The following is a 97,442-nucleotide window of genomic DNA, read 5'->3' on the forward strand; positions in this document are numbered from 1 at the left end:
GGCCACGCGCGCCGGCACGGGCACGCCGTAGCGGAGCCGGAGCGCGGCCGTCACCGTCACGGACCGTCCTCCAGGCGGGCGGCGCGGGAGTGCAGGTAGCGCTGTTGCGGAAGGCCGGCCGTCCGCCGGGCCGCCGCCTCGTAGGCCTCGCGAGCCGCCACACGATCACCGGCCATCTCGAGCAGGTGGGCCCGGACCGCGTGGAGCCGGTGGTCCTCGGCGATCCGCTCGTCGGCCACGAGCTCTCCGAGGAGGTCGAGCCCCGCCTGGGGACCGCGGGCCATCGCCACCGCGACGGCGTGGTTCAACCGAACCATGGGATTGTCGGAGATCCGCATCAGCAGTTCGTAGAGCGCCGTGATCTGCGGCCAGTCGGTCGTCTCGGCGCTCGGCGCCTCGTCGTGGACCGCGGCGATCGCCGCCTGGAGCTGGTACGGGCCCGGCACCCCTCGCGGCAGCGCCGCGGTGACGAGCGCGACGCCCTCGGCGATGTGGCCGGCGTCCCAGAGGCCGCGGTCCTGCTCCGCCATCGGGATCAGCTCGCCGTCCGGGCCCGTGCGCGCGGGGCGGCGTGCGTCGGTGAGCAACATGAGCGCGAGCAGTCCCGCCACCTCGCCGTCGTCCGGCAGCACATGGTGGACCATGCGAGCGAGCCGGATCGCCTCCGCCGACAACTCGCCGCGGTACAGGCTCGGCCCCGATGTGCTGGCATAACCTTCGTTGAAGATCAGATAGAGCACGTGGAGCACGGCGCCGAGCCGTCCGGCGCGCTCCGCTCCCCGGGGCATGCGGAAGGGGATGCCGCTGTCCTTGATCCGCTCCTTTGCGCGGCTGATGCGCCGGGTCATGGTGGCCTCGGGCACCAGGAAGGCCCGGGCGATCTCCCTGGTCGTCAGGCCGCCGACCGCACGCAGCGTGAGCGCGATCTGGGACGCCGGCGACAACGCGGGATGACAGCACATGAACAGCAGGATCAGCGTGTCGTCGGTTTCCGGCGGCGGCTCGTCGGCGGCGGGCGCCGGCCGTTCGCCGGGCGGAGCCCACCGGGCGACGGTGTCCTCGCGGCGCCGGCGAGCCTGCTCCGCCCGCAGCAGGTCGGTCAGCCTGCGTGAGGCGACCGTGATCAGCCAGCCCAGGGGGTTGTCCGGGACGCCCTCCTCCGGCCACTGCGTGGCGGCCGCGAGGAGCGCCTCCTGCGCCGCTTCCTCAGCCGCGTCGAAATGCCCGTACCGCCGGACGACCGCGCCGAGGACCTGCGGCGCCAGCCGGCGCAGCAGGTCCTCGATCTCGGTGCCGCGCACGGAGGCGATCAGTACTCCAGTTCCACCCGGGATTCCGCGATCGGCCGGATGTCCGCGTAGGCCCTCGCGGCGACCTGCTCCGGGGCGGGGCACTCGCCCAGCCGGGCGGCGATCTCGGTGGCCCGGTCGAAGCTCTCGCACTCCACGATCCAGTAACCGGCGAGGACCTCCTGGGTCTCCGCGTACGGACCGTCCGTCACGACCGGAGCGCCGTTCGCCGACCCGAGTCTCCTCGTGTGGACCGGAGCCGCCAGCGCCCGCGTCTCCACGAGTTCCCCGGACTCCTCGAGGTCCTTGTTGAAGGCCTCCATGAAGGCGCCCATGGCCGCGAAGTCCTCCGCGGACCAGGCCGGCGTGCCCGCCGCCTTGCCCGCCATGTTGTCGTAGTCCTGCTGGGAGGCATAGCTCAAGATCATGTACTTCACGGTCTCTCCCTTCTTCCGGCACCTCTGCTGTGCCGTACGTCAGAGACGTCGGAGCCACCTGACCATCCCGGACACCGGATCACGGGAGATTTCCGAGTTTCCGCGGAACGTGCTCCCCGAAAGCCGGTCCCGGTCCCCCAAGCACGATCCTGCCCTCGTTTTCCGGAAGGCGGGACCGGAAGCGACGGCTCATGGAAGGCGCCGCGGACCGGCCTGCCTCGACGGAGGCTTCACTCCCCGCTCAGCTCGCGCTTGCGGCGCAGCAGCGTGGCACGACGGGCATGAGCGCGTACGGCGAGTACCACGGTCGCCGCGACCAGGACGCCCCCGGTCGCCAGCGGAAGGATCGGTCCGGTGCCCCGCTGGACGGCGATCGTCGTCACGACCGCGGTCGTCACGGACGAAGCGGTCAGGGCGAGCCACGCGGCGATCACCCGATCGGTGGCGAACAACGGCGCCCGGTGCGTCATCACCCACCCCCCGTAGCAGGCCCAGGCCAGGCAGAACACCGTGAGCAGGGCGAAGGCGAGGCGGGTTCCGCCGGGGAGCGGTCCCGGCTCGGTGATCCACAGCGCCCCCACGAAGACCGCCCCGGCCAGGCCCGCCGTCAGCGCCACCGCGGCGCGGATCCGCGCCCATGGCGACAACGGCAGCCGCCCGATCATCTGCTCCGCCGACACGCGCGGCTCGTCGTTCATGGCTGGAATCCCCTCTCCGTCAGGTGGTCACGTAACAGGCGGCGGGCCCTGCTGAGCCGGGACTTGACCGTTCCGGGCGGAATCCGGCAGATCTGCGCGCAGTCCTCCAGGGACAGGTCCTCCAGGTAGAACAGCACGAGGATCTCTCGCTCGAGCACCGGCAGGCCGGACAGCGCGGTGACGAGCGCGGCGCGGTCCGTCGCCGCCTCGACCGGGTCGTCCATGACCGGCTCGCCGTCCGGGATCCGCTCGGCCTCGCCGTACTCCTCCCGCAGGCGGTCGATCACCGCACGGCGGGCGATGGTGAAAAGCCAGGGCGCGAACCGGCCGGGCTCGCGCAGCCGGGGCAGTCCCCTGACCACGGCCAGCCAGACCTCCTGGGTCACGTCGTCGGCCCGCGCGGCGTCCAGCATCCGCCGCACGTACGTCCACACCGGCACGTGCCAGACGCGCACCAACTCGGCGAGCGCGGCACGCTCCCCGAGTTGGGCACGCACCACCAGTAACTCTTCGGTCATATCGTCCTCCCGTCACCCAGCACAGTCGGACGAGACGGCCTCCAGGTTCACGCGTCCTCGTGGGCTCCTCATCCCGGACAGGTTGGACACCTGGTGCGCCCGGGTCAAGAATGCTCGGCGTCACGGCGTTCGAGGTTTCTGAAGTTCGAGTCCGGAACAAAGGGATGTGCGGCGTATGGCCACCGAGATCCATCCGTACGCGGGGGCGGCCGTCGCGGCCCCGTACGCGCTGGACTACTACCTGGTGCTCCCGGACAGGCCGTCCGATGAGACGCCCGCGGACGGAATCGTCGTCGAGGAGTTCGTCCTCGCCGACGACCACACGGCGATCGGCCTGGACAGTGCCGGGTGGATCGCGGCCGACGGCGACTGGTGGAGCTCGGCGGCCTTCGCCCGCGGGATGCGCCGGGACCCGGAACTGCGGCGCCGCGTCGTCGCGGTCCCCCGGCGTGACGCCGAGGTCGTCTACCGGCGGCTCGGCGGAGGCGAACTGCCCGGCGAGGCGGCGTTGCGATCCCGCTTCCACGACCGTGAGCCGCTGGGCGAACCTCCCCTGATTCTCAACTCCCCCGAGGTTCCCGACGGGTTCCACGACAAGCGGGTCTACCGCGTCCTTTTCGCCGGCCGGCTGGGCCGGGACCAGCTGGCGCACCTGCGGGCGATCTGGCGGATGACGCTCTCGGACGACTTCGAGGATCCGCGGACGCGTGTGGCCGGCACGGCTTCGCTGAACGTGGCCGACGACTTGTTCAGCTGGGATCTCCGCCGGATCGGCCCCGGTGCGGCCTGGTCGCTCGACCTGACGGCCTGCCTGGCCGGGCGATCCGGCGACGCCGTACGGCCGCTGCTGCGGGAGCTGACGACGGTGATGCGCCACGAAGGGCTGATCCCGGTGACGATCGAGCGTTTCTCCTGATCCGGGGCGGGTCCCCGCGCCCTCAGTAGGGGAGCGCGGGGATCGAGAAACCACCCGCGTGCTGCGCGGCCCGGTGAATGGGCCGCGGCACGAGGAGGAGGACGTTGTCACCCTCGACGTGATGCCATGTCAGCGGATCGGCGGGGTTGGTGCGGAACGCCACGGCCCTGGCCACGTCCGGATCCCCGTTGGCCAGCAGCCAGCCGCGCGATCGCGCCAGAGCCCTGTCGGCGAGCCGTTCATGCAGATTGCGGTCGGGGATCGCGTACTGGTCGCGCGGGATGAGGGCCCGTTCCTCAGCGAATTGCGAAAAATCTGGATATCCGTTCCGGTACGGGATCGGGCGGTACCGGGCACGGATCAGAGCCACCGGGTCGTTCGGCGTGAAATCGGATTTGCCGGGCACCCCGCTCCACTCCCCCTGACGTGCCTTGCGGGGAGCGGAGAACGAGTCGATGTGCCCGTCCCCGGTCTCGCCGAAGATGAAGCACAGCGGGTCGCTGGAGAAGCGGCACCAGCGCCCGTTCTCCCGCTGCTTGCGCCAGACGTGGCCGTTCTCCAGGATCACCTCTTCGGAGTACACCTCACCCTGGATCGCCCGGCGAGCCGGGGACGACTGCGCGAGCTGGAACTCGTGCCGGAGCAGGTCGGGTTGCTGGGCCAGCCGGTCGCTGGAGAGCCCGGCCGTCGCCTTGAGCGTCCCCGGGTCGGCGACCTGGGGCGCCATCGCGTCGATCTCGGCCTTCACCCGGTTGGTGATCGACTCGCCGGCCGCCGGGGTCAGCTCCCGGATCTTGACGACCTCCTCGGCCAGGCCGACCGTGTTGCGGGCCGCCCTGGCCGCCTGGATCGAGCCCTTCAGCGTGACGAAGGCCGCCTTCAGCGCGGAGACTTCGGCGATCGCGCCGACCAGGGTCACCGCCAGCCAGAGGAACGACGGATCGTCACCCGCGATCGAATCGGCGCGGTCGAGCGAGGTCTCCTGAGTCGCCTTCTTGAATCGGTAGTCCATCAACTCCTGGTATGCCGTCGCGATCGTCAACGCCGTGGTCCCGGCCTGAGCCGCGGTGGCCAGGCCGGCCAGGAGGGCCGTGCCCGCCAATCCCGCCGGAGCGGCCGCCGCGCCGGCCGTCAGGATGCCCGCCGCCACCGCGAAGCCGACCGTGATCGCCGCGAGCAGCCGTTGCCGTTCCGCGGCCTCCTCGTGCACCTGGCTCACCCGGTGCCTGACCCATTTCTCCTCGAACGGCTTGGCCTGCTTGCCCTTCAGCGTCAGATCGACGACCTTCGGGAGCTCCCACGCCTTCTCCTTGTCGTTCAAGGAGCGGGAGGCGGTGAGGTTGTCGCCGATCCGGCTGTCGATCTCGGTGACGACGTTCTTCTTGAGCCGGCGGTCGGCCAGGATCCCCCAGGTCGGCAGGTCCTCCAGCCGGCTCGCCGCCTTCCCGTCCTCGTTGTCGGTGTACATCGCCAGGGCCGGGAACGTCGCCTCATGTGTCGTGCGCAGCTTCGCGTAGGACTGCTCCTCCTGGTACCACGCCTCGTTCGTCGTCCCCGCTGCCTCCCGCAGGGCGGGGTCGGGGAAGTAGGGGACGATCGGGGCCGGTGCGAAGGAGCCGGGGTGGGCCGGCGTCTGGAGTTGTCTCCGCATCACGCCGAAGGCGTCCTTGGCCTTCGTGGCGGCCGCGTCCGCTGAGCGGCGCCTGACGGCGAGCGCCTTCGCGGCGGCGCGCAGCCCGTCCACGTCGGGCTCCTCGACGGGCCAGCCCTCCCCGGTGTACTTGTCCCTCTCCTTGTTGAGCGCGTCCCGGCTCCTGGTGAGGACGATCTGCGCTCCGGCGGCCGCCTCGTCGCGGAAGCTCTCGACGTAGGTGTTCCGCTCCTTCTGGAACTTCTGCAGCACGGGCTCGAAGGCGGCCTGCACCTGGTCGATCAGCGCGGGATCCGTCCCCTTCAACTGCAGGCGGAGGCGGTCCTCCATCCCCATCCGGAGGAAGGCGTACGCGAACGACTCCGCGGCCTCGGCGCCCTTCTCGACCACCAGGATCTCCAGGGCGGTGCGCAATTGAGCGGGATCGCTGGCGAAGAAGCGTCCCTGGAAGGAGACCCCCGCCTGGACCGCCGCCGGCGGCGCCCGCTGGACGGTCGGCTGCCCCGGCTGATGCCGGTCGTCCATCACGCGCTGGACGGGAGGCTCCTCGGTGAGGCCGGGATCGTGAGTCGGCATGCCCTGCGCGGCCTGCTTGTCCTCCGCGGGGCAGTCGCACCCGGGGTCCTTCGGCGCGCACCGCTGTACGGCCGCCGCCATCACCCCGGGACGCCCCGGTGCGGCCGCGGCACCGCTCCGCTGCTGTACGGCGGAGGTGACCGCGCTGTTGCCCGCGGAGCGCTGGACTCGCAGCAGCGTGTCCACACCGCGCGGCATCCCCTGACGCGAGGCGGTCCTGTCCGGTGAAGCGCGCCGAACCTGCTGCTCACGTTCAAACACATCTGCTCCAGACGCTCGCTCCCCTCACCCTCGCCCATCCGTCCGCTCCGCCGTACGGAAGGAAGGGCGGCCTCAGGGGCACGATCGGCTGCCCGAAGGGGCGGCCGGCGCGGCGACCGCGGACCCCGGCAGGGGTCTCACGGTCGCCGTGGTCGAGAGGTCCGCTACCGCACCAGGCCGACGCCGGTGAACGAGCGGTCGTACTCGGTGAACGACTGGTTGTTGTACGGCCCGTAGATCCACGTGCGCACGGAGTCGGCCTTGGTGTCGATCTCCACGAGGCGTACCGGGTTGGTGGTGTTGGAGTGGAACGTCTGGAGGAACGAGTAGATCTTGTTCCCGTGGACGCCGGTGTCCACCCGGTTGCCCGCGACGCCCACGTGACCGGAGAAGACGAACTTGATGTTCGCGTACTGCTTGATCAGGTTGTCGTACAGGTACTGCGGGCTGTTGGCTCCGTAGGAACCGCTCTGCTCGATGTTGGCGTCGGCGTCGATGTAGTCGTGCGTGACGACCACGACGTTGTGGTGCGGGTTGGCGGCGACGACGCTCTTGGCCCAGTTGACCACCTCGGTCCGCGGCCACAACTCGAGGGTCATCACCAGCCACTGCACGCCGCCGGCGTCGTAGGTCGAGTAGGAGTTGTCGACCTTGCCCGCCTCGAACTGTCCCTTCACGGCGCCGTACTGCGCGGCGGTGAAGTACTGGTTGAAGACGCTCGTGTCCCGGACGAGTTCCCGCGTGTGCGCGGGATCACGGGCCGACCCTCCGACTCCGGTCGCCTGCGTGTCGTGATTGCCGATCGCCAGCGAGTAGGGGATCTTCGCCGTTTCGAGCGACCGCATCGCGTTCCGGGCGATCACGTACTGCGAGTGATCGGGGGTGTCCCAGTTGACGACGTCGCCGGAATGCGACACGAACCGCAGGTCCAGCGCCGACTTGTTGGCGACCAGCCAGTCGGTGCGGTTCTTGAAGCGGGTGTCGCTCGCGTTCAGCACCTCCTGCTGGGTGTCGGGCATGACGGCGAAGGTGAACTTGGTGTCCGTGGTCGCGGTCTCCATCCGGGCGTAGGCCAGGTGGACGTTTCGGTCGCATGTCGTCGTCTGCACGTCGTTGACGAGCTGGATCTTGATGGTGTGCGTGCCCGCGCCGAGCGCCGGCCCCACCCCGTAGGTGCCGTAACTCGTGGCGCTGACGATCGTGGTGTCGCCGAGGAGCGTGCCGTCCGCCGTCACCCGGACGGTCGGCCAGCCCTGGCAGTTGTCGCCGATCGCACCGATCTGCACCCGGCCGGAGCCGTCGATCGTCGTGGTGGCGTAGCTGGAGTTGCTCCACAACGAGGCCTGGGTGCCCGACGCGGGCACCGGGGTGCCCTTCGCCGGAGTGATCGTCCCGTCCACCACACTGAACTGCGAGGCCGGCGCGGCGCTCGCGGTGCCGGAGAGGCCTACGGCCGCCACCACCGCTCCCGCGATCGCCGCGATGACCGCGGATCTCGTTCTCCTGAAGCGCATCGTCGAATTCCTCCATGCACGTCATCCGCTGCTTGGGCACCTGGATGCTAAGCAAGATCAGGTACGGCACATGAAAGACCCGAAACACATTGGAGATACGCCGGCTGTACTTCACATTTCGCCCCTCAAATGGTTCGGCCCACATGTCAGAACCGTTCCCTGGGAGCCGATCGGCGGTGGAGCACCACGATCGGTCACATACCGATCACTTTCTTGATGCCTTCGAAGAGGAAGTTGCCGCCCACGCCGACCGCCAGGTCCACACCCACCTGGTAGACGACGCCGAGCGTCTTCCGCACGCGGGAGACGGGCATCTCCGGCTCCGCCAGCGCCCCGCGGAGATCCTCCAGCGCCGCCTCGAGCCCACCCGGATCGGACGTTTCCGGGAAACGGTCGTGTTGCGCTTCGAGGAACTGGACGACGGCCTTCACCAGCGCGGTTATCTCCGGATCCCGCTCGTTGTGCACAATGTCGCCGACGCCGCCGATGTTCGAATACGCGAAGGTCGGGTTGTAAAGGTGGAACTGGTGACTGATCGTGGGCGCGGCAGGCCCGCCGACCGCAGGCGGTGAGACGGAACGCGTCCACGCCGCGCCGAGATCGCTCAGCTTGATCCTGTGGTCACGGACCTCGACGCCCAGCCTCGCCCGCAGCCGGGGCAGCCCCTCGACGAGGGTGCGCCGCCGTGCGGGGTCGGGCACGGCGAGCCCGACCGCCACGCAGGCCCGCACGGCGTGCCGCGCCGACCGGGGTGGATGCCCCGCCCCGACCATGGACTCCAGCAGGGCGCTCTCCTGGGCCCAGGAGGACGACAGGGCCGCCATCAGGGCGGACACCGCCTCCGCGAGGGTGGCGTCCTCATTCGCGACGCGCGCCGGGACTCCCCTCCCGCCGCGCAGGAAGTGGTCGGCCGCACCCGCCCGGATGAGGGACCGGCCGGCGAGCCAGACACCCGACGTCCGTTCGTCCCCGGAGAGGTCGAGCACCAGGACGGGCGCGAACTCCGGCGGGGGCAGCGGATGCAGGTACGGCTTCGGGATCCCCGGAATGCGGGGCCGGGTGGGCCGCGGCCCCTGCGGATTCGCCGTCCATTCGGCGAGGTCCATCCGGAACTTGAGGTTCGCCTCGCGCTCGCGCTCGTCCCGCTGCGCCGTCCGCCGCTGGTGGTCCGCCTCGTTGTCGGCGTTCCGCTCGACGATCGACCGGGTCCTCTCGTGATAGTCGGCCTCGGAGCACACCCAGTCTCCGGGCCGGAGATCCTTCGCGCGTACACCGCTCGCCTTGCTCGGCGCGCGGTTGTACAGGGACCCGGCGGCACGACCGCTCCGCGCGGAGCGCTCCGCCTCCCGGTGCAGGAGCACGATCCCGTCGGCGTACGCCGCGACGGCCAGGGCGACGGGCGGGACGGGCAGGAACCACCAGGACGACCCGGTCGTCTCAATGAGGATCATCGCGATGACCGCGACGGGGGCGGCGGCGAGCAGTCCTGCTCTCGCACACGCCCACAGAAGCCGTCCGTCGTTCTCCCTGGGAACGGCGGCCGCGATGACTTCTGGGGCAATGCGGACATGGTCGGAATTGCGGCTTCCCACCCGTCGATTATGTGCCCCGAAGATCGTTCCTGGGGAGGGAAACCGGAAAGCGAGGGCCGATCCAGGTCTCCCCCCGTACTCCCCCGCCGCGGCCGGATGACGGACGCTCGAAACATCACCGCAACCATCATGGAATGTCGAGATTTATGGGGTTTTGGTAGAAATTGCCCCGGAACATGATCGTCGATCGCATGCAACAGATCTTGCTCACACTTGCCACCAGAGATCTTGGAGGTGTCTGTGAGCTACAGCAGGCGTGGGTTCCTGACAGCAGTGGGCGCGACCGGAGGGGCGGGAGCGCTCCTCGCCACGATGGGCGCGCTCGGACTCGCACCGACCGCCGAGGCGGCGGCCCGCACGGCCTTCGTCCCCCCGCAACCATCCGACTTCACCCTCACCGGGAGGGGTGCGAAGAAGGTCGTCATCCTCGGGGCGGGAGTCGCCGGCCTGGCCACCGCGTACGAACTGGGCAAGGCGGGCTACGACTGCACCGTGCTCGAGGCCCTGGACCGGGTCGGCGGCCGCAACTGGACCATCAGGGGCGGCGACCGGATCACCGAGCTTGACGGCTCGACCCAGATCGCCCGCTTCTCCGACGGCATCTACATGAACGCCGGCCCCGCCCGGCTCGCGCAGTGGATGGTCACCATGGACTACGCCCGCGAACTGGGCGTGCCCTTGGAGGTCTTCACCAACTCCAACTCCCAGGCGTACATCTACAACGAGGCCGCGGGCATGACGGCGCCGGTCGCCTGGCGCACCGCCAAGGCGGACGTCTACGGGTACATCTCCGAACTGCTCTCCACGGCCACCGACAGCGGCGCGCTCGACGCCAAGCTGACCGCCCAGGACAAGGAGCGACTGCTCTCCTTCCTGCGCGGCTTCGGCTCCATCGGCAACAAGGCGGCGGGCTTCGCCTACACCGGCAACGAGCACCGGGGCTACAGCGTCAACCCCGGCGCGGGCGAGCAGCCGGGCACCATTCTCGGCCCGGTGCCCTCCCTGTCGGACGTGCTCGCCAGCGGCGTCGGCCAGCGGTTCTCCTTCGAGTTCGGCTACGACCAGGCGATGCTGATGTTCCAGCCCGTCGGCGGCATGGACGCCATCCCCAAGGCGTTCGCCGACGCGATCGGCAGGCACAAGATCTCGCTGAGATCGAAGGTCACGAAGATCACCGACCTGGCCCATGGGGTCGAGGTCGAATACCTGGACAAGAACGGGAAGACCAAGACGATCAAGGCGGACTTCTGCGTGGCCGCCATGCCCCCGCACATCCTGGCCAAGACCCCGCACAACCTCGGCCCCGACGTGCAGGCCGCCCTGTCCATGCCGACGGTCACGTCATCCGGCAAGATCGGCCTGGAGTACCGCCGCCGGTGGTGGGAGACCGACGAGAACATCTACGGCGGCATCACCAACACCGACCTCGATCTGTCCGTCGTCTGGTACCCCTCCTACGGGTACGGCGGGCGGCGCGGCCTCATCATCGGCTACTACAACAACGGCGCCAACCAGGACGCCTACGCCGCACTCACCCATCCGCAAAGGGAGAAGCGCGCGGTCGAACAGGGCATGAAGATCCACGGCGCGAAGTACCGCGACGAACTGGTGACGTCGGCGTCGATCTCCTGGAGGCTGCAACCGCACATCGAGGGCGCCTGGGTCGGCTGGCCGTCCCGCACCGGCGGATATCAACTGCTGAACAAGCCGGCCGGCCACGTCCACTTCGCGGGCGACTGGCTCAGCTACATGATCGCGTGGCAGGCGGGCGCACTGGAGTCGGCCCGCAAGACCGTCACCGATCTCCATCAGCGCGTACTCACGAACTGAGCCTCGGCATCCCGCAGGAAGGGCACGGTCGCGCGGCGGCCGTGCCCTTCGCCATCGGTCCCGAGCGCCCACCACAGGAGGAGAGCGATCGTGGACCACCGGCAGGCCCCTGTATTGTCCTGGTGATGCACGTACCGTTTGAGAGAGATGTCTGATTTGGCCGCCGTGAGCGGGCCGTCGGCTCCTGTCACCGTGCTGCTCGTCGAGGACGACGAAGTGATCCGCAAGACGGTCGGAATGGCACTGGAGCGCTACGGCTACGCCGTGACCTCGGCCGGCGACGGACTGACCGGTCTGGAACTCTTCCGGGACGGGCGGCATGATCTGCTGCTGCTGGATGTGATGTTGCCCGGCCTGGACGGCATCGGGCTGTGCCGCAGAGTCAGGGAGTCCAGCCTGGTCCCCATCCTGATGATGTCCGCCCGCGGCGACTCGCTGGATGTGGTCTCAGGCCTCGAGGCGGGCGCGGACGACTACGTCGCCAAGCCCGTCGACACCGCGGTGCTGGTGGCCAGGATCCGCTCGCTGCTGCGCCGGGCCACGTTCTCCGCTGTCGCCGAGGAGGCGCCCAAGCCCGGCGCGGGTCTGATCTTCGGGGATCTGACCATCGACACCGACGGCCTGGAGGTGTTCCGGGACGGCGAGCAGGTCGCGCTGGCCCCCACCGAGCTGCGACTGCTGCTCGAGTTCGCGGCGAATCCGGGAATCGTCCTGGACCGGCAGACGCTGCTGCGCAACGTCTGGGACTACGGGTGGGACGGCGACAGCCGCGTCGTCGACCTGTGCGTGCAGCGCCTGCGCAAGAAGATCGGCGCCGAGCGGATCGAGACGGTCCGAGGCTTCGGTTACAAGTTGCGGCGCTGAGGTGGACGCCGACATCGTCCAGGCCGCGCGCGGCCTGCTGAACCCGAGATCGCAGCGCTGGAAGATCGTGGCGCTGGTGGCCATGGCGTCGTGTGCGGTCGCGCTCGCCGTGGGAGTGCTGGTCCATCGGAGCACCTTCGAGCGTTCCATGGACATCGGCAGGGAGCGGGCCCAGAACGCCTTGGGGCCCGTGGTCGACCAATACCGGCGGACCGGCGTCGCCGACCCGCTGAGCGTGCAGGATCCGGACGCGATGCCACCGGCGCTTCTCCGGCAGGATCTGGAACAGGTCGGCTTCTGGTACGACGACCGCCGGCCGGACATCCCGTGGATGTGGGCCGCCGAGTCGGTCGACGGTCATGTGATCGCCGTCCAGATGGAGTTGGGGTCGGAGTTGCGGAGCCTGCAGGCGCTCGACCGGCACATCGTGGAGGCCTCGCTCGCCGTGCTCGCCGTCGTCGTGCCGCTGGCGGCGCTGGCCGCCGAGCCGCCCAACCGGCGGTTGAGACGGGTGGCCGGGACCGCGCGGCGCATCGCGGACGGCGACCTGGACGCCCGGATCGGAACGGCCGGGCGGGCACGTGACGAGATCACCGACATCTCCTCGGCCGTCGACTCGATGGCGGGCGCTCTGCAGGAACGGCTGCTCACCGAGCAGCGCTTCACCGCCGATGTCGCCCACGAACTGCGCACCCCGCTGATGGGCCTGATCACCGCGTCCGAACTGCTGCCGGAGAGCGAGGCGACCGACCTGGTCCGCGACCGGGTGGGGGTGTTGCGGACGCTGGTCGAGAACCTGCTGGAGATCTCCCGTCTCGACGCGGGCGCCGAATCGGCCGACCACGCCGTCGTGCCGTTGGACCAGGTCGTCGAGGAGTCCGTACGCCGTGCGGGACTTCAGGCCGGCCTGACGGTGACGGGCGATCCCGTCGCCGACACCGATCCCCGCCGGCTCGACCGGATCATCGCCAACCTGGTCGCCAACGCGTACCGCCATGGACGGCCGCCGGTCGAGGTCACGGTCGACGGGACGACGATCGTCATACGTGATCACGGTCCCGGCTTCCCCGGCGAGTTGCTGGCGGGCGGGCCGCAGCGCTTCAGGACCGGGGCCGCGGAGCGCGGCCACGGCCATGGTCTCGGCCTGACCATCGCCCTCGGCCAGGCCCGGGTGATCGGCGCCGAGCTCACCTTCCGCAACGCCCCCGACGGCGGTGCGGTCGCCGTACTCCGGCTCCGCGGCCGTACGCGGCCCGAGGCTTGATACACATCCGACACACGCCCGAGCGGTGACCGAGACGCGGCGCCGACGCCCCGGATGCCCGCCCACGGCAGGGTCGACAGGTGTGAACGGCGGTCGTCCGAGGCGATGCCGATCCCCTCTGGGACATCGGGATCATCCGCTTACTCCGCCGATGCTCGGGTAGCCTGCGAGGCGAAGATGATCCTGCACGCGTCCACCGCTCCCCAAGGGGATCTCCTGACCGGTTGGGACAACGGCCAGAAGGTGGTCGCCGCGGTTCAAGACTCGCTGCCCTCGGCTCTGGCGGCACGCCAAAGGGGGAAGTGAAGCCACATGACGACGACCGTCGACGCCACCTCGCAAGAGGGGGGCGGCCCTGACACCGAAAGCCGGCGTCGTTGGCGGGAGGCCGGAATGTGGCGGCGGGGGCGGATCATCGCGGGCCTGGCGGTCCTGCCCGTCCTGGTGATGTTGCTGCACGCCCACATCCCCAACCGCACCGGCAACATCGGCAGCCTCACCGAGACCTTCCTGCCCTGGACGGGTCTGGCCGTCCCCCTTCTCGCGGCGTTCGCACTGGCCCGCCGCTCGGCGACCGCCCTCGTCGCCCTGACGCTGCCCGCCGTCATCTGGCTCGCGCTCTTCGGCCGTACGCTCATCGACAAGCGGGCGGACGGCGGGGACCTGATCGTCGCCTCCCACAACGTCAACAACGACAACCCGGACCCGACGGGCACCGCACGGGCCCTCATCGCGTCGGGCGCCGACGTGGTCGGGCTCGAGGAGCTCACCGCCTCCGCGGTACCGATCTACGAGAAGGCCCTGGCCGGCGCGTACAAGTACCACGCGATCCGGGGCACCGTCGGCCTGTGGAGCAAGTACCCGATGAGCGGCACCCGCTCGGTCGGCATCATGGAGTGGTCCCGCGCCCTGCGCAGCACCGTCCAGACCCCCCGCGGGCCGCTGGCCGTCTTCGTCGCCCACCTCCCGTCGGTGCGGGTCAATCTCGACGCCGGCTTCACCGCCGACCAGCGCGACGCGTCCGCCCGGCTCCTCGCCGAGGCCGTGCGCGACGACCCCGTCGCGAAGGCGATCCTGGTGGGCGACTTCAACGGCACGGCCAACGACAGGGCTCTGGCCCCGGTGACCTCGCAGATGCGGTCGGCGCAGGGCGCGGCGGGCGACGGGTTCGGCTTCAGCTGGCCCGCGGCGTTCCCCATGGCCCGCATCGACCAGATCCTCGTCAGGGGCGTCGAGCCGGTCTCGTCCTGGACGTTGCCCGCCACCGGCAGCGATCACCTGCCCGTGGCCGCGTCCGTCGACTACTGACGGGTTCAGCGCCTGCGGGCGAGGGTGACGCCGTCTCGCACGGGCAACATCACCGAGTCGACCCGGGCGTCGGTGGCGATGAGATCGTTCAGGCGGCGCATCCCCAGATGGCGCTCCTCCTGGTAGGCCGGGTCCATGACGCGGCCGCCGAGGAACACGTTGTCCAGGACGACAAGGCCACCGGGACGCAGTCGCTGGACGATCTCCTCGTAGTAGGCCGGGTAGTTCTCCTTGTCGGCGTCGATGAACGCGATGTCGACGTACGGCTCGGCGGGGAGCGCGCGCAGCGTCTCGAGGGCCGGGCCGACCTTCAGGTCGATGCGGTCCGCCACACCGGCGCGCTCCCAGTAGTCCCTGGCGATGGAGGTCCACTCGTCGCTGACGTCGCAGGCGAGCAGCCGCCCGCCCTCAGGCAGCCCCTGGGCGATGCAGATCGAGGAGTAGCCGGTGAACACCCCCACCTCGATGGCATGGCGCGCGCCGACCAGGCGCACCAGCATGGTCAGCAGGGCGCCCTCGTCCCGGGAGACCTGCATGCCCGACGCGTCGCCGGTGGCCTCCCGCGTCCTGACGACCAGTTCGTCGAGCACGTCGCCGGCCGGCGTGCAGTGCTCGAGCAGATAGTCGCCGACGACGGGATCGACGAGCTGCAGCGAACTCCCCGAGACCGGCTCGGTCCAGTCGACGTCGAGCGACTCCTGGGTGGCGAAACGCAGCAGGTGGCGGGTGACGACGTCTTGGACGCCCGCGACGCCTTCGGCGTCACCGGCAGTCACGATCATGCCGAGGTGATCTCCGGACGGCGTGAGCACACACGTCCCCTGGGCGAAGGTGAGGGTCCCCCTGCCGTCGCCGGAGAGTTCCGCGGTCGTCTTGTGGCCCATATGCGAGATGAGCTGCTTGATGTATCGAGAAGAACGCGAGGTCGCGACATGTGCCGTTGAGACGGGCATCGAAGATCCTTCGACTGGGGGAAGCGTCGAGGATCCTCAACGCTTGAACGAGTCTGAGGTTCGCCTGGGCCGTTTGTCAAAGCGTCGACATTCCTAGACACTTAGCTTGTGGAAGACGAGCCGGCCGAGCAGGAGCATCTGGTCTTGCGCTCACCGGCGCAGTTCAAGGCGCTCGGGCATCCGGTGCGCCACCGCCTGGTGAACGTCCTGCGCCAGCGGCCAGCGACGCTCGGCCAGCTGACCGCGGCGCTCGGCTCGACCAAGGGCACCATCGGCTATCACGTACGGATTCTCCGGGACGCGGGCCTCGTCCGGCTGGCGTCCACCCGGCAGGTACGGGGCGGCACCGAGCAGTACTTCGCCCTGGTCAGCCGGGGCTTCAAGCTCCACGAGGAATCCGGGGTCGGCCCGGAGTTCCTCATCAACGCCGCCCTGGCCGAGATGCTGCCCCCACGCCCCGGGCAGGGAGGGCGCACGCTGCTGCGGCACCTCTGGCTCACCCCGGACGAGGCCGGCGCGCTCGCCGCCCGGCTCCAGGCGTACGCCACGGACCCGCCTCCGGCCGACAGTTCCCGAGGCGAGGCGTACGGCCTTCTGGTCAGCCTGTATCCGGCCGACATCCCGGCCCTGTCCCCCGACGAGCACGCCGCGGAATCCGGCTGAACTCGCCCTGAGCGGCCTGAAGGCGCGCCGCGACGATCATCGAGCGTGCCCCGTCCGGCTATGAGCGGGCCGCGTTCCGCCGGAATCGGGCGGGAGTGGTGGCCGTCGCCGTACGGAATGCTCGGCCGAAGGCCGACTCCGACCGGTAGCCGACCTCGGCGGCGACGGCGGCGACCGGCCGGTCGCCGCCGGTGAGAAGTTCGGCCGCGGTCATCATCCGGATGCGGGTGAGGAAGTCTCCGACGGTCATGCCCGTGGCGCGGGTGAAGTGGCGGATGAAGGTGGCGCGCGACATCGAGGCGAGCCGGGCGAAGCCGGCGATGGTCCAGTCGTGTCCGGGGTCGCGGAGCACGGCGTCGATGACCGTCCTCAGGCGCTCGTCGTCGACGGCCGTCCAGAGGGTGTCGCCGGCGAGGCGGCGGTTCGACGTGCTGCGCAGGACCATCGCGAGCAGCGCGTCGCACAAGGAGATCACGATCGCCTCCGTGCCCGGGCCGTCGTTCTGCGCCTCACTGCGCATCAGTGCGCTCAGCATCCGCACGGGTTCGCTCGATTCGGCGCCAAAGGACACGTGCAGGGGGTCGGGCAGGGTCTCGAAGAGCAGTCCGCCGGCGCCCGGACCGAACGCGTAGTGGCCGCAGAACAGATCGATCTCGCTCTCGGCGCCCTGGCTACGCGCGGTCGGGAACGCGACGCCGGCATCTTCGACCACCGGCCCCGGGCGGCCCACGCCGAGTGTGCGGACGCGGTGCGCCGCCCCCCTCGGCAGCAGCACGACGTCCCCGGGCCGCAGATCGATGCTCCGATCGGCCAGTTCCAGGGTGCAGCCGCCCTCGAGGAGGAGGTGGAAGGGCGCCTCGCCCGCAGGACGTACGGGATTGTCGAGTGTCGAGTTGCCGGCGAGCAGGCAGCGCTTGTCGATGCCACCCCGCAGGCGGGCCAGGCGGATCAGATGACTTATCGAGTCCATGATACTTCCGCGATAGAAACTGAGACTTCATCGCCTTGTCGGCTCGCTCGTTCGACATGGATTCTAGATGTGTGAACGAAATGAGCACCGCTTTGAACGTCGACGTCCTGGTGATCGGGTTCGGCAAGGGCGGCAAGACGCTCGCCGCGACGATGGGCCGGCTGGGCAAACGTGTCGTGATGGTCGAGCAGTCCGACCGGATGTACGGCGGCACCTGCATCAACATCGGGTGCGTGCCGACCAAGGCGCTGGTCCATCGCGCCGAGTCGCGCCGCCGGGACGACACGGCACAGGAGTGGTACGAGCAGGCCGTCGGCGCCGTGGAACAGCTGACCACCCTGCTTCGCGGCAAGAACTTCCAGATGCTGGACACGATCGACACCGTGACGGTCGTCACCGGCCGCGCACGGTTCGTCGACCCCAAGACCGTCGAGGTCAGCGCCGGCGCCGACCGGCTCACGATCAGCGCGGAGACGATCGTCGTCAACACCGGGTCCGAACCGGTGATCCCGGAGATCCCCGGCCTGCGCACCAGCAAGTACGCCACGACCAGCACCGATCTGATCAGCACGACAGAGTTGCCCCGGCGGCTCGCCGTCCTCGGCGGAGGCTACCTCGGCATCGAGTTCGCCGCGATGTACCGCCGGTTCGGCGCCGAGGTCACCGTCTTGGAGGTCGCCCCGCAGATCTTGCGGCGCGAGGACGACGACGTGGCCGCGGCGGCCGTCGGCATCCTTCTCGGCCAGGGCATCACCCTCGTCACCGGAGCGCGGGTCACCGAGGTCCGCGACGGGGACGGCGGCGCGACCGTCGTCTACGAGAAGGACGGTCAGCGGCTCACGCTGGAAGCCGACAGCGTCCTCGTCGCCACCGGCCGCTCGCCGGCCACCCGCGGCCTCGGTCTCGAGGCAGCCGGAATCCGCACCACCGGCCGCGGAGCGATCGAGGTCGACGAACATCTGCGCACCAGCCGGCCGCACGTCTTCGCGGTCGGCGACGTGAACGGAGGTCCGCAGTTCACCTACATCTCGCTGGACGACAACCGCATAGTCGCCGACCAGTTGATCGGCACCGGTGCCCGATCCACGGCGGACCGGCAGGCGGTCCCGCACACCCTGTTCATGACGCCGCCGCTGTCCACGGTCGGGCTCACAGAACGGCAGGCACGTGACCGGGGGCACACGGTGAAGATCGCAAGCAAGCCGATCGCGGAGATCGCCGCGATGCCTCGCGCCAGGATCGTCGAGGAGACCCGCGGACTGATGAAGTTCGTCATCGACGCCGGCACCGACCGGATCCTCGGCGCGGCCCTGCTCGGCGTCGACTCGCAGGAGCTCATCAACACGGTCGCCCTCGCCATGCGCCACGCGGTGACGGCGGCCGAGCTCCGCGACACCATCTACACCCACCCCAGCTCGACCGAGGGATTCAACGAGGTCCTCGCCGCGGCCTCGTGAGACATGGCTCACGAGCTGCACTCCCCCGGCCGCCTGGGACGTGTTTCATGACCGGCTCCGTGTGGCTCACACCTCGGGAAGGGAGGGATCGGGTTCCCAGGGGTTCGGTGCGGTGATGGACCAGCGTTCATGGTCGCGCCAGGCCCCGTCGATGTAGAGGTAGCCGGGTGACAGCCCTTCGTAACGGAAGCCCAGGCGCTGGGCCAGGGCCAGGGACGCCTTGTTCGCTGACTGAATGTTGGCCTCCAGCCGGTGGAGCCGCAGGTCGGTGAAGGCGTGCCGCAGGGTGACGGTAAGCCCGTCGGTCATGTAACCCTTCCCTGCGGACGGGGCGAAGGCCGCATAGCCGAGAGACGCGCCCTGGTAGCGGCCCCGGATGATCGAGTTGATGTTGACCATGCCGGCGGCTGCGCCGGTCTCCCGGACGCGGATCAGAAAGCCCAGGTTGGTGCCGTCGTCGAGGCGGCGCATCCAGACCTGGAACTCCTCCGCGGTCGCGGGCAGCCGCATCCATGGCCGGTGCAGCTCGGTGCTGGCCTGCACGAGCGAGCAGAACTCGTCCTGGTCGGAGAGGGTGAGCGGGCGCAGTTCGACCCGTGATGACATTTCGGACACGGGCCAACATTAGGGCCTGTCGTGAGTCAGTGGATCACCCGAGTGATCCCTATGACAAGCTCGCCGTACGCTACGAGGCGGCCCCGCACATCGCTCTAGATCTGGGCGAACCCGCCGTCGACCGGCAGGTCGATTCCGTTGATGCCACTGGCATCGTCCGACGCCAGGAACGTGACGGCGGCGGCGACCTCGTCCGGCTGGATGTTGCGGCCGCCGGGCATCCCCGTCGCGAGGTGACCGAAGAACTCCTCGACGTCGAGGTCTCCGGCGAGGGCCGCGAGTCCGGGGGTTTCCGTGCGGCCGGGGCTGACCGCGTTGACACGGATGCGGCGATCGGAAAGCTCCTGCATCCAGGAACGGACGAGGTTGCGGCCGGCGGCCTTCGTGGCCGCGTACACGCTGCGGCCCGGGCCGCCCTTCACCCCGTCCACGGAGGACGTGACGATGACCGCGCCGCCGTCCGTGATCAGCGGAAGCGCCTTCTCGACGGTGAGGACCAGGCCCTTGACGTTGATGTCCAGGTGGCGGTCCACGAGGTCCTCGGTGATGCCGCCCAGGCTGTGCCCCTGCAGGATCGAGGCGTTGGCGAACAGGATGTCGATCCTCCCCCGGGTCTCCCGTACGCGTGCGTAGAGGTGATCGAGGTCATCCGCATCGGACACGTCCGCCTGTACGGCGAGCACGTCGCCTCCGAGTTCCGCGACCGCCTTGTCGAGCTCCGTCTGCCGTCGGCCCGCGATGACGACGGAGGCCCCTTCCGCGAGGAATCGGCGGGCGGTGGCCAGACCGATTCCTGTCGACCCACCGGTGATGACGGCGGCCTTGCCCGCGAGAACTTCTGACATGGTTCCTCCTTCGGCTCCGGCACGGACCGGCGTCGGTGCCGGTGGCTGAAGCAGCAGATGATGGACCGATCGGTCCCGGACCGATCGGTCCCATAGTGGACAGGACTCTGACCGAAGTCAACTTTTGAGGGACTGATCGGTCCGCTAAGGTGGGTGCCGGAGGTGATCCGGTTGGCACGCAGGCCCGCACCCGACACGCGTGAGCGGATTCTCGACACCGCCGCCCTGCTGTTCTACGACCACGGCGTGCAAGCGGTGGGAATGCAGCAGATCATCGACCGGGCGAAGTGCGGAAAGAGCCTGCTCTACCGCGAGTTCCCCAGCAAGGCCGAATTGGTCGCGGAGTATCTGGAGCGCGCGAGGCGGGATTTCGGGCGACAGTACGCGGAAGCCGACGATCACGCGGGGAGCGACCCCTCGGCACGGTTGATCGCCTTCGTGGAGGCGATGGCCGAAGGCGTCCAGTCGCCCGACTATCGCGGTTGCCCCTTCCGTAACTACCTGGCGGAAGTAGCCGACCACGACGACTCCGCCGGCCGGATCGCGACGGGGTACCTGCTCGACACTCGTGCGCGGATCGAGAACTTCGTCGCCGATATGAACGTCGCCGCCCCCGACGTCCTGGCGGAGCGTATCTGGCTGATCGTCGAAGGCCTGCACACCGCGGCGGCGCATCCGGGCGGTGGACGAGCCGCGGATGTCGCCCTGTCACTCGTCCGGGAACTCGTCCGCGACGCGATGAGGGTTTGACGACCGACCGGCGGATCACTCGTTGTGCAGCACCGCCGCGATGGTCAGCCGCGCCGCCGACCGGGCCGGGAGGTACGCGCCGAGCATCGCTCGAAGTCCTGACACTCATGGGCCGTGGCCTGTCCAACGCCGAACTCGCCCGCGCACTGACGCTCAGCGAGGCCACCGTGAAGACCCACGTCGCACGCACCTTCGCCAAGCTCGCCCTCAGGGACCGCGCTCAAGCCGTCGTCCTCGCCTACGAGACCGGGCTGGTCTCCCCCGGGGACGGAGTCCCACCCTCCGGCCGATCAACGGCCGGCGGCCTGCGCAGGCATGGGCCGGTTTTCGATTCTCACGGAATCCTGGACGACTTCCGTGAGGATCGAAAATCGGATGCCGTGCAAGAGGACCCTCCCGCGCCCGCGTCACGGTGTGAACCGGGCCGGATGAATGGTCAGCCGCTCTGCGGGTCGGCCCAATCGCCGTGTGCAACTATCGCGAGGTCCTCAAGCTCGAGATCCCTCCCGGATGCGGTGCGCGGGCCGATCACGACCGGCTCACCGGTGCCTCGTTCGACCAGGCGCAGTGGCCCGCCGCCCTCACCCTGCAGGTGCTTGTTGCCCCACTGCATGAGCGCGAATACGGCAGGGACCAGATCTCTGCCCTTCTCGGTCAGGAGGTATTCGTGGCGGCTCCGCTTACCCGGCTCCTGATAGGGCCGCCTGACGAACAAGCCGATGTCGGTCAGTTCCTTGAGCCGCGTCGCGACGATCGCGTCAGTGATCTTCGTGCGCCGGGCGAAGTCGTCGAACCGGGTTGTCCCGTAGAAGGCCTCGCGGAGAATCAGCATCGACGACCGCGTGCCGATGACGTCCATCGACTTTCCGATCGAGCAGTTTTCCAGCCGCCACGTACTCCGATCGGCCAGAACACCTTCAAACGTGAGCGACATGACTTCCCCTGACCATGCAATCGAATGGTTCCGACGGACGGATCGCGATCGGCTAGTCGGTGATGACGACGACGCCCGACGGCTCGTCCAGCAGTTCCACCGTGCGGTCGGCGGCCCGATCGATCTGGACGCGAGGCTCCGCGGGGATCTGCTGTTCGTTGTAGGTGCTGGGCCCGTAGAACTGCCCATAGCTCAGCACGACGCCGCCCTCGGCGAGGACGGAACGTTCCAGCTCGGCGACGGCCAGGGCGTCGGGTCCGTCAGGCAACTGCCAGGCGACGGTTTGAGCCAGGATCTTCGGCGATCCGCTCTGCCGTGCCGCCTCGATCAGATTCCGGTTGCCCTCGGTCCGGATGCGGGCGTTCAGCTCCACGTGATCACCGATCTTCTCCACCTCGTCCGGCAGATCGGTCAGCTCGTTCAAAATGACGTCCGGATTGAAGTCGCGAACCGCCTGGATCAATGCGTCCCGGTCGAAGACGTCACACAGAATCGGCTCGGCGCCGAGCCGAGCCAGCAAATCCGTCTTGCTGGACGAGCGCGTCATGCCGCCGACCACGTGCCCCGCCTGAACCAGCCGAGGAATCAGCCGCTGCCCGATCACGCCGGACGCACCGGCAAGAAATATCCTCATGATCCCCCCTGACTTTATGATTTAGTAGTTAGAACCTAGACACTGCCTCCTATGGGGTCAAGTCAGGTCCATTTCCGATTCAGGCGTTGTAGCCGCCGTGGGCGTCCAGCACCGCGCCCGTCACGTACGACGCGGCGGGGCTCGCCAGGAAGACGATCGCGGCGGCGATCTCGTCGGGGTGGCCCATGCGCCGCAGGGACAGCGAACCGAGCATGGCCTTGAGGGTCTCGGGGTCCGGCGGCTCCTAGTGCCACGCCAGGCGAGCCCCATCGCCTGTTCGAAGGCCCACACTCTTTTCACCCTGCCCCGGCCTTGCGCAGGGGGACGTCGGTGCTGGGCGGGGTGCCGAAACGGCCCACGAGGTCGACGGGCAGCGTGGTCAGGAGACGAGGGTTCTGCAGTGCTTCCATGCGAGTTCGAGAACGGCCGCGCCGGCCGCCTGCATCGGCTCGTGATGGACGTACCGGCTCACCGAGTCGTCATCGAACGGGATGCCCTTCGCGCCGATGACCCGTCCTTCTTCGTTCGAGGTGGCGATGTCGCCGAAGACGGCGTCGAAGGTGCTCGCCTCGATCACCGTGACCGCCAGGATGTCCGTGGCGAAGGTGAGGGGGTCCACTCCGACGCCCAGGGCGAAGGACCGCAGCCGGTCGTCCTCACGGGCGTCGGTCAACTGCCGGTAGAGCGGCCAGGTCTCGTAGTCGAAGGCGGCGCCGTACACCTCCGATCGCTGGAGGAACTCCTCGGCGTACTCGCGGACCACGCACTTCCACAGGTCGAAGTCGGCGGTCTCCGCGTGGGGGTCCTCCTCGGCCGGTTGGAACACTCCTACAGGCATGACCTGGTAGAGCCCGCCCCCGTGCGCGACCCGGGCGGGGTCACGCCAGTGGAGCACGAACGTCATGGCTCCGGTGTGGCTGTCGCGCCGCAACGTCAGCATGGACACCGCGGGCAGCGCGACCCGGGAGCCCAGGCGGGTGGGGTCGGCGACGAGCCCGCGGAAGGGCAGCCCGGTCTCATTCAGGAGCCTGGCCGCCGCGAACTCGTGGGCGACGGTCTCGCCGACGTCGATGCCGTCGAAGTAGTGGCCGCGGGTGAAGCTCATCTCCGGCCAGGCCACATCGAGCAGGCGGTAGCACGTGCGGTTCTCGAACAGCTTGGGCCGGTCCAGAGCCTCCATCGCCTGGGCGTACGACGAGATGCCCGGCGGGAGCACGGACCTGGCCTCCGCTTCGTGACCGGTCACGGCCGCGGGAGCAGGCCGGTCGACCCATCGCAGGCCGATCCGATGAAGCTCGACGGGCTGAGCCGGCGTCCATTCCTGCCTGGTCAGCAGGTGCGTCGATCCGACCTTGGGCAGATCGGGATAGAGCCGGTCGGCGGCTCGGGCGAGCTCGTGACGGTGCTCGTTGAGGTGGCGACGAACGTCACGCCAGGCCGAGGGGGATCTGTGCGACTGCTCGCTCACGTTCATCGGTGCTCCTGGGAGAAAGGAGTATGGCTGCCGTCCGAACCCTACGACGACCGACGACTCGGTCCCGGATCCGCGTCCTCCACGCGGGTCGGGCCCGGCGCGCGCCCGGTCGTCGATCACCGCCTCGTCCGGAAGGACGCGACGGTCAGGACGGGTACGGTGACCCCGTGGCGAGCCCCCGAAGCTTCGATCAAGACATGTCGGTCGATGACGTCGAACCGGTCTATCGCGTGCTGGCGGGCGCGCCGACCTCCGCCGTGGTTCTGCACGTCCCGCACGGCTCCCGCGCCCTGACCGCCGCCGCCCGTCGCAGCATCCTCCTCGACGACGACGCCCTCGCCGTGGAGTTGGACCATATGACCGACGCCCATACCGGGCTCATCGCCGCCCGGGCCGCGGCCGCCGCCACCCGCACGCCATGGCTTCTGGAGAACCGGTACTCCCGGCTGGTGGTGGATCCCGAACGTTTTCCCGACGCGCGTGAGGAGATGCGCGCCGCCGGCATGGCCGCGGTCTACACCCGCACCGCGCACGGCCGACGGCTTCGCCACGAGGACGACGCCCGTGACCAGGTTCTCCTGGCCCGGCATTACCGGCCGTACGCCGCCGCCATGACCGACCTGGTCGACGCGCGACTGGCCGCCACCGGTCACGCCGTCGTCATCGACGTGCACTCCTATCCCAGCCGGCCACTGCCGTACGAGTTGCACGGCGACGGCCCACGCCCCGCGATCTGCCTCGGCACGGACTCCTTCCACACTCCGCCCGAGTTGGTGCGCGCCGCGCGGGACGCGTTCGCCGGCTTCGGCGACATCGACCTGGACACCCCCTTCGCCGGCTGCTACGTGCCACTGAAGCATTACGGGCTGCAGCCTGCGGTCACCGCGCTCATGATCGAGATCCGCCGGGACACCTACATGAGCGAGCCCGGCGGGCCGCCCACCGAGGGCGTCGACCGTCTCGCCGCGGCCCTGGCCGGCCTCGTCGACACGGTGTCGTCCGCCGCAGCGCACCCACTCTGACCTCGGGCCGAAGAGGCGGAGGTTCTCCATGAGTAGCGTTCGGCAGCGGGCCCAGATTTGATTGACACGTCAATCATATGCTTAATTATGATTGACGCGTCAACGAGATGAGGTGCGGATCATGAGAGACGACGGCCGCGTGACCAGCGCGGCGACCCGGCGGCGGATGTCGGCGGGAGAGCTCGCGATCTGGCGGGCACTGGTCGACACGACCGCCGAGCTCCGCAGAATCCTGGGAGCGCAGTTGCTGCGCGACTCGGGACTCTCACCGGCCGACTACCACGTGCTGCTGGCGTTGAGCGAGGCGAACGGCGGGCGGCTGCGGTCGTCAGAGCTCGCGGCGGAGATCGATTGGGAGCGCAGCCGGCTGTCCCATCATCTCGGACGGATGGAGCGCCGCGGTCTGATCCGCCGCGACGACTGCTCCACCGACAACCGCGGCGCCGAGGTGTCGCTGACGGAGGACGGAACGCGGATGTTCCGGGGTGCGACCGCACCCCACGCGCGGGCCGTCAAGAGGCATTTCGCCGACGCCTTGACGCCTGAGCAGTTCGAGGCGCTCGACGACATCCTGCGCACGCTGCAGAACCACCTCCACCCAGAACAGGCCGCCATCACCCGAGAGGATCTCCATGTCTGACAGGGCCATGCCGTCGCCCCGCATCGCCGTGCTCGGCGCCGGGCACGTCGGCCCGGTGATCGCACGGGTCGCGATCGAGGCCGGATACCACGTGACGATCTCGGCTTCCGGCGAACCCGAGAGAATCGCGCTCATCACCCAGATCCTGGCGCCGGGAGCCGGGCCACGGTGGGCGGCCGACGCCGTCAGGGACGCCGACATCGTGGTGCTGGCGATCCCGCTGCACAAATTCGCGGTCTTCGACCCCACTCTGGTGGCAGGCAAGCTGGTCATCGACACGATGAACTACTGGCCGCCCACCGACGGCGTTCAGACGATGTTCGAGGACCGCCGGTACGGCAGCAGCGAGATCGTTCAGCTCCGGCTCTCCCAGTCGACGGTCGTGAAGACCTTCAATCACAAGGGCTACCACGAACTCGAAGAAGAACGCCGGCCGGCGGGCTCGCCGGAACGCCGTGCGCTCGGCGTCGCCGGTGACGACCCGGGCGCTGTGGACCTCGTGGCGGAGGTCATCGAACGCATCGGCTACGACGCCGTCCGGCTGGAGAGCCTGAGCGCCGGCCGCCTCTTCGAACCCGGCGGCCCCGTCTTCGGCGCGTCGATGCGCCGGGCCGAGTTCGTGCGGGCCGTCTCCGTCGAAGCCGCCTGAAGCGATCACCGCTCCCCTTCTCCCGATTCACCACCAGACAAAGAGACTCGACGTGACCACAACACCGGCACCCGCCGTACCGGCCTCCGCGGGCGAACCCGCGACGTTCCCCCTCGTCCTCGGCCTCGACACCTTCGGCGATGTCACCCACGACGGTGACGACCGCCCGCTCTCGCATGCCCAGACGATTCGGAACATCGTCGAACAAGGCGTCCTCGCCGACCAGGTCGGCCTGGACTTCTTCGGAATCGGCGAACACCACACCGGCGACTTCCCCCTGTCCGCCGGCGACGTGGTCCTCGGTGCGATCGCCGCGCGTACGACCCGCATCCGCCTCGGATCCGCGGTCACGGTGTTGAGCTCGGACGATCCCGTCCGGGTGTTCCAGCGCTACTCCACGCTGAACGCCGTCTCCGGCGGCAGGGCGGAGGTCATCCTCGGCCGTGGCTCCAGCATCGACTCGTTCCCGCTCTTCGGTTACGACCTGTCCGACTACGAGACCCTGTTCGAGGAGAAGTCCCAGCTGTTCGCCGAGTTGCTGAAAGGCGGACCGGTCACCTGGGAGGGGAAGACGCGCGCCTCCCTCCGCGACCAGGACGTCGTGCCGCACACCAAGTCCGGGCCCTTCCCCGCGTGGATCGGCGTCGGCGGCAGCCCCCAGTCGGTCGTCCGCGCGGCGCGTTACGGATATTCGCTGATGCTCGCGATCATCGGCGGGGCCCCGGCGCGGTTCGCGCCGTTCTCCCAGCTCTTTCACCAGGCCCTGGAGAAGTTCGGACGCCCCGCCCTCCCCATCGGAGTGCACTCACCCGGGCACGTCGCCGCGACCGATGAGCAGGCCCGCGAGGAGTTCTGGCCGCGCTATCTGGAGGTCATCCGCCACGTCAGCAAGACCCGCGGATTCGCGATCCCGACCAAGCAGTCCTTCCTCCACGAGATCGGGCCTCATGGCGCGCTCTATGTCGGGTCGCCGGAGACCGTCGCGCAGAAGATCGCGGCGAACCTCACCGCACTCGGAGCGAACCGCTTCGACCTGAAATACGCCATGGGCGGCCTCTCGCATGAAGCGCTCATGACCAACATCGAGCTTTACGGCACACAGGTCGCGCCGCGCGTCCGCGAACTCCTGGCGTGAGGGGCCCTGCGGCGACCGGAAATCCCGGCGGGGCCGAATCCGGATCAAGGCGGCGGCCCGGTCTTGACGGGGCGCGTGACTGACGATCATCCTGGCGCCATGCCTACGCGCCTGATCGCGGCCCTCGCCTCGTCTGCCGTTCTCGCAGCCTCCTTGACAGCCTGCGGCGGCCCCGGTCCCGCCGACACCTGCGCCGAGGCCTTCACCATCCTGAAGGACGCGAAGATCGACCCCCAGCAGTGGGCGCTGAACCGCGGCGCCCCGGTCTCGGCCGCTGAGGGCAAGCAGAAGGCCGAGGCACTCGCCCGAGTCGCGGCGTTGGAGACCGACGACAAGGATCTTCAGACCAGCTTCGCGCATATCAAGAGCGGCGGCCAAACCTACCAGGACGAGCTGGACAAACTGGCGGCCGACCCGAGCCGCGAGCCGAACGTCCAGCTTGCGGGGGCCGCCGTCGGGTTCTTCATGATGTCGCTCAGCCAACGGTGTGACCAGAAGGGGTTCAAGCCCTGACCAGGCGCGTGCCCACGTGCTGCGGCACGGCGGGATCGATGGGCATTCGGCGCCCGGCTCTTGCCACCACGGCCGTGGCCGGTCGCTCCCGCAGCCGTCGTCGGCAAGCCGCGGCTTTTTCGTTTCTCACGGAAGTCGTCCGAGATTCCATGAGAAACGAAAGCGGCGGCGCCTTGCCCCACCCGCGTGCCTCGACCTCCTGTGCAGCGGGACTCACCCATCCGCCTGCGCCCGGACCCGGCCGAGGCCTCGTGACGCACCGCTATGTTGAACGGCATGGCTGTTGCGTTGATCGACTCCGGGTTGGGGCTGCTCCCGACGGCGGGATGGCTTCGGCATCTCCGTCCTGACCTCGACCTCGTGCTGTGCATGGATCCCGAGGGCATGCCGTGGGGGCCGCGCAGTGAATCGTCCATCACCCAGCGCGTCCTGACGGCGGCGGAGGCGGTCGCCGGGATGGAGATCGACGCCATCGTGGTCCCGTGCAACACCGCGAGCGTCACGGCCCTGGAAGCTTTGCGGGCGATGTTCGAGCCCGGCGTGCCGGTGGTGGGAACGGTGCCCGCGGTGAAACCGGCGGCCGCCGCCGGTGAGCCGTTCGCCGTGTGGGCCACCGCCGCGACCACCGCGAGCGATTACCAGGCCCGGCTGATCGGCGCCTTCGCCAACGGGCAACCGGTCGAGCGGGTGGCGTGCCTCGGACTCGCCGAGGCAGTGGAGCGCGGAGACCTCGCGGCCGTGCACGACGCCATCGCCGCCGCGGCGAGACGGACGCCTGAGCATTGCACGGGAGTCGTCCTCGGGTGCACCCACTACCCGCTGGTCAGCGCGGAGATCGCGGCGAGCCTGCCCGCCGTCTCCACTCTCTATGACAGCGCCGAGGCGGTGGCTCGCCAGACCTTGAGGCGACTGGACCTGCCGGAGCGGCCCGACACCGATCTCGGGACCATCGAGGTCCTGCTCAGCGGCCATGCCGGAGCGCTACCCGCGAGCGCACACGCGTTCCCCCTCGGTCGCGCCATCGCCTCAGGTGAGCGGATCACCCGTGACCTCCTGCCGGTGGCCGCCGCCCGCACACCTGGTCACTGATCACCCGCGGTGCGCTCACGCACGCCGAGGCCCGCGGGCAGGCCGGTGGTGACGCTGTCGACGATGACGGTTTCCAGGCCGACGACGCAGCACCATGGTGCGACGGGCCAGGGCCGCCATCGCGCCGGCCACGTCGTCACGGAGTTCGACATGATGCGCGGGCCGAACGTCATCGGCGTCGGCGGATCCCGTTCGCGGCCACGGTGCCTGTTGCCGGATGAACGAGGCCAGTAACGCCGCGACGTGTCCCCGAACAACGCATGACCATGCATCGGAATCGGACCCGCGAACGTTCCGGCGCCGGCGTATCGCGTAACTCGCACAAGCGTCCGTACAGATTTCACATTCGCACCGGGTGGGGGACGCCGCGACACTTCCCATTCCCTTTGCCACTTTCATTATATATCTTTATTTTCCTGTTGTCCATTTTCCGCTAATTCATTGAATTCCTATTGCGCTCGTGAAAAATACATGTATGTTCATGCCTGCCGTAGAGAGGAGATGGTGTATCGGTGAGCGAAGAGAAAGCGCTGAATGTCGGCCCGTCGGGTATCGAGGTGGCCTATGAGCGTTTCGGTGACCTCAAGGCGCCGCCCGTGTTTCTGATCATGGGCGGCGGCGCACAGATGATCAACTGGCCGGAGGGCCTCTGCGCCGAACTGGCCGGCCGCGGCCTTCAGGTGATCCGGTTCGACAACCGCGACACCGGCCGTTCGTCACACTTTCCCGACGCGCCGGTGCCCGATCTCCAGGCGGCGATGGCCGGCGACGTGTCGTCGGCGTCCTACACGCTGTCGGACATGGCGGCCGACACCGTCGGCCTGCTCGACGTGCTCGGGTACGGCAGCGCCCACATCGTCGGCGCGTCCCTGGGCGGGATGATCGCCCAGACGATCGCGATCGAACATCCCGACCGAGTCCGGTCGCTGACGTCGATGATGTCCACCACCGGGGAGAGCGGTGTGGGCCAGGCCGACTTCACGAAGTTGGGCGGGTTGGGAGCACCACCCGAGGACCGTCAGGGCTTCATCGACTGGCAGGTCCGGGCCTTGCGGGCGGTGGGGTCCCCCGGGTTCGAGTTCGACGAGGCCGGGGTGGCCGATCGGGCCGGACGCTCCTACGACCGAGATCGGGACCGCTTGGGCATGGCACGCCAGTCCGTCGCGGTCCTGGCCTCGGGCGACCGTACGGCGCGGCTGCGATCGTTGCGGGTGCCCACCCTCGTGATCCACGGCGCCGACGACGTCATGTGCGACGTCAGCGGCGGGCGCGCCACCGCCGCGGCCATCCCCGGCGCCGAACTGGTGATCATCGACGGCATGGGCCACGGCCTGCCCCGCGAACTGTGGCCCGAGTTCGCCTCCCTGATCACGAACCTCGTCCAGCGCGGCGAGACGGTTTCGCTGACCGGTTGACCTCGACGCCGCGACACTCGGCAGTTCGAGACGTTTACGGCGAGAACCTTCTCTAAAGGGTCGAGGTTGTGATCACGTCGGACAATTCCGAGTGATTGGTGGAATTCACCCGAAGGCCGGCTGAAGACCGACTGGCAGTGGGCGGACACGACATCACTGCAATTCCCTCGATCCGCCACCGTGGTCGACGACCTCGATGACCCGCCGGCTTTACCGGTTGATACGTTGGACCGCCGTGGATGATGCACGGGTTCGGCAGGATGGAGCGACGGGACCTGCCCCGGTTCGTCGAGGACTGAAAGTCATGGCCGCCTGGTATGCGGGAGCTTTCGCGGCGGCGATGGCAGTTGTCATTTTATTTTTATCGGTAGGTGTGGCCGACCAGCCTGAACCGTTCAAGTCGTGTACCGCTAAGACGCTGGAGTGCTGGAGGACGTCCAGAACAGACATTTTCACATTCGCCGTGATTGTTTGTGTGCTACTCCTGCTCGCCAGTCTGCCTGGGTCGCTGGTGGCGCTGGCCGTCATGACTGTGAGTCGGGTGCGCTCGGCGATGATCATCGGTACGGTGGCCGCTTTCGCTGGCTGGTTCTCTGCCACGTTGGGCGTGCTGTGGATCCGGGGAGTAGGTGTCCCTTGGCTTTAGCGACGACCAGATTTGATGGCTTGGAGTCGAGGCCAACGCGATGAGCATGAGGACGCAGCAGGTCCCGTCCCCTGGAGGTCACTCCCTGAAGAAGAAGATGTCCGGCCCAGCGCCCTGCGGAGTTGTGCAGCCTGCTGCGCTCGGACCTCGAAGGGAACCTCGATCTTGCCGGGGTCCGCGAGGATGAATCCGTCATCGGGAGAACGAGGGATCGCATGGACGTGCAGATGAGAAAGCGTCATAGTCTGTGGCCCTATTTGTGTCGAGGTTAGATCAGTTGGAGTCTCTATGGGCGCTTTGGACATGGACCACTCAGAAGAGGACAGCGCGGATCTTGATGAGGTCGAACAGTTCTCGGACGAGGCCCGGAAGCGGATGCGCGAGGCCGCCGAAGCGTTCACGGCTAGGGTGATGCAGCACACCGAGGCCCTGTGCGGAATGAAAGGGCAGCAGCGAGAGATTCCTGAGATCTTCGCGCTCAATGGCCCACTCTCAGAAGCGGCTCGCCGTTTCGCTGACGCCCAGTTCAACCTCACCGGGACCTCCCCAAGCCTCGAAGATCTGGACGACGACGACGACGAAGACGACGACGACGAGGACGAGGACGAGGACGAGGACGAGGACGACTCCACCGAGCGCATTGCCGTGCTCATGCGCCACGACTTCCTGATCACCAACCGAGAGGCACTGATGGCCGCCGGTCGGGCGGCTTACCTGAAGGCATGGCCGGCGGATGCCGAGGACGACGCCGCCGCCGATGTGCAAGCTGCGGACCGGGCCATCTATCAGCTCATGCATGCCTCAGGCGGGGACAGAATCTTGGACGATGTCCCCGGTCTCATGCCTGACAGCAGCGTTCAGGTCACGCTCTACGTGGAAGAGCCCCTCGACGTCGACGACCCCTTCGCCGTCTACTACGACGAGGACTAGGGCGAGACGACGACCACCAACTACGCGCCGCCGAATGAGTGTCAAGCTGGGTGACTTCCTGGGTGTCTAACCTCGCCCATCGATGCACATCCATGTGACTAAGCGGGTGACTAAGACCTTCGGAACGCCGGAAGATGCGGAGGTCGCATGCAGAAGTCAGCAATCACGTTGACCTCTGGCAGATGGCACAGCGAAAGGCAGTCCGCCCCGGGGTCAGCCCGATTGATCATCCAAGATCGTCGTCCTTTAAGATCCTTCCCGTGATAGGCCGATGATCATGGATCGGCCTTTGTACCTGATATCAGCCGTGCGGCCGGTATCGAGACAAGGGGAAACGTGATGAGCGACTTAGGACGTCGGATCCGTCGCCGCGCCGTGGCATTGCTGCTGACGGCATCCTGCGTCGTCGGGGTGACCACGGCGCTGTCGGCGCCTGCCCAGGCGGCCAACGGGTGCAGCGGCAGCCGGATCGAGCACATCCCGATGCGCGACGATACGTACGACGACTTGATGGCGTACCTGGACGTCTACTACGACAGCTCCACCGGCAACAACTGCGCCGCCACGGTCGCGACCGGACCCAATTCCGAAGGCATCCTCAAGGGCATGTACGTCGTGCTGGTGAAGTGCTCGCAGACCACGCCCAACAAGACCTCCTGCACCAACATCGGCTCCAAGCGCGATCCCGCGTCACCCGGCACCTATGGCCGCTACTACTACTACGCCGGCCCGGTGACGGTGTACTCGCCGAACAACTGCATCTTCGCGGAGGGTGCCATCGAGTCGTATTACCCGGACAGCACTGGCACGACGCACTCGTACGGCTCGACCAGGGGCAGCACCGGTTATCAGGCATCGCACTGCTGACATCGACTGCCCGCTCGCGGTTTCGCCCACCTCGTCGGGCGGACTCATGAGCGCAAGGCCAGGCCTGATGCCTCGGCAGGCCGGAGCAGTGTCGATCGCTTGTCCGTTTTACGAACATCGCTGTCCGCTGTGAGCCTGTCGCGGCGAGCACCGGCTTCCTACTGTCGTGATCGATCACGAAGTGTCCATATCGATCACGACAGTAGGACGCGATGACCATGACCACGATCGATCTGCGAACCCTCGCCGGCCACTACGCCGAGCACGGGTACGTTCTGGTGAAGAGCCTGCTGACCAGGGATGAGGCGGCGGCGTACCGCCGGGTCGCCCATGACCTGCTCGGGCAGCAGGACCGAGACGAGGACCCGACCTGGGGTTCGGCCGCTGCGCTCACGGCCGGTGCGCCGACGCGGTTGCAGCACCTGCATGACGCGCAGTTCTACGCGGCGGCGTTCTCCCGGTTGCTGGTGGATGAGCGGTTCACCTCGGTCGCCGCGGCCGTGCTGGGGGTGCCGAACGTGCAACTGCACCACACCAAACTGTTCGTGAAACCGCCGGAGAACGGCTCGCCGTTCCCGCTGCACCAGGACCACCCGTTCTTCCCTCACACCCATCATCGGGTCGGCGCCGCGATATTCCACCTGGACGACGCGCCGGAGAACAAGGGCTGCGTCCGCGTCGTGCCGGGCAGCCACCTCCAGGGGCCGCGGGAGCACGACCCCGAGGATGGCCATCACCTCACCGACGTACCGTTCGAGGCCGCGATGCCACTGCCCGCCGAGGCGGGGGACGTGCTGTTCTTCTCCTACCTCACCGTTCACGGCTCGGGTGTGAACGTCAGCGACGAGGCCAGGACCACCTGGCTGGTGCAGTTCCGCGACCCGGCCGACCCACCGGCGGTCCGGGCGCACGACTGGTCACTGGGGCAGGGCATGATGCTGTCGGGAGTGGACCCGACAGGCAGGAGACAGGCTTGAGCTTGGCGGACGTGGCCGGTGCCGGTCGGCTGCCCGACCTGACCGGCCTGCTGGACACCTGCCAGGTCGGAGGGTTCAGGGCTGACTTCGTCAGCTGGGGGTTCTACACCAAGCCCGCCTGGCGCAACTACTGGCACCGGCACTCCTTCCACGAGGTTTGCCTGGCCTACACCGGTGCAGGCCGGTTCAGCGTCGGCGGGGAACACCATGACGTCGGCGCCGGTGAGGTGTTCGTGGCCAGGCCGGGTGATGTGCACGAGATCGAGTCGAGCCGGGAGGACCCGCTCGGCATCGCCTTCTGGGGCTTCACCCTGCGGGGCGGCCGGGAGGCTCCGGGGCCGGACGAGCGCGGCTGGTGGACCGGCCTCACCGACCCCGCCGGTCCCGTGGTGTCGCGCCGTACCGGCTCGCTGGCCGAGGTCGTCACCGCACTCGCCGGGTACGCCGACCCGGTGCGGTCCGGGTACGACGCCGGCCTGGCCGGTCTCGGCGCCGCCCTGGTGGTGGACACCGCCAGGGCGTTCGCGAACGAGGACGACCTGCAGGTCGAGCCGCCACCCAGGGACCGGCCGTCCCAGGTGGTGGCGGTGATGCGGCGGCACCTCGCCGACAACCTGGGCCGGCCGGTCAGGGTCAGGGATGTGGCCGCCACCGTCCACCTGTCCGAACGGCACGCCGAGCGGCTGTTCCGCGAGCAGACAGGCACATCCCTGATGGCGACCCTGCGCAGGATGCGGCTCGAGCTGGCCGCCGCCCTGCTGCTGGACACGGGTCCCACGGTGACGGAGGTGGCCAGGGCGTGCGGCTACCCCGACGTCCGCGCCTTCAGCACGGCTTTCCGCCGCCTGCACGGACACTCACCGCTTGAGCACCGCGCCCGCAGCGGAACCCTGCACCTGTAGCGATCTCCAACGCGGGTCGGCGCCCACCCACGGGGTGCCGACGGAATCATCGGGGCCTGGGGGGTCCCTGCCTGGGGCTCAGGCGTTCAGGCCGGTGCGGGGCCCACTCGGTGAGCGGGCCCCGCGCCGGTGACGTGTCAGAGTTGGCCGCTCTCGATCGCCTGCTTGAGGGCCGACTGCGTCTGCTGGTGTGAGGCGACGCCGTTCTCGACGACGAAATCGATCAGCGTCGCGTCCGCGTCGAAGGTGAGGCGCTCGGTGACCTCGGTCTTGCCTCCGGCCACCTTCTTGAAGACGATCTTCTGGTGCGTGACCACGTTGGGCTCCGACCAGGTGTCCGTCTCGTAGGAGAAGTCGTCGCGGTCGATCCGCTGCTGTGCGTGCGTCTTGAGGGAGACGACGGTCCCCTCGAACGGAATGTCCTCGATGGCCGTGAAGTCGTTGTACCGCAGGCCGCAGTCGAAGTAGGTGTCGTGGGTGACGACCCGCTTGAGGAACGCGGCCCTGCCGATGTGGTTGTTGATGTTCGAGTAGGCGGCGAACACGTTCTTGATCGGCGCGTTGATCTTGACGGTGATGCTGGTGTTGACCCGGCTGCGGCCCGACCCCGGACGGGGCGGCGTGACGTCGGTGAACTTGTAGGTGTCCCAGGCCGTCTGCCACTGAGCGGCGATCTCCGCGTCGGTTTCGGCAGTGTCGGCGCTGGCGGGCACGGAGAGGGCGGTGACTATGACGGCCGCCACCAGGAACGGCGCCGCCAGAAGTCGAAGGAGCTTCTTCACATGTACCTCAAGGGGAGTCAGGGGATGCAATTGATCTTCTACCGCATGTGACGGTGATTGAGAACACTTCGCGACGAAGATCCCCACGCGCTCCTCGGCAGTGTGTCCCATCGGGCCGGACGCGACGGGCTTTCAGCCGGACGGCTGCGCCGGGCCGTCCGCGGAGAAGGTTTCCGCGCCGGCCGTCGCGACTGCGACGTCCTGCTCGACGGTTCCCGCGCTCACCCCGATGGCGCCGGCGACCTCGCCGTCCTGCCCGGTCAGCGGGATGCCACCACCGAAGATCACCAGGCCGCCGTTGGTCACCTCGATGCCGTACAGCGGGCCGCCGGGCGCGGCGGACACCCCGAGCTGTTCGGTCGTCATCGCCATCAGCACAGCGGTGCGGGCCTTGCGGACGGCGATGTCGATGCTCCCGAGGATCGCGCCGTCCTGGCGCGCGAACGCCAGCAGGTGACCGCCGCCGTCCACCACGGCGACGTTCATGGGCTGCCCGATCTCATCGGCCTTGCCCAGTGCGGCCTCCAGCACGAGTCGGGCGTCGGCGAGGCGGAGCCGTGCGTTCGCCATGGTGCCTCCTTCACTGACCGGTGCGGACCGGCGCGTCCTTGAACGGGATGCCGACGACCAGCCTGGCCGCGTTGTGCCCCATGGTCCGGGCGTCGGCCGCCCGGCCCGTCAGCGCGGGCATGTCCGGCGGGAGTTTCGCGTGGTGCACGCACACGTTCCCCGCGGCGTCCATGCCCACCCCCACGTCCAGGTCGGACGCCTGGGCCGCGGCGAAGGCCAGTTCCACCGCGCTGCCGCCCGTGCCGTCCCCGGTGCGGAACGGCACGCCCTCCTCCTCCATGCCGGCGCCGAGCTCACGCAGGCAGCGCCGGTTCCCGGTACGGCACAGCACCACCACCGCGGGCCTGTTCGGTCCCGCGGGCGCGAACGCCCGCACGAAGGCGCGCCCGGAGTGCGGCTCTCGATCCATGGCCTAACCGCACCTCACTGCCGTACGCGTCGCGGATGCCGAGGCGTGGCGGGCGACCAGGCCGGTGGCCACGGCGTTGCGCGGGCCCTCACAACCCCGCACGTTGCCGGTCCCGCTGACGATCCCGAACCCCGATACGGCTTCGGCGATCATGTCGGGGATCTCGAAGTCCAGCGCGGCGCCGCCGAGGACGACCAGGAAGCCGATCCGCCTGATGTCGCCGCCCGGAGCCACCTGCTCCAGTGCGCGCAGCGCGTTGGTCACGAAGACCCGCTGCTTGGCCGATCTGCGCACCTGGCGGATCTTCTCCACGCCGTGCCTGGTCCGGATCGGCCGCATCCCGGCATCGGTGAGGACGACGACCCGTGCGAAGGCTTCGGCGGGCAGGGGTTCGTCGAAGAAGCGGACCGTGCCGTCCTCCATGCGGACGTGGAAGAAGCTCTCCGCCTTCGCCAGCGGGAACTTCTTGATCTCTTCGGCGAGCTCCATGCTCTCCAGCCCGAGTTCGGAGTCGATCAGACTGGTGACCAGGTCGCCGGCGCCGGCCAGGTGGACCGAGCACACCTCGGCGCCCTCCATGGCGACCGCCGCGTCGGTGGACCCGCCGCCGAGATCGAGGATCGCCACCGGCTTCGCCGTCCCGGGGGTGGTGAGCGCGCCCAGCAGCGCCATGTCGGCCTCGACGCCGCCGATGAGCACCTCGGTGCCGAGCGCCTCGCGCAGCCGCGCGGCGAGCAACTCCATCGGTCCCTTGCTCGTGCGCACCATCGCGGCCAGCGCGACGGCGTTCTCCAGCGCGAACTCCCCCGCCAGGCCGCCGGTGACCCGTTGCGGGACGAAGGTGTCCACGGCGAGCACGTCCTGGATGCGTACGGCATCGCGCGGCATCGCCGTCAGGTCGGCCATGGTGTCGCGAACACGGGCGAGCATCCCGCCCACGTGCGTTCCCGGCTCGCCGTCCGCGTCGACCAGTGGCTGGACACGTCGCAGCGTCTCCATGATCTCCTCGGCGCCGGCGTCCATGCCGACCGACCGCTTCGCCCGTTCGCCGATCAGGGTGAGGCCTCCGGCCGGAATCCTGCGGTCGGTGATGTCCCCCGCCGGAGTGCGGACCACGACGGCCGAGCGGTTGCCCACGAGGGCCCGCGCCACGGGGGCGATCAGGCGGGTCTGCTCGGGGTCGAGCCCGAACACCGTGGCGATCCCGTAGGAGTTCGACAGGGTCCGGATGGTGCGGCCCTGCTCCGCGACCTCGACCGCGGCCGGCATGCCCAGCGGCACCCGGTCCACCAGCGTGACCTCGTCGACCACCGGGACCGGCTCACGGAGCCGGTTGGCGATCAGGGTGGCGTCGTCGGCCGGCACGACCGCGCCGGTGACCCGGACCCCGCGCGCGGTGGCGGCGTTGATCCCCGCCGCGACGTCCTCGAAGTCCACGCCCGCGCCGGCGACGCAGATCACCGCGTCGCCCGGGGCGCATCCCGGCAGTTCGGCGAAGGCCACGGTGGTGCCGACCCCCAGCCCGACGCCGCCCGGGGTGTCGGGGTTGTGCCCGATCATCGTGGACTCGGTGATGATCGTCTCGGTGATGGTCTCCATGGCCAGCCCGCTGATCACCGGGGTGGCCTCGTTGACCAGCACCGCCTGGACGTCGGCCGGATCGCGCCCGGCCGCGGCCAGCGCGCCGCGCACCACCTCGACGACACCCGGGACGTTCGCTGTGGTGCCCTTCACCCCGGAGGTCCTGCCCAGAGCCGCGGAGAGGTAGGTGACCCGCCCGTCCTCACCGATCTCCGCGGCGCAGGCCTCCGTGGTCGAGTTGCCGATGTCGACCCCCACCACCAGGGACATGACCGTGTCCCTCAGCCGGTGTGGAGCATGCGGATCAGGACTTCGAGTTCCACCGGGTCCGCGCCCGGCCGTACGAACTCGGTCTCCTTGATGTGCAGCAACGCCGCCTTGGCCTGCCAGCGCGGGCGGGCCATGTGGTCGTTGCGCGAGGGCACCGGCTCCGGCGACTCCCCCTTCGCGTAGCGGGCGGCGTTGCGGCCGATCCTGCGGAAGGTCTCCAGGTCCATCAGGGGCGCCTGCGGGAACAGCTCCAGGTTGGACAGGCGGAGCAGGTCCCTCTGGTGGATCATGGTGGTGCCGCGGGACATGATGCCGACTCCGATGCCGGACCCGGAGAGCCTGGCCGCGGTGTGCGCGATGACCGCCAGGTCCGAGCTGCCGCGGACCCGGATGACGCGGGCGTGCACCCCCTGCTCCTCCACGCCGGCCAGCAGTTCGCGCAGCACCTCGGCGTGCGGGACCTCGACGATCGTCCTGGAGAAGAAGTCGCCGAACGCTGGGGAGACGCCGATGACCACCTCGCCGGAGCGGCGTCCCGGCCGGGCGGGGCCCTTCTCCTTCAGACTCAGCGTCCGGCCGGTGGCCGCGCCCGCCGACGGGCTCGCCCCCTGCTCCGGATCGCGGGCGCTGACGACGTGCCGCAGGTGTTTCATCTCCTCCCAGCGGGCACCGCTCGGGCGGTATCCGCTGCCCGGTCCCGCGTAGTCGTTGGGGTCGTTGACGGCCGAGAGCGTCGTCAGCTCCGGCGTCAGGATCGCCGACGTGTGGAGGAGGTCGCCGGAGACCCGCTGTCTCAGCACGCCGAGCAGCGCCTCGGCGACGTCGGGGAAACCGCCTGCTTCCAGGCCCTTGACGACGTCGAGTCCGGTGACGCCCCGGTCCATGACCGACTGCGCCGCCTTCAGGTCCTCCAGCACGTCCCGCGGCGGCAGTTCCCTGCTGCCGTGCGAGTAGGTGACCGCCTCGATCTCCCTGTCGGTGATCGGCGCCAGGCCGAGATGGGCGAACACCCCCTGCAGCGCACGCGCGGCCCGGTTCCGGGCCGAGAGGATCTCCGCCTCGGGGACGTGCCGGAGCGCGCCGTCGACCTGCAGGTCTCGCTGGATGGTGTTCCAGTCGTCGAAGTCCTCGGGATCCAGGTTCGAGCCGGCGAACATGTTGTCGTAGTTCGGCACACCGGAATAGCCCGAGCAGATGAAGTCGGTGCCGGACAGCAGTTGCGGCAGCAGCCGCGCGGTGCGGCGCATGTCGGAGTGCGAGAAGGACTGGTCGTTGCCGGAGGCGCACTCGAGGTCGACGGTGCTGGCGATCAGGTTCTCCGCCAGCACGGCGCGGATGCCCGCCGGGACCGCGCCGGGCACGCCGATGCAGCTGATCGAGCCGTTCTGCAGGCCCTGGACCCCGGCGCCCTTGGCGACCAGGATGCAGCGGACCTCCAGGTAGAGCATGGACTTGCCTTCGGCGTTGCCCATCTGCACCTCGGAGCCCGTCCCCGACGTGAACCGCATCTTGATCCCGCGGGAGGCGTAGGCGGACGCGAGGAACGCCTTCGACCACGGGGTGTCGTCGCCGTCGCAGAACACCTGCTCGGTGCCGTACACCGAGATCGTCTCCGCGTAGGCCGTGATGCCGCGCATGCCGAGCTCGAGCTCGGTGGCCTCCTCCAGCGCGCACTGGGTGAGCACGCCGGGCTTTCCGGTCTGCGCTCCGACCTGAAGGGCGATGGCCACCAGCGGCGCGTACCGCACCACGCCGAGTGTGGTCTCCAGCTCGCGGAACCCCCGCAGCGCGGCCTCCGCCGCGTCCGCGGCCACCTGGACCGGGTTGTCCCTGGCGCTCGTGGAGTGCGCCTGGTTCGCCGGGGTGCGCCGTGCCCGCATCTTCTGCAGGGCCATCATCATCTCGACGACGTTCATGGTCTTGACGACCTCGAGGAGCTTGGCGGGGGTGAGGCCGCGCGAGACCGACAGCACGTCGGCCCGCGAGACCCTCGGATCGACCAGCATGTGCGCGATCTCGACGGGTTCCAGCGCCATCGCCTGTTCGGCGGCGCCGGCGTCGATCGCGTGGTCGGCGATGAACTGGTCGAGGAAGTCGAAGTCCTTCCTGTCCTTCCCGTCCATCTCCACGACGACCCCGTTCTCCACCCGCACGCTCGGCGACGGGTCGAAGGGGCTGTCCATGGCGACCATGCCGACCTCGGGCCACTCCTCCACGAAGCCGTCCAGGTTGACGGGACGGTCCTCCAGGATCTCGGTGCGCCTGGATCGCCGGGCCGCTCCCGTGCCGCTCGTGACGCTCTTGGCCTTCATCTACGCTCCCATCTCCTGATGCCTCCGGCGTGATCAGCCCGCGAGGATGCCCCGGCGCTCGTACACCTCGGCCGCCTCCCTGATCAGCCGGGCGCACAGCGTGGCGGAGTGGTCGCGCTCCAGCGCCTCGGCGATGCCGGCGAGCTCCTGCCTGGTGGAGGCGCCCGGCCGGAGCGCGTTGTAGATCCGCAGCACCTCCTCGTCGGGCAGCGCCGTCATCTCCGCGGCCCTGCGGAAGTTCTGGCCGAGCTGCGGTCTGCCGACGGAGTCGGCGATCCGCGCCTGCAGCCGGAGGGTCTCGGCCGCGATGCGGAGGTCCTCGGCCACGACCTCGCCGTCCAGGACGGCCCGCATGGTGATCTCGTCGAGCCGTTTGCCGGTGGGGGTCCTGATCAGCTCGGGCCGATGGGACGCCAGGGGGTAGTCGTGTTGCGGATCCAGTTCGGCGGGGGTCATCGACTCGTACCTGCCTTCACACGCGACTCTGCGGGCTCGATGCCACGGGAGGCGTCGCTGTCTCAGGCCCCGACGGCCATGAGTTCACGGAGGCGTCGACGAATGAGGGAGATGGTAGGAGGCGTCGCGTTGCAACGGCGTTGCGTCCCCGGCGTACGTCGTGGCGGGCGCCGAAGGTGCGAGGCCGTACGGACTCCCCCGTGACGAGCCGCGCCGGAACCGCTGTACCGTGGTAAGTATGCAATTACTTACTAGGTTGAAGGCAGGGCAGTGAAGAAGACTCTGCTGGTCACCGGTGGTTCCCGGGGACTGGGAAGGGCACTGGCGGAAGCCGCGCTGGAGCGCGGGCACCAGGTGGTGGTCACCGCACGCGACATCGCCGCCGTGCGCGATCTGGTGGAGGAGCACCCGCGCGCCGCGCGCGCCGTCTCCCTCGACGTCACCGACCCGCGGGCCGCCGCCTCCGCCGTCCGGACCGCGGTGGAGGAGTTCGGCCGCCTGGACGTTCTGGTCAACAACGCCGGCTACTCCGACATCGCCGCCATCGAGGACACCGGCCTCGAGGACTTCCGGGCACAGGTCGAGACCAACCTGTGGGGGGCGGTCCACATGACCAAGGCCGCGCTGCCGGTCCTGCGGGAGCAGCGCGGCGGGCATGTCGTGCAGGTGTCCTCGGTGAGCGGACGGCTGGCACCGGCCGTCGGCCTGGGCGCCTACGTGACGGCGAAGTTCGCGCTGGAGGGATTCTCCGAGGCGCTGGCGGCCGAGGTCGCGCCGTTCGGGGTGAAGGTGACGATCGTGGAGCCGGGCTCGATGGCGACGACTCTGGCGTCGTCGATGAGGCTCCCGAGGCCCAGCGCGCCGTACGCGGAGGCCATGGCGCCGATGCTGAAGCGATACGGCGACCGGGACGCCGCCTACGGCGTGAGCCCGCGGCGCGCCGCCGACGTTCTGCTCGGCGTGCTCGAACTGCCGGAACCACCGCTCTGGCTTCCTCTCTCCGCCGCGGCCTTCGACCGCATCCGTGAGAACGAGGAGCGCAAGATCGCCGAGCTGGACCGGTGGGAGGATCTCAGTCGATCCGCCGACGCATGACCATGTGCATCACGGCACAGACCAGGCGAAGCGCGACAGGAAGCAGGAGACCCTCATGATCGATGACGCGCGCGAGCGGTACACGGTGGCGCCCCGTGACTCCTGACGCCGGCGGCCCGCGGTCCACCCGGGACGCGGCGGCGACGCGCCGCCGCATCCTGGACGCCGCCACCGCGGAATTCTCCGCCCTCGGCCTCTCCGGCGCGCGAATCGCCCGCATCGCGGACGGCGCCGGGGCGAACCAGCGGATGATCTACGCCTACTTCGGCAACAAGGACGGCCTCTTCGACGCCGTCCTCGAGCACAACGTCCTGCTCGTCCAGGACGCCGTCCCCTTCGACGCCGCCGACCTGCCCGGTTATGCCCGGCGCGTCTTCGACTTCTACCGCGCCAACCCCCACCTGGTCCGGCTGGAGATGTGGCAGACCCTGGAACGCTCGGACTCCATGCGGTCCTCGCCCCTGATCAGATCGGCCCTCGCCCACAAGGTCGCGGCCCTCGAACAGGCCCAGGCCGCCGGGCTCGTCAGCGCCGTCCTCCCGGCCGCGGAGCTTCTGGACCACATCCTCACCCTGGCCCACGGCCACCCCATGAACGCCGGCGACGCGGCCTCCTGGACGGACGGGCAGCGCGGCGCCCTGGCCGCGGGAGTCGCCGCCCTCACCGGTCAGCCGCCCGGCGGCGCGCCTCCCCCGGCGACCGGTCCTCGTCGTCCTCGGTGAGCAGCCAGGCCAGCCTGGCCGCGGCGACCGCCTGCCGCGGATCGTGTGGGTGCAGTTCGCCTGCGAGGCGTTCGAACACCTCGAGGTCGTCGCTTCCCGGCTCGCTCTGGCCGAACGTCCACAACGCTTCGAGGTCGTGGTGGTCGAGGACCGCCGACCGCAGCGCCGCGAGCAGTTGATAGCGCTCCGCCCGGATGGCGGGGGCCTCGGAATGGGCGAGCAGCGGTACGTGACAGGCCGCCACCGCGGTCCGGACGTCGCCTGTCCGCAACGCGGCCCGTACGGCCAGGAAGTCGGCCTCGACGTCCGCCCGCAGCCGGTAGTGCCGGGGATCCATGACGGACTCGCCGACCTGCGCCCGGAGCCGGTGGACCTCCGAGCGCGCCGTCGTGGGGTTGCCCTCGTCTCCGTAGAGATGCAGCGCGAGTTGTTCGGCGGTCAGGCCGGCGGGATGCAGGGCGAGCACGGCGAGCAACTCGGCTCGCCGCAGGGTCAGGGGCAGTTCGCGGCCGTCAAGCACGGCCGCCGGCCGGTCGCCGAGGAACGACAACGAGAGCTTCGGCCGGTGGGCCGCCGCCCGGACCGGAGGGGGAACCCGGAGGAGATAGCCCTCCGGCAGCGGCTCCACCAGCGCCTCGAGCCCGTCGTCGAGCAGGACCCGGTCGGCGCCGGGCGGGACGGGGATCCGGCCGGGCCACCGCATCTCCGGCTGGGCCGCGACGACCCGGCCGGTCCTGGTCAGCAGCGCGCCCGCCTCGCCGCGCAGTCCTGCCAGGTGCCGCATGTTCGCGGCCCGCAGGCGCTCGTCGCGTGACTCCATCAGATCGCGAAGGTGTCCCTCGGCGAGCCGCGCGGCGGCGTTGACCAGGCAGACCACGGCGGGGTGCAACGTGTGGAGCGGCCCGCTGACGTCGATCGCGCCGAACGTCGTCCCGGTGTCCGGGTCGTGGATGGGCGCGGCGGCGCAGGTCCAGGGATGGTAGGTGCGCACGAGATGCTCGGCGGAGTAGATCTGCACCGGGCCGTCGATCGCGAGCGCGGTGCCCATCGCGTTGGTCCCGATGGCGTCCTCGGTCCAGCGGACGCCCTCGCGCAACCCGATCGGATCCGCGCGCCGGCAGATGTCGGGCGGTCCCTCGCGCCACAGGATCGTGCCGTCCGCATCAGTGATGATCATGACATGCCGGGACTCGTCCGCGATGCCCACCAGCAGTTCGCGCAGCAGCGGCACCACCGCGTGCAACGGATGGGCCGAGCGCACGTCGGCCACCTCGTCCGATCCGTAGACGATCGGCGGGCGGTAGTGGTCCGGGTCCACGTGCGCGGCCAGTGAGCGCCGCCAGGACTCGGAGACCATCGGGCGGGGCGGGGCGGGCGGCTTCTCGCCGCTGAGAACGGCCTCGCGGACCTGCTGCAGCAGGTGGAACTGCGCTCCGGGATCCGGCGACAGACTCGCGGCCGCCGTGATCCCAGCGATTTCGGGATCCATAGTGCACTCCGCGGCGACCCTGAGGGGCGCGTCAGGGCGGCCGCCACCGACAGTGGCCGGGATCACACCCGCGTCCCCGCTCGGCGGCGTGCCGGCCGGAGCGGGCGAGCAGCGCCGTGCCCGCGCCTCCCCCGTGCAACGACGCTGCAACGCCGATTTCCCTACGTTCGACGTATCCCCCAGTTTCAGAATAATTCAGCATTTGGGGAGGTCAGGCGCATGGTGCGGTATGCGGCGCCGGGCGAGACCGGCAGTGTCGTGTCGTTCCAGCCTCGTTACGATCACTTCATCGGCGGGGAGTACGTACCGCCGGCCAGGGGCCGGTACTTCGAGAATCCCACTCCGGTGACCGGCAAGACGTTCACCGTGATCGCGCGGGGCACCGCCGAGGACGTCGACAGCGCGGTGCGTGCCGCGGACGGCGCGGCCGCGGCCTGGGGCCGTACCTCGCCCGCCGCGCGGAGCGAGGTGCTGAACAAGATCGCCGACAGGATGGAGCAGCACCTGGAGGCGATCGCGGTGGCCGAGTCCTGGGAGAACGGCAAGCCCGTACGGGAGACCCTCGCCGCCGACATCCCGCTGGCCGTCGACCACTTCCGCTACTTCGCCGGCGCGATCCGCGCGCAGGAGGGTTCGATCTCGCAGCTCGACCCCGACACCGTGGCGTACCACTTCCACGAGCCCCTGGGCGTGGTCGGGCAGATCATCCCGTGGAACTTCCCCATCCTGATGGCCACCTGGAAACTCGCCCCGGCGCTGGCGGCCGGCAACACGGTGGTGCTCAAGCCCGCGGAACAGACCCCCGCCTCGATCCACGTGGTGCTCGAGCTGATCGCCGACCTGCTCCCGCCGGGGGTCGTGAACGTGGTCAACGGGTTCGGCGTGGAGGCGGGCAAGCCGCTGGCGCAGCACCGGGGAGTCCGCAAGGTGGCGTTCACCGGGGAGACCACCACGGGGCGGCTGATCATGCAGTACGCCAGCGAGAACATCATCCCGGTCACCCTCGAGCTCGGGGGCAAGAGCCCGAACGTCTTCTTCCGCGATGTCGCGGCCGCGCGCGACGCCTTCTACGACAAGGCGCAGGAGGGCTTCGCGATGTTCGCGCTGAACCAGGGCGAGGTCTGCACCTGCCCGTCGCGGGCGCTGATCCAGTCGTCCATCTACTCGTCGTTCCTGGCCGACGCGATCCCGCGGGTGGAGAGGATCAGGCAGGGCCATCCCCTGGACACCGAGACGATGATCGGGGCCCAGGCGTCCAACGACCAGCTGGAGAAGATCCTCTCCTACATCGACATCGGTAAGGAGGAGGGCGCCCGCGTCCTCACCGGAGGCGAGCGGGCGGATCTCGGCGGCGAGCTGTCCGGGGGGTACTACGTCCGGCCGACGGTGTTCGAGGGCGACAACAAGATGCGGATCTTCCAGGAGGAGATCTTCGGGCCCGTCCTGTCGGTGACGAAGTTCGACGAGTACGACGACGCGATCAAGATCGCCAACGACTCGCTGTACGGGCTGGGCGCCGGGGTGTGGTCGCGGGACGGGAACACCGCCTACCGCGCCGGCCGGGAGATCCAGGCGGGACGCGTGTGGACCAACTGCTACCACGTGTATCCGGCGCACGCCGCCTTCGGCGGCTACAAGCAATCCGGCATCGGCCGCGAGAACCACAAGATGATGCTCGACCACTACCAGCAGACCAAGAACCTCCTGGTGTCGTACGCGCAGACCGCGCAAGGGTTCTTCTGATCATGCCCGGGGCGGACGGCGGACCGCACCCTCCGGAGGGGCGCGTGGACGTCACCGAGGCCGCGGCGGGCCTGCTGCGCCGGCTCACCGAGGAGCACGGCCCGCTGATGTTCCACCAGTCCGGGGGATGTTGCGACGGCAGCGCGCCGATGTGCTACGCGGCGGGAGAGTTCCGCACCGGCGCCGCCGACGTCCGCCTCGGCGACCTCACGGTCGACGGCGTCGCCGCGCCGATCCCGGTGTGGATGTCGTCGTCGCAGTTCGAGTACTGGCGGCACACCCACATCACCATCGACGTCGTGCCGGGCAGGGGCGCCGGGTTCTCCCTGGAGGCACCTGAGGGGATGCGCTTCCTGACCCGTTCCCGGCTGCTGACCCTCGAGGAACTCGGCGCACTCGGCGACGTCTGACGACCGGCGACATGCTGAGGGCGGGGTGGCCGATGCGGCCACCCCACCCGATTCCGGTGACGGTGCGGACATCCGGTCTCACAGCGTCCCCGGGTGCCTGCGAAGGGCTAGCCTCCGATCTGGGCGCAGACCGCCTTCACTTCGGTGTAGGCCTCCAGCGCCTCGTGGCCCATCTCTCGTCCCCATCCGGACTGCTTGTAGCCGCCGAACGGCAGGGCCGCGTCGAAGACGTTGTAGCAGTTGATCCAGACGGTGCCGGCCCGGATCTTCGCGGCCAGCGTGTGCGCCTTGGAGATGTCGCGGGTCCAGATTCCCGCGCCCAGCCCGAAGCTGGTCGCGTTGGCCTGGGCGGCGATCTCGTCCAGGTCGGAGAACGGAGCGGCGACCACGACCGGCCCGAAGATCTCCTCGCGGACGACCTTCATGTCGGGACGGGTGCCCGTCAGGACCGTGGGCTCCACGAAGTAGCCCCGGTCGCCGTGACGCCCGCCGCCGGCCCGCGTCTGCGCGCCCTCGGTGCGGCCGGACTCCAGGTAGCCCGTCACCCGGCGCAGTTGCTCGTCGGACACCAGGGGACCCATCTGCGTGTCGGCCTCCAGCCCGGAGCCGAGCTTGATGCCGCGGGCGATCTCGGAGACGCCCTCGACCACCTCGTCGAACCTGCTCTCGTGCACGAACAGCCGCGATCCGGCCACGCAGCACTGGCCGTGGTTGAAGAAGATCGCGTTCGCCGCGCCCGCGATGGCGATCTCGGGGTCGGCGTCGTCGAACACGACATTCGGGCTCTTGCCGCCGAGCTCCAGAGTGACCTTCTTCAGGTTCCCGGCCGCGGCGTGCACGATCAGCCTGCCGACCTCCGTGGAGCCGGTGAAGGCGACCTTGTCGACGTCGTCGTGGGCCGCGAGCGCCGCCCCGGCGGTCTCGCCGTACCCGGGGAGGACGTTGACCACGCCGTCCGGCACCCCGGCTTCGGCGATCAGCTCGGCGAGCCGCAGCGCCGACAGCGGGGTCTGCTCGGCGGGCTTGAGGATCACCACGTTCCCGGTCGCCAGGGCGGGCCCCAGTTTCCAGGCGGCCATCAGCAGCGGGAAGTTCCAGGGGATGATCTGGGCGACCACGCCGACCGGCTCGCGCAGCGTGTAGGCGTGGAAACCCGCACCCGGCATGTACGGCACGGACAGGGCGATCGTGTTCCCCTCGATCTTCGTGGCCCAGCCCGCCATGTAATGGAACAGGTCGGCGGCCAGCGGGACGTCCGCCGCGCGCGCCACGGCCAGGGGCTTGCCGTTGTCCAGCGACTCCAGCTGGGCGAGTTCCTCCGCGTGCTCGAGGATCAGATCCCCGATCTTCCAGATGATCCGGCCTCGTTGCGAGGCGCTCAGCCGCGACCACGGCCCGGAGAAGGCCCGCCGGGCCGCGCGCACGGCCCGGTCGACGTCCTCGGTGTCGGCCTCGGCGACATGCGCGAGGGTCTCCCCGGTGGCCGGATTGGGGGTGGCGAACGTCTTGCCCGAGGCCGCGTCCACCCATCGCCCGTCGATGAAAAGCTGCCGCGGAGTGGCTACGAAGTCCTCGACGCTCTTTTCCAGGGTCACCGTCATCAGTGTCGGCTCCCATCTGTTCAGAGGGCGCTCTCCCGGCCGCACCACGTGCCGGCGGTCAGCCGGCCTGGGGGGCCGGGCGAGCCAGTCGTCACAATGACACTACTTGCGATGTGAGAAGACAAGGGGACCCCGGCCTCCAGTCTTGGCTCCGTGGAGCCGCCCCCGTCGCCGTCCACCGAATGGCCGGTGCCGGCCCCGGCCGCCGAAGGCCCGTCGCGGGATCACGCCGCGCCGGTCAGCTCCCGCGCCCGCACCCGGGCCCACGCCTCCGCGGCCAGCACGGCTTCGAGCGTCATCTCGCCGCCGACCTGGTCGTGCTCGCCCATCACGCGTTCGACCGTCTCAGTGATCTCGAGGAACGACAGGCGCCCCTCCAGGAAGGCCGCCACGCACTCCTCGTTGGCGGCGTTGAACACCGCGGGCGTCGTTCCCCCCGCTTCCCCGGCGGCGCAGGCCAGACGGAGGCCGGGGAAGGCGTCGTGGTCGACGGGAAGGAAATCCCAGGAGGACGCCCTGCTCCAGTCACAGGCGGGCGCGGCATCCGGCACACGGACGGGCCACGACATCCCCAGGGCGAGCGCCATGCGGATGTCCGGTGGAGCGACCTGGGCCAGGGTCGAGCCGTCGTGGAACTCGACCATGGAGTGGACCATCACCTGCGGATGGACGACGACCTCGATCCGGTCGAAGGGGATGTCGAACAGGAGATGGGCCTCGATGACCTCCAGGCCCTTGTTGACCAGGTTCGCGCAGTTGACCGTGATGACCGGTCCCATGTTCCAGACCGGATGCGCGAGCGCCTGCTCGGCGGTGACGTCCGCCATCTCGGCACGGGTGCGTCCGCGGAACGGACCGCCGCTGGCGGTGACGATCAGGCGGCGCACCTCGTCCGTCTTCCCGCCCTGGAGGCACTGGAAGAGCGCGGAGTGCTCGGAGTCGACCGGGATGATCTGGCCGGGCGCCGCCAGCTTCTTGACCAGCGCCCCTCCGACGATGAGCGATTCCTTGTTCGCGAGGATCAGCCTGCTGCCGGACTCCAGCGCCGCCAGGGTGGGCGCGAGACCGACGGAGCCGGTGATGCCGTTGAGCACCGCGTCACAGGGCAACGCGGCGAGCCGCGTCGAGGCGTCGGGACCGCTGACGATCTCCGGTGCGGGCGACCCGGCGGCGCCGGGGCCGCGCCGCCGGGCTTCCGCCTGTAGCGCGTCCTGGAATCTCCGCGCGCCGTCGGCCGCAGCGATGCCCACGTAGCCGACCTCCAGGTCCAGCGCCTGCCGGGCGAGGAGGTCGAGATCTCCGCCGCCGGCGGAGATGGCCCTGACGCGGAAGCGGCCGGAGTTGCGCCGGATGACGTCGATCGCCTGGGTGCCGATCGACCCGGTCGACCCGAGAAGAACGAGGCTGCGGGGCTCGCGGTGCGCGGAGGTCATGATCGGATGTTATCGACGCCCTCCGGCCGCCCTCTCGGCGCCCGGAACCGATTCCTGCGGCGATGAGGGTCACAAACGCGGTTGAGTAGGTAATGATGTAATCATGGAGTCGCTCTATGATCACGCAGGCGGACATGACGGCCTTCACCGGTTCGTCGACATCTTCTATGCCGACGTCCTGTCCGACCCGCTGCTGCAGCCGTTGTTCGGCGCGGGACGGCCTGAGCACGTGGCGCACCTGACGGCCTTCACCGCCGAGACCTTCGGCGGTCCCGACACGTTCTCCCGGGACATGGGCGGCTTTCTCGGGCTCATCGACGTGCACCGCGGCCTGAGGATCACCGAACCGCAACGGCGGCGGTTCGTCGAGCTGTACATGGCGGCCGCGGATCGGGCAGGGCTGCCCGACGACGCTCCGTTCCGTGAGGCGCTCCGCTCTCACGTCGAGTTCGGCACGCAGGTGGCCGTGCAGAACTCCCACGCGGAAACCGATGACCAACTGCACCCGCTCCGCGAGGTCCCGCACTGGGACTGGCCCGCGTCGGCCGAGTGAACGCCGGGCGGCGGGCCGCTCAGAAGCCGGCTGCGCGCCGATCGGCGATCCGGATCACCGCTGCGTCGAGGACGCGGTTGCCGTTCTCACGCCGAGACGACAGCGCGTAGCCGCCAGGACCGGCCAGGCATCGGCATGTGCCCGAAGGTCCACGTCATCGGCTCTCGGTCGACCGGGCCCGGATGCCGTCGAGGGCGATCCCGAGCACCCGCTCGCGCTGCTCGTCGTCGACGAAGGACGCGCCGGTGATTCCGCCGACCAGGCGGAGCACGTCGTCGAAGCTGATGTCCGCGCGGGCCTCCCCGGCCTCCTGCGCCCGTGCGAACAGCGGCCTCCCCGCTCCGTACATGACCTCCCTGCAGGAGCGGAACATCGCGGATTCACGGTTGAGCGCTTCGGAGATCGCGGCCTTTGTTGCGACATATCCGACGAAGCGTCGCAACCAGGTCACGAGGGCCTCCCACGGCGGCAGGCCGGCCACCTTCTCCGCCTCGAGTCTGAGCCCCTCCACGTCGTCGACGTACACCGCGTCGAACAGGTCCTGGCGCGTCGGGAAGTTGCGGTACAGGGTGCCGATGCCGACGCCCGCCCGGCGGGCGATGTCCTCGAGTGACGCCCCGGTGCCGTGCTGGGCGAAGGCCTCGCGCGCCGCGACGAGCAGGGCGTCGAAGTTCCTCCGCGCGTCGGCGCGATGCGGGCGCCGCACGCTGACGGCGGAGCCGGTGCCTGTGATTGTTCTCTCTGTCACAGATGACTCCCAGGTAGGGCGGCCGTTTGTCAGCGGAGGTATGCCTCCGTTATTGTGGAGGCATACCTCCGATATTGCGGAGGTTCTCCTCCACTTTACCGCCTGGGTCGTCGTCCGCGGATGCCGTGAAAGGCACCGGCGACCGGCCTCCTCGCCGGCATGCCCCCCGCGGCCCAGGCGCCATTCATAGTCGAAGGACTCTTCATGGCAGGCGCCACCTCAACGGCGCGGCGCACCTTCCTGGTGCTGTCCGCCGCCGCCGCCGCATTCTCGATCATGCAGTCACTGGTCACCCCGGTGCTGCCCACCATCCAGCACGATCTGCACACCAGCCAGGGCACGGTGACCTGGGTGCTGACGGCGTGGTTGTTGTCCGCGTCGGTCGCGACCCCTCTGCTGGGCCGCATCGGCGACATGATCGGCAAGGAGCGCACACTTCTCGTCGCCCTCGGCGCGATCGCCGTCGGCTGCCTGATCGCCGCGCTCGCCCCTAACCTCGGAGTGCTGATCGTCGGCCGGGTGGTCCAGGGGCTCGGCGGAGCGGTGTTCCCGGTGTCGTTCGGGATCATCCGCGACGAGTTCCCCGCCGAGCGGGTGCCTTCCGCGGTCGGCGGCCTGTCCGCCGTCATCGCCGCCGGAGGCGGCCTGGGCATCGTGCTGGCCGGTCCGATCGTCGGAGCGCTGGACTGGCGGTGGCTGTTCTGGATCCCGATGATCGTCGTGACGGTGACCGCGATCCTCGCGTACAGGTATGTGCCGAAGTCTCCGGTGCGGACTCCGGGGCGCGTCGACTGGCTGGCCGCGGTGCTCCTGTCGGGGTGGCTGGTGGCACTGCTGGTCCCGCTCAGCGAGGCCTCGTCGTGGGGCTGGGGGTCGGCCCGGACGATCGCGTCGTTCGCCGCCGCAGTGGTCCTGTTCGCCCTGTGGATCACGGTCGAGACGAGGTCCCGCAACCCGCTGATCGACATGCGGATGATGCGGCTGCCCGCCGTGTGGACGACCAACCTCGTGGCGCTGCTGTTCGGCGCGGGCATGTTCTCCGTGTACGCGTTCCTGCCGCAGTTCATGCAGGTGCCCCGGGCGGCGGGCTACGGGTTCGGCTCCACGGTCACCGGCGCCGGTCTCCTGATGTTGCCCATGCTCGTGACGATGGCCGTCGGCGGAACGGTCAGCGGCCCGATCTCCCGTCGCGTCAGCGCCAAGGCCCAGCTCGTGTGGGGGTCGGCGGGCAGCGTGCTCTCGTGCGCCGCGTTCGCCGGCTACCACGATCAGCCATGGCAGATCGCCGTCGCCGGCGGCGTCTTCGGCCTCGGCCTCGGACTCGCCTACGCCTCGATGACCAACCTGATCGTGCAGAGCGTCCCGGCGAACCAGACCGGCGCCGCCAGTGGGATGAACGCCAACATCCGCACCATCGGCGGGTCGATCGGCACCGCTGTGGTGAGCTCCGTCATCACGGGTCATCTGGAGCCCGGTGGCCTGCCGTACGAGTCGGGCTTCACGCACAGCTTCTCGGTGCTCGCCGTGACCTCGGCGGCCGCCGTCGCCGTGGCGCTGTTCATTCCCGCCGCGCGCGGGCGCCGGGCGTCCGCGGCCGCCGTGCGCGAGACCCCGGCCGCCGCGCCGACCGCCGCGCCGACCACCGCGCCGGCGTCCGTCGGCGGCGGGAAGGGCTGACGGCGCGGGCAGGCACACGGCCGGCACCCGAACGGCACACGGCCCGCCGCCCCGGTCCGGCCCCCCGCCCGGGGCGGCCGTCCTCCGTCTCACCCGGCCGGGGCGGGAGGGCGTGTCCGCCTGGCGGATTCGAGCAGCAGACGGGCCGCCGCCCTGGCCTGTGCCGCCGTTCCTGGGGCGCCGAGGATTCCGGCGGTCACCATGGCGCCCTCGGCGAGCAGGAGCAGATGACCAGCCAGGTCACGGGGAAGGTGAGCGCCGTCCGTGAGCGTCTCCAGATATCGGCCAAACGCCTGCTTGTGCCGCCGGGCCTGCGTGGCGACGGTCGGCGACGTGGCCCCCAGCTCGCCGTAGGAGTTGATCCACGCACACCCGCGGAAGCCGGGCTCGCCGAACCACAGTTCAAGCCAGTCGAAGACCGCGATGATCCGGCCCTCCGGGTCGTCGCATGTCTCCACGTGCTCGGCCAGGCGCCGCCGCCAGCCGAGGTCGCGGCGCTCGAGATAGGCCTCGACGAGCCGGTCCTTCGTGGCGAACAGCTGGTAGAGGCGTTTGAGCGACACACCCGACAGGCTGCGGATGTCGTCCATGCCGACCGCCTGGATGCCCTTGCCGTAGAACAACTCCTCCGCCGCGTCGAGCACGTGGCCGCGCGCCACCTCCCGGTCCACCCCATCACCTCGTCCCTGCCTTGACTGAGAGAACCAGCGTTCTCTACGTTAGCGGAGAACGCCCGTTCTCCATGAGGGCATCGTTTTCCCATACACATCAGAGAAGGTGAGGGCATGGCCCAGCGCCCACCATTGCCACCGTTCGACCACACGACCGCGCTGCAGAAGGTCCAGGCCGCCGAGGACGCGTGGAACACCCGCGACCCGCAGAAGGTCGCGCTCGCCTACACGCCGGACTCGGTCTGGCGCAACCGCGACGCCTTCGTGACCGGGCGCGAGGCCATCGTCGAGTTCCTCACCCGGAAGTGGGAGCGCGAACTCGGCTACGCGCTGCGCAAGGAACTGTGGGCCTTCGACGGCAACCGCATCGCCGTACGCTTCCAGTACGAGTGCCACGACGCCGACGGCCGGTTCTGGCGGAGCTACGGAAACGAACTCTGGGAGTTCGACGCCGACGGCCTCATGGCCCGCCGGGAGGCCAGCATCAACGACGTCCGCATCCAGGAGGAGGACCGGCGCATCTTCGGGCCGCGCCCGGACGACGAGCGCGGAGTCCCCTTCCCGATCGGGTGAGGGGACCCCGGCGGGTCGCGTCACATCATCGTGCGGCGGCGAGGCCGGCCAGTCTGGCCAGAGCGTGCTCGGACGGACTGCCGGACTCGGCCTGGAGGACGACCAGAAGCTGGCCGGGGGCCCTGCAGACCGCGAAGATCTCGAATGTCAAGGCCATGTCACCGACATCGTCGCGGTGCAGGCGGATCGACCCGTGGGTTCTGCCCCGTACGTCATGCCGAGCCCACAGCCGGCGGAAGTCGTCGCTTCCGAGCGAGAGCTCCTCGACCAGCTCGTACAAGGACGGATCGTGGTGGTTCGCCCCCACGGCGGCCCGGAAGTGCGCCACCTTGAACGAGGCCTCCTGCTCCCAGTCCAGGTAGAACTCACGGGACGCGGGGTTGAGGAAGGTCATCCGCATGAGGTTGCCGTTGTGCTCCAGGCCCTCGTGGAGGGCGGCGTTCAGCGGGTTCTGCGCCAGCACGTCCCAATGGCGGTTCACCACGAATGCCGCCACGTCGTCCTGGCGCTCGATGAAGCGCAGCACCTCCGGGCCGACCGGCTCGCCCCGGCTGCCGATCACCTTCCTCAGCTGACTCGCCCTTCGGTGTGCCAGCTCGTAAAGGTGCCGGGTGGCCTCGAGGTCGAGCTGGAGTACGCGTGCGAGGGAGCCGAGGACCTGATCCGAGGGATCGCGTTCTCTCCCCTGCTCGAGCCTCACGTAGTAATCGGTGCTGACACCGGCCAGCCGGGCGACCTCGTCATGACGAAGCCCGGACGTCCGCCGTCGGCGGGCGACCAAGTCCATTCCCGCCTGATCGACCGTCGTGACCTGACGCCTGGCGCGCAAGAACTCGCCGAGAGGGCCTCCACCTGCCATGTTCATAATTAATACAAAGGCTTTGGCTCCGAGCGAGGTCGTGCTGTACCCAGCAGTGCGACACCCACCCACGGGGGCCGGCGCGCCGGTCGAGGGCGAAGCGGAGCTCGCACTCAGCGGCCGACCACCCGCAAGCCGCGTCACCGACCTCGCGGGCGGAAGACCGGCGACGACCACACGGCGCGGCCTGTCATGGGGCCTCCCCCATTTGGAGGACGCCGGCGACCGCCCGTCCTGTCATCGCGTGCGCCAAGGCGCCGAGGACGGCGACCGCCGTGACTCCGGCGGCGAGCAGCGACGGCGTCCCCAGACTGATCGGGAACCCGTCGACCGGCAGGCCGGCGTAGGCGGACAGATCGATGCCGGGGGCGAGTGCGAGTGGAAGCGCGAGTCCGAGCGCGAGGCCCGCGAGCGAACCGAGCACGATCAGGGGCGCGATCTCCAGCACGGTCAGGCTCCGCGCCTGCCGCCGGGACAGCCCGGCGGTCCTCAGGTACGCGAGCGTGCGGGCCCGGTCCACGGCGCCGATCATCAGCGCGATGACCACCGCCACGAGCGCGTAGCCCGCGAGAGCGACCGTGACGAGGGCGAACGCCATCACGATCGTGCTTGTCAGCGGGCTGTCGGCGATCTTGCGCAGAGCGTCCGCGACGGTCACCACGAGGACCTGAGGCTCGTTCACGACCTTGATTAGGCTCGCCCGGTCGACGTCCCCCTTCACCAGCAGCGTGTTGGCGAACGGGCCCGTCCCCGTGCGCCTCGCCGCGTCGTACGGCAGAACGATCAGCTCGTCGCCCGCCTCGGCCAGTCCGGGCAGTGCGCTGATCGTGCCCCGGTTGACCGCGGTCATCGACGCCGGCCAGCCGAGCTCGAACGTCGTCAGGCCGCTGAGCGACGGTGAGACCAGCGCGGGCACCCCGGCGGACGCCCCGGGGGCCGCCGCGGGCACGACGAGCGGGGTGCCCGACGCCATCCGCCGGTAGGCCGCGAGATCCACCGCGACGATGCGCACCCTGCGGCCGCCGACGCTGATCTGGGCGATCCCCTTGGCCACCGGCAGCACCTCCTCGACCCCCGGCAGTCCGCGCACCCGTTCGATGGTCCCGGGCGAAATGTCGGCGTCCCGTTCGATCCGGGCGGAGGCGCCGACCTGCCGCCAGGCGGCCGTCCGCTGGGTGTCGCCGATCGCCTGGGAGACCACCGCCCCGAACACGGACACCGCCAGCGCGGGCAGCAGGATCAGCACCGCCAGGGCGGCCGCCCCCCTGGCCCTGGCCGCCTGGGCGAGGGCGAGGAAGGGCACGGCCCGATGCCGTGCCAGCCGGCCGGCCAGGCGGAGCGGGTAGGGGTAGCCGCGCTGCGTGACCAACGCCGCCGCGAGCGTCAGCGCCGCGGGCACGGCCATCAGGAACGGGTCGCCCGCCTCCGCGGCGCCGCCGGTGAGGCCCCGGGTGCGCAGCAGGTAGGCCCCGGCCAGGGCAAGACCGACGACCGTCACCTCCGTGACGATCCTGCGCGGCGAGGGCCGCCGCAGGACGGCGTCCTCCCGCCGGCCGTTCAACGGCTCGCGGTAGGACCGGGCGAGCCGTACGACGGGGACGGCGATCGCGGCCAGAGCCGGGATCACGGGCCCGATCAGCGCGGCCGGGGTGACCGGGCCGGGCACCAGGAACGCCAGGCCGTACCCGAGCAGGACGGCCGGCAGCGCCGCGAGGGCCGCCACGGCGGAACCCGTGCCGACGATCCGCACCGGCCCCGCGCCCCTGGCCCGCATCAGCGTCAGCCCGGCGCGCATCCGCTCGGTCAGCAACTGCGACGCGAGCACGATGACGCCGACCGAGACCAGCCCGAGCCCGCCGAGGATGAGGAGCATCAGCGTCTGCGCGGTCGCCAGCTTCTTGAGGAAGCCGGTGAGCAGCGGGGAAAGGCCGGTCTCCAGTGTGTACTGGCCCATCACGGTGGACCGCCCGCCGACCATCCGGTTGTAGACGCCGAGAGCGTCCACCACGTCCGGGGCGTTGCGCGCGGTCACCGCACCCGTGTCGAGGCCGAGCACCCACGAGTACCGCACGCCGAGACTGCTGTCCATGTGGGCCAGGCTGTCCGCGCCGGTGAGCCCGGTGACCAGCAGCTGGTCGATGTCGCCACTGGGTCGCAGGCTCACGTGCGGGACGCCCCGGTTGTGCTCCCAGAACCCGTCCGCGGGATCGACGAGCTCAAAGAACCCGGTGACGCGGGCGGCGAGCCGCCCGTCCGCCCCGAGCAGCAGCGTCGAGCCGACGTGCAGGCCCAGCTTGTCCGCCGCCTCGTGCACGAGAGCGAGGTCGACCCGGTCGAGGTCCCGCCCGCCGACCCGGACACGCCCGGCGGGCCCCGGCGGGGCTCCCTCGACGTAGCGCACGCGGCGGTCGGCCGCCGGCAGCCAGGCCAGGTCGACGAACTGGAAGTCCTGGTTCGGCTCCCCCACCCTGCCGACCACCGGCGTGCCGTACGTCGACGCCCCGTAGTGGCCGTTCCCACCGGCCTGGACGACCTTCCGGAGGGCGGGCGGCAGGTCTGCCCGCCATTGGGCGTCCGTGGCGGCGAACCGCGACGGACTGGTGAACAGCTCGCCGATCGCTTGCGGCCAGAACGTCACGTCCAGGTCGACGAGGTCGGCGGTGCTGTCGTCCAGGACGCGGCGCAGGGAGTCGTCATACGACTGCTCGAAGGTGCGCGGCAACACCGCCAGCAGCAGGGACGCGGTGAAGGCGAGCAGGGCGAGCGCCGCCGCCGCTCCTCGATGCGCTCGCAGAAGCGTGAAGGGCATCAGTCCTCCCCGATCCGTACGGCACGGCCCGGCCCGTGCCCGGACAACCGGCGGGCCAGCGCCGCCACGATGCACAGCAGGGCCGCGGCGACGGCGGCCAGCAGCGCGACCGTGGGGGCCCAGGGGATGTCTAGCGTGACCGCCGGCGTGACCGCGGCCGCCTGTCCGGTGAGCACGATGTGCGGCACCACCAGCACGGCCATGACAACGGCGATCCCCGTGCCCGCGGCCAGCGACAGGACGACGACGAACGACTGCTCGACGGCGAGCAGCCCGAACACCTGACGGTGGCTGACGCCGATCGCGCGCAACAGGGCGAACTCGGTCGTGCGCTCCCGCGCCACCACCGCGGCGTTGACCAGGAAACCGAGCATCGCGAAGGCCACCGCCGACAGGAAACCGAGCACCAGCGCACCCTGCAGCCCACTCGCCAGCGGGTCGTCACGGAACCGCCGGACGATGGTCTCCCTGTCCACCACGGTCTGGTTCCACTCGGGGTGGCGGGCCAGCGCGGCCACGGCCGCGGAGGTGTCCCCTCCGCCCGCGCTCAGCCACCACTCGGCGATGGGACGCGGCGCACGTCCCTCGGTCAGATCCTGGTAGGCCAGTGTGCGGAGGTCGGTCAGCAGGGCCGGCTCGCCGGGGGCGGTGCCGGGCAACGCGGAGGCGACCGCGACGGGCATCACGAGCATCGTGGCGCCCCCCATGGTGACGGAGTCGGCCACGCCCACCCGCAGCCCGGCCTTGGCGGCGAGGTCGGCGGTGATCACTATCGGCAGCGCCCGGTTGCCGGAGGGAGCGCTCGGCGTGATGGCCAGCCGCAACGGCTCGGCCGCCGCCTGGGCGGACGGAGGAGACACCCGAACGGTGAAACCGCCCGGTTTAACCGATTGCTCGCCCACGCCCGCCCAGGCCGTCAGGGCGGCGGGCAGCGGGACGCCGGCTCCGGTGTCGGTCCGCAGGCCGTCCACCGCGGGCGTCACGGCGGTCAGCTCGCCCGGGTCGGGCAGGTCCAGCAGCAGGGCCTGTACGGCGAGGGGATACGCCGGCCGGCCCGACCGCCCGGCGAGCGCCTGGAGGTCGAAGCGCACCTCCTGCCGCCCCGCCTCGAGAGGGACGGCGGCCGTCTCCTGGACGGCGCCGAGCGCGTCCACGACCGCCAGCCGCAACCTCACCTCCCCGTGCGCGGCGCCGGGGGGCGTGAGGCCGAGCCGTACGCGGAGGGACAGGGCGTGCGGCTCGCCGGGAAGCGGGATCGGCGCCACCTGCGGGCGGGCGGCGGCGAGGTCGCGTCCGAGCCGCGGCACCGAGGCGGACATGAGGTCGTCGCGCCACAACATGACGCCCGCGAGCCGGTCCGCGTCCATGGCGAGGAGGGTCGCCTGCGTTCCCGCGAAGTCCACGGTCTCCCGCTGGACCGGGGCGGCCCCGGTCACGCCGGGCAGCGCCGTGTACACCGAGCCCCGGCCGAGGCCGCCGAGCTCGGGCCACTCGGCGGGCGCGGCGACTCGAAGGTCGGCCCCCGCCTGATGGCGGGCCTGATCCTCCTGAGAACGCCGCCAGGTCGCGGAGGTGGCCAGCGAGACGACGCCGATGGCGATCGCCATCGTGAGCAGCAGCGCGGGGCCGGCGTACCGCAACGGGCGGCGGCTGACCTGCGACGAGCCGAGCGCGGGGGCGAGGCCGCGCCGCCGGGCGGTGAGCCTCTCGGCGATCGCCGACGCCGCGGGGATCAGGCGCAGGCCGAGCAGTCCGCCGCAGAGCAATGCCAGGGCGGGCCCCGTCACGATCAACGGATCGATGCCCAGCCCGCCAGCGGCGGTCGAGGTGACCGGGGCGCCGTACAGTCCGAGCTGCCAGATCGCCAGCGCGGCCGCCGCGAGCAGCGCCACATCCGCCCCCGCGCGCTGGATGAACCCCCGCCTCTCCCCCCGCCCGCGGGCCGACCGCTCCTCGACGTAGGTGCGGTGCGCACCGCGCAGCGCGGGCAGCACCAGCAGGACCGCGCACGCGAGCGCCACCGCCGCGGAGACGAGGAAGGAGGCCGCGTCGGGGACGGGCGCGAGCCGTACGCCGGAGGTCTGGATCCAGGGGATGGCGCCCAGCGCGGTCAGGACCCACGGAGCCAGCAGCGGCGCGATCACCATCGCGGGCAGCGCGACCAGCAGCGCCTCGCCGGCGGCGAGCAGGCCGAGACGTACGCCGCCCGCTCCCCGGGTGCGCAGCAGCGCCACCTCCATCCGGCGGTGGTCGGCCAGCAGCCGGGCGGTGAGAGTCAGCGCGTAGGCGGCGAGCAGCAGCAACTGGAGGACCGGCACGAGCATCGTGGACCGCGCGACCAGCGCGGCCTGGTCGAGCTGCTCCAGCATGTCCGGCAGGCGGGTGAACGTGGCGCACGTCGCGCAGTCGCGCCGCAGGCCGTCGCCGAGCGCGGAGACGGAGGCCGCGACCGTCCGCAGCCGGTCTCTCGGCAAATCCCGCAGGTCCGGTTCCGCGAGCCAGGTGGCGGACACGTCGGTCGCGAAATACCGCTGGAAGTCGTCGGGCGCGACCACGAGCGGCCCGTAGGTGGTGTAGTTGCCCGTCTCGACGCCCCGGCGCAGCAGCTCGTCGCCCTTCCACCGGTCGTCGTACGGGTCGAGCAGGTCGAACACGCCGGCGACCCGGGCGCGCACCGGCTGGTGGCTGAGCCGCCCCACGACCGTGAAGCCGTCGCCGACGCCCAGGCCCATGGCCTGCGCGGACGACTGGGAGAGCGCGACCTCCAGCTCGCCGGCCTCCCGCGGCCAGGCGCCCGCGACGAGCCGGCTGCGCCGCTCGATCCCCTCGTAGGTCGCGAATCTGGTCAGGTCGGGCCGCTCACGCCGTTCCTGACCCGGCAGCGCGTACGAGTCGGACCGGATCGACCGGGTCACGGTGAACGGCAGGTCGCCGTAGGCGTCGCGGACGTGGGAGCGGACGGCGGCGTCGACCTTCCGCAGGTCGCCTGAGCTGATCAGGGTGCTCACCTTGGCGGAGGTCGTGGACAACGGGGCCACCGCCATGGCCCGCCGGACCCCGGCCTCCGTCACCACCATGGCGTAGGTGATCAGCGCGACGAGCGCGGTGGTGGCCAGAAGGACGGAACCGAACGCGGTGAGCAGCAGCAACGGCTCGCTGGAGGCACGCCGGAGCAGCAGCGGCACCCGTCGTGCGCGGCCCAGCGCCATGCCCGCTCCAAAGGATCTCGGCTGAAACCCTCCGAAGACTAGTCCGGCTTGTCCGCGTGAGCGGCTATTACGGACCGTGTCCTGAAAATGCCGCCCGGAGCGGGACCGGCCGACGCGTCACCGCTTGTCGACCATGACCTCGATGCTGTAGTCCTGCGCCCGGTAGCTGTGGTCGCCGTACTCCACCGCGTTGCCCACCGCGTCGAAGGCGACGCGCGTCATCGTGAGAACGGGCTCGGACGGCTTGAGCCCGAGGTGGCGCCGCTCGGCAGGGGTCGGCGTCCGCGCTCCGATCGTCTGGTGCGCGACGACCGGGCGCACGCCGCGGTCCCGCATCACGGCGTACAGGCCCTCCCCCTCGAGGGCCTCACGGGTGATGTCGTTGTAGACCGGCGGCAGCCAGTTGTGGAGGATCGCCAGAGGGCGCTCGTCCGACAGCCGCAGGCGAATGATCGACAGCAGCTCGGCGTCGGCGGGCAGGTCGAGCGCGGTGGCCACACGCTCGTCCCGCACGAGCTCGTGCTTGAGCACGGTGGTCGCCGGCCGGCCGCCGTCACGCTTGAGGTCGTCGTAGAGGCTGGTGAGCTCGGCGCGCCGGTGCACCTTGCGGTTGGCGACCGTGGTGCCGAGCCCGCGCCGCCGCAGCAGGAGACCCTGGTTGACCAGCTCCTGTATTGCCCGCCGTACCGTCGGTCGCGACAGGCTGAGGCGCTCCGCGAGGGCGATCTCGTTCTCGAACGGGTCGCCGGGCTGCAGCATGCCACTGGCGATCGCGGTGCTGAGCTGCTCCGCGAGCTGGTGGTAGAGGGGCACGGGGGAAGAGCGGTCGATCGAGACGCCCACTTGGATTGCCACGGGCCCGAGTGTACTCCCGTGTGTGAGAACGACGTTACGAGAATATGTCAGTACAAAGTCTTGACGTGACATTTGGCGAACGGGCACGCTACCCATCATCGTCGGCTGCCGAAACAGGGCCTCATGCCACGGCGGGCACAACAAACGACGTAGATCGAAACGGGGATCACGAATGCGCATCGGGCTAGCGGGCGTCGGACGGATAGGCGCCTTCCATGCCAGGACCTTGGCGGCTCTCGACTTCGTCGACGAGCTCGTCGTGACGGACGCCGACCTCGGGGCGGCCAAGACCGTCGCCGACGAGCTCGGGGCCGAAGTCGCTCCGGACGCCGAGGCGCTGCTCGCGTCCGGCGTCGACGGTTTCGTGATCACCACGGCGACCCCCGCCCACGCGCCGCTCCTGCGTCAGGGCATCGCCGCGGGGGTTCCCACGTTCTGTGAGAAGCCGGTGGCGGCCACCCTCGAGGAGACCCTCGGGCTCGCCGAGCTCGTCGCGTCCACCGGCGTTCCGGTGCACGTCGGCTTCCAGCGGCGGTTCGACGCCGGTTACCGGCGGGCGCGGGCGGCGGTGGAGTCCGGCGAGCTCGGATTCGTCCACACCATCCGGGCCAACACCCACGACCAAGCCCCGCCGCACGCGTCCTACATCCCGGCCTCCGGCGGCATCTTCCGCGATTGCAACGTGCACGACTTCGACATCCTCCGGTTCGTCTCCGGACGGGAGGTCGCCTCCGTCTACGCGACGGGCGCCAACAAGGGCGCCGACTTCTTCGCCGCGGCCGGCGACGTCGACACCGCCGGGGCGCTGCTGACCCTCGACGACGGCACGATCGGCCTGATCTCCTCGACCCGCTACAACGGCGCAGGTCACGACGTCCGCATGGAGGTCCACGGCGAGAAGGGCACGATCGCCGTCGGGCTGGACCACTCGCTGGCGATGCGCTCCGCCGAGGAGGGCGTCGACTTCCCCAGGGGTCCTCAGAAGTGGTCGTTCATGGAGCGCTTCCTCCCGGCGTACCAGGCCGAGCTCACGGCCTTCGCGGAGGTCGTCCGTGGTGAGCGGACCTCCCCGTGCACCGTCGGTGACGCGCTCCAGGCCTTCCGCATCGCCGAGGCGTGCGAGCGCTCCCGAGCGGAGCGCAGGCCCGTCGCCCTTTCCGAGATCGAGGGGATCTGAGGACATGACCACTGTGAGCACCGCGAGCACCCAGCCGTCAGGCGACCGCCGCCCGGTGGCCGATCGCGTCGCCGGGGCGCCCATCTCCTGGGGCGTCTGCGAGGTCCCCGGATGGGGGTTCCAGCTCGAACCTGACACCGTGCTCCGCCAGATGCGCGAGCTCGGCCTGAGCGCCACCGAGTTCGGCCCTGACGGCTTCCTGCCCGACGACCCCCAGGCCAAGGCGGCCACCCTTGCCGGCTACGGGCTGAAGGCGGTCGGGCAGTTCGTCCCCGTGATCCTGCACGAGTCCGGCCACGACCCCCTCACCGATGTCGAGCGTGCGATGGAGGGGCTGGTCGCCGCCCAGGCCTCCACCGTCGTCATCGCCGCGGCCACCGGCCAGGAGGGCTACGACGACCGCCCGGTCCTCGACGACTCGGGCTGGTCGGCCCTGCTGGGCAACCTCGACCGCATCACCGACGCCGCCGCCGCCCACGGGCTCGTGGCCACGCTGCACCCCCACGTCGGCACGATGATCGAGAGCGGCGAGGAGACCGAGCGGGTGCTCGCCGGAAGCCGTATCGGCCTGTGCCTCGACACCGGGCACCTCCTCATCGGCGGCGGCGACCCCGTCGGCATCGCCCAGCGCAACCCCGAGCGGATCGTCCACACCCACCTGAAGGACGTCCGGGTCGACTGGGCCAAGCGCGTGCAGTCCGGCGACGTGACCTACACCGAGGCCGTGGCCGGCGGCATGTACGTCCCGCTCGGCGAGGGCGACGTCGACATCAGGGCCATCGTGGCCGCGCTCGAAGGCAGTGGGTATGCAGGGTGGTACGTCCTCGAGCAGGACACCATCCTCGCCGCCGCACCGGCCGCCGGAGGGCCGGACCCGGTGGCGGACGTGCGGACGAGCATCGCGCACCTGCTCGCCGTGGCCGGCGACCCGAGCGCAGCGGAGGCATGACCGATGGCCCCAGCGGCATACGATCTCGTGGCCATGGGCCGGGTCGGGGTGGACATCTACCCCCTCGACTCCGGCGTGGGCCTCGAGGACGTCGAACGCTTCGGGAAGTTCCTCGGTGGCAGCGCGACCAACGTGAGCGTGGCCGCGGCCAGGTACGGCCGCCGGTCCGCGATCATCACCCGTACCGGCCGGGACCCGTTCGGCCGGTACGTCCACCGGGCGCTGCGTGACTTCGGCGTCGACGACACGTTCGTCACGGAGGTCGACGGCCCGCCGACGCCGGTGACCTTCTGCGAGATCTTCCCCCCGGACGACTTCCCGCTGTACTTCTACCGCTACCCGACCGCCCCCGACCTGATGATCGAGGCGGGCGAGCTCCCGCTCGACGCGATCCGGGACGCGTCGGTCTACTGGGCCACCGTCACCGGGTTGTCTCAGGAACCGTCGCGCGCGGCGCACTTCGCCGCGTGGGAGGCCAGGGGACGGCGGTCGCACACCGTCCTCGACCTCGACTACCGGCCGATGTTCTGGCCGGATCGCGCCGAGGCCGCCGTACAGGTCGGCAGGGCCCTCGACCACGTCACCGTGGCGGTGGGCAACCGCGAGGAGTGCGAGGTCGCCGTCGGCGAGACCGAGCCGCAGCGTGCGGCGGACGCCCTGCTCGAGCGCGGAGTGGAGCTCGCGATCGTCAAGCAGGGCCCCAAGGGCGTCCTCGCCGCGACCGCCGACGAGCGTGTCGAGGTTCCTCCCTTCCCCGTCACGGTCGTCAACGGCCTCGGGGCCGGGGACGCCTTCGGCGGTGCGCTCGTCCACGGGCTGCTCGGCGGATGGGACCTGCGCCGCATCCTGCAGTTCGCCAACGTGGCCGGCGCCATCGTCGCCTCGAAACTCGAGTGCTCCAGCGCGATGCCGTATGAGGCCGAGGTCGAGGCCGTCCTCGCCGGCCAGGGACAAGAGGGGGGACGATGACGACGACGTCGAGCCGGGCGGGCATCGCCGAGCTGACCGAGATCCGGGTGCGCGAGCCCGGGCGGATCACCGAAGGGTGGGCCGCGAGACGACGCCGCGAACTCGTGGGCGAGGACGGCCGGCTGCTCATCGTGGCCGCGGACCATCCGGCCCGCGGCGCACTCGGCGTCCGCGACGACCGCCATGCGATGGCCTCGCGCAGCAACCTGCTGGAGCGCCTCGCCACGGCGCTGTCCCGCCCGGGCGTCGACGGCGTGCTCGGCACGCCGGACATCCTCGACGACCTGCTGCTCATGGGTGCGCTGGACGACAAGGTCGCCATCGGCTCGATGAACCGCGGCGGTCTGCAGGGTTCGGTCTTCGAGCTCGACGACCGGTTCACCGCCTACACGGCCGAGGAGATCGCGGCCAGCGGCCTCGACGGCGGCAAGATGCTGACCCGGATCTGCTACGGCGACCCCGGCACCGTCGCGACGCTCGAGGCGAGCGCCCGCGCGGTCACCGATCTGGCCGAGCAGGGCGTGATGGCGATGGTGGAGCCCTTCCTGTCCGTCCGCCAGGACGGCCGGGTGCGGAACCTGCTCGACCCCGACTCGACCATCACCTCGATCCACATCGCGGCGGGGCTCGGCGCGACGAGCCGGCACACCTGGCTGAAGCTGCCGGTCGTCGACGAGCTGGAGCGGGTCATGGACGCGACCACGCTGCCGACCCTCCTGCTCGGCGGGGATCCGAGCGGGCACCCCGACGAGACGTACGCCGCGTGGGGCCGGGCGCTGGATCTGCCCGCCGTGCGCGGGCTGGTCGTGGGGCGGGCGCTGCTCTTCCCGCCGGACGGCGACGTCGCCGCGGCGGTCGACATCGCCGCGGGTCTCGTGCACGGGACCAGGCCATGAGCGACAACGGGCGCTGGGTCCACCCCTTCGGGACCGCCGCCGCGGGCGAGTTCGAGGTGTCGATCGACGACGCCCTGGACGGGTGGAAGCACACGAGCCTGCGGGTGGCCACGCTGGAGCCGGCCGCCCAGGTGACCGTCGCCACCGGCGACGACGAGGTGCTCGTCGTCCCCCTGCGGGGAGGCGCCGAGGTCACGGCCGTCGACCAGGCGGGCGAGCGGCACGAGGCCCGCCTGACCGGGCGGGCGAGCGTCTTCGCCGGTCCGACCGACGTCGCCTACGTCCCGCGGGGGTCGCGCCTCACCGTGCGCAACCCCGGCGCCGACCACGTGAAGATCGCGCTCTGCGGCGCGAAGGCGGCCAAGCGTGAGGTGCCGCCGCCGTTCCGGCATGTGGCCGTCACCGATGTCCCCGTCGAGCTCCGCGGAGCCGGTACGGCCTCACGCGAGGTGCGCAACTTCGGCGTCCCGCAGGTGCTCGACGCCGACTCGCTCATCGCCTGCGAGGTCGTCACTCCGGCGGGCAACTGGAGCTCCTACCCGCCGCACAAGCACGACGAGGAACGCGACGGCGTGGAGACCAAGCTCGAGGAGATCTACTACTTCGAGGTCGGGATCGAGTCGGGCGGCCCGGCCCAGGGCGCGGATCCCGTCGGCTACCAGCGGGTCTACGGAACGGACGCGCGGCCCATCGACGTCCTCGCGGAAGTCCGCTCCGGTGACGTCGTCCTCGTGCCGCACGGATGGCACGGCCCGGCGATGGCGCCTCCCGGTTACGACCTCTACTACCTCAATGTGATGGCCGGCCCCGGCGCGACCCGGGCCTGGCTGATCTGCGACGATCCCGCGCACGGGTGGGTGCGGGAGTCGTGGGCCCAGCAGGACGTCGATCCCAGGCTTCCGATCGGAGGATTGCGTTGACCTCGACCGCAGAGACGGTGCGCCTGACCGTGGGCCAGGCCGTCGTCCGTTTCCTTGCCAACCAGTGGAGCGAGCGCGACGGGCGCCGCCAGAAGCTGTTCGCCGGGTGTCTCGGGATCTTCGGCCACGGCAACGTCGCGGGGGTCGGCCAGGCGCTGCTGCAGAACGAGCTCGCCGGCGGCGAGGAGCGCCTGCCGTACGTGCTGGCCCGCAACGAGCAGGCGATGGTCCACACGGCGGTGGCCTACGCGCGGCAGAAGGACCGCCTGCAGACGTGGGCCTGCACCGCGTCCGTCGGCCCCGGTTCGACCAACATGCTCACCGGGGCCGCGCTCGCGACCGTCAACCGGCTCCCGGTGCTGCTCCTGCCCTCGGGCACGTTCGCGACCCGGGTGGCCGGGCCGGTGCTGCAGGAGCTCGAGGCGCCGTACGCCGCGGACCTCACCGTCAACGACGCCTTCCGCCCGCTGTCGCGCTTCTTCGACCGGGTCAACCGGCCGGAGCAGCTGCCGTCGGCGCTGCTCGGCGCCATGCGGGTGCTCACCGACCCGGTGGAGACCGGGGCGGTGACCGTCGCGCTGCCCCAGGACGTGCAGGCGGAGGCGTTCGACTGGCCGGTGGAGCTCTTCGCCGAGCGGGTCTGGCGGGTGGCCCGGCCCCTTCCCGAGGCCGTCGACATCACCGACGCCGCCGCGCTCATCCGCTCGGCGCGGCGCCCGCTCGTGGTGGCCGGGGGCGGGGTGCACTACTCCGGAGCGGAGGACGCGCTGCTCGCGTTCAGCGAGGCGACCGGGATCCCGGTCGGCGAGAGCCAGGCCGGCAAGGGCTCGCTGCCGCACGGGCACCCGCAGGCGATGGGCGCCGTCGGCTCGACGGGCACGACCGCCGCCAACGCCCTCGCCGTCGAGGCCGACGTCGTCATCGGCGTCGGAACGCGCTACAGCGACTTCACCACCGCCTCGCGCACCGCCTTCCAGGACCCGGGCGTCCGCTTCGTCAACATCAACGTCGCCCGTTTCGACGCCGGCAAGCTCGCGGGGCTGTCGGTGGTGGCCGACGCCCGGGAGGCGCTCACCGCCCTGACCGCGGCCCTCGACGGATACGCGGTGGACCCGGCGTACCGCGACCGCCAGGCGGAGTTGTGGCGGGACTGGGACGCGCGGGTGGAGGCGGCGCACAACCCGCCCGCGGAGGTCACCGACGCGCTCGCCGACGGCGTGCTCACCCAGGGCACCGTCCTCGGCTGCGTCAACGAACTGTCCGGCCCGAGGGACGTGGTCGTGTGCGCGGCCGGCTCGATGCCGGGCGACCTGCACAAGCTGTGGCGGGTCCGGGACCGCAAGTCCTACCACGTCGAGTACGGCTTCTCCTGCATGGGCTATGAGATCCCCGGAGGCATCGGCGTACGGCTGGCCGACCCGGACAGGGACGTGTTCGTCCTGGTGGGCGACGGCTCGTATCTGATGATGCCGACCGAGCTGGTCACCGCGGTGCAGGAGCGACTCAAGATCATCGTCGTCCTGGTGCAGAACCACGGGTTCCACTCCATCGGCTCGCTCTCGGAGTCGCTCGGGTCGCAGCGGTTCGGCACCCGGTACCGCTACCGCAACGACGCCACCGGCCGCCTGGACGGGGAGAGGCTGCCGATCGATCTGGCCGCCAACGCCCGGAGCCTCGGCGCCACCGTGATCGAGGCGCACAGCCGCAAGGAACTCGAGCAGGCGATCAGGGACGCCAAGGCCGCTCCCGCGGACGGCGGTCCCATCGTCATCCACGTAGAGACCGATCCCACCGTCCACGCCCCGGACAGCGAGTCCTGGTGGGACGTCCCGGTCAGCCAGGTCAGCGATCTCGACACCACGCGGCGGGCCCACGACGAGTACGTGGCGCACAAGGCCACCCAGCGCCCCCATCTGGCGCCGGCAGACGGGGACGGCCGATGAGCAGGCCGGCGATGATCGGCAGCGCGCCGGACAGCTGGGGGGTCTGGTTCGCCGACGACCCCCGGCAGACGCCCTGGGAGCGCTTCCTGGACGAGGTCGCCGCGGCCGGCTACACGCGCATCGAACTGGGACCGTACGGCTACCTGCCGACCGACCCCGCCCGCCTGCGCGACGAGCTCGACCGGCGGGGCCTGACCATGACCGCGGGCACGATCTTCGAGCACCTGCACCGCGCGGACTCGTGGGACGGCACGTGGAAGGACGTCTCCGCGGCCGCCTCGCTGACCGCGGCCATGGGCGCCGAGCACCTCGTGGTCATCCCCGACTTCTGGCGCGACCCCCAGACCGGGGAGGTCATCGAGGACGCGCGCCTCACCGACGAGCAGTGGCCGGCGTACGCCGCGCTGATGAATCGGCTCGCGCGCCGGATCAGGGAGGAGTTCGGCCTGCGGATCCAGTTCCACCCGCACGCCGACACCCACGTGGACACCCACGAGAACGTCGAGCGGTTCCTCCACGAGACGGATCCCGGCCTGGTGAACCTGTGCCTCGACACCGGGCACATCGCCTACTGCGGCGGCGACAGCCTGAAGCTCATCCGGGACCACCCCGACCGGATCGGCTACGTCCACCTCAAGCAGGTCGACCCCGGCGTCGTCGCGGATGTGCATGAGAAGGGCATCGGCTTCGGCGAGGCCGTACGGATGGGCGCCATGTGCGAGCCGCCGAACGGCGTGCCCGAGATGCCGCCCATCCTCGATGCTCTGGCGGAACTCGACGCCGAGATCTTCGCCATCGTCGAGCAGGACATGTATCCGTGCCCCGCCGACCAGCCCCTGCCCATCGCGACGCGGACCCTGGGCTACCTGCAGTCCTGCGGCCCGCTGCGCTGACCCGCTCCACAAGTTGTCCTGCTCCACGAACTGACCCGCTCCACAAGAGGCAAACCATCACGAACCAGTTCATCTAGTTCCTCAGTTCCGCCCCACCGCGGTGGCGGACGACGAAAGGCAGAACCAAGGTGATCCGTACATCTCGCATCTCCGTCGTGGTGACCGGCACATTAGCGGCGCTCGTCCTGGCCGCGTGCAGCTCCAGCGGAGGCAAGCAGCCCGCCGAGGCGAGTGGCGCCGCCAAGGCGGGGGTCGCCGACACCCCCCAGATGACGATCGCCCTCATCACCCACGCGGCTCCCGGTGACACCTTCTGGGACCTGGTCCGCAAGGGCGCCGAGGCCGCCGCCGCCAAGGACAACGTCGACCTGCAGTACCAGTCGGACCCGGACGGAGCGAATCAGGCCAACCTCGTCCAGTCCGCGATCGACAAGAAGGTCGACGGCATCGCGGTCACCCTCGCCAAGCCCGACGCGATGAAGGCCAACGTCGAGAAGGCCGTCCAGGGCGGCATCCCCGTCGTCGCGCTGAACGGCGGCATCGAGGACTGGAAGGCCATGGGCATCTCGGGATACTTCGGCCAGGACGAGAAGATCGCCGGCGAGGCGGCCGGCGAGCGGCTCAAGGCGGACGGCGCCAAGAAGGCGCTCTGCGTCATCCAGGAGCAGGGTCACGTCGGCTTGGAGGCCCGGTGCGACGGCGCGAAGGCCACGTTCCCGGACACCGAGAAGATCTACGTCACGGGCACCGACATGCCGAGCGTCCAGGCGGCCATCACCTCCAAGCTTCAGCAGGACCCGAGCATCGACCGCGTCCTCGCCCTCGGCGCCCCGTTCGCGCTGACCGCCGTCAAGTCGGTCAAGGACGCCAGCAGTTCGGCCAAGGTCGTCACCTTCGACACCAACAAGGACCTCGTGACCGCCATCAAGAACGGTGAGGTCGAGTGGGCGGTCGACCAGCAGCCCTACCTCCAGGGCTACCTCGCGGTGGACAGCCTGTGGCTCTACAAGGTCAACGGCAACACCATCGGCGGCGGCCAGGCGACCCTGACCGGCCCCGCGTTCATCGACAAGACCAACGTCGCCAACGTCGAGAAGTTCGCCGCCAACGGCACGAGGTGAGCTGACAGATGACTGCAACGGCAACGGAGCCGGGCAGGGCGGGGGCGACCCGGGACGACCGGGTCGCCAGCCGTTCCCTCGCCGCCCGGTTACTGAGCCGGCCCGAGGTCGGGTCGCTCATCGGCGCAATCGTGATCTTCCTGCTCTTCATGGCGGTGGCGGTCCCCTTCCGCAACATCGCCAACGTCGGGACGATCCTCTACGGGGCCTCGACCATCGGCATCATGGCCGTCCCCGTGGGACTGCTCATGATCGGCGGCGAGTTCGACCTGTCCGCCGGCGTCGCGGCGACCACCTCCGGCCTGTCCGCCTCCCTCATCGCCTGGAACCTGGGCCTCAACGTCTGGGTGGGCGTCATCCTGGCGCTCGTCGTCTCCGTCGCCGTCGGCGCGTTCAACGGGTGGCTGCTGTTCAAGACCGGCCTGCCGAGCTTCCTCGTCACACTCGGCACCTTCTTCATCCTGCAGGGCGTCAACCTCGGCGTGACGAGGTTGCTGACCGGCAACGTCGCCACCGCCGACATCAGCGACATGGACGGCTTCGTCAGCGCGCAGAAGGTCTTCGGCTCGGAGATCGCGCTCGGCCCGGTCACCCTGAAGGTCACCGTCCTCTACTGGGTCGTGCTGACCCTGATCGCGGCCTACGTCCTGCTGCGCACCCGGGTGGGCAACTGGATCTTCGCGGTCGGCGGCGACGCCGCCGCGGCCCGGGCCGTCGGCGTCCCCGTCAAGGCGACGAAGATCGGCCTCTTCATGGCCGTCGGCTTCTGCGCCTGGCTGTCCGGCATGCACCTGCTGTTCCAGTTCAACACCGTCCAGTCCGGCGAGGGTGTCGGCAAGGAGTTCATCTTCATCATCGCCGCGGTGATCGGCGGCTGCCTGCTCACCGGCGGATACGGCTCGGTGATCGGCGCCTCGATCGGTGCGCTGATCTTCGGGATGACCCAGCTCGGCATCAACTACGCCGGATGGAACCCCGACTGGTTCAAGACGTTCCTCGGGGTGATGCTGCTGCTCGCCACCGTCGTGAACGTGTACGTCAAACTGAAGGCGGACAGACGATGAGCTCCGCGACCGTCGAGCGGCACGACGCCGCGCATTCGGACACCCCCATCCTCACCCTCGACGACGTGGGCAAGAGCTACGGCAACGTGCACGCGCTGCGCGGTGTCAGCCTCAACGTCCGCCAGGGTGAGGTCACCTGCGTGCTCGGTGACAACGGAGCGGGCAAGTCCACCCTGATCAAAATCATCTCCGGCCTGCACGAGCACACCGACGGCACGATGACGCTCGACGGCGTCGAGTGCCGTTTCCCGTCCCCGCGCGCCGCCCAGGCCAGCGGGATCGCCACCGTCTACCAGGACCTCGCCCTCGCGCCCCTCATGTCGGTCTGGCGGAACTTCTTCCTCGGCAACGAGATCCACAAGGGGCTGTTCCGCACGCTGGACATCGCCCGGATGAAGCGGATCTGCGACGAGGAGCTGGCCAAGATGGGGATCATCATCCCCGATCTCGACCGGCCGGTGGGCGGCCTCTCCGGCGGCCAGCGCCAGTGCATCGCGATCGCCAGGGCCATCTACTTCGGGGCGAGGGTCATCATCCTCGACGAGCCGACGGCCGCGCTCGGCGTCAAGCAGTCCGGCGTCGTCCTGAGGTACATCGTCAAGGCCCGCGACGCCGGCCTCGGCGTCATCTTCATCACCCACAACCCGCACCACGCCCACCTCGTCGGCAACCACTTCGTGATCCTCAAGCTGGGCCGCGTCGTGCTCGACGCCCACCGCGACGAGCTCACACTGGAGCAGCTCACGACGGAGATGGCCGGCGGCCAGGAGCTCGCGGAGCTCAGCCACGAGTTGCGCGGTGCCGACCCCGGCAAGGTCGTCACGCCCGCCGAGGTGGAGCACGGCCAGGTGGAGGCCCCCGCCCGCCCGCAAGAGGAGGAACCGAGCGCATGAGTGCGGCACCCTTGCGGGTCGGGGTCGTCGGCGTCGGCCTGATGGGCGCCGACCACGCCGAGCGCCTCGTCCACCGCATCGCCGGAGCGGACCTGGTCGCGGTGTCCGACCCCGACACCGCGAGGGCCGCCGAGCTGGCCGACCGCTTCGACGGCGTGCGCGCCGTCGGCGACCCGCTCGACCTCATCGCCGGCGAGGACGTCGACGCCGTGCTCATCGCCTCGCCCGGCTTCGTCCACGAGGAGCAGGTCCTCGCCTGCGTCGAGCACGGCAAGCCCACCTTGTGCGAGAAGCCGCTGACGATGGACAGCGAGTCGTCGCTGCGTGTCGTCCAGGCCGAGCGCAAGGCCGGACGCCCGCTCATCCAGGTCGGCTTCATGCGGCGCTTCGATCCCGAGTACGCCGAGATGAAGCGGCTGATCGACTCCGGCGACCTCGGCCGGATCCTGCTCGTGCACAACACGCACCGCAACAGGAGCGTCGCGGACTCGTTCCGCTCGGAGATGATCGTCCGCGACTCGCTCGTCCACGAGGTCGACGTCTGCCGGTGGCTCTTCGGCGACGAGATCGAGACGATCACCGTGCACGCCCCGAAACCGACAGGAGAGGCCGCCGAGGGAGTCCTCGACCCCCAGGTGGCGATCTTCCGGATGGCTGGCGGCGGCATGGCCACGAGCGAGGTCTTCGTCAACAGCCAGGTCGGCTACGAGGTGCGCTGCGAGGCCGTCGCCGAGCGGGGCAACGTCACGATCGGCCTCGGGCAGAGCGTGTTCGTCCGCCGCGCCAACCAGTACGGCGGCCGCATCCCGGACGACTTCCGTGACCGCTTCGCCAGAGCCTACGACGCGGAGGTCCAGGCCTGGGTCGACGCGTCACGCCGCGGCGAGGTCGCGGGGCCCACCGCGTGGGACGGGTACGCCGCCACGGCGGTGTGCACGGCCGGCATGGAGTCGCTCGCGACCGGCAGGCCCGTCACCGTCGCCATGGCAGGCCGGGCCGACATCTTCGGGGGTGGCGACCGGTGAGGCTCGCCCCCGATCCCTGACCCATCCGCGACCGCCTCGCCCGATGGGCCACGCGACCCGCCTTCGCATCCCCCGGACCACCGGCAACCGCCGACCATCCAGCACGTAGAAGGACCGTGAACACCGTGAGCACCGAACCCGCCCGCATCACCCACCTCGTCGGGGGCCGCCCGTGGGAGGGCACCTCCGAGCGAACCGGCGAGGTCTTCAACCCCGCCACCGGAGCGGTCACCGGCCGCGTCGACCTCGCGTCCGCCGGCCTCGTCGGCGAGGTCGTGGCCACGGCCGCGGCCGCGTGGCCGGGCTGGGCCCGCACCTCACTCGCCAAGCGCACGCAGGTGCTCTTCGCCTTCCGCCAGCTCCTCAACGAGCGCAAGCACGAGATCGCCGCGCTGATCACCGCCGAGCACGGCAAGGTCCTCGACGACGCGCTCGGCGAGGTGACGCGGGGCCTCGAGGTCGCCGAGTTCGCCTGTGGCATCCCGCATCTGCTGAAGGGCGGGTTCAGCGAGAACGCCTCCACCAACGTGGACGTGTTCTCCATCCGGCAGCCGCTCGGGGTCGTCGGCGTGATCTCGCCGTTCAACTTCCCCGCCATGGTCCCGCTGTGGTTCATCCCTGTGGCCATCGCCTGCGGCAACGCCGTGATCCTCAAGCCCAGCGAGAAGGACCCCTCGGCGGCCCTCGCCGTGGCCCGGCTGTGGACCGAGGCCGGCCTGCCCGACGGGATCATGAACGTCGTCCACGGCGACAAGGAGGCCGTCGACACGCTGCTGACCCACCCTGACGTCAAGGCCGTCTCGTTCGTCGGCTCCACGCCCATCGCCCGGTACGTCTACGAGACCGGGACCGCGAACGGCAAGCGGGTCCAGGCCCTCGGCGGCGCCAAGAACCACATGCTGGTCCTGCCCGACGCGGACCTCGACCTGGCCGCCGACGCCGCGGTCAACGCGGGCTTCGGCTCCGCCGGCGAGCGCTGCATGGCGATCTCCGCCCTCGTCGCGGTCGACTCCGTCGCCGACGAGCTCGTTGAGAAGATCAAGGACCGGATGAGCAAGCTGCGTACCGGCGACGGCACCCGCGGCTGCGACATGGGCCCGCTCGTCACCGGTGCGCACCGCGACAAGGTGAGCGGCTACGTCGAGGCCGGAGCGACGGAGGGGGCGACCGTCGTCGTCGACGGCCGCGACGGCGAGTTCGACGGCGGCGCGGACGGCTTCTGGCTCGGCCCGACGCTCCTCGACCACGTCACCGCCGACATGTCGGTCTACCGCGACGAGATCTTCGGCCCGGTGCTGTCGGTCGTGCGGGTGAAGTCCTACGAGGAGGGCCTCCACCTCATCAACGCCAACCCGTACGGCAACGGCACGGCCATCTTCACCAACGACGGCGGCGCGGCTCGGCGCTTCCAGAACGAGGTGGAGGTGGGCATGGTCGGCATCAACGTGCCGATCCCGGTGCCGGTGTCCTACTACTCGTTCGGCGGGTGGAAGAACAGCCTCTTCGGCGACACCCACGCCCACGGCACCGAGGGCGTGCACTTCTTCACCCGCGGCAAGGTCGTCACCTCCCGGTGGCTCGACCCGAGCCACGGCGGGCTCAACCTGGGCTTCCCGCAGAACGACTGACCGCTGTGACGCGCGGCCTCACCCCGGAGTCGGGGTGAGGTCGCGCGGTCATGGGGAGGCGGCCCCCGGTCAGCGGCTCAACATGGCCCGCCCGAACGCGGACGAGACCTGCAGCAGGTTGGCCGTCCGCCTGATGTCCGCCGAGTGGTTCGGCCCGGCGGCGTGGAACAGCGCCGGGTTGAGTCGGCGGTTCCTCCAGCATGTGGCGGGCCGCCCGGCCGTACCAGCGGCGAAACGCCGTCAGCGCGCGACCAGGGCCAGCGCGGCGAGGACCGACGCGCCGAGCACGGCCTGTTCGAAGCGGGCCTGACTGATCCGCCGCGCCACGTGGAGGCCCGCCCAGCCTCCGACGAGGACCAGCGGCGCGAGGACGAGGGCCAGGGTGATCGTCGCGGTGTGGAACAGCCCCAGACTCGCGCTGAAGGGCACCTTGCAGACGTTCACGCCGAAGAAGAAGAACGCGCCGGTCCCAAGGAAGCGCCGCTTCTCCACTCCCCGCGCGATGAGATACAGGGTCATCACCGAACCCGCCGCGTTCGCGATCATGGTCACGAATCCCGCGGCGAGGCCTGCCCCCACCGCGGCCGTCCGCCCGGACGCGAGGCCTCCGGCCGCCGGGGGGCGCCAGCGCAGCAGCAGCTGGAGGGCGGCCATGATCACGAGCAGTACGCCGATGACGCGCCGCAGCAGGTCGTCGTCGACCACGGCGAGGAACAGCGCGCCCAGCAGGAGCCCGGGCAGCACGGCGGGGATGAGCCGGCGCAGCAGCGACCAGTCGCAGTCGTGGCGGTAGTGCCAGACCGCCATGACGTCCCCGACGAGCAGCACGAGCAGGATGGCCGCCGTCGACTCCCTGGCCGGCATCAGACTGGCGAAGACGGCGACCGAGATGGTCGCCAGACCGCCGATCGCGGTCTTGGCGAATCCAACCAGGAGCGCCGCCACCCCGAACAGGACCGCGACGGCCACGGTCATCGGGGTGCCCCCGTGGTGGCCCGGACCACCAGGGCCGGCGCCACGACCACCGGGCTCCCCGGCGGCTCTCCCCCGTCGAGGCGGGACGCGACCCGCTCGATGGCCAGGCGGCCCAGCGCGTCCGCGTCCTGGCGGATGGTCGTCAGGGCGATGTGGGCGTAGGACGCCGCCCGGATGTCGTCGAACCCGACGACCGACAACTGCTCGGGCACCATCAGCCCGGCCCGCCGTACCGCGTCCAGGAACCCGAGCGCGCAGCGGTCGTTGAAAGCCGTCACCGCCGTCGGCCCTTCCCCCGGTGGCAGGCGCAGCAGTGCACCGGCGGCCCGGGCGCCGTCCTCCTCGGTGAGACCACCGGGCAGGAGGGGCATCGAGGGAAGACCGAGCCGGCGCGCGGCGCTCCGGTAGCCCCGGCGGCGCTGCGCCGCCCCCGGCGCCCGGCCTCCGTCCGCGTGGACGATGCGGCGATGGCCGAGCCCGTGGAGATGCGTCACCGCCTGGCGCAGACCCTCGGCATCGTCGGTGCGCACCACGTCGACGCCTTCCACGCGCACGTCGCGCAACACGCTGACGGCCGGCAGCCGGCCCGCCAGCTCGGACAGCGCCGGGGACGGCAGCGCCGAGCCGACCAGGACGATCCCCTCGCACCGTTCGGCGAGCAGGGCGCGGACCGCCTCCTCCTCGGAACGGCGCGGGGTCACGCCGCTCAGCACCACCTCGTAGTCCGAGACGGCCGCCGCGGCGTACAGGCTGTCGATCAGATCGCCGTGGAAGGCGTGGCCGACGCCGAACACGACGCCGAGCATCCGGGTGCGGGTCCTGCCCAGACGGCTGGCCCGCCGGTCCGGCTGGTAGCCCAGATCGGCGGCCGCGGCGAACACCCGCTCGCGTGTGCCCTCCGAGGCGCCCACCGCGCCGCGGAAGACGATGGAGACCAGCGCCCGGGAAACACCCGCACGGGCGGCGACGTCCTCCATGGTCGGGCGAGCGACACTCATGCGGACCACTGTAACTGGAGCGCTCTAGTCTCGCGCCCTTGACGAGCCGCCGAGGTCGGCGCGATGCTCGTACTAGAGCGCTCTAGTTGAGGAGACTTCGTGCCATTCCCCTCCCCCCTTCCCGAGCCTGTGCGCTTCGGGCTCATCGGCGCCGGCCGCATCGGCGCCTTCCACGCCACCACGCTCGCCCGGCGCCTTCCGGAGGCCGCGTTGGTCGTCGTCGCCGATCCCGCGGGCGGGGCCGCGGAGCGGCTCGCCGCACCACTCGGCGCCGCGGCCACCACCGACGTCGACGCCGTGCTGGCCGACGATCGCGTCGAGGCGGTGGCCGTCACCTCCTCCTCGACCGCGCACGCGGACCTCGTGATCAGGGCCGCCGCTGCGGGCAAGGCCGTGTTCTGCGAGAAGCCGATGGCGATGACCCTCGACGAGGCGGACGCGGCGATCGCGGCCTGCCGGCGGGCGGGCGTGCCCCTGCAGGTCGGGTTCAACCGCCGCTTCGCCGCCGACTTCGCCGCCGCCAAGAGGATCGTCGACGACGGCGGCGTCGGCACGCCGCAACTCCTCCGCTCGCTGACGCGCGACCCCGGCCTGGCGGATCCCGGGGCGGTCCCCCCGTGGACGATCTTCACCCAGACGCTCATCCACGATTTCGACACCCTCAACTGGTTCAATGCCGGCGCGGCCGCCGTGGAGGTCAACGCCATGGCCGACGCCCTCGTCGCACCCGGCTTCCGGTCCGCCGGGCTCCTCGACACCGCCGTGGTGACCATCCGGTTCGGCAACGGCGCGCTCGCCACAGCGGAGGCGAGCTTCTCCGCGGCCTACGGCTACGACGTGCGCGGCGAGGTCTTCGGCTCCTCGGGGATGGTGACCGTCGGCACCCCGGCCCAGCCGGCCGTACGGCATTGGAGCGGCGCCGGCGTGGCGGGCCCGACCGTGCGGGCGGACACCGAACTCTTCCCCGACGCGTACGCCGCCGAACTGGCCGCCTTCTGCCTGGCGGTGCGCGAGGGCACCCCGCCCCTGGTGGGAGGAGACGACGCCCGGGCCGCGTTGCGGATCGCGCTGGCCTGCGTCGCGTCGGTCGAACGCGGCGCTCCGGTCCGCATCGGCGAGATCGACCGGCCCGCGGAGGCCGCCGTATGAGCACGCGTGGCAGGCAGGGTCCGTTCACCTTGGCGGTCTGCGCCGAGATGGTCTTCCGTGAACTGCCCGTGGCCGAGCGGGTCCGGCGGATCACCGAGCTGGACTTCCAGGTCGAGATCTGGGACTGGACCCGCCACGACATCGGCATGCTGGCCGCCCTCCGCGAGGAGGGGGCCGTCTACTCCTCCATGACCGGCTACGTGCGGGGAGGTCTCACCGATCCGGCCGGCGCGGACGAACTGCTCACGACCGCCGCGGAGTCCGTCGCGGTGGCGCGGCGGCTCGGGATCCCGCGGCTCAACCTGCACGGGACCGGCCTCGACGGAGACGGCCTGCCGGTGGTTCCGGCCACGGAGGTGACCGGCGCGATGTGGCTGGCCGCGCACCGCACGCTCGGCAGGATCGCCCGCCTCGGCCAGGAGCACGGGGTCACCTTCGTGCTCGAGAACCTGAACACCGCCGTGGACCACCCGGGCGTGCCCTTCGGCCGGGCGGAGGACTGCCTGGCGCTCGTGGAGTCGGTCGGCAGTGAGCACCTGCGGCTGATGCTCGACCTCTACCACGCCCAGATCGGCGAGGGGAACCTCATCGAGTTGTGCCGCAGGGCCCTGCCGTGGATCGGTGAGATCCAGGTGGCGGACGTGCCGGGGCGCCGCGAGCCAGGCACCGGCGAGATCAATTACCCCGCCGTCGCGCGGGCCCTTGCGGACATGGGCTTCAGCGGGACGATCGGCCTGGAGGGCTGGGCCTCCGGGGACGGCACGGCGGCCCTACGCGCCTTCAGGGACGCCTTCACCGTCGAGCCCGCCGTACGCGGCACGGGGATCACAACCATCCCCTCCGTTTGAACACCAGATAGAGCGCGGCGGAGGCCAGCACCATGGTGATCAGAGCCAGGGGGTAGCCGAGGAACCAGTGCAACTCCGGCATGTACTCGAAGTTCATCCCGTAGACGGTCCCGATGAGAGTGGGAGCGAAGAAGATCGCGGCCCAGGCCGAGATCTTCTTGATCTCCTCGTTTTGGGTGTAGCTGGCCTCGGTAAGGTGCTTGACCTCCTCGTTCTGCGCCTGACCGATCAGCGCCGCCTTGATGGTGAGGGTGGTCTGGTAGAACTCGATGACCCCCTGGAGGTACTCCCGCTCGCCGTCGGCGACGCGGCGGATCCGCTCGAACTGGCCGGCGATGTCGACCACGAGACGCTGCCCTCCCGGCGAGATCCGCGTGAGTCCGGACATCCCCCCGTAGATCGCGCCGCTCAGCGCCCCCATGGTCCGTACGGCGAGCAGGCCGTGGCGGGCGCGGAACAGCTCGTTGAGGAACTCTTCCGGTTCGCCGACGTGCCCGCCGGTGACCCGCTGCTCCAGTCGCCACACGTCGCTGGTCACCGTCTCCACGTACTCCTCCTGGTTGCGGATCAGAGCGGAGACGATCGCGTGGGACAGTTCGAAGGCCGTGGCGGGCCGCAGGCGCCCGGCCTTGATCCGTGACAGGACCGCCCGGGTCTCGCGCACCGCGATCTCCGGATCGACCGCCGGGTTGATCGGGCCGTGGACGGTCACCAGATAGTTGCGGCCGACGAACTGGTCGAGCTCGATGTAATGCACATGGCCGCGCTCGCCCCGCTCAGGCGTGTGCAGGACGACGAACACGTGGTCCAGGTAGGCGTGCATCTTGGGCACCCGGTTGCGTTCGACACAGTCCTTGATCGCCATGGGATGGAAGGCGAACACCTCCGACAGCACACGTGCGGCATCCCTGTCGCAACTCGGGATGTCCACCCACACCAGGCCGTCCTGCCGGGCGAGCAGCGCCGGCAGTTCCTCGACGGTACGCTCCTCGATCCCCTCGTCACCGATCAGGCGCACGTCCATTCGGCCTCCACCCCCGAGCGCAACCTCTGGACCAGACCCCGGCGCCGTGTTGCCCCACTCATTCGATCCTGCCAGGGCGGCCATTCCCGTCTCGGTCATGGACCCCCGAATGCACCCATCATGGAACCTTCCTCGTCAACCGGGCGTAGTGATGCGAGGCATGGCCGTCAGGATCGAATCAAGATTCCCCTGATAAACGGAGGATCAGCTCATATTTGGTCCATGACGATGATTTCCTCGTGGCGAGCGGCCGACGTCCGGCAGTGGCACGGCCGCGGCATGGAGCAGTTCCATCACCCCCGTCCCGCCTGCCTCGGCCACGGATCGTCCCTCCGGCCCACGGAGGAGCGCCGCCTGCTGACGGAAGGTCTCAGTGGCACGGTGCTGGAGATCGGCGCGGGCGACGGGGTCAAATTCGCCTGCTATCCGAACACGGTCCAGGAGATCGCCGTCGCCGAGACCGAATCCTTCCTGCTCGACACGGTCCGCCTGAACTGCGAGCAGGGACCGGTCCCGGTGTACCGGGTCGCCGGCGACGTCACCCGCCTCCCGGTGCCGGACGGCGCGTTCGACGCCGTCGTCTGCTCGCTGATCCTGTGCACGGCGCCCGACCTCGGGCAGTCCCTCGCGGAGGTCAAGCGGGCGCTCAAACCGGGCGGCGAAATGCGCTTCTACGAGCACGTGCGGTCGGCCAACCCCCTCGCCGCGGCCGCGGAGAGCCTCGTCACGCCCCTCTGGTCACAGGTGTGCGGCGGCTGCCACCCCGCCAGGGACACGCTGACCGCCATCGAGACGGCCGGGTTCGTGGTCGATCACGTGTCCCGGTTCTCCGTCCTCGCGGTCAGCCACGTGCTCGGCGCCGCCAGGAAGACCGCCTGACGGCCGGCTCCCCGGACCGCCGGCGGCGGGAGGTCATGTTCTCGGTATCCCCTGGCCCGGTCTGGCCGGAGCCGTCGCGCGATCACGCAGAGCGGCCGCGCGGACGGCGAGAGCCCGCGACAGCGCTTCGCAGTCGTCGAGGGTGAGCGGAGCCCGCGGCAGGAGATACAGCAGCCCGGCAGGCCCGTCGACGAGGTCGACCGGCAACGGGCGGGTGGGCGCTTCGATGGATGTGGTAGTCACAATGCGCGTCATTCTGCCGCCTGGCACCGACAGAAATCGCGGCATTTGTTCGCGGGCCGGCGATCAGTGCGGTCCCGCCGGCCCGCCGCCGGCATGAACGCGCCCACCGCGAGCGCCACGACCGGCGGCGCGAAGCCGCCGCGCTTTCAGGCGGGAGCCGTCCCGTGCTGCCGCGCTTTCAGGCGGGAGCCGTCCCGTGCTGACGGGCGAGCCAGGCGGCGTAGTGCGGGCGTTCGGCGATCGCCTCACGATGCGCCTGCGCCGCGAACGCGGTCAGTTCCTCGGCGCGCCGGGCGAGCGGGCCGTCGCGACGCCAGGCCACGAGATGCCGGAGCCACAGCGGGTTCCCGGCGAGCGGGCGCACCACGATGCCCGGACCGTCCTGCACCGTGGCCTGGCAGGGTGAGACCGCGTGCCCGCCGGCCACCAACTGCCGGATCATCGTCTGCTCGGTCATGCTGTGCGGGACCCGTGGGGTGAAGCCCGCCTCCTGACACGCGGAGTAGACGCACTCGGGCCAGCCGACGCCGTCGGGCGGCGAGATCACCCAGTCGTCGCCGGCGAGGTCGGCCAGGCGCACCTCCTGCTCGTCGGCGAGCGGGTGCCCGCTGCTCATGAGCACGAAGACCGGCTCAGTCGCCACGAGCCGCATGCCGACCGAGGGGACGGGGGGCAGCTCGTTTCCCGGGTAGTCGACCAGGGTCGCCGCGTCGAGGCGGCGGGAGGCCAGCAGGTCGAGCAGGAGCCGCGGGGAGTATTCGGTGTGCACGGTGATCGACACGCCCGGCACGGCGAAGAGCCGGCTGAGCAGGCCGGACAGCATGGGCGTCACATATCCCCCGATGCGCGCCACGTCCGACTGATCATCGTCGGCCCTGACCCCGCTGAGCAGTTCGTCCACGGTGAGCAGGATGGATCTGGCCCGGGTCAGCACGAACTGACCGAAGGGCGTCGGGGTGATGCCGAGGCGTCCGCGCCGGAAGAGCTGCCCGCCGAAGGCCCCCTCGACCCGCTGGAGCTGGGCGGTGAGCGCGGGTTGCGACACCCCGACGGCGATGGCGGCTTTGCTGAGGCTCCCGGCGTCGGCGATGGCGCAGATCACCCGCAGGTGGCGAAGCTCCAGCTGCACAGCAGCCCCTCCTTTCACCCCTATAACGCCAGGAATATACCCCTTCAGGATTTGCGGCATATTTCGTAGTTCGCCCAGGGTGGAGCCGAGACCGATAAGAGGAACGCCGCATGCCCGTCACCCACCGCCACTCCGGATACGTCTTCACGGACCACACGCTCACGGTCCCGCTCGACCACGCCGCCCCCGGCGGCCGGACGATCGAGCTGTTCGCCCGTGAGGTGATCGCCGCGGACCGGGAGCCCGCGCACCTGCCCTGGCTGCTCTACCTCGAAGGCGGCCCGGGCAACAGGGCCCCGCGTGAGCTCCCCGCCTGGCTGGAGCGGGCGAGCCGGGACTTCCGGGTGCTCCTGCTCGATCAGCGGGGCACGGGACGGAGCACGCCCGTCACCCGGCAGACCCTGACCGATCTCGCCGTCTCCGCGGACGACCTGCGCCACTTCAGGGCGGACGCCATCGTGCGCGATGCCGAACTGTTCCGGGCGCACCTCGCGGGTGACCGCCCGTGGAGCGTCCTCGGCCAGAGCTTCGGCGGGTTCTGCGCGCTCACCTACCTGTCTTCGGCCCCCGAGGGCCTGCGTGAGGTGATGATCACGGGCGGGTTGCCGTCGCTGACCGCCTCGCCGTACGACGTGTATCGGGCCGCCTACCCACGTGTCCTGGCCCACAACGACCGTTTCTTCGCCCGCTATCCGGGTGATCAGGAAATCGCGGCGAAGGTCGTGGATCACCTGCGGGACGACGAGGTGTCGCTGCCGGGCGGCGACGTGCTCACTCCGCGCCGGTTCCAGACGCTGGGCATCACGTTCGGCCAGGAGCGGCGCTTCGACCTCCTCCATCACCTGCTGGAGGAGGCGTTCATCGGGAGCGGCCGGCTCTCCGACGCCTTCCTGCGCCGGGTCGACTCCGTGGTCTCCTTCGCCGAACGCCCCCTCTACGCCCTGCTGCACGAGATGATCTATTGCCAGGGCGAGGCCTCCGCCTGGGCCGCGCACCGGGCGTCGGCCGCGTTCCCCGAGTTCGACCTGGAGCGGGGCGGGCCGGTCCGGTTCACCGGCGAAATGATCTTCCCGTGGCACTTCGACGAGGACCCCGCGCTGGCGCCGCTGCGCTCGTGCGCCGAGCGACTCGCCGCCTACAGCGCCTGGCCGCACCTGTACGACCCCGACCGACTGGCCCGCAACACCGTGCCGGTGGCCGCGGCGATCTATCACGACGACATGTACGTCGACCGCGAGCACTCACTCCGTACGGCCGGCGCGGTGGGCGGCCTGGTCCATTGGATCACCAACGAGTACGCCCACGACGGCCTCAGCCGCGGCCCCGCCGTACTGGACCGGCTGATCCACATGGTCCGCCGCTGACCGAGACCGGACCGCCCGCGGCCTCCTGACGGCACCTTGGCGGAGGGCGCGCGTTCACCTCTCTGCCCTATACGAACCGGGAGCGCCGAGATCGACACGGCGTCCGGCGGACGGGGCGATTCCTCCTGCTACTCAGCGAGGGCGCAGACTCCCCGTGCGATTCATGGAAATGAATGCGAATTCAGCTGCTGCCAACAATCCGAAGGGTCTCTTGCCTGGTCGGACATTCACCAGAGGGCGGGGAGTTTAAATAGGAATTACAGTCCCCATTAAGCCATAAATCCAGAGTTATCCCTACTTGGGATGGGCACGCGGGGCACTGCGGGGCGGATAGTGCAGGCACACTCCGATTTGTCGCTGGAGGTCCCCCCGTGCGCATTCCCAGGCCGTTCACGGCCTTGGCGGCCCTCTCGATGACCGCCGTCTTCCTCACCGTCCCCGCGACCCAGGCCGGAGCCGACACCACCACCGCTGCCGTCGGCAGCGCGACCGTGGTGCCGCTCCAGGTCACCGGTGATCCCGCCAAGCGCTTCAACCTGATCATCATGGGCGACGGCTACACCGAGGGCGAGCAGTCCACGTTCGCCGCGGACGCCGATCATCACCTCAACGTGTTGTGGTCGATCGAGCCGTACAAGTCGTACCGCAACTACTTCAACGTCTACCGGGTCGACATCGTCTCCGGCGAGTCCGGCGTCGGCTGCGACCCCGACCTGTCAGCAGGCCGGAAGACCACGCCGTTGAGCATGGGCTTCTGGGGCGGCTGCAACGCGTCCAGCGTCCAGCGGCTGCTCACCCTGAACAACTCGGCCGCCAACACCTACGCCAACCTGGTCGCGGGAACCCGCAGCGCCAACCGGCAGATCCTGGCGCTGGCCAACAGCGGCACGTACGGCGGCGCGGGCGGCACCTACGCCACCGCCTCGGGACACAACTCCATGTCGGCCCTGATCGCCCCGCACGAGATCGGCCACTCGCTCGGCGGCCTGGACGACGAGTACTCCTACTACTCGCGTGGCGTGGACGGCGGACCGTACACGGGCGGGGAACCCTCCTCCGCGCACCACACGTTGCTGACCGAGCAGCAGATGCTCGACCAGCAGAAGAAGTGGTGGCGCTGGCTCGGCGAGCCCAGCGAGGCCGGCGGCCTCATCGGCAGATACGAGGGCGGCCTGTACAAGAGCAGCGGCGTCTGGCGGCCGAGCCAGCACTCGATCATGCGGACCCTGGGCTACTACTACGACCAGGTCAGCCGGGAGATCATGACCCAGAAGATCGCGGCCAAGGTCAGCCTCATCCAGGGCAGCACGCCGACCGCCTCCCCGGTCGGCGCCGACCGGGTGCTGTGGGCCGAGCCGATGCACCCCAACACCCATTCGCTCACCACGGCGTGGAGTGTGGACGGCACCGAGCTTTCCGGCCACGGCACCTCGCTCGATCTGCGCACGCTGAGCCTGTCGCCCGGCACGCACAAGGTGACGGCGACCGTCGCGGATCCGACCGGCTTCGTCCGGGACCCGGCCATCCGCACCGCGCTCACCGCGACCCGCACGTGGACGGTGGACACGAGCCTGGCCACCACCCCCGCGGCGACCGGTCCCGGCTTCCTGTCGTCCACGCCGACAGGTCTGCCCGTGGCCCGCGAGGAGGTCGTCTACGCCGAGACCACCCACCCCGACGACGGCGTCCCCGCCGTCACCTGGGCTCTGGACGGCACGCGCCTCGACGACACCGACGGGGACCTCGACCTGGGAGCCGTACAGCTCACGCCCGGCGACCACACCCTCACCGCCACCTCGGGCGGCCAGACGCTCACCTGGACCGTGGACGACTCGCTGCCCACGACCGGCTACGAGCTTTCCGAACCGCTGGCCGGGTCGGGCGACGCCTACGTCTACAACGGCCCCTTCACCATGAAGCTCACCGGCCAGGACGACCAGCCCGGATACGTCGTGCGGGAGTCGCGGGTGGACGGTGACGGCTGGTTCAACTACTTCGGCTGGCCGACCTCCGCCGACCTGCCGTGGACGTTCAGCGAGAGCGGAACCACCATCGACAGCCTCACGTACGGCAAGCTGCCCCGCGGCGCGCACACTGTCGAGTACCGCTCCATCGACGCCGCAGGCAACTACGGACAGCCGAAGACCTTCAAGGTGACGACCCTCGCGGCGCCGCCGGAGTGCACCACGACGATCACCGGCCCGCGCAAGGGGGCTCTCGTCGTCACCTCGGGAGTCACCTGCCTGAACGACGCCGAGATCAGCGGCGCTGTGACGGTGCGCCGCGGCGCGTCGCTGGTGATGAACCGCGGCACGATCAAGGGCGGGCTCACGTCGTCGTCCGCCGCCCAGGTTCACCTGCTCAAGGCCCACGTCAACGGTTCGATCGCCATCTCCGGGACGACCGGGGCGCTGGTGGTCGCCGGCTCCGACATCACCGGGGCGGTGAGCCTGACCGGCAACACCACCGCGGAGGCGGCCGTTGTCACGGGCACCACCATCCACGGCGCGATGGCCTGCGCCGGCAACACGCCCGCGCCCACCAACGCCGGAGTGGCCAACGACCTCACCGGTGCCGGCGCCCAGTGCGGCGCCCTCGTCACGACGTCCCAGCCCAAGAACCGGAACCTGTCCTACGAGGCGGTCCAGCCTTCGCGAGGCTGACGCCGAATTCCAACGAGAACCGCGGGGCGCCCTCATACGAGGGCGCCCCGCGCGCGTGTCCGAGCTCCGTCGATATCGGCTGGTGAGCCGCATCACCCCAATGCAACGATGCACACATGGCGCACATCTGGGATCGGCTCTCCGGGCTGACGAGGCGGGGCCACTCCCCCCTCGCCCATGAGCCGATCCTGAGCACGATTCACGACCTGACCGTGAAAACCCTCCAGGGCCGACGCCACTCCGTCGACGAACTCGTACAAGCGCTGTTCGGCGTCGTACCGCACGACGATCTCGCCGAGCATGCCTTGGACATGCTCGTCGACGCCGGACCACGGCTCTGGATCGACCTCGATTCCGCTCTGCGCGCGAGGGTGCACGGCTACTCCGATGCGCGCGTCATCCAGGCGCCGGCCGTACAGAAGATGACCAATCCCCTCGCGGTCGCGCTGGCCGCGTGCGGCCGCGACGGCCGCGGACGGGAAGAGGCGCTGAAGCACCCGGCGATGCGCGTCGATCCCCGGCTCTATCCCGTGCTGACCATCCGGACGACGGACTGGGTCACGGCCGTCCAAGGCCGGGCCGAGCGTGTGCTGGCCGGAGTGCTGGCGCGCGCGGACGCCGGGACGTTGCTCGCCATCCTTCCGATGGCCGCCCGTCTCCATGATCGCCGGCGCGGACAGCATGCGATCGTGCTGGTCGAAGACGCTCTGCTGCGCGCCGACGACATGACACTCGCCGCCGTACGCGCCTGCGACGATCCGCGGGGCCGGCGACTCGCGTACCAGGTGTGCCTGGAGGCCGACCGGGTCGATCAACGGCAACTCGTCGCCGCCGCCCTGCACGAGAGCGACATCGTCGTCCAGAGCCGATGCGCCGAGAGACTCTCTGCCCAAGCCGTCTCCCAACGCCGGCCAGAAGTGCTCGACGAGCTACTGGACAGCGCCTCCGCGCGGGTGCGCGTCGAAGCACTCACCGCGCTGATACAGCTCGGCCGTACGGAATCAGGACCGCGTCTTCTGGACGACAAAGCATCGATGGTGCGGTTGACCGCACAATTGGCGGTCAGGAGAGCAGGCGCCGACCCGGCCGAGCTCTACCGCCAACGGCTGGTCGCTCGGCCGACACACGGAGTCCGCGGCCTGCTCGCCGGCCTCGGCGACTGCGGAACCCGGGCCGACGCCGAACTGGTGATCCCTTATCTCGGGCACCCACGCCCGCGCGTCCGCGCCGAGGCGGTTCGCACACTGCGCCGCCTCGGCGCGGACGCCGACCTCACCGCCTTGCTCGAGGATCCCGCACCTGTGGTCGTCCGCAACGTGGTCAGCAGCCTGCGCGCATCCGGTCCCGGCGTCCCCACCGATCTTCTGTGGACCCTGATCGGCCCCGGCAACCCCCGTCATGTACGGCGCGGCGCCCACCGACTCCTGGCCGAGCACGAAACCTGGAGCAGGATCAAGGCCGATCTGATCCTCGTCACCGACTCGGACGACGTTCTGAGCAGGCAAGCCCGCGCCGACCTCGACGTCTGGCGCGCCCGCGACTTCACGTCCGTGTACCGCGGCCCCTCCGCAACGCTGCTCCGAGACCTGGAAACACTCATCGCGAAGGCAGAGACGGCCATCGGCGCGGACTTCGCCCGTATGCTCCGCTGGATCATCCGGTCTTGACCAGCCGACCCCATCGGGGTGCCCACCGTCGCGCCGGCCCTGCGATCGGGCGTCAGGAGCATCGAGACCATCGCGGCAACATCGTCGGAAATCCGGCGTTGACACGCTATTTATGCCTGCGGGCGGATTCATCATCAGGAAGGCGTCAACGTCGCTTGCCCGGCGCTTCACGAGCCGACAGAGTGGATTCTCGACCGAACCGGGCGCCCGGAAGGGAGGGAAGCATGACACCGCGGATCGCCTGCACGGAGATCTCCGGCCGCGCGTGCCTTCTCTCCTTGTTTGTGCCCGTTCGATGTCACGTCCCTTGAGCCGGGACGTCGATACGGGTGGCGGGTCCCCGATGCGCATTCAGACCGACCCGTTCCGCGCCGTGACCACGATCATGTGATCCGGCGCCGATGGCCTCCCGGTGAACGCCGCAGGCCGGCGGACGAGGTTGCGGCCGGGCATACCCGCGCCTCCTTCGCCGTGCCCTGGGCTTCACGGAGAAATCCGGTCACTCCATCTCGGGAGGCCCCCCAAGGGCGGGAACAGGTTCCCGCCGATCAATGGAGAAGGGCCATGACCACACCTCACCCCCTCGCGCCTTCGATCACGACCGCCAAGAAGGAACTGTTCCTCCTGGCCGCGCGTACCCTGGCCGACGACTCCGCGCAGGACCCCGGCGATCGCTTCGCCAGCCTGGTCGATCAGTTGGCGGTCAACGAGGCGCCGTGGATCCGCGGCCTCATCGACTGGACCCGCAGGCAGCCCGCGCTGCGCCGGTTCGGCATCGCGGTCGCGGTCGAGTTCATGCACGCACGGATGGTGGCCGGTCTGGGCGCTCCCGGAGAGAGGCGCGAACTGATCGACAACCTGCTGACCCGGGCCGACGAGCCGGGCGACCTGCTCGCGCACTGGGTCCGCCGCCATGGCCACTCGATCCCCAAATCGGTCAAGGCGGGCGTGGCCGACGCCGCCGCGCGACTGTACGACGAAGTCGCGCTCCTCACCTACGACACCGAGGACGCCGCCATGCGCTTCGCCGAGGTGATCGCCCTCACCCACCCCAAGCCGATCGGCAAGATCCAGAACGAGATCTTCCAGTACGCGGCACTTCGCCGGCGCGGCTCTCACCCGGTTCCCGAGTCGCTGGCGACGCTGCGAGCACGGGCCCAGTTGGAGGCCGTGCCGCCCGACAGGCGTCTTCGCACACTCGACCGGCCCGACGCCGGCGGCGTGTTCGTCAGGGCCGCGATGAACTGGCACCAGGTACGCGACTGGCTGGGCGGGACGATGACCGACAAGGCGTGGGCCGTGGTCGTGCCGCCGATGAGCTACCGGGAACGACTGGCGCACCTGCCGGACTTCGACCGGGCGGGCCTGGCCGACGAGGTCGCCGACTGGATATCGGCCGATCTGGCCGCGCAGAAGTCGGTGAAGCGTGGCCGGGCCCTGCCGGTGGAGATCCTCACCGCCCACCGCTCCGTCCCCTCGTCGCGATGGTCGTGGGCGCTGGAGCAGGCCCTGGAGCACTCCCTGGAGCAGGTACCGGCCCTGCCCGGGCGCACGCTCATCCTCGTGGACCGCAGCGAGCCGATGTCCGCACCGGTTTCCGCGACGTCGCCGCTGACACGAGCGGACGCGTCAGCCGTCTTCGGCGCCGCCCTCGCGTTGCGGTCCTCCTCCGCCGACCTGGTCGAATGCGGACGGGTCACCGGGCCGGTGCAGGCCGGGAACGGCGACCTGCTGATCGACACGCTCGCCCGATTCGCCGAACCGGGCGGCGGCCAGACGGTGGCCCAGGCTCTGCGCGAGCACGTGCGGGGGCATGACCGGGTCGTCGTCCTCACCCACCCCGGCGCCGCGGTCGAAGCCGCGGAGGCCGTGACCGTGCCCGGTCACGAGCACATCATCACCGACGTCAGCGACCCCTGGTTCGCCGCCGTCCCGCACATCGAGATGGCGCGCACCGGCGCCTGGCCCTTCTAAGAGAGATCACCATGTCCAAGCGTGCCCGCAAGAAACGCACCCGCAGGAACAAGAGCGCCAACCACGGAATGAAGCCCGGCCACGGCTGATCTCCCACGGGCTCCGGCACGGCGACGTGCCGGAGCCCGCTTTGTATCCGGCCCACAGTCCCACATGGCTGGCCCGTCTTGGTAAGTAAGCTGAGCCAGGTCGTCGCGGGCAAAGGCGATGCTGGGAAAACCGCTTCAATCTTCGAGATTGTGGCCGTCTGATGGATGTTCCGCGTCCGGAGGCCTGAGCCGGTTCGAGTCCGGTAGCTCCGCGACGACTACGAGCACGGCCCCAGGGGCTGCCACCAGTACGTGCCGCAGGCGTGTCAGACGGGGCGGGCACATAGGGCGCTCACGGGGGTTCACGAGCAACGCCATGGCCGCCTGGCCTGCACACCAGCAGGTCAGAAGAGGCTGGACCGAAGTCTTCCAAACCGGCGGACGTGCGATCGTGCGGGGCGGCGCTGGTCCCCGTTCCCCTAGTCTGTCGAAGTGATCGAGTTGGGCTCACGAGAGCGTAACCAACCGCCGCCTCCCCATGTCGTGTGGGAGAGTCTGGCCAACCCGTGGCGACCTGGTGGACGACGGTGGCTTGATCTGCGTTCCGATGAGGTCGAGCCCCGCATCCTCCATGCGGTGGAGCCGGAACTCGTGGTCTGGTCGTCGTTGTGGCCCGAAAGGCCCGACGATGAGATCCGGTTCGATATACGGCCGGCCGAGAACGGATGCGCACTGCGCTGGACGCTGGTGACGCCCGGGGAAGCGCCGGAGCAAGCTGTGATCGGTCATCTGCGTCACCGGCTCAACTTCTTAATCAATGCTCAGCTCCGCTTCTCCTTTGGACAGTAGGGCCGGAATCGCCGCCTGACGAACTGCGTGACGACGCCGATGAATGACCGCGGACACTGGCGGACGGCAACGGACGGTCTCCGCAGGTGGAGAACCTGTAAGCCCAGTTCGAACGCCTGTTGTCGCCTTACCAGCAAGCGACTGTTGAACCCGCGGGGATCATCATCCGTCGATGTGGAGTGACAGAGCACACGTCCAACTTCGCCGAGGGACCGCTTATGGACACCGCCGAACCGTCTGCGTTCTTCCGCCACCGCACCCGCTTCGGCGCAGTCGCCGCAGGCGTGGGGATCCTTGCCCTCAGCGTCTTCGGAGTGGCCCGCTGGGTTGGCGACAGCCACTCCTCTAGCGAAATGATCTACGTGTCCACCCCGGGTGGCCCCTACGTTTGCGGAGAGTCGTTTGCAATGCCCGCCGTCGGACAGCTCGGCGGCCTCACGCTTTCGATCCCTTCGGTCCGCCGGCAGTCCACGACCGAAGGTCCCCGCATACAGGTCGCGTTCTCCTCCGATAGGCAATACACCGGAACAACCACCCCGGCCGCTCAGGTCCAGGTCCTTTACCTCGAGGACGGAGCAATCGTGGGCGGTGGCCCCACTCTCAGCCCGAAACGTGACGACGGCGCCCCTCAGGCCCAGCCCGCCCTTAGCGAGCAACTGGACGTGCAGCCCGGCAAACCGGTCATCCAGAACCTCGGTGCACGCAACGGCCTATGCGGATCCCTGACCTGGAGCGAGGTGTGGTCCGACCCCTCCAGCTTCGAGGTCCTGGCGCTGGCCGCACCGGCAGAGGACGGGCATCAGGCCGACGGGATACCGTTCGCTCTCGTCGATTTCGCCTCGCTGCCTCACTGAGCCTGGATTCCGGGTGCCTGGCCGGCGCGTTCCACTCCCTGGCGCGCGGGACGACCCTGCGCCGCCGCCTGGTCAACGTGCCCGCCCGGATCGCCCGGCACGGCCGCGGCCATCTCACCTACCACCTGCCCGCACATTGGCGCCGGCAGCACGCCTGGATGAACCTGTTCGACGCGACATTCAGGCCGCCACCGGCCTGTGCGGGCTGACCAGACCCGCCCTCTCGCAGCCTTCCCCTCGACCAGCCCGGTCACCAGGGCTCCCCTAGCGCACGAAACCCCACCCCAACCTGATCATCATGTGGACAGGTCGTGACCCTCGCACGACAGCCCTCCTACGCCCGAAAACAGCACATGAGCAGGCTTTACAGTCCTCGTCGGGGAATCAGAACCGAAACGATCACTGGAATTGCAAGGCGGTGGATCTAGGCCGAGATAGAGACAGCGGGGGAAGGGACCATCCCCCGGCCTTCAGCTCGTGTTCGCCTCGATATCCGTTGAGTCGCGAGCGTGAACGCGATCACGACGATTTGAGGTGTGCGGCGAGCGCTGCCGCGGCTTCGGAGAGGCCGGACCAGCCTTGACTGCACAGCAGCAGATTGCGCTTCGCCCAGGAATTCGTCAGGTCCACGGCCCGCAGGTCGTAGGCACGCTGCCAACGGGCGGCCGCAACCGCGGGAACTACGGCGATGCCGACCCCAGCCGCCACCGCACTGCAGATCGCCTCCGTGGTCGGCAGATGCGCTCGGTAGCGAGGCCGGAGCCCGAGCGGCTGAGCCTGCCCGCTCAGATGCTCCTGCAACGGGTTCCCCGCGGTGAAGCCGACGAATGGGTGGCCGAGGCAGTCGCTGAACGCGACATCAGCACGCCCGGCCAGAGCATGGCCTGGCCGCACGATGACGACCAGCGGGTCGGGACGCAGTACCGCGCGTTCCAGCCGGCCCGAGTCCACGGTGTCGGCGATGATCCCCAGTTCCACCCGGCCGTCGGTGACGGCGGCGACAATCTCATGGCTTGGCCGTTCCTCCAACTCCAGGTCGATGTCGGGGTTGTCGGCCATGAAGTCGACCATCATCGACGGCACGAGCGTTTCGGTTGCCGAAGTGTTCGCCAAGATCACTAAAGTGGACCGCAGGCCGTCGGAATACCGGGCCAACTCTGAACGCATCCGGGCGATCTGCCCAACGACTTCACGGGCATGGGCCACCAGCAACCACCCTGCCGGTGATGGCGCAACGCCACGGCGATGCCGGATCAACAGCGGCGCCCCCAGAGCCTTCTCCATCGCCTTGATCCTCGCACTGGCCGAGGCCAGCGACAGGTGTGACCGATCCGCCCCCTGGGTGATGCTGCCCTGGTCGACCACCTGCAAGAACAGCTGAAGATCGGTCAGGTCGTACGTCATGGGTCGAGACGTTACCCGCACCGGCCCTATCCGAGAAGCCTTCGGCTCAGCCGAAGGCTTACTCACCAAAGGACTCATTGTGAACTCGATGTCAAACGTCCAAGCTGAATACAGGACACCAGACACCGTCTGTCGAGTACGACGGGTATCCCGCCAATCCTTCTCGGAGGCACCAATGACATCTCGGGCCGAGCTAGCCGAAGTCGCCGAGAAACGCATCGCCACGGACTGGGGCCTGGACGAGTGGGCGGACCGGCTTGTCGAGCAGGCCGGACTCGGAGTCACCATCCTGGACCGCCACGGAACGGTGATGTACTACAACAAGTGGGCATCGGAGCATCTCGACCGGATGCCCGAATACATCGACGACGACGTCCGGAAGCGGCATCGCCGAGCGGTGACCAATCCCCGTTTCGACGCCATGCTCAAGCTGTTCGAAGACGGCCGCATTGAGCCGGTGAGCTACGTCGCCAGGCCCTATGGGAAGACGACAATCCTGGTCACGGTCTCACCGATCCGGGTCGAAGGCGAATTTGTCGGCTTGTCCCAGATCGTACTTCTCAAGGACGAGGTACAGGAACTTTGCGCGCGGTTCGACACGTCGGGACGCGATTCCTTCGAGAGAGAAATGCTGCCTGATGGCCCGCCGGCAACCTGAAAGCACGAAATTCGTTCGAAGAAGTGATCTCAATGAATTTCCGGTAGGTGGCCGTGTTCGAGATGGGTGAGGACGAGGGCGGCGCAGGGCAGCAGAGCCTCGCCGCCCGGGACTTGGACGTCACCCGCCAGGTGCGGACCAGTTCGTGGCTGGGGCGACGGTACCAGGGGCAGGGAATCGGCACCGAAATGCGCGCAGCCATACTCCACCTGGCCTTCGCCGGCCTGGATGCCGATGAAGCTCTCTCTGGCGCACTCGAGCACAACCACGCCTCTCGGGCCGTCTCGCACAAACTCGGCTATCACCACGACGGTCACCAACGTCGGGCGCTGAACGGGAAAATGGTCGTAGAGCATCGGCTATGCCTGACCCGGGCGGCGTGGGAGCAGCACCGTACGGTCCCCGTCAGCGTTGAAGGGCTTGCACCCTGCTTGCCCTTTCTGGACATCGATGCGTCAGCGTGTGACTGAACGAGGGCGTGCGCCCTTAGCAAGCAGCAGGGTCAGCCGCAGGTCAGAGAACCGCTGGGAGCAGAGCCCGGCCTACAGGCAGACTCGTCCGCTGTCCCCTGTTAGAACTGGGGTTTTCCTGCCCTCATTCATGATCGGGGCACAAGAAGCCGCTTGCGACGCTGACGACTGACGACTGACGACTGACGACTGACGACGACGACGACGATCTACGCATGCCGTACGTGAACGACTTCGGAGATGGGCGTCTGTGGGACCGTAGCGGCCGGCCGTGGCACCGCATCGCCCAGTGGTTGGACCCAGACGAGGCGGCTGAACTGCTCGCAGAAGGCGCTACATGGCTCGTGCAATGGTGCGATGAAGGCTTCACCTGGGGCGATTCCTCAGACGTGCCCGCCGTAGAACTCTTGGAACGCATGGTGGTCACGTCCAGCGGGGTGGTGTATGGAGTCGACCTCCGCGTGATCCGTTTCTGCAGGTTAAGCGGTGAGCGTTTCCGGTAGCTGTTGCTGGGTCGGTGTGTCGCCCGGGATTACGCGTAGGCGGGCTTTGGCTAGGACGTCCAGGCCCATGTAGCGGCGGGCTTCGGTCCATTCGTCGGTCTGTTCGGCGAGCACGGCGCCGACGAGGCGGATGATGGCGGCTCGGTCGGGGAAGATGCCAACGACGTCGGTGCGGCGGCGGATCTCCTTGTTCAGCCGTTCCTGGGGGTTGTTCGACCAGATCTGTTTCCAGATCTCTCTCGGGAACTGGGCGAAGGCGAGCAGGTCCTCGCGGGCTTGGTCGAGGTGATCGGCGGCGGCCGGGTATTTCGCCTGGAGGGCGTCGATGACCCAGGCGTGCTGAGCTCGAACCTGTTCGGTGGTCGGCTGATCGAAGATGGTCCGCACCAGGGTCGCCACCCACGGCTGCGCCGACTTCGGAACCGTGGTCAGCAAATTGCGCAGGTAGTGAAGCCGTCAGGAATTAAGGCGTTGCTTTCTGATCTTGGGCTCGTTGATGTGGTATGTCCATCCCCGCCGAGGTCCGCGAACAGCTTGCGCGGAAATTCGAGGTGCTGCTCCCGCATCTGAACGAGCGTCAGCAGCGACTGGTGCTGGCCGCCGAGGCCCTGCTGCTGGGGCACGGCGGCGTGCGGGCGGTCGCCCGGGCGGCCGGTGTCAGCGAGACAACCGTCCGCAGCGGGGTCTTCGAACTGGAAGAAGGCGGGGATCCCCTGCCGGTTGATCGCATCCGGCGGCCAGGTGGGGGCCGCAAACCGGTGACCGAGCACGACCCTGGGCTGATGCCCGCCCTGTTGGCGCTGGTCGAGCCGGACGAGCGGGGCGATCCGGAGTCGCCGCTGCGATGGACGACAAAGTCGCTGCGGCACCTGGCCGAGGAGCTGACCAGGCAGGGACATCCCACCTCCGCTCCAACGGTAGGGCGGCTGCTGAAGTCGGCCGGCTTCAGCCTGCAGGCCAACGTCAAGACGCTCGAAGGTGCCCAGCATCCCGACCGCGATGCCCAATTCCGCTACATCAACGAGCAGGTCAAAGGCCACCAGGCTGACGGCGAGCCGGTGATCAGCGTGGACACCAAAAAGCGGGAACAACTGGGCCGGCTACCGATGGCCGGACGGGAGTGGCGCCCCCGGGGCGAGCCCGTCGAGGTCGAGGACCACCACTTCTTCTTCAGCGGCCCGGATGTCGAGCAAGCGATCCCATACGGGATCTACGACATCACCCGCAACACCGGCTGGGTGAACGTCGGCGTCGACCACGACACCTCCGTCTTCGCTGTGGAGTCCGTCCGCCGCTGGTGGAAGGCGCGCGGTAGCAGGGACTACCCAAAGGCATCCCGCCTGCTGATCACCGCCGACGCGGGCGGCTCCAACGGCTACCGCTACCGCGTCTGGAAGAGTGAACTGGCCGCCTTGGCCGCCGAGACCGGGCTGACCATCACGGTCTGCCACTTTCCGCCGGGAACCTCCAAGTGGAACAAGATCGAGCACCGGCTGTTTTCACACATCACCCTCAACTGGCGGGGCCGGCCTCTGACCAGCCATGAGGTGGTCGTCAAGACGATCGCGACGACCCGCACCAGCGGCGGGCTACTCATCGAGGCCGCCCTGGATGTCGGCGACTACCCCACCGGCATCGCGATAAGCAAGGAGCGCATGGCAGCCCTGCCCCTTGAGCGGCACACCACCCACGGCACCTGGAACTACACCCTCCACCCCCAACCCGCCTCCAGCGCCAGCGAGGCAGCGCCCGTCAGTGAGTCCAGCGGCCCCGCCCAGCGTCGCCAGGCCATGCTTCATCGGCTGACCGACCCGCGGCTGACCGGCATGAGCCCCGCACAACTCGAGCAGCTGGCCGCCGCCCTCGCTCCCGCCCAAGCCGCCCGGACCCAGCAGCGACACAGCCAACAACGCGGCGGGCGGGCCCGGCGAGCGACAGGCAAACTCCGCGTCAAGCCACTCTTCAACGATGCCGCACGCCTCCTGCTCACGCTCCTCTACCAGCGGCAGGTCTGCTCCATGAACGTGCTCTCCGACCTGCTGGAAGTCACCGCCACCTGCATCGCCGACCTTGTCAGGCAGACCCGCGAAGCCCTCGAAGACCACGGCCACAACACCGGGGTGGCTCCGCTCCGGTTTGCCAACGCTGATGCCCTGATCACCTTCCTGGACAGTGATCAGCGCCCCGCGCGAACCGACATCATCGGGCAACTGTCCCACCCGACTCTGACCGGACTCACCCGAGACGAACTACACCAACTCACCGACCGTGTCGCAGCGCGGCAGTTAGCTCAAGCCGAACGCCTCTCCTATCAACGGCGCGGCGGCCCACGCCAGCCCGGCGCTCGGGCCGGCGTCTTCCCGCAAAAGATCAGCAACAGCGAACGCGTCCTACTCACCGTTCTCTACCAGCGACGCCTCTGCACCCTGGACGTCCTCGCCGACGCCCTCGGGAATGTCAGCAGGTCCGCCATCGGCAACGTCATTCGCGAGACCCGACCACTCCTCCTACAGGAAGGCCATATTCCCGACCACGCCTCTACCCGCTACCGCACAGCGGCCGATCTCCTCGCTGCAGCATCAGCGAGCCACAACGCGCCGACAGGTTGATTCTTGACGGCTTCAGTGGGTCCGGCACCGCTGCCAGGACGCGCCCGGCA

88 protein-coding genes and 3 pseudogenes are annotated in these 97,442 nt (G+C 69.8%); 53 read left to right on the forward strand and 38 right to left on the reverse strand.

Annotated features, from left to right (window positions below):
- Positions 1 to 56: 56 nt before the first annotated feature.
- From Psi02_RS33740 to Psi02_RS33755, 4 genes are all read right to left on the reverse strand, one after another.
- Positions 57 to 1,301, reverse strand: a complete 1,245-nt coding sequence (locus tag Psi02_RS33740; RefSeq protein WP_203979921.1) for an RNA polymerase sigma factor — start codon at positions 1,299 to 1,301, stop codon at positions 57 to 59.
- An 8-nt stretch (positions 1,302 to 1,309) separates the two neighbouring features.
- The gene (locus tag Psi02_RS33745) at positions 1,310 to 1,717 is read right to left on the reverse strand and encodes a YciI family protein (protein WP_239095400.1); all 408 of its coding nucleotides are present in this window, start codon (positions 1,715 to 1,717) and stop codon (positions 1,310 to 1,312) included.
- 239 nt (positions 1,718 to 1,956) lie between these two features.
- Positions 1,957 to 2,424, reverse strand: coding sequence for a hypothetical protein (locus Psi02_RS33750; RefSeq protein WP_203979923.1), 468 nt, complete (start codon positions 2,422 to 2,424; stop codon positions 1,957 to 1,959).
- A complete protein-coding gene (locus Psi02_RS33755) occupies positions 2,421 to 2,942 on the reverse strand; it encodes an RNA polymerase sigma factor (RefSeq protein WP_203979924.1) in 522 nt (173 codons plus the stop codon). The genes Psi02_RS33750 and Psi02_RS33755 overlap by 4 nt, the downstream gene beginning before the upstream one ends.
- Before the next feature lie 175 nt (positions 2,943 to 3,117).
- Here Psi02_RS33755 and Psi02_RS33760 point away from each other — a divergent pair, with 175 nt between their 5' ends.
- Positions 3,118 to 3,858, forward strand: a complete 741-nt coding sequence (locus Psi02_RS33760) for a hypothetical protein (RefSeq protein WP_203979925.1) — start codon at positions 3,118 to 3,120, stop codon at positions 3,856 to 3,858.
- 22 nt (positions 3,859 to 3,880) lie between these two features.
- Here the strand turns inward: Psi02_RS33760 and Psi02_RS33765 are convergent, their stop codons facing one another.
- The 3 genes from Psi02_RS33765 to Psi02_RS33775 all read right to left on the reverse strand — a co-directional run bounded on the left by Psi02_RS33765 (position 3,881) and on the right by Psi02_RS33775 (position 9,452).
- Complete coding sequence (locus Psi02_RS33765) at positions 3,881 to 6,283, reverse strand: HNH endonuclease (protein WP_203979926.1); 2,403 nt, start codon at positions 6,281 to 6,283, stop codon at positions 3,881 to 3,883.
- 227 nt (positions 6,284 to 6,510) lie between these two features.
- Positions 6,511 to 7,860 (reverse strand): carbohydrate-binding domain-containing protein, encoded by a 1,350-nt coding sequence (locus Psi02_RS33770; protein WP_203979927.1) that lies wholly within the window; start codon positions 7,858 to 7,860, stop codon positions 6,511 to 6,513.
- A gap of 194 nt (positions 7,861 to 8,054) precedes the next feature.
- The gene (locus Psi02_RS33775) at positions 8,055 to 9,452 is read right to left on the reverse strand and encodes a hypothetical protein (RefSeq protein WP_203979928.1); all 1,398 of its coding nucleotides are present in this window, start codon (positions 9,450 to 9,452) and stop codon (positions 8,055 to 8,057) included.
- A gap of 240 nt (positions 9,453 to 9,692) precedes the next feature.
- Here Psi02_RS33775 and Psi02_RS33780 point away from each other — a divergent pair, with 240 nt between their 5' ends.
- The 4 genes from Psi02_RS33780 (at position 9,693) to Psi02_RS33795 (ending at position 14,718) form a co-directional block, all read left to right on the forward strand.
- Positions 9,693 to 11,282 carry a flavin monoamine oxidase family protein gene (locus tag Psi02_RS33780; protein ID WP_239095391.1) on the forward strand — a complete coding sequence of 530 codons (1,590 nt, stop codon included), beginning with the start codon at positions 9,693 to 9,695 and terminating at the stop codon, positions 11,280 to 11,282.
- 147 nt (positions 11,283 to 11,429) lie between these two features.
- Positions 11,430 to 12,146 carry a two-component system response regulator CseB gene (gene cseB / locus Psi02_RS33785; protein WP_203979929.1) on the forward strand — a complete coding sequence of 239 codons (717 nt, stop codon included), beginning with the start codon at positions 11,430 to 11,432 and terminating at the stop codon, positions 12,144 to 12,146.
- A gap of 1 nt (position 12,147) precedes the next feature.
- Positions 12,148 to 13,410, forward strand: a complete 1,263-nt coding sequence (locus Psi02_RS33790; RefSeq protein WP_239095392.1) for a sensor histidine kinase — start codon at positions 12,148 to 12,150, stop codon at positions 13,408 to 13,410.
- A gap of 393 nt (positions 13,411 to 13,803) precedes the next feature.
- The gene (locus Psi02_RS33795) at positions 13,804 to 14,718 is read left to right on the forward strand and encodes an endonuclease/exonuclease/phosphatase family protein (protein WP_373317731.1); all 915 of its coding nucleotides are present in this window, start codon (positions 13,804 to 13,806) and stop codon (positions 14,716 to 14,718) included.
- 5 nt (positions 14,719 to 14,723) lie between these two features.
- Here the strand turns inward: Psi02_RS33795 and Psi02_RS33800 are convergent, their stop codons facing one another.
- Positions 14,724 to 15,671 (reverse strand): DUF2218 domain-containing protein, encoded by a 948-nt coding sequence (locus Psi02_RS33800; protein ID WP_308442295.1) that lies wholly within the window; start codon positions 15,669 to 15,671, stop codon positions 14,724 to 14,726.
- A 108-nt stretch (positions 15,672 to 15,779) separates the two neighbouring features.
- Between Psi02_RS33800 and Psi02_RS33805 the strand changes: the two genes are divergently transcribed.
- Positions 15,780 to 16,334, forward strand: coding sequence for an ArsR/SmtB family transcription factor (locus Psi02_RS33805; RefSeq protein WP_203979931.1), 555 nt, complete (start codon positions 15,780 to 15,782; stop codon positions 16,332 to 16,334).
- 58 nt (positions 16,335 to 16,392) lie between these two features.
- On the opposite strand, the gene Psi02_RS33810 is transcribed toward Psi02_RS33805, so the two are convergent.
- Positions 16,393 to 17,304, reverse strand: a complete 912-nt coding sequence (locus Psi02_RS33810; protein WP_203979932.1) for a cupin domain-containing protein — start codon at positions 17,302 to 17,304, stop codon at positions 16,393 to 16,395.
- 80 nt (positions 17,305 to 17,384) lie between these two features.
- On the opposite strand from Psi02_RS33810, the gene Psi02_RS33815 reads away from it, so the two are divergent.
- A complete protein-coding gene (locus Psi02_RS33815; protein ID WP_203979933.1) occupies positions 17,385 to 18,761 on the forward strand; it encodes an FAD-dependent oxidoreductase in 1,377 nt (458 codons plus the stop codon).
- 66 nt (positions 18,762 to 18,827) lie between these two features.
- Here the strand turns inward: Psi02_RS33815 and Psi02_RS33820 are convergent, their stop codons facing one another.
- A complete protein-coding gene (locus Psi02_RS33820; RefSeq protein ID WP_203980004.1) occupies positions 18,828 to 19,367 on the reverse strand; it encodes a GNAT family N-acetyltransferase in 540 nt (179 codons plus the stop codon).
- Between the two features lie 104 nt (positions 19,368 to 19,471).
- The gene (locus tag Psi02_RS33825) at positions 19,472 to 20,221 is read right to left on the reverse strand and encodes an SDR family NAD(P)-dependent oxidoreductase (RefSeq protein WP_203979934.1); all 750 of its coding nucleotides are present in this window, start codon (positions 20,219 to 20,221) and stop codon (positions 19,472 to 19,474) included.
- A gap of 162 nt (positions 20,222 to 20,383) precedes the next feature.
- On the opposite strand from Psi02_RS33825, the gene Psi02_RS33830 reads away from it, so the two are divergent.
- Both Psi02_RS33830 and Psi02_RS41195 read left to right on the forward strand, forming a co-directional pair.
- On the forward strand, positions 20,384 to 20,971 hold the full coding sequence (locus tag Psi02_RS33830) for a TetR/AcrR family transcriptional regulator (RefSeq protein ID WP_203979935.1): 588 nt from the start codon (positions 20,384 to 20,386) through the stop codon (positions 20,969 to 20,971).
- A 107-nt stretch (positions 20,972 to 21,078) separates the two neighbouring features.
- Positions 21,079 to 21,150: pseudogene (locus tag Psi02_RS41195) on the forward strand (LuxR C-terminal-related transcriptional regulator); the annotation flags it as partial.
- A gap of 257 nt (positions 21,151 to 21,407) precedes the next feature.
- Here the strand turns inward: Psi02_RS41195 and Psi02_RS33840 are convergent.
- The 4 genes and pseudogenes from Psi02_RS33840 to Psi02_RS33855 form a co-directional block, all read right to left on the reverse strand.
- The gene (locus tag Psi02_RS33840; protein WP_203979936.1) at positions 21,408 to 21,905 is read right to left on the reverse strand and encodes a winged helix-turn-helix transcriptional regulator; all 498 of its coding nucleotides are present in this window, start codon (positions 21,903 to 21,905) and stop codon (positions 21,408 to 21,410) included.
- Positions 21,906 to 21,957: 52 nt separating this feature from the next.
- Positions 21,958 to 22,539: an NAD-dependent epimerase/dehydratase family protein gene (locus Psi02_RS33845; protein ID WP_203979937.1), complete on the reverse strand. Its 582-nt coding sequence runs from the start codon at positions 22,537 to 22,539 to the stop codon at positions 21,958 to 21,960.
- 79 nt (positions 22,540 to 22,618) lie between these two features.
- Positions 22,619 to 22,759 (reverse strand): annotated as a pseudogene (locus tag Psi02_RS33850) (SDR family oxidoreductase); the annotation flags it as partial.
- A 159-nt stretch (positions 22,760 to 22,918) separates the two neighbouring features.
- On the reverse strand, positions 22,919 to 24,013 hold the full coding sequence (locus Psi02_RS33855; RefSeq protein WP_203979939.1) for a hypothetical protein: 1,095 nt from the start codon (positions 24,011 to 24,013) through the stop codon (positions 22,919 to 22,921).
- A gap of 197 nt (positions 24,014 to 24,210) precedes the next feature.
- Between Psi02_RS33855 and Psi02_RS33860 the strand changes: the two genes are divergently transcribed.
- The 6 genes from Psi02_RS33860 (at position 24,211) to Psi02_RS33885 (ending at position 29,061) form a co-directional block, all read left to right on the forward strand.
- On the forward strand, positions 24,211 to 25,035 hold the full coding sequence (locus tag Psi02_RS33860) for an N-formylglutamate amidohydrolase (protein ID WP_203979940.1): 825 nt from the start codon (positions 24,211 to 24,213) through the stop codon (positions 25,033 to 25,035).
- A gap of 121 nt (positions 25,036 to 25,156) precedes the next feature.
- On the forward strand, positions 25,157 to 25,675 hold the full coding sequence (locus Psi02_RS33865) for a MarR family winged helix-turn-helix transcriptional regulator (protein WP_203979941.1): 519 nt from the start codon (positions 25,157 to 25,159) through the stop codon (positions 25,673 to 25,675).
- Positions 25,668 to 26,324, forward strand: a complete 657-nt coding sequence (locus tag Psi02_RS33870) for an NADPH-dependent F420 reductase (RefSeq protein WP_203979942.1) — start codon at positions 25,668 to 25,670, stop codon at positions 26,322 to 26,324. The genes Psi02_RS33865 and Psi02_RS33870 overlap by 8 nt, the downstream gene beginning before the upstream one ends.
- 52 nt (positions 26,325 to 26,376) lie before the next feature.
- Positions 26,377 to 27,459, forward strand: a complete 1,083-nt coding sequence (locus Psi02_RS33875) for an LLM class flavin-dependent oxidoreductase (protein WP_203979943.1) — start codon at positions 26,377 to 26,379, stop codon at positions 27,457 to 27,459.
- Between the two features lie 99 nt (positions 27,460 to 27,558).
- Positions 27,559 to 27,972, forward strand: a complete 414-nt coding sequence (locus Psi02_RS33880; RefSeq protein WP_203979944.1) for a hypothetical protein — start codon at positions 27,559 to 27,561, stop codon at positions 27,970 to 27,972.
- A 276-nt stretch (positions 27,973 to 28,248) separates the two neighbouring features.
- Positions 28,249 to 29,061, forward strand: coding sequence for a glutamate racemase (locus Psi02_RS33885; protein ID WP_203979945.1), 813 nt, complete (start codon positions 28,249 to 28,251; stop codon positions 29,059 to 29,061).
- Here Psi02_RS33885 and Psi02_RS33890 read toward each other — a convergent pair.
- Complete coding sequence (locus Psi02_RS33890) at positions 29,055 to 29,201, reverse strand: hypothetical protein (protein ID WP_203979946.1); 147 nt, start codon at positions 29,199 to 29,201, stop codon at positions 29,055 to 29,057. The two genes, Psi02_RS33885 and Psi02_RS33890, sit on opposite strands and share 7 nt — an antisense overlap.
- Positions 29,202 to 29,573: 372 nt before the next feature.
- On the opposite strand from Psi02_RS33890, the gene Psi02_RS33895 reads away from it, so the two are divergent.
- The 6 genes from Psi02_RS33895 (at position 29,574) to Psi02_RS33920 (ending at position 34,798) form a co-directional block, all read left to right on the forward strand.
- Positions 29,574 to 30,476 (forward strand): alpha/beta fold hydrolase, encoded by a 903-nt coding sequence (locus Psi02_RS33895; protein ID WP_239095393.1) that lies wholly within the window; start codon positions 29,574 to 29,576, stop codon positions 30,474 to 30,476.
- A 304-nt stretch (positions 30,477 to 30,780) separates the two neighbouring features.
- A complete protein-coding gene (locus Psi02_RS33900; RefSeq protein WP_203979947.1) occupies positions 30,781 to 31,122 on the forward strand; it encodes a hypothetical protein in 342 nt (113 codons plus the stop codon).
- Positions 31,123 to 31,410: 288 nt separating this feature from the next.
- The gene (locus tag Psi02_RS33905) at positions 31,411 to 32,052 is read left to right on the forward strand and encodes a hypothetical protein (RefSeq protein ID WP_203979948.1); all 642 of its coding nucleotides are present in this window, start codon (positions 31,411 to 31,413) and stop codon (positions 32,050 to 32,052) included.
- A 339-nt stretch (positions 32,053 to 32,391) separates the two neighbouring features.
- Entirely contained in the window at positions 32,392 to 32,919 is a 528-nt protein-coding gene (locus tag Psi02_RS33910) for a hypothetical protein (protein ID WP_203979949.1), read from the forward strand.
- A 218-nt stretch (positions 32,920 to 33,137) separates the two neighbouring features.
- A complete protein-coding gene (locus tag Psi02_RS33915) occupies positions 33,138 to 33,896 on the forward strand; it encodes a phytanoyl-CoA dioxygenase family protein (protein ID WP_203979950.1) in 759 nt (252 codons plus the stop codon).
- Positions 33,893 to 34,798, forward strand: coding sequence for an AraC family transcriptional regulator (locus tag Psi02_RS33920; RefSeq protein WP_203979951.1), 906 nt, complete (start codon positions 33,893 to 33,895; stop codon positions 34,796 to 34,798). The genes Psi02_RS33915 and Psi02_RS33920 overlap by 4 nt, the downstream gene beginning before the upstream one ends.
- Positions 34,799 to 34,935: 137 nt before the next feature.
- Here the strand turns inward: Psi02_RS33920 and Psi02_RS33925 are convergent, their stop codons facing one another.
- The 6 genes from Psi02_RS33925 to Psi02_RS33950 form a co-directional block, all read right to left on the reverse strand.
- Positions 34,936 to 35,580, reverse strand: coding sequence for a hypothetical protein (locus Psi02_RS33925; RefSeq protein ID WP_203979952.1), 645 nt, complete (start codon positions 35,578 to 35,580; stop codon positions 34,936 to 34,938).
- Positions 35,581 to 35,712: 132 nt separating this feature from the next.
- Positions 35,713 to 36,150, reverse strand: coding sequence for a GlcG/HbpS family heme-binding protein (locus tag Psi02_RS33930; protein ID WP_203979953.1), 438 nt, complete (start codon positions 36,148 to 36,150; stop codon positions 35,713 to 35,715).
- 10 nt (positions 36,151 to 36,160) lie between these two features.
- The gene (locus Psi02_RS33935) at positions 36,161 to 36,559 is read right to left on the reverse strand and encodes a glycerol dehydratase reactivase beta/small subunit family protein (protein ID WP_203979954.1); all 399 of its coding nucleotides are present in this window, start codon (positions 36,557 to 36,559) and stop codon (positions 36,161 to 36,163) included.
- A gap of 3 nt (positions 36,560 to 36,562) precedes the next feature.
- Complete coding sequence (locus tag Psi02_RS33940; RefSeq protein ID WP_203979955.1) at positions 36,563 to 38,410, reverse strand: diol dehydratase reactivase subunit alpha; 1,848 nt, start codon at positions 38,408 to 38,410, stop codon at positions 36,563 to 36,565.
- Between the two features lie 11 nt (positions 38,411 to 38,421).
- On the reverse strand, positions 38,422 to 40,722 hold the full coding sequence (locus Psi02_RS33945) for a propanediol/glycerol family dehydratase large subunit (RefSeq protein ID WP_203979956.1): 2,301 nt from the start codon (positions 40,720 to 40,722) through the stop codon (positions 38,422 to 38,424).
- A gap of 33 nt (positions 40,723 to 40,755) precedes the next feature.
- Complete coding sequence (locus Psi02_RS33950) at positions 40,756 to 41,178, reverse strand: diol dehydratase small subunit (RefSeq protein WP_203979957.1); 423 nt, start codon at positions 41,176 to 41,178, stop codon at positions 40,756 to 40,758.
- A 270-nt stretch (positions 41,179 to 41,448) separates the two neighbouring features.
- On the opposite strand from Psi02_RS33950, the gene Psi02_RS33955 reads away from it, so the two are divergent.
- Positions 41,449 to 42,273, forward strand: coding sequence for an SDR family NAD(P)-dependent oxidoreductase (locus Psi02_RS33955; RefSeq protein ID WP_203979958.1), 825 nt, complete (start codon positions 41,449 to 41,451; stop codon positions 42,271 to 42,273).
- Positions 42,274 to 42,368: 95 nt separating this feature from the next.
- Positions 42,369 to 42,995, forward strand: a complete 627-nt coding sequence (locus Psi02_RS33960; protein WP_203979959.1) for a TetR family transcriptional regulator — start codon at positions 42,369 to 42,371, stop codon at positions 42,993 to 42,995.
- Here Psi02_RS33960 and Psi02_RS33965 read toward each other — a convergent pair.
- A complete protein-coding gene (locus tag Psi02_RS33965; RefSeq protein WP_203979960.1) occupies positions 42,934 to 44,484 on the reverse strand; it encodes a GAF domain-containing protein in 1,551 nt (516 codons plus the stop codon). The genes Psi02_RS33960 and Psi02_RS33965 overlap by 62 nt on opposite strands.
- Before the next feature lie 219 nt (positions 44,485 to 44,703).
- Here Psi02_RS33965 and exaC point away from each other — a divergent pair, with 219 nt between their 5' ends.
- Both exaC and Psi02_RS33975 read left to right on the forward strand, forming a co-directional pair.
- On the forward strand, positions 44,704 to 46,227 hold the full coding sequence (gene exaC, locus Psi02_RS33970) for an acetaldehyde dehydrogenase ExaC (RefSeq protein ID WP_203979961.1): 1,524 nt from the start codon (positions 44,704 to 44,706) through the stop codon (positions 46,225 to 46,227).
- Between the two features lie 2 nt (positions 46,228 to 46,229).
- Positions 46,230 to 46,637 carry a DUF779 domain-containing protein gene (locus Psi02_RS33975; protein WP_203979962.1) on the forward strand — a complete coding sequence of 136 codons (408 nt, stop codon included), beginning with the start codon at positions 46,230 to 46,232 and terminating at the stop codon, positions 46,635 to 46,637.
- A gap of 107 nt (positions 46,638 to 46,744) precedes the next feature.
- Here the strand turns inward: Psi02_RS33975 and Psi02_RS33980 are convergent, their stop codons facing one another.
- Both Psi02_RS33980 and dxr read right to left on the reverse strand, forming a co-directional pair.
- Positions 46,745 to 48,238 carry an aldehyde dehydrogenase family protein gene (locus Psi02_RS33980; RefSeq protein WP_203979963.1) on the reverse strand — a complete coding sequence of 498 codons (1,494 nt, stop codon included), beginning with the start codon at positions 48,236 to 48,238 and terminating at the stop codon, positions 46,745 to 46,747.
- Positions 48,239 to 48,462: 224 nt separating this feature from the next.
- Positions 48,463 to 49,671: a 1-deoxy-D-xylulose-5-phosphate reductoisomerase gene (gene dxr, locus Psi02_RS33985; RefSeq protein WP_203979964.1), complete on the reverse strand. Its 1,209-nt coding sequence runs from the start codon at positions 49,669 to 49,671 to the stop codon at positions 48,463 to 48,465.
- A gap of 103 nt (positions 49,672 to 49,774) precedes the next feature.
- On the opposite strand from dxr, the gene Psi02_RS33990 reads away from it, so the two are divergent.
- Positions 49,775 to 50,224 carry a group II truncated hemoglobin gene (locus Psi02_RS33990; protein WP_203979965.1) on the forward strand — a complete coding sequence of 150 codons (450 nt, stop codon included), beginning with the start codon at positions 49,775 to 49,777 and terminating at the stop codon, positions 50,222 to 50,224.
- 154 nt (positions 50,225 to 50,378) lie between these two features.
- Here Psi02_RS33990 and Psi02_RS33995 read toward each other — a convergent pair whose 3' ends face one another.
- Complete coding sequence (locus tag Psi02_RS33995) at positions 50,379 to 50,972, reverse strand: TetR/AcrR family transcriptional regulator (protein WP_203979966.1); 594 nt, start codon at positions 50,970 to 50,972, stop codon at positions 50,379 to 50,381.
- Between the two features lie 204 nt (positions 50,973 to 51,176).
- Between Psi02_RS33995 and Psi02_RS34000 the strand changes: the two genes are divergently transcribed.
- Positions 51,177 to 52,649, forward strand: a complete 1,473-nt coding sequence (locus tag Psi02_RS34000; RefSeq protein ID WP_203979967.1) for an MFS transporter — start codon at positions 51,177 to 51,179, stop codon at positions 52,647 to 52,649.
- An 89-nt stretch (positions 52,650 to 52,738) separates the two neighbouring features.
- Here the strand turns inward: Psi02_RS34000 and Psi02_RS34005 are convergent, their stop codons facing one another.
- Positions 52,739 to 53,320: a TetR/AcrR family transcriptional regulator gene (locus Psi02_RS34005; RefSeq protein WP_203979968.1), complete on the reverse strand. Its 582-nt coding sequence runs from the start codon at positions 53,318 to 53,320 to the stop codon at positions 52,739 to 52,741.
- A gap of 114 nt (positions 53,321 to 53,434) precedes the next feature.
- Between Psi02_RS34005 and Psi02_RS34010 the strand changes: the two genes are divergently transcribed.
- A complete protein-coding gene (locus Psi02_RS34010) occupies positions 53,435 to 53,893 on the forward strand; it encodes a nuclear transport factor 2 family protein (protein ID WP_203979969.1) in 459 nt (152 codons plus the stop codon).
- 25 nt (positions 53,894 to 53,918) lie between these two features.
- On the opposite strand, the gene Psi02_RS34015 is transcribed toward Psi02_RS34010, so the two are convergent.
- From Psi02_RS34015 to Psi02_RS34030, 4 genes are all read right to left on the reverse strand, one after another.
- Complete coding sequence (locus Psi02_RS34015; protein WP_203979970.1) at positions 53,919 to 54,752, reverse strand: helix-turn-helix transcriptional regulator; 834 nt, start codon at positions 54,750 to 54,752, stop codon at positions 53,919 to 53,921.
- Positions 54,753 to 54,942: 190 nt separating this feature from the next.
- On the reverse strand, positions 54,943 to 57,561 hold the full coding sequence (locus Psi02_RS34020; RefSeq protein WP_203979971.1) for an FtsX-like permease family protein: 2,619 nt from the start codon (positions 57,559 to 57,561) through the stop codon (positions 54,943 to 54,945).
- Complete coding sequence (locus Psi02_RS34025) at positions 57,561 to 60,770, reverse strand: ABC transporter permease (protein ID WP_203979972.1); 3,210 nt, start codon at positions 60,768 to 60,770, stop codon at positions 57,561 to 57,563. Before Psi02_RS34025 ends, Psi02_RS34020 begins: the two co-directional genes overlap by 1 nt.
- A gap of 117 nt (positions 60,771 to 60,887) precedes the next feature.
- Positions 60,888 to 61,625 carry a GntR family transcriptional regulator gene (locus Psi02_RS34030; protein ID WP_239095394.1) on the reverse strand — a complete coding sequence of 246 codons (738 nt, stop codon included), beginning with the start codon at positions 61,623 to 61,625 and terminating at the stop codon, positions 60,888 to 60,890.
- 172 nt (positions 61,626 to 61,797) lie between these two features.
- Between Psi02_RS34030 and Psi02_RS34035 the strand changes: the two genes are divergently transcribed.
- The 12 genes from Psi02_RS34035 to Psi02_RS34085 all read left to right on the forward strand — a co-directional run bounded on the left by Psi02_RS34035 (position 61,798) and on the right by Psi02_RS34085 (position 75,103).
- Positions 61,798 to 62,802 (forward strand): Gfo/Idh/MocA family protein, encoded by a 1,005-nt coding sequence (locus Psi02_RS34035; RefSeq protein WP_203979973.1) that lies wholly within the window; start codon positions 61,798 to 61,800, stop codon positions 62,800 to 62,802.
- 4 nt (positions 62,803 to 62,806) lie between these two features.
- Positions 62,807 to 63,751, forward strand: coding sequence for a sugar phosphate isomerase/epimerase family protein (locus Psi02_RS34040; RefSeq protein WP_203979974.1), 945 nt, complete (start codon positions 62,807 to 62,809; stop codon positions 63,749 to 63,751).
- Between the two features lie 3 nt (positions 63,752 to 63,754).
- Positions 63,755 to 64,720, forward strand: a complete 966-nt coding sequence (gene iolC, locus Psi02_RS34045) for a 5-dehydro-2-deoxygluconokinase (protein ID WP_203979975.1) — start codon at positions 63,755 to 63,757, stop codon at positions 64,718 to 64,720.
- Complete coding sequence (locus Psi02_RS34050; protein WP_203979976.1) at positions 64,717 to 65,616, forward strand: class I fructose-bisphosphate aldolase; 900 nt, start codon at positions 64,717 to 64,719, stop codon at positions 65,614 to 65,616. Before iolC ends, Psi02_RS34050 begins: the two co-directional genes overlap by 4 nt.
- A complete protein-coding gene (iolB, locus tag Psi02_RS40420; RefSeq protein WP_239095395.1) occupies positions 65,613 to 66,536 on the forward strand; it encodes a 5-deoxy-glucuronate isomerase in 924 nt (307 codons plus the stop codon). The genes Psi02_RS34050 and iolB overlap by 4 nt, the downstream gene beginning before the upstream one ends.
- Positions 66,533 to 68,479: a 3D-(3,5/4)-trihydroxycyclohexane-1,2-dione acylhydrolase (decyclizing) gene (gene iolD / locus Psi02_RS34055; RefSeq protein WP_239095396.1), complete on the forward strand. Its 1,947-nt coding sequence runs from the start codon at positions 66,533 to 66,535 to the stop codon at positions 68,477 to 68,479. The genes iolB and iolD overlap by 4 nt, the downstream gene beginning before the upstream one ends.
- Positions 68,476 to 69,372: a TIM barrel protein gene (locus tag Psi02_RS34060; protein WP_203979978.1), complete on the forward strand. Its 897-nt coding sequence runs from the start codon at positions 68,476 to 68,478 to the stop codon at positions 69,370 to 69,372. The genes iolD and Psi02_RS34060 overlap by 4 nt, the downstream gene beginning before the upstream one ends.
- A 128-nt stretch (positions 69,373 to 69,500) precedes the next feature.
- Complete coding sequence (locus Psi02_RS34065; RefSeq protein WP_203979979.1) at positions 69,501 to 70,493, forward strand: sugar ABC transporter substrate-binding protein; 993 nt, start codon at positions 69,501 to 69,503, stop codon at positions 70,491 to 70,493.
- Between the two features lie 8 nt (positions 70,494 to 70,501).
- On the forward strand, positions 70,502 to 71,557 hold the full coding sequence (locus Psi02_RS34070; protein ID WP_203979980.1) for an ABC transporter permease: 1,056 nt from the start codon (positions 70,502 to 70,504) through the stop codon (positions 71,555 to 71,557).
- Positions 71,554 to 72,450, forward strand: coding sequence for an ATP-binding cassette domain-containing protein (locus Psi02_RS34075; RefSeq protein WP_203979981.1), 897 nt, complete (start codon positions 71,554 to 71,556; stop codon positions 72,448 to 72,450). The genes Psi02_RS34070 and Psi02_RS34075 overlap by 4 nt, the downstream gene beginning before the upstream one ends.
- Positions 72,447 to 73,475: a Gfo/Idh/MocA family protein gene (locus Psi02_RS34080; protein WP_203979982.1), complete on the forward strand. Its 1,029-nt coding sequence runs from the start codon at positions 72,447 to 72,449 to the stop codon at positions 73,473 to 73,475. The genes Psi02_RS34075 and Psi02_RS34080 overlap by 4 nt, the downstream gene beginning before the upstream one ends.
- 125 nt (positions 73,476 to 73,600) lie before the next feature.
- Entirely contained in the window at positions 73,601 to 75,103 is a 1,503-nt protein-coding gene (locus Psi02_RS34085; RefSeq protein WP_203979983.1) for a CoA-acylating methylmalonate-semialdehyde dehydrogenase, read from the forward strand.
- A 240-nt stretch (positions 75,104 to 75,343) separates the two neighbouring features.
- Here Psi02_RS34085 and Psi02_RS34090 read toward each other — a convergent pair whose 3' ends face one another.
- Positions 75,344 to 76,078: a sulfite exporter TauE/SafE family protein gene (locus Psi02_RS34090; protein WP_203979984.1), complete on the reverse strand. Its 735-nt coding sequence runs from the start codon at positions 76,076 to 76,078 to the stop codon at positions 75,344 to 75,346.
- A complete protein-coding gene (locus Psi02_RS34095; RefSeq protein WP_203979985.1) occupies positions 76,075 to 77,076 on the reverse strand; it encodes a LacI family DNA-binding transcriptional regulator in 1,002 nt (333 codons plus the stop codon). The genes Psi02_RS34090 and Psi02_RS34095 overlap by 4 nt, the downstream gene beginning before the upstream one ends.
- Before the next feature lie 99 nt (positions 77,077 to 77,175).
- Here Psi02_RS34095 and Psi02_RS34100 point away from each other — a divergent pair, with 99 nt between their 5' ends.
- Both Psi02_RS34100 and Psi02_RS34105 read left to right on the forward strand, forming a co-directional pair.
- Complete coding sequence (locus Psi02_RS34100; RefSeq protein WP_203979986.1) at positions 77,176 to 78,225, forward strand: Gfo/Idh/MocA family oxidoreductase; 1,050 nt, start codon at positions 77,176 to 77,178, stop codon at positions 78,223 to 78,225.
- Positions 78,222 to 79,073, forward strand: a complete 852-nt coding sequence (locus Psi02_RS34105) for a TIM barrel protein (RefSeq protein ID WP_203979987.1) — start codon at positions 78,222 to 78,224, stop codon at positions 79,071 to 79,073. Before Psi02_RS34100 ends, Psi02_RS34105 begins: the two co-directional genes overlap by 4 nt.
- Here the strand turns inward: Psi02_RS34105 and Psi02_RS34110 are convergent.
- Positions 79,051 to 80,097, reverse strand: a complete 1,047-nt coding sequence (locus tag Psi02_RS34110; RefSeq protein WP_203979988.1) for a magnesium transporter CorA family protein — start codon at positions 80,095 to 80,097, stop codon at positions 79,051 to 79,053. The two genes, Psi02_RS34105 and Psi02_RS34110, sit on opposite strands and share 23 nt — an antisense overlap.
- Before the next feature lie 222 nt (positions 80,098 to 80,319).
- Here Psi02_RS34110 and Psi02_RS34115 point away from each other — a divergent pair, with 222 nt between their 5' ends.
- Positions 80,320 to 80,976 carry a class I SAM-dependent methyltransferase gene (locus tag Psi02_RS34115; protein WP_203979989.1) on the forward strand — a complete coding sequence of 219 codons (657 nt, stop codon included), beginning with the start codon at positions 80,320 to 80,322 and terminating at the stop codon, positions 80,974 to 80,976.
- 33 nt (positions 80,977 to 81,009) lie between these two features.
- Here the strand turns inward: Psi02_RS34115 and Psi02_RS34120 are convergent, their stop codons facing one another.
- Both Psi02_RS34120 and Psi02_RS34125 read right to left on the reverse strand, forming a co-directional pair.
- On the reverse strand, positions 81,010 to 81,219 hold the full coding sequence (locus tag Psi02_RS34120) for a hypothetical protein (protein WP_203979990.1): 210 nt from the start codon (positions 81,217 to 81,219) through the stop codon (positions 81,010 to 81,012).
- 178 nt (positions 81,220 to 81,397) lie between these two features.
- Positions 81,398 to 82,348 carry a LysR family transcriptional regulator gene (locus Psi02_RS34125; protein ID WP_203979991.1) on the reverse strand — a complete coding sequence of 317 codons (951 nt, stop codon included), beginning with the start codon at positions 82,346 to 82,348 and terminating at the stop codon, positions 81,398 to 81,400.
- Between the two features lie 110 nt (positions 82,349 to 82,458).
- Between Psi02_RS34125 and Psi02_RS34130 the strand changes: the two genes are divergently transcribed.
- The 7 genes from Psi02_RS34130 (at position 82,459) to Psi02_RS34155 (ending at position 91,748) form a co-directional block, all read left to right on the forward strand.
- Positions 82,459 to 83,712, forward strand: a complete 1,254-nt coding sequence (locus tag Psi02_RS34130; protein ID WP_203979992.1) for an alpha/beta fold hydrolase — start codon at positions 82,459 to 82,461, stop codon at positions 83,710 to 83,712.
- Positions 83,713 to 84,083: 371 nt separating this feature from the next.
- The gene (locus Psi02_RS34135; RefSeq protein WP_239095397.1) at positions 84,084 to 86,375 is read left to right on the forward strand and encodes a M64 family metallopeptidase; all 2,292 of its coding nucleotides are present in this window, start codon (positions 84,084 to 84,086) and stop codon (positions 86,373 to 86,375) included.
- Between the two features lie 116 nt (positions 86,376 to 86,491).
- On the forward strand, positions 86,492 to 88,042 hold the full coding sequence (locus tag Psi02_RS34140; protein ID WP_203979993.1) for a HEAT repeat domain-containing protein: 1,551 nt from the start codon (positions 86,492 to 86,494) through the stop codon (positions 88,040 to 88,042).
- 564 nt (positions 88,043 to 88,606) lie between these two features.
- Entirely contained in the window at positions 88,607 to 90,016 is a 1,410-nt protein-coding gene (locus Psi02_RS34145; RefSeq protein ID WP_203979994.1) for a TROVE domain-containing protein, read from the forward strand.
- An 11-nt stretch (positions 90,017 to 90,027) separates the two neighbouring features.
- Positions 90,028 to 90,105: a 50S ribosomal protein bL37 gene (locus Psi02_RS41200; RefSeq protein WP_373317732.1), complete on the forward strand. Its 78-nt coding sequence runs from the start codon at positions 90,028 to 90,030 to the stop codon at positions 90,103 to 90,105.
- Between the two features lie 432 nt (positions 90,106 to 90,537).
- Positions 90,538 to 90,894: an SRPBCC family protein gene (locus tag Psi02_RS34150; RefSeq protein WP_203979995.1), complete on the forward strand. Its 357-nt coding sequence runs from the start codon at positions 90,538 to 90,540 to the stop codon at positions 90,892 to 90,894.
- Between the two features lie 218 nt (positions 90,895 to 91,112).
- Positions 91,113 to 91,748: a hypothetical protein gene (locus Psi02_RS34155; RefSeq protein WP_203979996.1), complete on the forward strand. Its 636-nt coding sequence runs from the start codon at positions 91,113 to 91,115 to the stop codon at positions 91,746 to 91,748.
- 519 nt (positions 91,749 to 92,267) lie between these two features.
- Here the strand turns inward: Psi02_RS34155 and Psi02_RS34160 are convergent.
- The gene (locus tag Psi02_RS34160; RefSeq protein ID WP_203979997.1) at positions 92,268 to 93,152 is read right to left on the reverse strand and encodes a LysR family transcriptional regulator; all 885 of its coding nucleotides are present in this window, start codon (positions 93,150 to 93,152) and stop codon (positions 92,268 to 92,270) included.
- 175 nt (positions 93,153 to 93,327) lie between these two features.
- Here Psi02_RS34160 and Psi02_RS34165 point away from each other — a divergent pair, with 175 nt between their 5' ends.
- The gene (locus tag Psi02_RS34165) at positions 93,328 to 93,810 is read left to right on the forward strand and encodes a transcriptional regulator (protein ID WP_203979998.1); all 483 of its coding nucleotides are present in this window, start codon (positions 93,328 to 93,330) and stop codon (positions 93,808 to 93,810) included.
- 47 nt (positions 93,811 to 93,857) lie between these two features.
- Positions 93,858 to 94,280, forward strand: coding sequence for a GNAT family N-acetyltransferase (locus Psi02_RS34170; protein ID WP_239095398.1), 423 nt, complete (start codon positions 93,858 to 93,860; stop codon positions 94,278 to 94,280).
- Between the two features lie 479 nt (positions 94,281 to 94,759).
- Here the strand turns inward: Psi02_RS34170 and Psi02_RS34175 are convergent.
- A pseudogene (locus Psi02_RS34175) lies at positions 94,760 to 95,239 on the reverse strand (transposase); the annotation flags it as partial.
- Positions 95,240 to 95,286: 47 nt separating this feature from the next.
- On the opposite strand from Psi02_RS34175, the gene Psi02_RS34180 reads away from it, so the two are divergent.
- Positions 95,287 to 97,392 (forward strand): ISAzo13 family transposase, encoded by a 2,106-nt coding sequence (locus Psi02_RS34180; protein WP_203980000.1) that lies wholly within the window; start codon positions 95,287 to 95,289, stop codon positions 97,390 to 97,392.
- The last annotated feature ends 50 nt before the right edge of the window (positions 97,393 to 97,442 follow it).

This window comes from Planotetraspora silvatica (genome assembly GCF_016863315.1).
Taxonomy (GTDB): domain Bacteria; phylum Actinomycetota; class Actinomycetes; order Streptosporangiales; family Streptosporangiaceae; genus Planotetraspora; species Planotetraspora silvatica.

Excerpts from the sequence above, each read along its gene's own strand:
- Psi02_RS33745 (WP_239095400.1), bottom strand. The coding sequence starts at position 1,717 with ATGATCTTGAGCTATGCCTCCCAGCAGGACTACGACAACATGGCGGGC.
- Psi02_RS33750 (WP_203979923.1), bottom strand. The coding sequence starts at position 2,424 with ATGAACGACGAGCCGCGCGTGTCGGCGGAGCAGATGATCGGGCGGCTG.
- Psi02_RS33755 (WP_203979924.1), bottom strand. The coding sequence starts at position 2,942 with ATGACCGAAGAGTTACTGGTGGTGCGTGCCCAACTCGGGGAGCGTGCC.
- Psi02_RS33760 (WP_203979925.1), top strand. The coding sequence starts at position 3,118 with ATGGCCACCGAGATCCATCCGTACGCGGGGGCGGCCGTCGCGGCCCCG.
- Psi02_RS33765 (WP_203979926.1), bottom strand. The coding sequence starts at position 6,283 with ATGCCGCGCGGTGTGGACACGCTGCTGCGAGTCCAGCGCTCCGCGGGC.
- Psi02_RS33770 (WP_203979927.1), bottom strand. The coding sequence starts at position 7,860 with ATGCGCTTCAGGAGAACGAGATCCGCGGTCATCGCGGCGATCGCGGGA.
- cseB (WP_203979929.1), top strand. The coding sequence starts at position 11,430 with ATGTCTGATTTGGCCGCCGTGAGCGGGCCGTCGGCTCCTGTCACCGTG.
- Psi02_RS33795 (WP_373317731.1), top strand. The coding sequence starts at position 13,804 with ATGTGGCGGCGGGGGCGGATCATCGCGGGCCTGGCGGTCCTGCCCGTC.
- Psi02_RS33800 (WP_308442295.1), bottom strand. The coding sequence starts at position 15,671 with ATGCCCGTCTCAACGGCACATGTCGCGACCTCGCGTTCTTCTCGATAC.
- Psi02_RS33810 (WP_203979932.1), bottom strand. The coding sequence starts at position 17,304 with ATGGACTCGATAAGTCATCTGATCCGCCTGGCCCGCCTGCGGGGTGGC.
- Psi02_RS33815 (WP_203979933.1), top strand. The coding sequence starts at position 17,385 with ATGAGCACCGCTTTGAACGTCGACGTCCTGGTGATCGGGTTCGGCAAG.
- Psi02_RS33820 (WP_203980004.1), bottom strand. The coding sequence starts at position 19,367 with ATGTCATCACGGGTCGAACTGCGCCCGCTCACCCTCTCCGACCAGGAC.
- Psi02_RS33825 (WP_203979934.1), bottom strand. The coding sequence starts at position 20,221 with ATGTCAGAAGTTCTCGCGGGCAAGGCCGCCGTCATCACCGGTGGGTCG.
- Psi02_RS33840 (WP_203979936.1), bottom strand. The coding sequence starts at position 21,905 with ATGTCGCTCACGTTTGAAGGTGTTCTGGCCGATCGGAGTACGTGGCGG.
- Psi02_RS33845 (WP_203979937.1), bottom strand. The coding sequence starts at position 22,539 with ATGAGGATATTTCTTGCCGGTGCGTCCGGCGTGATCGGGCAGCGGCTG.
- Psi02_RS33855 (WP_203979939.1), bottom strand. The coding sequence starts at position 24,013 with ATGAACGTGAGCGAGCAGTCGCACAGATCCCCCTCGGCCTGGCGTGAC.
- Psi02_RS33860 (WP_203979940.1), top strand. The coding sequence starts at position 24,211 with ATGTCGGTCGATGACGTCGAACCGGTCTATCGCGTGCTGGCGGGCGCG.
- Psi02_RS33865 (WP_203979941.1), top strand. The coding sequence starts at position 25,157 with ATGAGAGACGACGGCCGCGTGACCAGCGCGGCGACCCGGCGGCGGATG.
- Psi02_RS33870 (WP_203979942.1), top strand. The coding sequence starts at position 25,668 with ATGTCTGACAGGGCCATGCCGTCGCCCCGCATCGCCGTGCTCGGCGCC.
- Psi02_RS33880 (WP_203979944.1), top strand. The coding sequence starts at position 27,559 with ATGCCTACGCGCCTGATCGCGGCCCTCGCCTCGTCTGCCGTTCTCGCA.
- Psi02_RS33885 (WP_203979945.1), top strand. The coding sequence starts at position 28,249 with ATGGCTGTTGCGTTGATCGACTCCGGGTTGGGGCTGCTCCCGACGGCG.
- Psi02_RS33900 (WP_203979947.1), top strand. The coding sequence starts at position 30,781 with ATGGCCGCCTGGTATGCGGGAGCTTTCGCGGCGGCGATGGCAGTTGTC.
- Psi02_RS33905 (WP_203979948.1), top strand. The coding sequence starts at position 31,411 with ATGGGCGCTTTGGACATGGACCACTCAGAAGAGGACAGCGCGGATCTT.
- Psi02_RS33910 (WP_203979949.1), top strand. The coding sequence starts at position 32,392 with ATGAGCGACTTAGGACGTCGGATCCGTCGCCGCGCCGTGGCATTGCTG.
- Psi02_RS33915 (WP_203979950.1), top strand. The coding sequence starts at position 33,138 with ATGACCACGATCGATCTGCGAACCCTCGCCGGCCACTACGCCGAGCAC.
- Psi02_RS33930 (WP_203979953.1), bottom strand. The coding sequence starts at position 36,150 with ATGGCGAACGCACGGCTCCGCCTCGCCGACGCCCGACTCGTGCTGGAG.
- Psi02_RS33935 (WP_203979954.1), bottom strand. The coding sequence starts at position 36,559 with ATGGATCGAGAGCCGCACTCCGGGCGCGCCTTCGTGCGGGCGTTCGCG.
- Psi02_RS33940 (WP_203979955.1), bottom strand. The coding sequence starts at position 38,410 with ATGTCCCTGGTGGTGGGGGTCGACATCGGCAACTCGACCACGGAGGCC.
- Psi02_RS33945 (WP_203979956.1), bottom strand. The coding sequence starts at position 40,722 with ATGAAGGCCAAGAGCGTCACGAGCGGCACGGGAGCGGCCCGGCGATCC.
- Psi02_RS33950 (WP_203979957.1), bottom strand. The coding sequence starts at position 41,178 with ATGACCCCCGCCGAACTGGATCCGCAACACGACTACCCCCTGGCGTCC.
- Psi02_RS33965 (WP_203979960.1), bottom strand. The coding sequence starts at position 44,484 with ATGGATCCCGAAATCGCTGGGATCACGGCGGCCGCGAGTCTGTCGCCG.
- exaC (WP_203979961.1), top strand. The coding sequence starts at position 44,704 with ATGGTGCGGTATGCGGCGCCGGGCGAGACCGGCAGTGTCGTGTCGTTC.
- Psi02_RS33975 (WP_203979962.1), top strand. The coding sequence starts at position 46,230 with ATGCCCGGGGCGGACGGCGGACCGCACCCTCCGGAGGGGCGCGTGGAC.
- Psi02_RS33980 (WP_203979963.1), bottom strand. The coding sequence starts at position 48,238 with ATGACGGTGACCCTGGAAAAGAGCGTCGAGGACTTCGTAGCCACTCCG.
- dxr (WP_203979964.1), bottom strand. The coding sequence starts at position 49,671 with ATGACCTCCGCGCACCGCGAGCCCCGCAGCCTCGTTCTTCTCGGGTCG.
- Psi02_RS33990 (WP_203979965.1), top strand. The coding sequence starts at position 49,775 with ATGGAGTCGCTCTATGATCACGCAGGCGGACATGACGGCCTTCACCGG.
- Psi02_RS34000 (WP_203979967.1), top strand. The coding sequence starts at position 51,177 with ATGGCAGGCGCCACCTCAACGGCGCGGCGCACCTTCCTGGTGCTGTCC.
- Psi02_RS34010 (WP_203979969.1), top strand. The coding sequence starts at position 53,435 with ATGGCCCAGCGCCCACCATTGCCACCGTTCGACCACACGACCGCGCTG.
- Psi02_RS34015 (WP_203979970.1), bottom strand. The coding sequence starts at position 54,752 with ATGGCAGGTGGAGGCCCTCTCGGCGAGTTCTTGCGCGCCAGGCGTCAG.
- Psi02_RS34020 (WP_203979971.1), bottom strand. The coding sequence starts at position 57,561 with ATGCCCTTCACGCTTCTGCGAGCGCATCGAGGAGCGGCGGCGGCGCTC.
- Psi02_RS34025 (WP_203979972.1), bottom strand. The coding sequence starts at position 60,770 with ATGGCGCTGGGCCGCGCACGACGGGTGCCGCTGCTGCTCCGGCGTGCC.
- Psi02_RS34035 (WP_203979973.1), top strand. The coding sequence starts at position 61,798 with ATGCGCATCGGGCTAGCGGGCGTCGGACGGATAGGCGCCTTCCATGCC.
- Psi02_RS34040 (WP_203979974.1), top strand. The coding sequence starts at position 62,807 with ATGACCACTGTGAGCACCGCGAGCACCCAGCCGTCAGGCGACCGCCGC.
- iolC (WP_203979975.1), top strand. The coding sequence starts at position 63,755 with ATGGCCCCAGCGGCATACGATCTCGTGGCCATGGGCCGGGTCGGGGTG.
- Psi02_RS34050 (WP_203979976.1), top strand. The coding sequence starts at position 64,717 with ATGACGACGACGTCGAGCCGGGCGGGCATCGCCGAGCTGACCGAGATC.
- iolB (WP_239095395.1), top strand. The coding sequence starts at position 65,613 with ATGAGCGACAACGGGCGCTGGGTCCACCCCTTCGGGACCGCCGCCGCG.
- Psi02_RS34060 (WP_203979978.1), top strand. The coding sequence starts at position 68,476 with ATGAGCAGGCCGGCGATGATCGGCAGCGCGCCGGACAGCTGGGGGGTC.
- Psi02_RS34070 (WP_203979980.1), top strand. The coding sequence starts at position 70,502 with ATGACTGCAACGGCAACGGAGCCGGGCAGGGCGGGGGCGACCCGGGAC.
- Psi02_RS34075 (WP_203979981.1), top strand. The coding sequence starts at position 71,554 with ATGAGCTCCGCGACCGTCGAGCGGCACGACGCCGCGCATTCGGACACC.
- Psi02_RS34080 (WP_203979982.1), top strand. The coding sequence starts at position 72,447 with ATGAGTGCGGCACCCTTGCGGGTCGGGGTCGTCGGCGTCGGCCTGATG.
- Psi02_RS34090 (WP_203979984.1), bottom strand. The coding sequence starts at position 76,078 with ATGACCGTGGCCGTCGCGGTCCTGTTCGGGGTGGCGGCGCTCCTGGTT.
- Psi02_RS34095 (WP_203979985.1), bottom strand. The coding sequence starts at position 77,076 with ATGAGTGTCGCTCGCCCGACCATGGAGGACGTCGCCGCCCGTGCGGGT.
- Psi02_RS34105 (WP_203979987.1), top strand. The coding sequence starts at position 78,222 with ATGAGCACGCGTGGCAGGCAGGGTCCGTTCACCTTGGCGGTCTGCGCC.
- Psi02_RS34110 (WP_203979988.1), bottom strand. The coding sequence starts at position 80,097 with ATGGACGTGCGCCTGATCGGTGACGAGGGGATCGAGGAGCGTACCGTC.
- Psi02_RS34115 (WP_203979989.1), top strand. The coding sequence starts at position 80,320 with ATGACGATGATTTCCTCGTGGCGAGCGGCCGACGTCCGGCAGTGGCAC.
- Psi02_RS34130 (WP_203979992.1), top strand. The coding sequence starts at position 82,459 with ATGCCCGTCACCCACCGCCACTCCGGATACGTCTTCACGGACCACACG.
- Psi02_RS34140 (WP_203979993.1), top strand. The coding sequence starts at position 86,492 with ATGGCGCACATCTGGGATCGGCTCTCCGGGCTGACGAGGCGGGGCCAC.
- Psi02_RS34145 (WP_203979994.1), top strand. The coding sequence starts at position 88,607 with ATGACCACACCTCACCCCCTCGCGCCTTCGATCACGACCGCCAAGAAG.
- Psi02_RS41200 (WP_373317732.1), top strand. The coding sequence starts at position 90,028 with ATGTCCAAGCGTGCCCGCAAGAAACGCACCCGCAGGAACAAGAGCGCC.
- Psi02_RS34155 (WP_203979996.1), top strand. The coding sequence starts at position 91,113 with ATGGACACCGCCGAACCGTCTGCGTTCTTCCGCCACCGCACCCGCTTC.
- Psi02_RS34160 (WP_203979997.1), bottom strand. The coding sequence starts at position 93,152 with ATGACGTACGACCTGACCGATCTTCAGCTGTTCTTGCAGGTGGTCGAC.
- Psi02_RS34165 (WP_203979998.1), top strand. The coding sequence starts at position 93,328 with ATGACATCTCGGGCCGAGCTAGCCGAAGTCGCCGAGAAACGCATCGCC.
- Psi02_RS34180 (WP_203980000.1), top strand. The coding sequence starts at position 95,287 with ATGTCCATCCCCGCCGAGGTCCGCGAACAGCTTGCGCGGAAATTCGAG.